The following is a 115,343-nucleotide window of genomic DNA, read 5'->3' as shown; positions in this document are numbered from 1 at the left end:
AGATGAATTTTGTCAAGGTAGAGGGTGAAAAGCAATTAGGGACTTCCAACTTAAAAAATATACTATCACTGTGTAGGCAGAGCGGCAGGGAGCAGGGGAAGAGGGGACAGGGGAGACAAGGGAGGAGATGAAGTTTGACTCAGTAAGTTGGTGCAATAGGAATTGGGAACAAAGATTGTCTGTGAAGAAGGGGTATAAGGGTGTCAGGGTTTTGAACACCTATACCCCTACGGAGAAGTCAAAAGTCAGAGAATTTTTGACTTTTAACTTTTGACTTTTAACTTTTGACTTTTGACTTTTGACTGGATTTTGCCCCTACACCCATTCTTTGCAAAAGGCTCTAGCAATCAGCTTGCTTTTTTAATTTGTCTGTGTTAGGTTTTGTTTGTACTCTAAACAACGGTAAATCGCTCGATAAACCGATGTTTAAGGACACGATATCACAGCTAAATGGGCGGTAATTATAGGAGAGTACTGGAGTTAACCTCTAGGCTCTCATCTTTCTTATGAACAGCAAAGGTTGCGATCGCTATTTCGTCAGCAGTGAAATTAGCAAGTGCGATCGCTTAGTAACTTGAACGAACAATATTTTTTGATTTATGACTAAAGTTTTAATTCTTGATGCTAATCAGCAACCCCTATCTCCAGTACGCATCAGTCATGCCAGAGCATTATTGTCTCAAGGAAGAGCAACTGTCTTTCAAAGATATCCCTTCACAATTATTTTGAAAGAGTCTTTTTCGCAAATCCAGCTAGAGCAACTTGGTTTTAAACTCCAACTCAGTACTGTTGTTACCAAACACAAAAAAGCGGGAATGGATACAAGTGCCTTTGGCAAGCGCAGTTATCGTTAACAGAAAACAGGGGAGATATGCAAGTTATCACTCCTGGTTATGATGTCAACTTCCCCTGAATTAATAGTATACAACTGTAACTCTATAGATTTATAGTATTTTATAAACTCTGGAGAAATATTCTCATGACTAGCTTGATATTTCGCTACTTAATTGATCGGTGGCGATCGCTAATTCAATTTCTCAATCTATCCTTACAAAAATCTCCCAGATTGCGCTTTCATACTACACCTTTGCCCATAGCTGGAGCTTTCATTACAGGTCTTTGTTTGAGTTTGTTGTTTGCAGCTTGCTCATCACCATCTAATGTGAGTACTCCTAATGCTAGTGCCAATCCAGTTAGCAATTCAGCACCTCAAGAAGCTAAGGTAATCAGATTTGGTTATCAAAAATCCCTGATTTTGCTGAAGACTAAAGGAGTGTTAGAAAAGCGATTTGCGCCAGAAGGAAAATCTGTAGAATGGATTGAATTTCCTGCCGGGCCACAACTACTAGAAGCGATGAATGTTGGTAGTATTGACTTTGGTCATGTCGGCGAATCTCCACCAATCTTTGCTCAAGCCGCAGGTGCCGCATTGACCTATGTGGCTGGTATTGCACCTAGTCCAGCAGGTTCAGCAATTCTTGTCCCAGAAAATTCTCCCATTAAGCAACTGAGTGACCTAAAAGGTAAAAAAATCGCCTTTCAAAAAGGTTCTAGCGCCCATTTATTACTAGTTCAAGCTCTAGAAAAAGGGGGAGTAAAATATAGTGAAATTGAGCCAAAATATTTACCACCCGCAGATGCACGAGCAGCTTTTGTCAAAGGTAGTATTGACGCTTGGGTAATTTGGGACCCGTTTTATGCAGCAGCCCAAAAAGCCACGAATGCTCGTGTACTTGTTGACGGCACAGGCATTAATAAACAAGGGGGATATTATATCGGTAGCCGTAAGTTTGTCACCGAAAATCCTCAAAGTGTGAAGGCCATTTTAGAAGAAATTCAAAAACTAGAAGAATGGTCAGCACAAAATCGAGATGAAGTTGCCCAAACTCTTGCACCTGTATTGGGTATTGACTTAGAAACAATGAAAAAGGCAACTAGTAGACGTAGTTTTGGTGTAGTGCCAATTGATGACAATCTCATCAATCTACAACAAGGAGTTGCTGATACCTATTATCAACTCAAGTTAATTCCTAAAGAGGTGAAGGTTAGAGATGCACTTTTAACCAAAGAACAATATGCGGCATTTTCACCCAAGACGTAACACCGTTTCAGTCATGAAAAGTTGCAATTACATCACCTATCTTTACCTATGAGCAATCCTACAGAACTTTTACAATCGCGCTATGGTGAACTTCCTTTTAATTCCCAAATTGATTGGAATGAATCACTGACAACCTTACTATCTCATCGTTCCATCCGTTCTTATCTCAGTGATCCTCTACCACCAGGAACACTAGAAATTTTAGTCACAGCCGCGCAGTCTGCATCGACATCTTCTAATCTGCAAACCTGGAGTTTAGTGGCCGTTGAAGATTCCCAACGTAAAGAAGAACTATCAAAACTAGCGGGTAATCAAGCACATATTCGACAAGCACCGCTATTTTTGGTTTGGTTAGCAGACTTGGCGCGACTGAGTTATGTTGCCGATAGTCGCGGTATCAGCCGTGAAGCTTTAGACTATTTAGAAATGTTTGTTATGGCAACTGTGGATGCTACCTTAGCTGCTCAAAACGCCACGATCGCAGCTGAATCTTTAGGCTTGGGAACAGTATACATCGGTGGGATTCGCAACCGCCCAGAAGAAGTAGCACGCATCCTCAACTTACCTTCATCTGTATATGCGGTATTTGGTTTATGTGTGGGTTATCCCAACCCCGAAGTAAATGCAGCCATCAAACCACGTCTACCACAGTCAGCAGTGCTGCATCGAGAAACATATAAATTAGCCGAACAAGATGAAGCGATCGCCCACTACAACGACATCATCAAACAGTTTTATACTGAACAACAGATGAACATTGCTGGGGATTGGTCACAACACTCTTCAGAGCGCATTGCCACAGTAGAATCTTTAAGAGGACGCGATCGACTGCGTGAAGCCTTAAATAATCTTGGTTTTCAGTTGCGATAAAGAAAAATTCAGCAGTCAATGAATAATATTAGGAACAGGCAGAGGTGAATAGGACTTACGCAAAAAAACGAAAAAATAAGGTTTTATAACAGGGTGTAAGGGTGTAAGTATCCAAAACCCTTACACCCAATCCCCACAGAAAATTTCGATGCGTAAGTCCTGGTGAAGATAAACCCCTACATTTATATAAATGTAGGGGTTTTAAAATGCGCGATCGCTTACTAAAGTGAAACCTTACCCTAATTTAAATTCAAATAATTTATGACTTATACCAATTCACGAAATTATTGATACAAATCACTTCCTCTGTACTTCTGCTTCTGTTCGCCGAGCGACTTGTACCGAGCGTTCGCGCAGCGTCTCCGTCAGGAGAAGTCGAGGTGCTACTTGTATATCTCTATCATTTTGAAAGTGAGATGGCACTATACCAATTTAAGAAAAGAATGCGACAGATAGAAATCAGAAAAGTCTTACTGGAGGTAGGTTTTTTAATTGCGTTAGCGAGCGTCATTGCGAATTGGTATTAAGCAGTGAGATGAAAAATCAAGGGTTGGGTAAAGAGTGAAGAAGTGTAGGCATGAAAAACCTCTCTCCCCAGAATGATGATCATTTTAATAACTGTTTATTCTCTTCTCTAGAAGTTTCTTAACAATATGAGTCGAAGCATACCCTAGGACTATGTTTGTGGCTATAACTCTTGAAAATACTTACTCAGCAATCTGCAATGCGTTAGCGTGTACCGCTACCATGCTGGCTATCAGGAAGTCCATAATTTGGCGGCACATAAACATCTGTTAACTCTTGAAAATTACCATTAGAGCTTGTAAAACTGCTATTTTCGGTATTAGTCAAAGCATTAGCTACTAAATTGTGAAAATTTACTCTAGCATCAGCAATTTTCGGAATCGCTAAACAGGCGCTTACACACAATATCAAAATACTTGTGATTTTTAAGTTTGTCGCCATCAAGTTTCTATCTATTTTTTGCATTCTGATTTCACCCAGTACTTTTTTTACCTACATCCGATGCGGAATTAGTTTCGCGGAAAAATTAAACTTTAGTAAAATTTTTTATTTCTCAGAAAAATCTTTGAGTAAAAAACTTGGGACAGAAAATCTGCTCAACACTTAAGAAATATACCTAAAGGTTGCTAACAGACATCAGCCAAAAGTTAGAACTCGTAGCGATGATGTTGTTCGAGGTTCGTTAATTACCTCTAGAGTCAGGCGCGGAAACATAAAATCTTAATATATTCTTTATATTTCTGCGGCAAACCCCCATCTTGACTAGTAGCAAATAATACTAAAAAACTCAGTATTTCCGAGGTAAATTGGGTACATCTCCGCAAAAACCAGGAGTTGAGAGTACAAAAATGGCTCATTTCGTGATTTCTTTATCAAAATTTAATTTATGAAAGTAAGTATAATTCAAAATTAGTTTAAGTAGTGTTACTCATATATAAATTTTTAGACTAAATAAATCACAATACAATAAATCTTTACATGCTCAGTATAGTACAATTTTACTATAAAAATCCCGACATAAAACATTCAGCCATTGGTTACAATGGCTGAGACTATTGTCTATTGTAAAAATTACTGATTTTTTTAATTTTTGCTGACCGTTCAAGTCAACTCATATCGGTTTTTACCTAAGTGTTTAGCCCGGTACATAGCTGAATCGGCTTGTTTAATCAGGGTTTCTGCATCTTGGCTATTTGTCGGATAAACACTGATGCCAATACTGGCAGAAACTTTAGTGGTGTATCCTGATAGCACAATTGGTTCGGTTAGGCTGGCGAGAATTTTTTCTGCAACTCTAGCCGCCACTGAAACTTCAGGAATTGCGCGGAGAATGACTGTAAATTCATCACCACCCAGCCGGGAGACAGTATCACTACCGCGCAAACAATTACTGAGTCTTTGGGAAACAATCACCAACAAGCGATCGCCCATATCATGCCCCAAAGTATCGTTAATATGTTTAAAGCCATCCAAGTCAATAAACAGCAGTCCCAGCAACAAGTTGTTGTTTTGCGACCATTGTAAAGATTCTTGAAGTTGTTCAAGAAAGAATTTGCGATTCGATAAGCCTGTCAGGGGATCGTGATAAGCCAGATACCGTAAATGGTCTTCTTTGAGTTTTAATTCTGTATTAGAGCGAAATAACTCAGCCGCAGTGCGTCGTAGTTCTTCTTCCATTAGCTTGCGCTGGGTAATATCTCGAATCACTCCCACTAAGAAAAAATTACCAGCCGCATCTTTGTGGAGCGATCGCTTCGTAGCAATTAGATGGGTTTGACCCGCAGCATTAGTAAATTCTTCTTCATTTTCGCGCGGTTTTTGGGTGAGAAATACTAAATCATCTTGTTCTCGAAAAACATCAGCTTCATGGCGTGGGAAAAATTCATAATATGACTTTTCCAGCAACAGACTATCAGGATAACCAATGAATTGGCAGTAAGCATCATTTAAGACAATCCACTGATGTTTTTCATTTTTGACAAAAATGGGGTCAGGAATAGAATTAATGACTTGATGCAAAAACTCCTTAGAGCGTTTCAATTCTTCCTGCATATATGCAATATGAATAATCATCCAAATTGAGGCGCTACTCAAGCCAAGAGTTGCCGGGATTAATGGTAGCCACCAACCCAGTAAAAAAGCTAGATAACTACTTAAAAAAAGTATAAATAAAGATACTAAAATACTGGGAATACTTTTACTAAAAGTCTTAATCTGCCAAATGATTAACGAACCCAAATAAGACCAAGTAAAAATCCATAAACACTCCCATAATTTCGCCCAAACTCTTAATAATGGTCTTCCTGTCAAAGCAGAGGAGATTAACTCACTCACAAAGTAAGCTTGCAGTTCAATCCCTGCTACTGGCTTGGTTGTACCTAACATTTGGCTAGAGTAGGGAATAAATGCAAAGTCTTGCAAACTGGGAGCAGTGGAACCAATCAACACAATGCGATCGCGTATCCAACTAACTGGCACTTTGCCATCTAAAACATCACTCATGGAGATTTGACGGAAATTACAAAATTCACCAGCAACTTTTTTACATGATGGTTTAGGAAAATTAGATAAAATTTGATAGCCGCGATCGTCCGCCCTCACATAACCACCATCATTGGATTGAAAACGGGTAAGTATAGCCTTGCCTAATCGGACATAATCACTATTTTTAGCAGCTTTTTTTGGGGTAATTTTTTGGTCTTGTAAATAGAGTAATGCTAACTTTAAGGCAAAACTTTCATAGTGTTGATCATTCATGTGAAGATACAACAAATTTCGCCTGACTTTGCCATCATAGTCGTACAGTAAATTATTAAAACCAACTTGGTTTGGGTTCAGTTTTAGAGGCGGCAGAACACGCATATTGCGGTTCTGGTTTAATAGTTGAATACCGATTAAATTTGGCATTGAACTATAAAGATTAACTAGTTCTTGGTGTCCTGGATTGACTGCTAAATCTCGATATATATCTAAGCCAATCACACGAGGTTGATGCACTTGTACTTTCTGCAATAAATCAGCAATCACGCCATCAGGAATCGGCCAAGAACCCACTTGCCGCAAAGAATCTTCATCAATTGCTACAATCGTGATCCGTTCTTCTGGTTCTTCGGTTGGACGTAAGCGAAAAAATTGATCCAACCCGGCTAACTCTAAGGATTGAAACACTCCGACAAAGCGTAACAATATAATGCAGGTCGCCACAATACCAGCAACAACTAATTCTTTATATTTTCGCTCAAGTGACTGTTGCAGGTTCCAACTCAAAAATAACCTGACAAAATGCTTGTCTAGCTGCTTATTCATTCCCAATTACCTAGTAGGGAGAAATACTTTCAATTACTACAGATATCAAAAACTAGCCGACACTCAGTAAATATCCCGAAGATGCTCCAGTGTTGATTGGAGAAAATTTTATCAGTATTGTTATCTTCCACCAAATAATTTGCAATAGTGTTAGCAAAGAATAACTCATCATGATTAATGATTAAGCAAAGGTTAACCAGTATTGCTGTATCAAAGAAGAACAGGTGCAGTATAAATATTGATTGCTAATAAAAAGTATATTTTCGTTATCGAAAAGGTAAATGAAGGATTTTAATAATTTGTTGTCACTTATACTAACGCTGAAAAAGAAAATTGCAAAAAAATAAGTCAACTGGGAATATGAATTGTGATATTCAGCCAGTTGACGAGCAAAAGTGAGAATTAATTTAGAAAAACAATTGCGCTGACGTTGATTACTTAAAATATTTAAAATTTGTTGGGCCGGTATAACCAGTAATCTTGGCTAGTTCTGTGAGGTTTTGCACGCCACTATAAGTTTGACCATTAATAATCCAAGTCGGGAAGGCTTGGATGTTTGCAGCGCGGCACAATTCTGGTTTACCTTTAGGACTGTCGCCTGCACACTCAACCTTCACTTTCTCGTTAATAATTTGGTAAGCTTCTTTACCAAAAATTAGCTTTTGTTCGTGGCAATGAGGACACCAGTAGGCAACATATTCTTTCGCACCGACTTTGGCTAAATGTTGTGCTAGGGCGATTTCGGCTTCTCCAGAGTTGGTGGTAATTTCCCAACCGTATTCCGGGTTAGGCGTTTGTGCTGGTGTCGGGATAAAGGAAATTCTTTGTTGTCCGGTGGAACCAGGCGTTTGTGATGTATTCACACCTGCATACACACCCAAAGTCCCAATCAGTGTCACCATTGCCACAATCAAAGCCGTAAATAAAATTTGTCCGATATCTTCCCAGGTACGTCCCAGAATTGTGAGAGTTAACAAACTGAGGGAGAAGAATGCCGAGGCTAAACAGTAAGGACACAAGGCTTTGATTTGAAAAGCCAGCACATACATTAAATAGCCACTGAACACAGACATGGCAATTGCTCCCACCAACAACAGCAACCAAGTCCAATTTTCGATTTGTTTACGCTGGTTGCTGTTCTCAGAGTTGACAACTAAGGGCGCTAAAGCAAATATCACCATACTGATATATGCTAAACATCCAAATAATGCCAATGGCTGACCGAAAACCGTACCCCAAGGGCTGGAAAGTACGTCATTACAACCTCTCGTGCCAGCTTGTGCTATGCAGGCGGCGCTGCCTCCTGTTAACTTTTCAATGGTGAGATAGCCAGTGACTAAAGTACCACATCCGGCGATCGCGGCAATTATTGGGCGCGACCATTTATGAATCCAAGGAGTAGAACGGCGGCGAATCATAACTGCGAAGTCTGAAGTATGAAGTATGAAGTCTGTAGACACCTTTTGGGTGGCTTCCCAGAGGGTAGTGTGAAGTCTGAAGTATACAAATCCTTCCTACTCCCCACTCCCTACTTACTAAGAATGTAACTTTATTTGTTGGGTTGATTTGCTGGGGCTTTTAGAGTTCCAAGTGCGATGGGCTGCTTCAACAAATTGACTGACGCGAATCGGATCAATTGGTTGCTCAATGCGACCATGACGTTTTAAGGAACTGGAAACTATCACCCCATCTGCTGCCTGCAACAGTGTAGCAACATTTTCCCAGTCGGCTCCACTACCGATAAATACTGGTGTGCCTTTGGCTGCACCGCTCGCTAGTTCTAAATCTTCCTCGGTGGGAGGACTACCTGTCGCCCAGCCAGATAAAATTACTGCGTCTGCTAAACCGCGTTCAATTGTGTCTTGAACCGCAACTGTTAAATTAGGTGAACTTAAAGGCCGGGCGTGCTTGACTAAAACATCTGCCAAAATTTTGACATCAGAGCCTAATTCTCGCCGATAGCGCAATAATTGGTGGGCTTCACCTTCAATTAATCCTTGGTCAGTGGCCATGACTCCAGTTAACACATTCACTCGGATAAATTGCGCCCGCACACAACTGGCGATCGCGATCGCACTTTTGGCATCATTCCGCAATACATTTAAACCTATCGGCAAGGTTACTAAATTTTGTATCCTCTGCACTACCACCGTCATCGCACTCACAACGGCTGGGTCTACTTGGTTTTTGGTAAATGGCGCGTCGAAAAAGTTCTCGACAATAATGCCATCTACGCCGCCACTGGCAAGAGCAGTTGCTTCTTGTTCAGCACGGTCAATTACGGCTTTTAGGCTCCCTCCCCAACGGGGTGAGGTGGGTAATGGCAGTAGGTGAACTACGCCAATAATTGGTGTACGAGTTTTAAAGGTCTGATATAAGTCCACGTCTTCAAAAGATTATTCAGAGATCAGGGATTAGGGATTGGATTTTAGGATTAAAATTCACCTAGCTCCTATTTTCTCGTCTTACGTCCCTACTTCCTTGATTAGCATTCATGTTTTCTCTGGCACTGGTTTTACTACCTCCATCTGGGGATGGAATTTGGCATAAAACGTTCCATAAGATATGTTAAGATAAAACCTGGCTACAAGAGGAGTTTGCCACTCATAAGACGCAAGGCACCTTCCCGTGGCTTGGGCATCTTGCCTGAGCGTTAGGGTAGCATTACTGCTTGATTAGGCGTAGTCGCCAGCGCGATTTCCCTGAGGGTAGCGACTTCTCACAACCAGCCTTTTGGGCGGCTTCCCGACGGGTAAATTAGCAACGCATACGCTACGGTAGTGTAAAATACTAACAGGCGATTTGTTAAAAAATATTACAAGTGTCAAAAATAATCAAAGACACTCCAATTTACCCTGGGAAACAAATAGTAGACATATCATAACATGGCCTCAATTTGTATAGGTCATAGCAAAGACAGTTACTGGTAGTGGAAAAATCCACCTAAGTGTTGTCAGCTTCAAGGCGTGCATCACAAAGAGCGAAGTCACTGCGCTTTGTGTGACTAAAAGAAAAAATCTTAGATATGAAAGTATGGGTGAAAAGCCAACAATAGCAATATCTCATTTGGGCTGCGAAAAAAATCGAATAGATACAGAACACATGCTAGGGCTGCTGGTAGAAGCAGGTTATGGCGTAGATACAAACGAAGAGTTAGCAGATTACGTTATCGTTAATACTTGTAGTTTTATTGAAGCAGCAAGAGAAGAATCTGTCAGAACTTTAGTAGAATTGGCAGAGGCTAATAAAAAAATCGTGATCACAGGCTGCATGGCGCAGCATTTCCAAGAGCAATTATTGGAAGAGTTGCCCGAAGCCGTAGCCGTGGTTGGTACAGGTGATTATCACAAGATCGTCAATGTGATCGAGCGAGCTGAACAAGGAGAGCGCGTTAAACAAATTAGCGCCGAACCAACTTACATCGCCGATGAAACCACACCGCGTTACCGCACGACAACAGAGGGTGTTGCCTACCTGAGAGTGGCTGAAGGATGCGATTATCGGTGTGCGTTTTGTATTATTCCGTATCTGCGAGGTAATCAGCGATCGCGTACCATTGAATCAATTGTGGCCGAAGCCGAGCAGTTAGCCAGCCAAGGCGTAAAAGAAATCATTTTGATTTCTCAAATTACTACTAACTACGGATTGGATATTTACGGTAAGCCCAAACTCGCCGAATTACTCCGAGCCTTGGGGAAAGTGGACATACCTTGGATTAGGATGCACTATGCCTATCCCACAGGATTGACCCCAGATGTGATTGCGGCAATCCAAGAAACACCCAACGTCTTACCTTACTTGGATTTGCCATTGCAACACTCTCATCCAGAGATTCTGCGCTCCATGAACCGTCCCTGGCAAGGGCGAGTCAACAATGAAATTATTGAGCGCATTAAAACTGCACTACCAGAAGCTGTATTACGGACAACCTTGATTGTTGGTTTTCCCGGCGAAACCGAAGAGCATTTTGAGCATCTACTCAACTTCGTGCAGCAGCATGAATTTGACCATGTTGGTGTTTTTACCTTTTCACCAGAAGCAGGAACCCCCGCCTACAGTCTGCCCAATCAGTTACCCCAGGAAATTATGGACGAGCGGCGGCAGAAAATCATGGAAATTCAGCAGCCCATTTCTTGGCGGAGAAATCAACAGGAAGTCGGCAAAATCGTTGATGTCCTGATTGAGCAAGAAAATCCTGAAAGTGGGGAATTAATTGGTCGTTCTAGCAGAAGTTCGCCCGAAGTTGATGGTTTGGTGTATGTCACAGGCGCAGCAAAATTAGGAACCATTGTGCCTGTTGCAATTCGCAGTGCTGATACTTATGACCTCTACGGTCAAGTTGCCCTCAGTTACACATAGATTTCGATTTCCCAATCTAAACAAAAAGTCAAAAAGCAAAATCTAGGAGAGTTGATGAATCTTTCGTTTATTGAACTAGGAATTTCCCAAGAACGCGCTGAACAATTAGAAAAAATTGGTTTTACCGCACCGACTAACATTCAAATCCAAGCTATTCCCCAACTGTTGTCAGGTCGGGATGTAGTAGGACAGTCTCAAACTGGTACAGGCAAAACAGCAGCCTTTTCTCTACCAATTTTAGAACGGCTGGATGTTAGCCAAAGAGCCGTGCAAGCTGTAGTTTTAACCCCAACCCGTGAATTAGCAATTCAAGTCCATGATGCTGTTAGCCAATTTATTGGTAACAGTGGCTTACGGGCTTTAGCAATTTACGGTGGTCAATCAATTGACCGTCAAATTATGCAGCTCAAACGCGGCGTTCACATTGTTGTCGGCACTCCCGGCCGGGTGATTGACTTGCTAGAGCGCGGTAGCTTGAAATTAGATCAAGTCAAGTGGTTTGTGTTAGATGAAGCCGATGAAATGTTGAGCATGGGCTTTATCGATGATGTGGAGAGAATTTTGTCCCAAGCACCCCAAGAACGGCAAACAGCATTGTTTTCGGCCACAATGCCTCCGTCAATTCGGATGTTGGTGAACAAGTTTTTGCGATCGCCTGTTACCGTTACTGTTGAGCAACCAAAAGCTGCACCCAACAAAATTAACCAAGTAGCTTACTTAATTCCCCGCCACTGGACAAAAGCCAAAGCATTACAGCCAATTCTGGAAATGGAAGATCCAGAAACAGCTTTAATCTTTGTGCGTACCCGCAGAACTGCGGCAGAACTCACCAACCAACTGCAAGCTGCTGGTCACAGCGTGGATGAATATCACGGTGATTTGTCCCAACAAGCCAGAGAACGTTTATTAACCCGCTTCCGTAATCGTCAAGTGCGCTGGGTAGTCGCCACTGACATTGCTGCACGCGGTTTAGATGTTGACCAACTATCCCACGTCATTAACTACGACTTACCCGATAGCGTAGAAACCTACGTGCATCGCATTGGTCGGACTGGTCGTGCTGGTAAAGAAGGTACAGCCATTACCTTGGTTCAGCCTTTTGAGCGTCGCAAACAGCAAATATTTGAGCGTCATAACCGTCAAAGCTGGCAATTACTGTCTATTCCCACCAGGGCGCAAATTGAAGCACGGCACATCAACAAATTGCAAGAACAAGTCAGAGAAGCCCTAAGCGGCGAAAGACTAGCTTCCTTCTTACCGATTGTCAGCGAATTGATTGAACAGTATGATGCTCATGCGATCGCTGCTGCGGCACTGCAACTTGCTTATGATGAAACCCGTCCCGCTTGGTTAAGCTCTGAGGTGGAAGTTCCCGAAGAAGTTCCCGTCGCTAAACCCAAAATCATGAAGCGTCGTGAATTTTCTGGTGACAGAAACCGTTCTTGGAACAAATCAGATGCTAACAACGGTGACGAAGGACGCTCCACACCCAAGCCCAAACTACGCTCAGGTCGTCGTGAAGCCCCCGTTTCTGCCAATCAAAAGCTAGGTTCTTCTGGCGCGAGAGAATCTGCTTCTTAAGTAGTGAGTGCTGAGTGCTGAGTCACCGAAGTTTGCTCAACGGGGGGAACCCCCGCACGCAACTTCTCGCTAAGTGTTTTGATGTGTACTCAGGACTCATAACTTACAACAGTCACTCACCGTTTCTATCAGCTTGTAGGAACATAGATAAAGATGAACTTTCTATAGTTTTATGTTCACAATTGCAGATTTAGAGCAGCTACAAGCTGAACATCCAGAATGGCAGATGGAACTGGTAGATGGAAGCATCCTAGTTATGGGGCCATCAGATTATATTTCAGAAGAAATAGGGGCTGAGTTAATTCGCTTACTCGGCAATTGGGTACGTCCACGTAAGCTAGGAAGAGTTACTGGTTCTAGTGCTGGTTTTATTCTGCCTAGCTTGGAAAATAATCATGAAAAACGCAATCTCCGCGCTCCAGATGTGTCCTTTGTGCGAGCTGACAGACTCAAAACTAGTAAGCGCGATTTTGTAGAATTAGTACCTGACTTGATGGTAGAAATTAAATCCAAGTCAGACCGTGTGAAAACATTAGAAGAAAAGATTCAATTATTTTTAGAATTTGGTTGTACTGTTGGGATTTTGATTGATCCAGATGAGTTGATATTAAAAGTTTATCGGCTGAATCAAGCACCAGTAATTTTACAAAATAACGATAAATTGACACTGCCAGATTTACTTCCTGGTTGGGAGCTAACGATATCAAAATTGTGGCCGCCTGTATTTGAATAAGAGGCTAGAGGCTAGGGACTAGGGACTAGAATTTAGAGAGTTAAACAGCAGATAAACTTGCCTTGTGTTGATAAAGTACTTATGACTCAAGCTCTACGCAAAACAGTAACGTTTGCAGAATTCGTCAGTTGGAAACCTGATGGAGAACTCTATGAATTGCACGATGGAGTAGTTGTTAAAATGGCACAACCATTAGGAGGTCATGAAGAGGTTACAGGCTTTTTATCTATACAGTTAGCTGTTCAGTGTTATCAATCACGCCTACCTTATTTGATACCTAAGACAGCATTAGTTAAGCCAATTGATAGCGAGTCTGCCTATTCACCAGATATTTTAATATTAAACCAAGCTAATTTGATGAACGAGCCTTTATGGCAACAAGAATCAACTGTAAGCCAAGCAGCTTCTATTCCATTAGTTATTGAGGTCGTAAGTAGTAATTGGCGCGATGATTACTACAAAAAATATGGTGAATATGAGGGAATTGGCATTCGTGAATATTGGATTGTAGATTATTTAGGATTAGCTGCTAAAAAGTTTGTTGGCGACCCGAAACAACCGACTATTTCTATTTACTCGTTGGTTGATGATGAGTACCAAGTGATTCAATTTAAAGGTGATGATTGCATCGAGTCGCCAACATTCCCAGAGTTAAATTTAACTGCAAAACAAATTTTTCAAGCAGGTAGTTAATTCAGCCAAGGACGAGTAGCTTTTTCTATTTCTGCGATTTCATCGCTATTTAATGTCCAACCTAAAGCGCCAGCATTTTGTTTGACTTGTTCGGCTGTTTTTACACCAGCGATGGGAATCACATTACCTTGGGCAATTAACCAGTTGAGTGCGACTTGCGCCGGGGTGCGATGACCTACGGTCGGTCGTAGACCATCGCGTTTTTCTCCAATCTCACGTAATAAAGATATCACTGGGGCAATTTTTTCCAAGCCTTCTTTACCAAATTTTGGGTCTATCTTTCTAGCACCGCTTAATTTTTCGAGATTTTCCGGCGTGTATTTACCTGTGAGTAATCCTTGGGCTAGAGGGCTGTAAGCTAAAATTGTGACACCAAGCTCACGGGCGGTTGCAATAATTCCACTACTTTCTACTTGACGAGTCAGTAAAGAATAACGTACTTGGTTGACAGCTAAAGGAACGCCCCTAGCTGCTAATATTTGATGGGCTTCTCGCATTTGGGCGGCTGAGTAATTACTGACACCAACTGCGGCAATTCTGCCTCGCTGCACTTCATCGGCTAAGGTGTTCATCAGTGTTTCTTGACTCAAAAAGAAAGCAAATGGCCAATGCACTTGATACAGTTCAATTTTTTCTAGTTGCAGACGTTTGAGGCTTTCTGTTAACGCATCACTCACAGATTGTCCGGTAAATCGCCAAGGCAGAGGTCCGAATTTTGTGGCAACTTGTACAGGTTGGGTCGTCTGTTTGATAAATTGCCCTAAAAATTTTTCTGACAGTCCCATTCCGTAAACTTCGGCGGTGTCAAAAAAAGTAACACCCGCTTCTAAAGCTGCTGTAAAAGCTGCTTGTAATTGTTCGGGGCCGTAGTCACTGCCATAATTCCAAAACAGTTTATCGCCCCAAGCCCAAGTTCCTATACATAGAGGTGGAACAGTCGGGCCATTTTTGCCTAATGTGATAGTTTCCACGATCGCAATATCTACACGTTTACATTTCTTTACTTTTTTAGTGTAGCGTTACAAAAAAACTGCGAACGGGAAAACAGACACTGACCTATGTGCAGTTTTTTTGCTTAAAATTTAAGCATACTCAATGACAATTCTATGAAACACATTGCCAGCAACGAGTTACCAGCAACACTCCAACAAATATTTGCAGAAATACAGCGTACCAAAACACCTTTAACTGTTACTCATGATGGGGAACCTTTGGTCATTATCTATCCTGCCAAACCTCAGTCCGAACGCACAGTATTTGGAGCAATGAAAGGTAGTGGTGAAATCTTGGGAGATTTGATTTCGCCAGTGATTCCTGATAACACATGGGAAGTACTTCAGTGAAGCTCTTACTGGATACCCACATCTGGATTTGGTATTTACTTGGTAATGAAAGCTTATCTTCTCAGCTTCAAACCACCATTGCAGCGACAACAACCGAACTGTGGCTAAGTCCAATTAGTATCTGGGAAACGCTACTATTAGCAGAAAAAGGACGAATATCTTTACAGCCGCATCCAGTTGCATGGATTGATTTAGCTTTAAATACTCTAGAAATCCGAGAAGCGCCTCTTAACCGCCAAATTGCTATTCTCAGCCGTCAGCTTCAGCTACCACATCAAGATCCTGGCGATCGCTTGATTGCAACTACTGCAGTTTACCACCCGTTGATTTTAGCTACCGCCGATAATAAAAAATTTACGTTTGATTGTTATAGACGGAGTGCGATCGCAATATCTATACGTTTACATTTCTTCACTTTCTTAGTGTAGCGTTACAAAAAAACGTGCGAACATAACATTGGATCTAGCCATTTTGTGGAAACTCCTCTGTTTTACTTTGTTCAATCCTCCAATAGTAAAGCAGGAATTTGAGAAATATCCTTGTGGTTACGAGTTACCATTACGCCATTTCTTGAAAGAGCGAGCATTAGTTATTACTCAATCAGGACTTACGCATAAGCTAAGGAAAATCGAACCACAGAGATGCAGAGTTCACGGAGGAATGAGAGTTGGGGGTTTTTTGCGTAAATCCTATCAATGTAAACAAGCTTCTGGTCTAAATGGTAAGAGGTACGCCATGAGAAGGATCGCAACTCTTGAACTAAAAGTACGAGATGCGATCATGTAGTTATTTAGTTCACTTATCTCCGGCTTTTAATCCTAAGTAAGCGCCTAAAGCCATTTGTGTTAGGTCGAAAAGAAATGGACGCACAGTTGGGTCTATAAAAGCAAGTATGAGCGTCCCCGTGACCATAACTAGAACGGCAATTCCCAGGACGTTATCTCTGGTAAGTTTAAGTTGAAATTTTTGTTTTATCATTAGACGTTAGGTATTTATGTGGGGAGATGGTTTCCCTGTACTCAGAGCCTACACAAAGTGATGAGTAAAACAAAGCAAAGTGTAAACCCTGATAGCGGTACCTTAGCAGCTTGAATTTTCCGCTAGGGTTACTGGTATTGCCCTACAATAAAGTGAAGAATCTAGCCGCTTAAACAGGGGATTTATTTATGTCCCACCCAACACTTAGTAACCAAGAAGTCGCTCAACGTGGAAAGGAACTCTACGAAAAAAGTATCCGTGCCAAAGTTGAGACACAAGAAAACATTGGCAAAATTATCTCGATTAATGTTGAAACGGGAGATTACGAAATCGGTCATGATTTAGTCGAAACGAGTCTGCGATTAAAATCCAAGCAACCCAATGCAGCACTTTGGGGAGAAAGAATTGGTTATGATGCCGTTTATGCAGTTGGTGGTACATTGCTCAGGACGGCACAGTGATACACGGAAATGTTGTTTGACTTCAGGCAAGAATGAGTTTGATTATTCTTCCCCCAGAAGGTTCAGGTGTAGAAATCGAATGCGTTATTGATACAGGGTTTGAAGGGTTCTTAACTTTGCCGCCTTCTGTAATTGCTACTCTTGGTTTGCCTTACCTCATAAATATCAACGCCAACCTAGCTAATAATTCCAGTGTGGCAACCGATGTTTATTTAGCAACAATTGTATGGAATGGTGTTGATCGTAATATTGCAGCACTAGCAATGGGTCGCCGTCCACTTATTGGAACTGCCTTGCTTGAAGATTATCATCTCAGCATAGATTTTTGTGAGGGTGGTACGGTTCTGGTAGATGAAATTCTATAAATTTAAAGCACCTCTCCGCCAAATATAAAAATTGATGCACTGAAATGACTGTTTTTTTTGGAATATCGAACAGTTTATCTTTAATTAAAGAGAGACTATTTTGATAAACCATCCAAAAAACTAACTATGACAAGCGGTGAAGTATTTGATAGTGAAACAAAATACCCAGTTGCGCCAAGGGTCAATTTGCCGACTATGTTTCGGCTTGGCTTGTTTCAAATGGGCTTGAGTATGATGTCTATCTTGACTCTGGGTGTACTCAACAGGGTCATGATTCAAGAAATAGCGATTCCGGCGACGTTGGTGGCGTTGGTGCTGGCTTTACCTGCATTTGTGTCACCTTCGCGGATATGGTTTGGTCAGATGTCAGATGCTAAACCGTTATGGGGTTATCACCGGACAGCTTATGTATGGGTGGGGGCGGCGATATTTGCGATCGCGGCTTTTTTAGCGGTACAAGTAATGTGGCAGTTAAATAATGCTGCGAGTATTTCTGGTGACGGCTGGACTTGGACAACTGACACCATCGGCTGGACTGCACTGCTATCTTTAATTTTTGCAATTTACGGTTTGGCAATTTGCGCTAGTGGTACAGCTTTCGCGGCTTTATTGGTGGATGTGTCGGAAGAAGATAACCGTTCTAAAGTCGTGGGTGTAGTTTGGTCAATGCTGATGGTGGGAATCATTGTCGGCGCAATTATTAGTTCTAGCTTACTCAGGCAATTAACTCCAGAAGCAACTCCAGAAACATTACAGGCATCAATCAACCGATTATTTACAATTGTGCCAGCGATTGTCTTTGGATTGGCGATCGCAGCCACATTCGGTGTTGAAAAAAAATACTCCCAATATTCCAGCCGTTCTACACTAGTCAACCGCGAAGACAGCATTACCCTAAATGCAGCGTGGAAAATCTTAACAGCCAGTCCCCAAACAGGTTTGTTTTTCACCTTTTTGGTGGTGATGACGCTGTGTTTGTTTATGCAAGACCCAATTTTAGAACCTTATGCGGGTCAGGTGTTTAAAATGCCTTTGGCGGAAAGCACCAAATTGAATATTTATTATGGTATGGGTTTGCTAGTTGCTTACGCTGTGGCTGGATTTTTGATTGTGCCACGTTTGGGTAAACGCCGCAGCGCCAGGTTAGGTTGTATGTTGGTGGCTTTATGTGCCGCATTATTGGGAATTTCGGGATTTACCGCCAATGTAGCTTTCTTAAAATTTGGGTTGGTGTTGTTTGGTTTAGCGACTGGTTTCTTAACTACAGCAGCAATTAGCTTGATGTTGGATTTGACCGCCGCCGAAGCCGCCGGGACGTTTATTGGTGCGTGGGGACTGGCACAGTCGATTTCTAGGGGTCTGGCTGTGGTGATTGGCGGTACACTTTTGGATATTGGTCGGAGAACTTTGCCCAGTTTGGAATTAGCTTATGGGCTAGTATTTGCCTTAGAAGCAGTGGGAATGGTACTTTCAATTGGGTTCCTCAACCGCGTCAACATTACAGAATTTCAAACCAGTACCAAGCAAGCGATCGCATCTGTCTTAGAAAGCGATCTAGACTAATTTTAAAGTCTGAAGTGTGAAGTATGTAGACGCTTTTAGCGGCTTGCCGCAGGCTAGTCTGAAATGATCATTCCCACTTCCTACTCCCCACTCCCAACTCCCCACTCCCCACCATTGCAATGAATGATTTTTGGTTAACGGTGCTTGATTTTGCCCAGACTACAACTACCAGGGTGGGCAAACAACTGATGCAAGATTTTGGACAGGTGCAGGCTTTACAAAAAGCGGATGGTAGTTTGGTAACACGCGCCGATAAATGGGCAGATCAAGAAATTCGGGATGCGATCGCCGCTAATTTTTCTGGTTATGGTATTCTCAGCGAAGAATCTGACAAGACCTTTCCGGGGACAGAATGGTGTTGGGTAATTGATCCTTTAGATGGGACAACGAATTTTACCCGTGGTATTCCAATTTGGTCGATTTCTTTGGCTTTGCTGTATCAAGGTACGCCTGTTTTTGGGTATATCCACGTACCGCCATTAGGGCAAACTTTTCACGGGTTTTGGCAAGGTACATCTGGGTTAGCAACACCCACTGGCGCATTTCTCAACAATCATCCCATACATACCAGTGCGGATGCTCCCAGCAGTCATCACTTTTTTAACCTTTGTTCCCGCAGTACAGCCGTTATTCAACCAAAATTTCCCTGCAAAATTCGGATGTTGGGAGTGGCGAGTTATAACTTTCTCACCGTTGCGACTGGCGCAGTGTTGGGTGGAATTGAAGCGACACCAAAAGTTTGGGACTTAGCCGGCGCTTGGGTAATTGTGCAAGCGGCTGGTGGGAATTGGACTTCTCTTAAATCTGAGCCATTTCCGTTGATTGCAGGAGAAGATTATAGCGATCGCTCTTATCCTACCCTAGTTCTCAGCCGTTCAGAATTGGCGATCGTTTTTGAACCATTTCTCAAAGAGTTGAAAATTTAAGATTCATCAAAACACTGATAGAACAAGCCTAGACCCACTTTTTGGGTTTAGGCTTTTTTGCTTGAACAGGACTTACACACAAATGAATGAGTATAGGGTGTAAGGATTTTGAATAATTACACCCCTACACCCTCACACCCTTATACCCATTCTTAACAAACAACTTTTTTGGGTAATTCCTATTTAATAATCCTGATTGGGTTGAAGACCTAGTGAAACTTATAAGTTACATAATCTAACCCTGACTCAGTAATTAACCATAGGTGTATGTTATCCAATCTAGAGCTAATCCGTGAGTTCGTAGACCAAAGCATCCAAAAAAAAGACATTTTATTATCTAACCCGGCTTTAACAGCACAAACTGTCTATAAAACTAATCAACTCACAGCAAAGTCTCAAGGTGTAATTGCTACAGCCAATTTAAACCATCCAACTTCGGAGTTTTTAGTTCAGCCAAATTCATCTTACTGGGAATCAATAAATCAGACATTATTAGATTATAGTTATCTGATTAAAGGTGAGATAGACAATCGCGGTTTTTATCATTATCAATATTGCGAAGTTCCCAAGGGCTATCAGATGCACTGTACTCAATCTGTATTGTTATGGCGTGCTTGGTGGAAATATCGTAAGCAAGTTTTAAGAAGTACTATTCCTTTAGATTTGCTCATTCAAAATCGTGATTCTTGGTATCCTATCCGAGATTTAATTATTAGTGATGGGTTACTTTATATCAAAACTTTAGGTAGCGAAATCGCCATTCATTCGGAAGATTTGATAATTTGGTTAAGTAAATTTGAAATTAATTTTTCTCAGGAAAAGACTGAATTTGCTCAGATTGATAAAAATTTGGCAATGCAGAGTTAAACAGGAAGTAGACATAAATCGTTTCCAAACATCTCTCCTCCTTGTCCCCCTTGTCCCCCTTGTCCTCCTTGTCCCTCTCATCCCCTTCCCCAATAAGACTGCTATACTAATCACCGGTGAGTACAGTATCTACCAGTAAAGTAGTATGAAAGGACTCTGGCTTGAAAACCAACAACTGCAACTACGCACAGATATTCCAGTTCCAGAACCGCAATTAGGGGAAGCGTTGGTACGGGTTGTGCGGGCGGGAATTTGTAATACTGACCTGGAATTGCAGCGTGGTTACTATCCATATACTGGGATTTTGGGACATGAATTTGTTGGTGTTGTGGAACAAGGCCCAGAGAACTTAATTAATCAACGGGTAGTAGGCGAAATTAACGCCGCCTGTGGTCATTGTCGCTTCTGTCTTCGAGGACAGCCGACGCACTGCGAAAATCGTACAGTACTGGGTATTGTGAACCGTCACGGGGCTTTTGCAGATTATCTGTGTTTACCCGTAAAAAACTTACATCTTGTACCGGATAATGTACCTACAGATGTTGCAACTTTTACTGAGCCTCTAGCAGCCGCTTTGGAAATTCAACAGCAAGTGGTTGTTTGTCCCGATGACCGCGTGTTAGTGGTAGGCGATGGTAAACTTGGTCAACTGGTAGCGCAAACACTGGCGTTAACTAACTGTGATTTGTTGGTTGTGGGTCGTCATCTTGAAAAACTGGCGAACTTAGCCGCGAGAGGAATTAAAACGGGTTTAGTTGATGCAGTTCAAGATAAAGCTTTTGATATTGCTGTAGATTGTACGGGGAATCCCGAAGGATTTGCGATCGCTCGTCGTGCTTTACGTCCCCGTGGTACCCTAGTCATGAAAAGTACCTACGCAGGCAACCTCAGTTTAGATGCGTCGTCTTTGGTGGTAGACGAAATCACCCTCATCGGTTCCCGTTGCGGCCCATTCCCGGCGGCACTAGAATTATTAGCAGCAGAAAAAGTTGACGTAAAACCTTTAATTCATGCCCATTATCCCCTGACAGAAGGTCTTACAGCTTTTGCAGCAGCACAACGTCGGGGCGTGTTAAAAGTGTTGTTGGAAATTAGTAAAGTATGAAGTGTGAAGTATGAAGTATGAAATTGAGAACACCCTCATACCCATAAACCCCTACACCCATACACCCGCACACCCCCACACCCTAATATAAATAAGGATTTGTCTTTGCTTGATAGTCCATACAGTTGATTGCATCTTCTGTATTGGCGACAGAAGGGTGTACTGTACATTTGAGGCGATAGTCATCGGTAAAAAACTGGCACCCAGGACAGGGAATTTGGTGCATTTGTTTGGCTGTGGCGACACTATCTCGTGCTGTACTCCACAAACTCCACGCCACGAGAATCATTAAACCCCATGCTACAACAAAACAAATAGGTACTAAAAATTTTTGCATCCCGTGAATGAGAAATATAATCGCTTCCAACACGGCTATTCCTGAATAAAAATCAACGCTTAAAAGTTATGTTACCGCAGTGCTTAGGGTCGAGTGCTAAGTCATAAGTAATATTTAGCCTTATTTCAAGTACTGTGAGTTAGCACATTTTAGAATAAATTTTGACTCAAAAACCAAACGCCAGAAATCCGCCATCAACAGCAATACATTGTCCTGTAATGTAAGATGCGGCGGGCATACAGAGAAAAGCCGTAATACTTGCGACTTCTTCGGGTTGACCTACACGCTTCATTGGGGTACGAGAAAGGACTGCATTTAAAGTTTCAGGATTTTCCAGTAGAGGTTCCGTGAGAGGAGTTTGAATAAACCAGGGTGCGATCGCATTAACACGAATGTGATCACTTGCCCATTCTACAGCCAGCGATCGCGTTAACTGCACAAGTGCGGCTTTAGTCATGCCATAAGGTGCGCCAGTACGAACACAAATCAGTCCAGCCACAGAACTGATGTTGACAATACTGCTGTTTTCACTTGTTTTGAGTAAGGGATAAAACAGTCGAGAAAGTTCAAATATAGAAGTGAGATTAATTTGAAATATCGTCGCAAATTCTTCTGGTGTGTAATCAATTGCTGATTTGCGAATATTTGTGCCGACGTTATTCACCAAAATATCAAGTGTTCCAAAGGTCTTACTAACATACTCGTGCATTATTTGACGACCTTCAGAAGTTGCCACATCGGCTGCAACTCCATAAACTTTACCCAGAGAATGCCAATGATTAATCTGTTGCTCAATTGTTTTAGCATTGCGAGCCACAATTATTACTTCTGCACCTAAAGCCAAAAACTCTTGAGCAATTGCTAAACCAATTCCTTTTGTGGCTCCGGTAATTAAAGCTTTACGTCCAGCTAATGTCCAGCGTTCACGAACTGACTGGTGAATCAAGTTTTCCACTGTAGTATTCCTTGTTGCCTTTAGATGTTTCTAGACAGATGAATCATGACTATTTAATCCATCTGTCAAGTATTGAAATTATTTATGTATTGCGAAGATCGGTTGCGGTAATGCCTTCTAGTGCCAAACCATAGCCAATGCCTTCATTAACCAAGCGTTTCAGCCTTTGAGTCAAAGCCACACGGGTGTATCTTAGATTTAATGTGGGCTGTTTGGCGAGTTTTCTGGCAATTTCCCACGCCCGTTCCATCAGCTTGTCTTGGGGTAATATTTCATTGACAACATTCAGTTCATAAGCTTGTTTTGCTGTCAGTGTTTCTTGAGTCAGTAAAAAGTAGCGTCCGCGAGAAAGACCGAGTGCCAAAGGCCAGAGGATATGCACACCGTCACCGGGTACAATACCTGCATTTAAATGTGGCATATCTTGAAATACAGCGTTTTCAGATGCCAGAATAATGTCAGTTGTCAGAATATACTCACTGTGGAGTAATGCTGCACCATTAACTGCGGAGATCACTGGGACTTCGATATCCAAGAGATTTTGTAGTACTTTTTTACCTTCCCAATAAGTTTTATCCCACTCACGAGGATTAGTGACATCTCCTAAACTGGCAAAATCGATTTCAGCCATCCAAGCATCGCCAGTACCTGTGAGGATGACAACACGATTATCTCTATCTCGGCTGATGTCGTAGAAGGCATCGGGAAATTCTCGGTGAGTTTTGCCAGTGAAAATTAGCGAACCGCCGTTGGTGTGCATTCTTACTTCGAGAATACCATTTTCATCTCGGTAGAAATGCAAGTTCTCGTACTTAGTGAAATACTCAGGTTGATTCAAAGTCATAATCTGTTTGGTGTTGGCATAGCTGTAAATATCCGCAGTTCAATCTATGCTTTTGACACCAGGAATTATTTGATTGAAATCAAGTCTGAGATAATTCTTTATGGTGTGTAATTTTTAGAGTTAGTTGGAAGCAATTTTTGATGTAAGGTAATTTGCCGTTTTTTGCGGGTAATTACACCGTCTTTTTGAAGTTGACTCAAGACGCGAGAAAATGCTTCCTGACTCAACCCCATATCTTCAGCAATTTCCTTCAAAGGTTTTTCTAAATTGACTGTGTTTCCATGTGGATGGATGGCAATTTCTAAATAATGAAGTACTCGCTCCCGCGCCGAGCGAATACTCCGTAGTTCTAGCAAAACTTTTACTTGATGAAATCTTCGTGCCAACTGTGCTACGAGGACTTCTGATAAATCTGGATATTGGCGCAAAGTTGCCAGAAAAGCTGGCTTGGGAAAAGTCGCAATCCGAGATGGAGCATCTGCGATCGCAGTACAATCATAAAATTCACTGAACAAGGCCGCTTCCGCAAAACTCTCTCCAGTTCTCACCTCATAATGCTTGATAGATTGACCCGCACTAGTATAGTGCATCAGTCGAATCTGCCCAGATATGACAACAAAAATGGCTGTAGTCAAATCACCTTGATGAAAAAGAATCTGTCCAGCAGTTAAATTTTCATAGGTGATAGCCATTTTTGTTCTAATACTGTCTGGAAGTTGGTCAATGTTCAAAAAATTGATCATTTCCTTGACAAACAGATAAAAACGTGTATTACAACCATTGAGATGACCTCGGATTCCGCACTTTTCTAAACTCCAGCGTGACCTAATGCTAAACCAACCACCAGCATTCCCAGCACGAGGAATGGTTGGGCGCTGGCTTGGTATTTCACATCATTCTTCAAGGGGTCACGCAAAAAATACATATCCTGGAAGGTGATTTGGGGAATGATTAACAGTACCAAAATGGCGGCGTATAAATTTTCATGGATGCTGACAAGATAAGCAGCCATTAAGCCCTGAAAGACATCAATCATCAAAACACAAATCCAGGCGGCGGTGGTGACACCAAACATAACTGGTAGTGATTTTAATCCTAATTGGCGATCGCCTTCGACACTCTTGAAGTCGTTGACAATAGCAATGCCCAACCCAGCCAAGCTGTAAATTAAGGTGAGAACCAAAACTTGCCAATTCAGTTCACCAAACAAAGCATGACCAGCCCACCAAGGTAAAGCAATGTAACTTGCACCTAAAGCATAGTTACCCAGCCAACCATTTTGCTTCAGTTTCAGAGGAGGGGCAGAGTAAATATAAGAAATAAATGAGCCGAAAATTGCCAGTGCTGCAACGGTTGGAAATTCATGACCCGCCCAGATATCCAGCACGTATGCCAAACCAATCCCCGATACTAACAATAGTAAAATCTGGGTTACTACCTGGGGTACAGAAATTGCGCCGGAAGGGATGGGACGGTAAGGTTCATTAATGGCATCAATTTCGCGGTCATAAAAATCATTCATGGTTTGGGTGTAACCAGCCAGCAGCGGCCCCGACAGTAACATACAAGCTGCGGCTTTCAAGACATTTTCTAGAGTCCAGGTATAGTTACCAGAGGAAGCTGCACCGCAAACCACACCCCAAATTAAAGGAATCCAGGTAATTGGCTTCATCAATTGCAGGCGAATTTTCCAAATGGAAGTTTCTCCTGGCGCTGCGCCTTTCATTCCTAGTAGCTGACGAGTTTTGGCAGTGCGTTCGTTTGTGGCTACTGTTCCTGCTTCACTAGAACTATCTATTACTGAGTCTACCGCCTCAGCCGGATTGGAATTGGGGGGTACGGGAGTTGATTCAGTCATAAGATTATGTATGGGAAAGTATGAAGTATGAAGGATGAAATTTGATAGCGATAACATCAACAGATAATCAAAATCAGATAGAAAAAGGCTTTTAAGCCCATAACCTGTCACCTGTCACCTGTCACCTGCTATCCACTTCATCCTTCATCCTGGTTTAAAAAGAAATAATCAAATAGTTATTTTGGAATTTTGCGCCAGTTACTGATCTACCAGTCAAGGCTGGTGGTAAGAAGATGTTTCGCCGTTGGTCGCCGGCTTCTACTGTGACTTCTGGCCCTACCTGGGTAAGTTTTACCTGTTTTTTATCAAATCCAGGCAAAAATAAGCGTACCTGACGGTTATGGACATCGATTTCGATGGGCTTGGGTACTTGGCTGGCTTGTGCTGCAAAGTTGGGTAAGGCATCTACTAGGGGTTGCCAGTTACCTTGGGTCACATCCGGCACAACATTTACAGATAGCGGTGCAAAATCCGCCGTTAAATCTGCTGTTGTCTGGTCAGCAATTTGGATAACTCCACCTACCGTCAGACCAACTTGTTGTGCGCTTCCCCACAAATAACGAGCAACTGCCACTTCTATGGGGTCATTGGTTGTTACCAAAAAGGCTGCAACTCTTTTGGGGTCAGCCAAAGCCGCTTTACCCTTGTCTAAGAAATCGTTGACTTGGTTGGTGGGTTGAGCAAAGTTATCTGCTGTCCAATTGACGTTGAAAAAACTGGTAATTAGTGGTTGTATTAATGGCGATTCAGAAATTGTCTTGCCTAAATCGGAATTGACAAACAACTGTCGAAATCGCCGCACATACCAACTGAGAGATTCTGGCAAACCCAACAGCCGCAAAGTAAAAGAATCACCAGTGCCATCGTAAATAATTGCATCATATTTGCCACTGGCATCATATTCACGGATAGCATTTAAGGCGAGGGCGCTGTCCATTCCTGGCAATGCCACCAGTTCTTGACCGTAAACCTCTTTAAAAATGGGTGTACGGAGGTATTGTGCCTCTAGTTTTTTAAGTTCTTCCCAATTGCGTTCTAAAAGTACAGATGCAGACAACTGTACTACTTGCAAATTAGGAGCGATTTCTTGAGGGTCAGCCGAGAGTGTAGTTTCTAAGAGGATAGGTAAAACTGGTTCTGCCAATCCTGCTAGAAGTACACGCTTACCTTGACTTGCCAATAGTTTAGCTGCGGCGATCGCTACTTTGCTACGTGCGATGCCGCCTTTGCCCAAAAATGTCAATATTAGGGACATTTCGTGATTTCCAATTACCGCCTGTTGTTTCCACTCCAACTTAGCATTAGGCAAATACTCTTAGCTTCCGCCTTGAGTTTGTCCTAGCTACACAGGTTTGATTTCGTCTTCAAAAAACCAAGTGGCGCTATTATCTTCAAACTTCACTACTATGCCAACGCCGCTACCATCAGTCATTTTGTAGCCTTCGATAACGCCGACTTTACCAAGTTTTTGAGCAATTGAGCTAGATACGCGATCGCGTAGACGATACACCTTAACCTTTTGTCCGATTTCCATGCTGCCTGATTACAATGCAATAAACCAAGTCTCAGTTTAGCGGAATCTGGGACTTATCTGTCACTTCGTTCCACTCCAAATTAAAATTAAATCAACACGCAATCAGGTATAAAACCATGTTTGTCACAGCGCAACAGCTAGAACAACAAATGCCCGATGCAACTCGGTTGTTGAGTGATGAGCCGGAAATGGAAACTTCGTTGCATTATGCACAGCTATTACTGTTAGTTACTTGTTTAGAATGGCTGTGGCGTGACCAAAATGACTATTTTATTGGTGCAAACCTGACAATATACTTTAGTCGTCAGCAATTACGAAATCGAGATTTTCGTGGCCCAGACTTTTTTTTAGTGAAGGACACGGAAAAGCGCCCCCGCAATTCTTGGGTAGTTTGGGAAGAAGATGGTCGTTATCCTGATTTGATTATTGAATTACTCTCGGACAGCACAGCTAACATTGATCGGAATTTAAAGAAAAGTCTCTATGAAAACCGATTTCACACACCTGAGTATTTTTGGTTTTCACCCGAAAGTCTAGAATTTGCTGGTTTTGAGTTGATTGGCAATAAATATCAACAAATCGAGCCTGATGGGCGTGGCTGGTGTTGGAGTGAGGTACTTGGTCTGTATTTAGGTGTAGAAAATGCTAAACTCCGTTACTTTACTCCTGAAGGGGACTTAGTGCCAACACCAGAAGAGGCGGCGCTAAACCTGCAACAGCAAGCAATTGCAGCATATCAACAGGCAGTTGAGGCACAGCAACAGTTATCTGACACTGAATTAAGATTGCAACAAGAACAGGAGCGATCGCAACGTTTGGCAGAATATTTGCGTTCTCTGGGTGTTGACCCAGACACTATGTCTTGAGGTAGCAGCAATGTATCAAACTGAACCGCCCCGTCCGCCACAAGAAACCATGCCTACAATGTATGATTTACCCAGTGAATTAATTGGGGAATCAGGGTTGCCAGACGAATTTCATTGTATGCAAGCAGATTTACTAACTGAAACTTGTCAACCTGCTAACTATTCATCAGCAGAAATTTTACTGGCGAGTGACTTAAACCTTTACTATGACCCCCGCCATCCATTGTGGTACAAACGTCCTGATTGGTACATGGTTTTAGGAGTACCGACAGCCGAACAACAGCAAGAATTACGTTTAAGCTACGTTATCTGGCAAGAGGGTGTTGCACCATATTTAGTCGTTGAATTACTTTCCCCAGGTACAGAACAAGAAGATTTAGGACAAACACTGCGGGAAGCCAACAAACCCCCGACTAAATGGGAAGTTTATGAGCGAACTTTGCGGGTTCCCTATTATGTTGTCTATGACCGCTACGAAAACAATTTGCGGGTTTTTCAGCTTAATGGTGCTGGTTATAAGTCAATGGCTTTAACAGATAATCAATTTTGGTTGAAAGAATTAGATTTAGGCTTGGGTCTTTGGCAAGGTACTTATCAACAAACAACAGGTTTATGGTTACGCTGGTACAATAATGCTGGTTGGATACCAACACTGAAAGAACAAGCTGAACAAGAACGCCAACGGGCTGATAAACTAGCAGAATATTTAAGAGCGCAAGGAATTGACCCAGATCATTTGACTTAATTTAGCTTATTCAAGCTGAACTTTTATTCATCATTTGAATCCACTGAGAGATTAATTCATCCCAAGAATAAATATTTTTAGTTGAGATTTGGCAACGATCATAGTTCTGTGCTGCGATTAAAGCTTGATAAATACTCCCAGCATCTCCTGGTTGATAGTAAGAAATATGAGGTCTAGAAGATTGCAAATACGCAGGAGCCACAATTGGCAATTTACAGTAAGTATATTGCATAATTTTGAGACTATCAGTAAAACATTCAGCCCCAGGAGTATATGCTAGTGTATGAAGTGCGATATCTGCGTGTTTAATATAAGGTATTGTCGACTCAAAGGGTAACTCTTGATAAGCAATAATATTTTTTCTTTTCGGTAAATTATTAATTGGCCCAATTATATGAAATTGCCAATTGGGAAATAATTGACTGGCTTGTTCTAAAAATTCGTAATCAAAATGAGCATTACCGACAAAAACAACGTTCGGTGTTTCTGAGGCTGGGTAAGGATTAACATACTCTTGGTTAAATAAATCTTTGCGGATGCCATGTAACTCTAATTGCACATTCGGTAAATCCGCAAATAAATGGTAAATATGTTGACTGGGAACACTGACTAAATCAAATTTGGGGGCGACACGAGCTTCAGTTTCCAATACAACAGAGTGATTGCGTAGAAGGCGCAAGTCATCAGATACTCTATAGATAAACTGAGCTTGGGGATTGAGTAGTTTAAATCGCTCAAATAGAAGCAAAGCTGGCGTGCTTTCAAAAATAAACAAGTCAGTCTCTTGTAACAAAGGTTCTATGCTGTCTAGAGGAAGTTGACCGTATAAATTGAATAAACCATAACTAAAACGATTGAGTAATTGAGAGCGCAAATTGGCGGGATGCCAAGGTGTAAACCAGACATAACTCCAAAAATTTGTCCGCATTTGCTGAAGTTGGTTTGCTTCTTGGAATACAGGATAAGCAAGGCGGTAGTCTCTCCGAATTACAGACAACCAACTCAAAGCGGCAGTGACAAAAATCACTTCCCAACCCTGATGCCAAAAAGCGTCAGCCAGCCAGTGAAAACCTGCTTTGCGTTTGGAATTCCAATAATGCCCAGTCACTAAAACTACACGCTTCATAGGTGATTGCATATCAGCATAAAATATTGTCCTCCAACTGCTAAACTATTACAGCAGTTTTACCGTAATTTTAAAAGACTTCTTTTGTAGCTATCCAGATTGTGAAATATTAGAAATATCCTGCATAACGGCAGTCTAATATTCAAATTTACGGGTGTAATTCTTATCCATAGACTCATGTTTGAAAAACCTTCTGTTTTATTAGATTTACAAGCAAAGATTGGAACACATACAGCGATCGTTGGTGTTGTAGGTTTGGGATATGTCGGACTCCCGTTTGCTGTGGAAAAAGCCAAAGTTGGTTATCAAGTGGTGGGAATTGAGCAAAATCCCCGTAGGGCTGAAAAAGTCAACATAGCTGACAACTACATCTCAGATATTAAAGATGAAGATTTGAAACAAGTGGTGAGTAGCGGCAATTTACAAGCAGTGTTGAATTTTGATCGGGTTGCGGAGATGGACGTAATTGTAATTTGCGTCCCCACCCCATTGACAAAAAATTTAACCCCAAACTTAAGTTACATAGAAAGTGTGACTCATTCAATCGCTAAACGCTTACGACCAGGACAGTTAGTCACCTTAGAATCTACCACCTATCCAGGCACTACGGATGAGGTGATGCGTCCAGTGTTAGAACAAATTAGTGGTTTAAAGCAGGGAGAAGATTTCTTTCTAGCCCATTCGCCAGAACGGGTAGACCCTGGTAATCAACGCTACACTACTAAAAATACGAATAAGGTAGTTGGCGCATCGGATACTAATTCTTTGGAAGTAGCGACTTTATTCTACAAGCAGACAATCGATCATGTAGTGCCGGTGAGTAGTGCCAAAGCAGCAGAATTAGTCAAGGTGTTTGAAAATACCTTCCGGGCCGTGAATATTGCTTTGGTGAATGAATTGGCGCTATTGTGCGATCGCATCGGTTTAAATGTTTGGGAAGTTTTAGACGCTGCCAATACCAAACCTTTTGGCATTATGCCTTTCTATCCTGGCCCTGGTGTCGGTGGTCATTGCATCCCCATCGATCCCCATTATCTAGAATGGAAAGCTAAAGAAGTGAATTTTAACACTCACTTTATCGCCTTGGCGGGAGAAATCAATCGCTCTATGCCGTTGTTTGTCCGAGAAAAAGCCCGCCGCGTCTTGAATGATTTGGGTTTAGCCCCAGCGAAATCCCAAGTCTTGGTCATTGGGACAGCTTACAAAAAAGACTTGGGTGACTGGCGAGAATCACCATCAATCATGGTAATTAATTATTTACTAGAAGATAAAATGACGGTGACTTACCATGATCCTTTTGTGCCGCAAATTGAAGTCCAAGGTCAAAGTTTTGCTAGTTTGCCCTTAACTGATGAGCATATCGCGGCGGCTGACTTGGTAATTATTGCCACCGACCACAGTCAAGTCGATTATGTCAATTTAGTCGCCAAAGCCAAAGCAGTTTTAGATACAAGAGGAATCACTCGACATTTAGATTGCCTGCACGATAAAGTAACTTTGCTGTAGGGATAGGTGAAGTGGTGACAAATTCAACACAAGCACAAGTAATTGTAGTTGGGGCGGGAAATTGGGGTAAAAACTTAGTACGGAATTTCCACGCTTTAGGGGCGTTGGCGGGAGTAGCCGAAGCCCATCCTGGTTTACGAGAAGCGATCGCCACAACATATCCAGATATTACTACATACACTGATTTCCAAACAGCCTTAGCAACGGATGTCCCGGCATTAGTTTTGGCAACACCAGCACCCAGCCATTATGAATTGGCAATGGCAGCTTTACAAGCAGGTAAAGATGTGTTTGTGGAAAAGCCGATGACGCTGCGGACAGAAGAAGCTAGAAAATTGGCAGAATACGCCGACAAACAAGGGCGGATTTTAATGGTAGGACATTTGTTACTCTACCAGCCAGCGATCGCTTGGATGCGGGATTATTTAGCCAGTGGCAAAGCTGGAAAAGTGCTGCACGTTGCCACTAGAAGGTTGAAACTGGGCAAAGTCCGCACAGAAGAAAATGTCTGGTGGTCATTTGCTCCCCATGATGTTTCTGTTGTACTAGACTTGTTGGGCAACCCAAAATTGCAAAGCGTCCAAGCCCAAGGTCATGCTATCTTGCAACCCAGTATTGAAGATTACGTGCAAGTTGACCTCCGCTTTGGCAGTGGTCAATCAGCCCAAATCAATTGTTCATGGTACTGGCCGTTAACAGAACGTAGTACTGTCGTGATTGCCGAAGCGCAAATGTTAGTTTACGATGAAGTCTCCCAAACGGTCACTATTCATCAGAAATATATTGACCAAGATTTAAAACACTACGACCAAGGTAGTGAAATTGTGGAAGTAGCAGCCTCAGAACCTTTAAAAATCGAGTGTCAACACTTCCTTGATTGTTTGCACACTCGTCAAACACCCCGTTCTGATGGTTGGAATGGCGTAGCAGTTGTAGAAATTTTAGAGGAGGCGCAAAAATCCCTACATGACTAATTATTTTGTACATGAATCCAGTTATGTGGATGAAGGCGCAGAAATTGGCGAAGGTACAAAAATTTGGCACTTTTGCCACATCTTCGGTAAAGCAAAAATTGGGCAAAACTGCATCTTCGGGCAGAATGTTTTAGTTTCTAATAACGTAGTTGTCGGTGATTATTGCAAAATTCAAAATAACGTCTCCCTTTACGAAGGCGTAATTTTGGAAGACTATGTTTTTTGCGGCCCTAGTATGGTATTTACCAACGTCAAAACACCCCGTTGTGAGTATCCACGCAACACCAGCAATGATTACCTGAAAACTTTGGTCAAGCGCGGTAGTAGTATTGGTGCAAATGCCACCATTGTTTGTGGCGTTACATTACATGAATGCGCTTTTGTGGCGGCTGGTGCAGTGGTGACAAAAGATGTGCCATCCTATGCGATGGTAGCGGGAGTACCAGCCAAAATAATTGGTTGGATGAGTGCCTACGGAGATGTGCTACAGTTTGATGCTGATGGCTATGCCGTAGATTCTACAGGTATGAAATATCAACAATTATCAGAAAAAGAAGTGCTAAGGGTTTCATGAGCCAAGATAAAATTCCTGTTCTCGACCTTAAACCGCAGTATGAATCGCTGAAAGCAGAAATTCAAGATGCCATCTCGCGGGTATTGGAATCTGGTCAATTTATTATGGGGCCAGATGTCAAATTATTTGAGCAAGAAGTAGCCCAATATTTGGGAGTGAAACACGCGATCGCGGTAAACTCTGGAACTGATGCTTTAGTGATTGGGTTAAAAGCGTTAGGAATTGGTCAAGGTGATGAAGTCATTACCACCCCCTTTAGCTTTTTCGCCACAGCTGAATCAATTAGTAATGTCGGGGCAACACCAATATTTGCTGATATTAGCGCAGATAGCTTTAATATTGATCCAAGTGCAATTGTTGAGAAAATTACACCCCGTACCAAAGCCATCATGCCAGTCCACCTCTATGGTAATCCCGCAGCGATGGCAGCAATTTTAGACATTGCCCAAGCACACAACCTCAAAATCATTGAAGACTGCGCCCAGTCTTTCGGCGCACGTTATTATGGCACTTGTGCAGAATGTCAAGATAGTTGTCAAGAAAGCACACGTACCCGCATTACAGGCAAACAAACCGGCACAATTGGCGATGTCGGCGCTTATTCCTTCTTCCCTTCCAAAAACTTAGGTGCTTACGGCGATGGTGGATTAATTGCCACCGATAATGACCAAGTAGCCGAAACAGCCCGGATGTTGCGCGTACATGGGGCAAAAAAGAAGTATCATAATGAAGTTTTAGGTTATAATTCCCGTCTAGATACCTTGCAAGCTGCAATTTTACGGGTGAAGTTGCCCCATATTGACCAATGGAACGAAGGTAGACGCAGAGTGGCAAAAACCTATAATGATTTACTGGCAGATGTTACAGGTGTCATCGCACCACACCTCGCCGATGGCCATGTGTTCCACCAATACACCATTCGGATTTTAAATGGCAAACGGGATATCGTACAACAACATTTAGCCGCCCAAGGCATCGGCAGTATGATTTATTACCCAGTACCGCAAGACCAACTACCAGTTTACAAAGGTCAATATCCGGCAAATCTTGTTAGTGATTTACTAGCAACTCAGGTTCTCAGTTTACCAATTTGGCCAGAACTTGATACCGCAAAAATTGAACACATTGTGAACAATATCAACAAAGCCTTAACCTCGTAAGCTTTCTAGTAAATTAAGTGCATAAATTAAAGCACCAATTAAAAATCACTCTCAACTGACTTTTCATACTTCATAATTCTATTAGAATCAATGCTTAACAAGCATCTCAAGCCTCGCTTTTTGTATAATTTCTTCAATTCTTTTCGCCTACTGTTTTCGGAGGTGATTTTTCCACCTTTTGTGACTTTGTGGCGGCATCGTTCCATGCTTTACCAAACCACCATTAATGAGATTAAAACTCGTCATGCAGGCTCCATGTTAGGTCTGTTATGGCTATTTATATATCCTTTACTATTTTTAGGAACCTATGCGATCGTTTATCTCTATATTTTTAAAGTCAGGTTTCCTACATTAGGTTCTAATGAATATGTAGCCCTGATTTTTTGTGGTTTAATCCCATTTTTGGGTTTTTCCGAGGCTTTAAGTTATGGTGTATCTTCGGTTGTTGCTAGTGCCAACTTGATTAAAAACACTCTATTTCCCATAGAACTTGTTCCTGTAAAAGCGGTGTTAGTTGGTCAAGCCACTCAAGTAGTAGGAATGGGCTTGTTACTAGTGGCGCTGACAATTATCGGTAAGCTTTCAATTTTTTCACCCCTATTTTTGTTTATCTGGATTTGTCAGCTTTTATTTTCTATGGGATTAATCTGGATACTATCTAGCCTCAACGTATATATCAGAGATATTCAAAACATAGTTGCTGTCTTAACTTTGATATTAATGATGTTAAGTCCCATAGCATATACAGAAGCAATGGTTCCAGCAGCCATGCGTCCATTATTAGCAATGAATCCGCTTTATTACATCATCATTTCCTATCAATCTGTATTAATGTTGCATCAACTACCAAGCACAAGAATTTTAATACCTTTGGTAAGTATGTCTTTATTTGCGTTTATTGGTGGCTTCTGGTTTTTCAGCCGTATGAAAAAAATATTTAGCGATTATGTTTAGAAAAAATTATATTGAGTGTACTCGTGAGATGTAATGTTTTTACTTATGTTTTTAAGATGTAATGTTTTTACTTATGTTTTTAAACCGACAACCCAAAAAACTAATTTTCAAAAATTTTAAATTATTCACTTTTATAGTTATTTTATTTATTCTATATTATTTCTCAACAATTAATCAACCATTACCTACTAATAATTTATCTAAAACTTGGTATAGTGAAAATAATATTAGTCGAGAAGAATTTATTGAAAAGAATATAAAACCAATCTTAGGGCAGCCACCTTCATTACAAAAAGAAATTTCTCCATTAATTAAAATTAATGACTTAAATTTTTTTTATATAAATCCTTTAAATGAAAAAGTTCCAGTTATTATCTTAAACTACCCCAAGCAAAAAAGAATCAGTAATAACTTGCCATCGCCAGGGCTTGTTGTAGCCATTCACGAAACTAATACTGTTGGCGGTGAGGAACCTTGTGGACAAGTAGGTAGAGAAGAAATGTTTTACGGCAAAATGATAGCGGATCGAGGGTATATTGTTGTATGTCCCACGTTAACATTTACGGGTATCCGTCAACCTACTAATCAATGGGATACGGCAGAGTTTTATAAAAAATATCCTAATTGGTCGGCTATAGGCAAAGATATTACTGAAATTTCATGGTTAATTGATTCGTTGTCATTATCTGGTTTTAATGTTAATCATGTTGCTTTAGTCGGTCATTCACAAGGTGCAATTTATTCTCTTTTTTCAGCAGCTTTAGATACGAGGATACATACTGTTATTGCTAATGCTGGTTTTGTAGATTTCAGGAAAGATCCAAATCCAGAAAGATGGAGCCGTCATAGTTGGTACAAAGCACTTCCATATATTCCTAAAAATTTTACTGAAGCTGAATTAGTGGCGGCTATAGCTCCCAGAAATGCTTTGATTTGCAATTATTTGCAAGATGAAATTTTAGTCGCTACTTCTCCTAATGATGAAATTCAAGATATGATGAGAAAATTTTCTTCAATTAACTGGGCTTTCTTCAATGGAAAACACGGATGGCCTACTGAAGTACAACAATTTGCTTTGTCATGGTTATCAAAGAAATTTCCTGTAAATAAAATTAGTAACAACTAGTAAAGTTTTAAATTATGTGTGGTGTTTCTGGAGCTTTAAATCTTGACTGGGAAAGTATTCCATCCTTAAATCGTCGATTACATGTGATGAATCAATTGCAGAGTCACCGAGGCCCCGATGGAGAAGGAATTTGGACGCATCAATCACAACATATTGGCTTTGCTCATCGTCGATTAAGCATTATAGATTTGAATGCTGGTAGCCAACCGATGACTGACCAAACAGGAAACTGGCTCACCTATAATGGCGAAATTTATAATTATATTGAATTACGGCAAGAATTAGACTCTAAAAATTTTATTACTAATTCAGATACAGAAGTAATTTTAAAAGCTTATCGTAAGTGGGGTACTGATTGTGTAAACCACTTCCGGGGTATGTTTGCTTTTGCTTTATGGGATGAGTCCAACCAAGTTTTATTTTGTGCTAGAGACCGATTTGGGATTAAACCTTTTTACTACACTGTTGTTGATCGAGTACTGTATTTCGCCTCTGAAGCTAAAGCTTTATTGCCTTTTGTTAAAAGTATAGAAACAGATTTAGACGGTTTTAAAGATTATTTAACCTTTCAGTTTTGTTTAGCAGGTAAAACTTTATTTAAAGGTATAAATGAACTTTTACCAGGTCATGTATTGCAAGTAGTCAACGGTGTTATCAAAGTTAAACGATATTGGGAAGTTTATCATAATTTAGATTTTGATCATACTGCTAAATACTTTGAAGAACAGATTGCGGCTCTTTTATCTGAGTCTGTTGAATTACATCTACGGAGTGATGTGCCAATTGGCGCTTACGTCAGTGGCGGATTAGATTCTAGTATTATTGCTTCTCTCGCTAACCAAAAAACTGGCGATAAATTTATTGGGTTTACAGGTAAATTTTCCCTTAGCGAAGACTACGACGAGAGCAAATATGCAAGAGAATTAGCACAATGGAGTGGATTTGAATTACATGAACTAGATATTACAGCAAACGATTTTATTGAAAATATACGCAAAGTTATTTATCATTTAGATTACCCAGTTGCTGGGCCTGGTTCTTTCCCTCAATACATGATTTCGCAACTAGCCAGTAAGCATCGCAAAGTAGTGCTAGGGGGACAAGGAGCCGATGAGATTTTTGGCGGATATGTGCGTTACTTAATTGCATACTTCGAGCAGTGCATCAAAGGAGCAATTGATGGAACAATGCACTCTAGTAACTTTATCGTGACTTATGAATCAATCATTCCCAACTTAACAGCATTGCGGAAATATAAGCCCATGCTGAAAGAATTTTGGCGTGAGGGTTTATTTGAAGAGTTAAATAGGCGATATTTCCGGTTGATTAATCGAGCGCCTTCTTTGGGGAATGAAATTAATTGGGAGGCTTTAGGTAATTATTCTCCCTTTGAAACATTTCAGGAGATTTTTTTAGCAGAGAATGTTGGACAAGAGTCTTACTTTGACAGCATGACACATTTTGATTTTAAGACATTATTGCCAGCACTTCTGCAAATCGAAGACAGGGTAAGCATGGCACATGGTTTAGAATCAAGAGTGCCTTTTTTAGATCATCCTTTAATTGAATTAGCTGCAACTATACCTGCAAATATTAAGTTCAAGGATGGCACAATGAAGCAAGTATTGAAAAATGCTATGCGTACTTCTTTACCTGCTTCTATTTGGAATCGACAAGATAAAATGGGTTTTCCAGTCCCATTAGTAGAATGGATGCAAGGAAATTTGAAGAACTTTGTCTGTGATATTTTTTCTGCAAACACATCCAAAAGGGATTTAATCAATAACCAGTTAGTCTTAGACAGCATTGGTAAGGAAAATAAGTTTGGTCGTAAGATATGGGGATTGTTATGTCTTGAATTATGGGAGCAAGAGTTTCACGACCAAGCTTTAAGATTCCGAAAGTTAGTCTAATGAAAAACTTTATTATAAAACTCTAATAACTTTTTACCTTCATTTTGCCAATTTAATTCTTTACCCGCTTCCTGACAAGATTCTTTCATCTTATCAAGTAGTTTTGGTTGAGAAAGTAAATTAGAGACAGCATTTCCAAAAGACTCTGGTGAACCCATATTAGTAGTGTCAATTACACCATATTCAGCTTTCATTTTCCGAAAGAATGGTAAATCTTCTGCAATAATTGGTACACCAGCGAGAACATATTCAAAAAACTTGTTAGGTGAGCAATAAAGATGGTTATCGTCAATTGGTCGGTACGGAATTACGCCAATATCTGCACCAGCAGAATAATTTAACATCTCATCGCTGGGGACTTGACCTAAAAAGAAAACTTTGTCTGCTACCCCTTCTTTTTGTGCAATTTCTCTTAAGTTAGGTTCATAAGCTCCATAACCGATGATGGCTAAACAAGCATCTTGCGGAAACCACTTAACGCCTTTAATTAAGGTATCAAGATTTCTTTCTGATGAGAGCCAGCCTTGGTATATTACAATTTTATATTGTTGTGGGATGTGTCCTTTTTCTTGTAATTTTTGTTTTGCTGTTTCTGGCTGAAAATTATTAGGAATTTCTGTACAGTTCATAATAACCTGTGGTTTAGCTATCTTATAGCGTTCAGCCATTAATGATGCGATAAAATCATTAACAGTAATTACAATATTGGGAAATTTAATATATTTTTTTTCTAATTTAAAATATAATCTTTGTAATTTTATTGGTAAAACTTCTTGAGCATAATATAACTCATGGGCATCATAAACTAAGGGAACATTACGTAACTTAGCTGCATACCAACCTGCTTTTAAACAAGGTAAATCATGTACATGATATACATCTGCTGAAAATTCTACAGCTTTGGATATAATAAATTGGTCAAAGGGTGAGATTTCAAAAAACTTCTTAGCTAACAACATATATGCTTTATTAACAAAGCGAATTAGGTGTTCATTAGCAGGGAGTTTTGCTCGAATTAGTTTTAATCTTTCATCATCCCAGTCATAACAATAACGATGAATTTCGATACCGTCCTGTTCAAAATGCTCTTCTTGTGCAGTTTCAAAACCAGCTAAGATAGTAACTTTATGGCCGGCTTGAGTTAAAGTTTTCGCTTCTAAGATAATACGCCTGTCTATCATATAGCAATCAGGCGTAAGCATGACAATATTCATAAGTTAAACACAAATATCTACTTTTCAAAACGTACAAACATACGCTGCATTTCTATATGCCTATGTATATTAGCTATCTTAAACCTACATTGTTTTGCTAATCCTTGAATTTCTGATTCCGTATACTCGAAAGCGCATTTTCCTGTATTGATAAATTTTTCCCATGATATAGTGTATAACTTAAATACAATTTAACTATATTTTGATACTTTTATGATAAAACTTAAAGTATATTAAATATTTTGATATAATTTGATTAGATTGTCAGCTAAACGCTCAAAACTATAATTGTCTACAACAAACTGCCGAATTATTTGTGCAGGATATTTTTCAATATTACTCCAAACTTTTTCAATAGCTAATGCTAGAGCTAGAGGATTATCGTTCTCACATAGTTCACCAAGATATGGTTCAGTAATAATGCTTTCTGGCCCTCCACAACGAGTACTTACTACAGGTTTACCACTAGCAAGAGCTTCTATCACCACAACGCCAAATGTCTCTGAGCGACTGGGTAGAACCAAAATATCACAATCTTCACGCATAAGTTTAGCTACTTCATAACGAGACTGCCTTCCCAAAAGAGAAATGTAGTCGTTTAAACCATTTTGTGCAATCCAATCAGCTATACTTTCTTCTAGAGAGCCTCCTCCTACCACAGTTAATTTTACATCTATTTGTTTTAGAGTTTCGCGTAACAACTGGAACGACTTTAAAAGGCAAAATATATTTTTATATTCTTCTAAAGCTGTTACACACAAAAGACGTAAAACTTTTTTATTACTTATATTTCGAGATTGAAGTTCAGTTATATGGAATAAATTTATATCAACTCCATTGGAAATGGTATTTATTTTATATCCACTACTATCTGACAAAAAATTTATAATTTCTTGAGTTAAACTTTGGCTAACGCCAATAACCATATTTGCATTGTGCAAAGAATTTTTAGTAATTTGTTTGATTATTTGCTTACTTGTTAGATAACTGAATGGATTGGTATGCTCAGTAATCACTAATGGTTTCTTATATTGTCTAGCCAAGTGTAATCCTGCAAAGCCATCAAGGTAGCTAGTATGTGCATGAACTAAGTCAAAATTAAATACTTTATGTATGCGTTTAGCTAAAAGTGCTATTGCCAATTTATAAGTGAAGCCATGAAACCTAAAAGGAAACAATGGTTTACCAACTAGATAAGGAACAAATAAAGTCGGTGTTCCTTCATGCAAAAACCAATTGGTGGATCTTAAGGCTTTTCCATATTGTAAAAGTAGCTTTGCAAATTTTACAGGATTTTTCGTATTACACCAAAATGGTTGACCAGAAACAACTCTAACATCTAAACCTTCTAGCTCTCTTAAAGCTTTGACTTGTTCAGCTACAAAACACCCTGAGTTTGGCTGATGTGAATTAGGAAACATATGCGAAAGCACCAGAACTCGGCTAATACGACGTTCCCTATTTTTAAAGAAAAATGTTTCAAACTTAGATGCTCTAGCATAAGCCTGTTCAGCTTGTGAGCGTTCTGACTCCTTTTGTACCAGTTGGTTAGATAACTGAGTAATTCTTTTAGCTAAATTTACCATCAGCACTTCTAACGACACCTTGGGATAATTTAAGTTATAAAAGCAATCTAAATTATCTAAATATAACCACTTTGGTTTAGGATAGTAGCCAGAAGAATTAACGAATAATGCCCAAGAACGATAATAACCCAGACAATTATATGAAATAATATTATGACCTTGCTTTAATAATAAAAATTCAGCTTTGTAATTAATTCGGTTAGCTATGTATTCTACATTTTCTAAACTAGCTTCTCCTATAACTTCAATACTAACAGCAGATCCATAGGTGTTAATTTCCCAAGCTTGCTCTACCAAAAACTCAAATTCTCCATGTCCACAATAGTTACAGTTAGTGATAGGAATGGATTTATCATTCAAGTCGTCATGTGCCACTACATTAATTTTAATTTCATCTATTTTTTGGGTGGCTATTTTAATAACAATTTTGTCTCCACTATCTGGAATAACAGGAAAATAAATTATAACATTATTAAATAATTGCTTGTGGATTGCATCACTAGAATTTTTAGAAGTTTCTGGCTGGTTTTTATCAAAGAATAAAGACCAAAAACACCCTTCAACAAAGCCTTGTTTAACCTGCTGTAAAGGATTATTGAAATCTACTAAAAGTGGAGATAAGATTTTTTCCTCAAAGTGAGTGCTTTTTGCTATCTTGATTTCTTGTGTATTTTGGTGTCGATAAAATGCTATGACTTCTGAACGATTGATATGTTCATTAATAAATTGTCCTTGATTATAAAAACATCTACTGCGAAGATTACCAATTATTTTTTGCGTTTGAGAATTATGATTGTTTACTAATTTTGAACTTCCACAAATAGGGCATAGGGAATTATCATAAACTATATACCCTTGAAACTGTTGTATTAATGCTGGTTCTATAGGGTCTAATGGCGGTCTTGTAATATCACCAGAAAATCTAATCTCATTAACTTTCCATTCTTTGTGACATAAATCAATAAGTTCTTTTTCCCGGAAAGACCGTTGATGATGGTTTATGTGATATACTTTTCCACAATCAGCACACTTCGTAAATGATTTTTCTAGCTGCTCTGTATGAGGAACAGCAATTAATACATACCTTGATGCGACTCTAAATAATTCTGCTATTCCTTGTAAATAAATTTCATCAGGTAGATGCTCTATTACATCGTTAGCCATCACTAAGTCAAAGGAGTTATCTGCAAACGGAAGGTTGATAATAGAGCCAACGTATTTCTCTCGATTAACAGTTTTTAGTGCTTCTTCACTAGGATCTACACCAACAACATGAATAGCTTCAGGTAGAAAATTAGTAATTAGTCCGTTACCACAACCAACATCTAATATACTTTGGGTATCTTGGGGTATCATGCTGATAATGTCAGCTAGTAATTGAACTTGATATTCTTCAGGGTTCTCGTTCCAAAGATTTGATTGATTGTAGTAATTTAGCTCGAACATTTAATTAATATCCTGGATTTGTAGATAGCTTTTAATGTAAAAATAATTTGGGAATTATCGGTTGCCTACAAATACCGTAATCCACAATATCTGTTTCATCGGTATTGACAATTTGAAAATGAATACAGCGATCAAGAACATGGTATGATTCTGGTTCTAAGCCTTTTTGAGGTCGCCATTTAAAAAGCGCCACACTAGCTACATAAGAACCTCTACCAAGTAGTAATGACTCGCTTTGAAAAACAACTTTTCCTCTACCATCTATAATTTCTCTACCCATTTCTTGTGAAGAAACTAACCATTGAGAGGCAGTTAATCCAGACGGTAAATAAATACAGAATACAAAAGTTGGATTATAAACTGGAACCTTAGCTATATATTCTATAACTACCTGGAAAGGCGCTAAAGAACAAAGAGTTTTTGTTTCTTTGCCATTTGCATCTATAAAATTCACTTGAGTAATTAATACTTCATTTTTAGAACCATATTCATCTATTTCGAGTTGAGAGGCTGCTTTTGCTTCTTTACTATTGTCTAATTCTATTTCTGTATCAATAAAATGATTTATTATAGATATAATAAATTTATTATCATAAGCGCCTTGTTTAAGGATTCCTAATCTATGGTATTGATGTTTTTCTGGTATAAATATTTCTACAGCTACGCATTCTTGTTCACACTCAGCACAAATTTCTAATTTTAATTCTTCAGCCTTATTCAAATATGATTTAGGGATGGAAAATTCAAAGGGTGCATGAGCATATCTACCTTTAAAGTTTGCATATTGTCGATAGTAACCAAGTTCATCTTTCATAGATTTGCCCCAATCCATGAAACCTTTCTCGTTCATTAAATAGTGTTCTTGGTCAGGATGATTATCAAGAGGTGCGCCTACTTGAATATGCCCAATATTCTCATATCCATACCAAATGGATAATGTCCGAATTTTATGTACACCTACAGGGTGGCTTCCATCTATGCCAACCAACCGAAAGAGAAATTTCTCGTAAATATCTTGTTTCCGTTCTAACAGAACAGCTTGTTTCTTAGATACCTTTAAGTCTCTAGCACGTAATCTAATTTCCTCATCATGTCTAACTAGAGCTGTGTATTGCTTAATAATATTTAGTGGTTGACCTTCGGCTCGGATAGTACCTTTGTCTATCCAAATTGCTCGATTACATAAAGCTTGTACAGAACCCAAATCATGACTCACAAATAAAACCGTTGCGCCAGACTCCTCCGTTAACTTTTTCATTCTTTCTACACATTTACCTGCAAAGTAAGCGTCACCTGCTCCTAAAACTTCATCAATAATGAGTATCTCAGGTTCAATGACTGTTGCTACTGTAAACGCTAACCGAGCATACATCCCTGCTGAATAAGTTTTGATTGGTTGGTCTATAAAATCTTCTAATTCAGAAAAATCAATAATTTCTTCCTCTAATTCTCGGATCTTGGCTTGAGATAGTCCTTGATATGCAAGAGAAGCTTGGATATTTTGACGACCTGTAAACTCTGGATGAAACCCTGTACCTAGTTCCATCAACGCCTGTACTCTTCCCTTAACTTCCGCTTTGCCCTCTGTTGGCGCAACATTACCTGTAATAATCTTAAGCAGCGTACTTTTGCCAGCACCATTGCGTCCAATTAAGCCGAGTCGCTCTCCTTTTTTAATTTCTAGATTCAATCCGCGTAAAGCCCAAAATTCTTGATAATAGTGTTTGCGCCAAAACAAAAATTTATTGACCCCAAAGGCATCGAGAACCTTGTCTGCTGGATGCCTATAGAGTCTATACATTTTGCCTAAATCACGGATAGCGATCGCTACATCTGTCATTTTGTACTTTATTCGTGCTTTATTGGTGGAGATTGAATTATAAAATTAAAGTTCCAATATGTGTGGCATTGGGGGAATCGTCAGTTTTCATACCTCAGAGATCAACCTACAGATTTTAACAGGCATGAGTGCTTCACTCAAGCTCCGTGGCCCTGATGACCTGGGTTTTTTAGGATGGTCAGGCAAAACACCCGTCCAGATATCCCGAAATCCCGAAGTTTTAAGGGGTAGCCGTATTTGCCTGTTTCATCGTCGCCTGTCCATTCTTGATTTAACATCAGCTGGCTGGCAACCAATGGCAACACCTAATGGACGGTATTATATTGTTTTTAACGGCGAAATCTACAACTATTTAGAATTACAAACCCAACTCCAAGCATTGGGGTATAAATTTCAGTCCCATTCCGATACAGAAGTGCTATTGGCAGCTTATGCCCAATGGGGGGTCAAAGCATTAACCCAATTAGTCGGGATGTTTGCCTTTGCCATCTTAGATACTTGGGAAAATACTCTATTTTTGGCTCGTGATTTTTTCGGCATTAAACCTCTATACTACACATATTGGCAGGATGGGATAGCTTTTGCTTCTGAAATTAAAGCACTGCTCCAAATTCCTGGGGTCAATCGTGATGTCAATCATCAAAGACTTTACGATTACTTATACTCTGGGTTAACAGACTATGGTGGTGAAACTCTTTTTGCCAACATCAAACAATTGCCCTCGTCCCATTTTCTCAAAATTTCTCTAGACAAACCTCAACATCCCGAAATATCTTGCTACTGGCAGCTAGATATCAACCAAAACTTAGACATTACCTTGACAGAGGCCAAAGCACACCTACGCCATCTGTTTTTAGAAAATATCCAACTACATCTGCGTAGTGACGTACCAATAGGTGCAGCATTGTCAGGAGGTATAGACTCCTCTGCCATCGTCATGGCAATGCGACATTTGCAAGGAGAAAAACTACAATTGCACACGTTTAGCTATATTGCTTCCGATCCAAATTTAAGTGAAGAACAATGGATTGATACAGTTACAGGTGCAGGAGCAACGGTAGTACATAAAGTACAGCCATCTCCAGAAGAATTAGTCACAGACCTAAATAAATTGATTGAACTGCAAGATGAACCATTTGGTAGTACTAGCATCTATGCTCAATATCGTCTGTTCCAAATGGCAAAAGCTGCTAATATCAAAGTGATGCTGGATGGGCAAGGAGCCGATGAACTCTTGGGTGGTTATCGTCCCTATTTAGCTGCAAGACTGGCTTCTTTACTACGTCAAGGACAATGGGGAAGTGCCAACCAATTTTTACAAAAAGCAACGAAGCTATCAAATACTAATCATCAGAAATTAATATTACGAGCATTAGGATTACTTTTACCATCCAGCCTACAAGCTTCGATCAGACAGTTAATCAAAAAAGATGTCATACCCAATTGGTTAAGTAGGGACTGGTTTATTAAACATGAGCTAATTCCTAAAACCTATCAAAGCAAACAGTGTCCAGAAATATTACGAGCAGAACTGCATCAAGCTCTGATAAAAAGTAGTTTGCCGATGTTATTGCGCTATGAAGACCGCAATTCTATGGCTCACTCCATTGAAAGTCGGGTTCCTTTTCTCACACCTGCCTTAGTTAACTTTGTGTTTGCTTTACCAGAAGAGTTTATTATTGCTAATGATGGTACTTCTAAAGCTATATTTCGCCAAGCAATGCGAGGTATAGTTCCTGATACTATACTAGACCGCAAAGACAAAATTGGCTTTGCAACCCCCGAAAAACACTGGCTCAAAATTTTACGTCCTTGGGTCGATGATGTGCTGAACAGTGAAATGGCAACTCAAATTCCGGCATTGAATGTGCAACAGATGAAAGAAGAATTTCAGAAAGTTTTAGAAGGAAATTCTAACTTTGATTTTCGGATTTGGCGATGGGTGAATTTAATTCGTTGGGCAGAAAGCTTCAGCGTGAATTTTGAGGATTAACAATGCGTATAGTACATCTGTCTACAATTCACCAGGCGCTGGATGTCCGCATTTTCTATAAAGAATGTCAAACTTTAGCCAAAGCAGGATACGAAGTACATTTATTAGTACCTAATCCACCCGCCGAGCAGTTAGAAGGAGTATGTTTCCATGCTATTGATAAAGTTACTAATCATCCACGCTTAATCCGAATTTGGCGACGATTGAGTAGTGCTTACAAAATAGCGAAATCTTTACAGGCTGATGTTTATCACTTTCATGACCCAGAATTAATTCCTGTAGGTATTTTTTTACAACGTTTAGGTGCTAAAGTTATCTATGATGTTCATGAAGATAGCCCTTGGGAAGCAATTTCTCTGAGTAAAAATAATCTTGTTCTTGGTTGGTTAAGGTTTAGTATTTGGACAATACTAGAAGGAATAGCGAAAGCCCATTTGGATGCTTTTATTTGTGTCACACCTCACATAGCACAGAAATTTCCATCAGCTAAGATGACTGTAGTTGCTAACTTTCCCCTAATAGCAGAACTACAAGCCGAAGGTCAGATTAATATTGCTAATACTGAAGAGAACATTGTTATTTATGCGGGTGGAATTGCCGAAATTCGTGGTATTCGGCAAATGGTTGAAGCGATGGAATTTTTACCCAAAAGTTTGACAGCGAAACTTTTATTATTAGGGGAGTTTTCATCACTGGATATGCAAAATGAGGTGGAAAAAATACCTGGATGGCAGCAAGTAGAATTTTTAGGTTGGCAATCACGTCAGTCTGTAGTGCAGTATTTAGCAAAAAGTAAGGTAGGTCTGGTACTTTTCCATCCCAAACGAGACCATCTTGAAGCTTTGCCAAACAAGTTATTTGAATATATGGCTGCTGGCTTGCCAGTTGTGGCATCAAATTTTGCTTTGTGGCGAGAGATTATTGAAGATATTGGTTGCGGTTTAGTTGTTAATCCTCTTGACTGTCAAGAAATTGCTCAAAGTATTCAATATCTGCTTGAAAATCCAGAAATTGCTGTGGCTATGGGCAAGCGAGGCAGAGAAGCTGTTATTAATAGATATAACTGGGACATAGAGTCAAAAAAATTACTAAAATTGTATACAAAAATAGAAATATTATGAAAATTATTACAATTGTTGGCGCTCGTCCTCAATTTATTAAAGCAGCAGCAGTTTCCAGAAAACTACAATCTCATCCGTCTATTCAAGAAGTACTGGTTCACACAGGTCAGCATTATGACGAGAATATGTCGGATGTGTTTTTTCAAGAACTCGAAATTCCCAAACCTAATTATCATCTAGGTATTGGTTCATCAAATCATGGCGCACAAACTGGCAGGATGCTGGAAGCAATTGAACAGGTATTGCAGCAAGAATCGCCAGATTGGGTGTTAGTTTATGGTGATACAAACTCTACTTTGGCAGGTGCGATCGCCTCTGTCAAATTACACATACCCGTAGCTCATGTCGAAGCAGGTTTGCGTTCTTTTAATCGCCGAATGCCAGAGGAAATTAATCGGGTACTCACTGACCACGCCGCAGATTTATTATTTGCACCTACTACAGCTGCTGTCGAAAACCTCCAACATGAGGGAATAGCTCAAGAAAAAATTCACTTAGTTGGTGATGTGATGTATGATGCTGCTCTTGACTACGCAGTTAAGGCAGAAGAAAAAAGCTTGATTTTACAGAAGTTGGGATTGACTGCTCAAAACTATATTTTGGCAACCATTCACCGCGCTGAAAATACAGATGATTCTTCCAGGCTGCAAGCACTATTTACAGGACTAGCAAAAGTTAGCCAAAATATTCCCGTTATCTTACCGCTTCATCCCCGCACCCGTGCTGCTTTATTACGTGAAGGTTTATCAGAAAACATCAGCAAATCCCTGCGAATCATTGAACCAGTGGGATATTTGGATATGGTGATGTTAGAGAAAAATGCCAAACTCATCACCACTGACTCTGGTGGAGTTCAAAAAGAAGCGTTTTTCTATCGCGTTCCTTGTGTCACCTTACGAGCAGAAACAGAATGGGTGGAGTTAGTGCAGTTAGGCTGGAATCGCTTGTTACCACCTTTAGATGCAACAGATGTTGCTAGTGGGATATTAGAGGCTTTAGAGAGTAACTCTGGTAACGAAGTTCCCGAAACACTGTATGGCGGAGGACTGGCAACATCACAAATTGTTGAGTTACTTTCTCAAAACATAGGCATAGGGGTATAAAATCCCAAACTATATTACGAAGCGTAAATATTCTGGCAACGCTTACCAATGACAAATGACAGCCTTGACACGCTACTAGTTATCTTTAATTGCACCGATATACTTAATTATTAACCAACGTGCAGAACCGTTTACTGATTAACCTGTCATTTCTGCTCACCCGTCCTACTGGTACTACAACATACGCACTTAACCTACTACCGCATCTACAAAAATTGCAACCGACACTGTTAGTTGCAGAAAAGATTACTGGCTATGACTGCTACCCAGTTCCCTCTGGACAAACCGCAGAACAAGGTGCAAAAGGCCATTTGCGCCGCCTATTGTGGACACAATTTCAACTGCCAAAAATTTATCAAAAGCTGAAATCTCAAGTTTTGTTTTGTCCTTTGCCGGAAGCGCCTTTATCTGCTGAATGTACTTCGGTTGTCATGTTTCATGATTTAATACCGTTGCGCTTTCCTAAACGCTTTTCACCTATAACTTTCTATCAGCGTTATTATGTTCCGCAAGTCCTGAAGCAGACGCGGCATATTGTATGTAATTCTCAAGCTACGGCTGATGATATTGTTAGTTTTTACCAAGTTCCAGCTAATAAAATTACTCCTATTCCCCTAGCGCACGATCGCACCCACTTTCGTCATCTCAATCTACCAACTCGCAACTACTTTCTCTATATTGGTAGACAAGACCCTTATAAAAATTTACAACGCCTAATTAGTGCTTTTGCCGCACTCCCAAATCATCAAGATTATGAACTATGGTTAGCAGGGCCAAACGATGCACGTTACACCCCAATTTTGCAGTTACAAGTTGAGGAATTAGGCATCACTCATCAAGTCAAGTTTCTCAATTATGTAGATTATCAAGAATTACCAATCATTATCAATGGTGCGATCGCTCTTGTTTTTCCTAGTCTGTGGGAAGGCTTTGGTTTCCCGGTTCTCGAAGCAATGGCTTGCGGTACACCAGTCATCACCTCGAACCTTTCTTCTTTACCTGAAGTGGCTGGAGATGCAGCAATTTTAGTTAATCCCTACAAAATTACAGAAATTACTGAGGCGATGCAATCGATTGCGACAAATTCAGAATTGCGATCGCATCTTTCAACTCAAGGTATAGCTAGAGCAAATTTATTTAGTTGGGAAAAAACGGGTAATGCAACGGCTGAAGTTTTAGCACGTTATTTGTGAAAATTAGGGAGTGGGGGGTGGGGAGTAATAATACTTTGAGCTTATTCTTGAACAACTTCCACCAGTTCCTCAATCATCACATCAAAAGTCCTGGCTAACTTTTGAATGGCGGTAAAATCTACAGTTGCTAATCCTGGCGATCGCGCGTAAGTCCTGAGAGTGCTGTACACTACACCAGAACGGTCTGAGACTTCTTTCAGTGTCCAGCCTTTCTCCGCAGCAAACTCTCGAATCTTGAGGCGAATCATTCCCATAGGTTACTTGACAACTGACTGATATAAATCTTTTAATAATTATACTCTATAAAAAGACCGCCTTCCGGCCTGGAAAACTGAAAGGCGATCGCATTGTTTACAAAAAGCATACCGTAAACACCGATAGGGTTCATTCTACCGAAGTTACAGATATTTTCATGGTATCATCACTTAAGTCCAGGACACTTGTCATCCGTGCATCAAAAATTGTTCATAAATCTTTATGTATTAATTCACTAGCAAGATTTGTGACTGAAGAAGCAATTTGTCTGATGTTTCGCATTGGCTTTGGTGATATACATACAATCGAATGCTGGCGGTATGTAGTTTACATCCATGCAAAGGGTGTGAGTAGGTTTGTGAGTTATGCTGATTTTCCGCCGATTTTGGGCGTACAACCACCGACACCTGCTGAGTTTGTTAAATGGCGTAGGCGGTGGCGTAAACAACATGACTATGCTTACAGAAAGCAAGCGCCTGAATGGTGGACAGAATTTTTTATCAATGAGTTTTGGCAAGCTATTTCTGAACATAACTTGCAAAGTTGGGGCGAGTTAATTGCTTTAATTAAATTTGCCTTTACAGAAGAAACTTTGCAGGAACTCAGAAAGAGTTATCGCTTAGAAAAATCATTATTAAGCTAATACTGTCATTAGTCATTGGTCATTAGTCCTTTGTAAATACAAATAACTAATGACTAAATGACTCTTTGAGATTCGTTGGATTTGATCTGTTTAACAGCTATTCAGCAGTTTTATTGGCTGCACGATGAGCGCGTGCTTCGGCTGAAGCCATAACTTCATCAAGATTTTCGAGAATTTCGCCAGGGAAATTTTCTAAAATTCTTGTAGAAATTGCAACTCTACCTTTGCCTTCATCCAAGTCAATAATCACAGCTTTAATTGTTTGACCGACTTGAAAAACTTTTTCGAGAGATTCAATAAATTTTTGGCTGACTTGCTTAATATGTAGCAAGGCACTCGTCCCATTTAAATCAACAAACACTCCGAATGGTTTAATGCCAGTTATCTTACCTTCAACTAGCTGACCAATTTCTAACAAACTGAAATTACTCGAACGAGTGGCTAAACGTTGAGAAAGAATAAGTTTTTTATTGTTGCGGTCTACTTCCAAAAAGCCAGCAGTTAAAGTTTTACCTTTAAGTGCTTCTAAGTTATCACGTTCGGTTAAATGCGATCGCGGAATAAACCCGCGTAAAGATTGAAAATCAACGGTGACACCACCTTTATTTACACCTGTTACCCGAACTTCTACCGTCTGGGAATTTTCTTGCATTTGTACGACTTTTTCCCAGATATGTTGAATTTCTAACTGTCGGCGAGAAAGAGTTACTTGACCTTCGGCATCTTGTTCTCGGATAATCAAAAACTCTAATTCTTCATGTAAAGGCAGTACCTCCGATAAATCGGTAACAGCTCTCAAAGAAGCCTCATCGCGGGGAATATAAGCCGACGACTTGCCACCAATATCAACATAAGCACCATCGGGGTCAAGCTGGAACACTTTACCGTGAACCACCTGGCCTTTTTGAAACTGGTAGTCGTGTTTTTCTAGTGCTTGAGCAAAATCGTCCATTGTAAACGACGAATTGGCTTTTTGAGAAAGTTTCGATTCGGAATTCATGACTAATGAAAATTAATTGTTATTTAGCTATGACCACTGAATTTTGAGGTGGGTCATTTGTCCTTGGTGATTACCAATGAACAATGACCAAGGACAAATGACGTTCAGTTCAATTGACTAAACAATTGTTGTACCTCAATCCAAGCATCAGCAGCAGCTGTTGGATTATAACTGGCACGACGATCGCAAAAAAATCCGTGGTCAGCTCCATCGTAGCGGAAGACACGATGAGGAATTTTGTATTTTTCTAACTCTGCTTCAATTTCTTCGGTTTGTTCTCTGGGAATGCTGGGATCTTCCATCCCAAAAAAGGCGTAGAGTGTGCCGGGAATTTCTGGAGTCCGCGTTAAAGTAGCCGCGCCACCTCCCGGTGTGCTGTTAGTAATCCTCGCACCGTAAAAAGATGCCGTAGCTTTGATATCCGGGAGAGTCGCCGCTAGGTAAGCTACATGACCGCCAAAACAAAAACCAATAGAACCAATGGCGTTTTGTTTGACTTGCGGCAGAGTTTTCAGATAATCAATGGCTGATTGAATATCGCTGAGTAATTGTGATGCTGTGGCTTGCTCCCAAGCGTATTTTCTGCCAACTTCAATATCTTGTGGAGTGTAACCCGTTTCAAAACCGGGAGCGAACCGATCAAACAGTGCCGGTGCGATCGCAGCATACCCTAACTTGGCAATTCGCTCGGTCACATCTCGAATATGACTATTAACACCAAAAATTTCTTGTAAAACTACAATTCCAGGGTAAGTACCGGGTTCTTGAGGTTGCGCCAAGTAAGCCGAAATTTGCAGATTATTTGGTGAAAGCTTCACCCAGGAAGTGCTGATTGCTAGTTCTGACATAGTTATTTCTCCGAATGCTCTACAGTTATTGGATTTAACTATGCCAGTATGTTTAAGCTATTCCTAGCAATTAATCAACTGCTCGGTAAATATCAACCAATAATCCCAAATCCTCAAGGTTTATTGTGGAGTCAGCAACTTGAGCTATACTTGGGAGTCCATCAAGAAACATTAAGGTTTTATACTCCTGAAGAGCAACTAGTTCCGACACCCGAAGAAGTTGCACAACAGGAGTTAGAACGTGCAGAACAACAAGCTCATTTCGCCGAACAAGCCAGAGAACTTGCTGAACAATCAAAACAACGTAGCGATCGCCTAGCCGCAAAACTGCGAGAATTAAATATCGATCCAGACGCTATTTAGCAGCTACTAATCTTCCGGTAGCACCCATTTTGGCGGTTCTGTCATCTTTTTACGCAGACGCTCTTCCGCCATAGCCAGCATTTCGTCTAAAGAAGTCTCTTTGATGAATTGTGAGGCTGCTTCTCTAAACTCGATATTGGGGCATTTATCCCCTAAAATACAACCATTGACGCAGGCTTGGGCGCAGTTAATTTTAGGTTCCACAGTCGATTCCTCTCGAAATTAGGGCGTTTTCCTACCCACAAGATAAATTTTACCTGTTGACTTTAAAAGTATTGAGTGCTGAGTTACCAAAATTGAGAATAGGAGCTAGAGGTTAGAGGCTAGTACAACAAGGCAAAAGTCAAAAGTCAAAAGGAAAAAGAAAGAATAGTGATACCACAAGCCTTTTAGCAATTTCTTATGGTCTTTTTATTTACGCCGCACTGTACTAGGGGCTAGAGGTTAGGGCTGACAGGTTTAGGTAGAAAAATAAAAGGTAAAAGGGTGAACTTTGATTTTGGTCATCCTTTTACCTTTTTTATATACCTGATGCTTATTTTATGTTAGCCCTTGCGTCCCTCACTGCGGCAATAAAAAATAATCCTGTTAGTGGAATACTTAATCCTAAGATAATTGCAGTGGTTTCAAAGCCTAAATCTGGCTGTCCATAACTGAGTTCAAACACCGAACCAACGGCGGCGATCGCTGTTATGCAAGACGCACCGAGAAATAAACCGCTTTTTGGAGTTAAATACACTACTAGTCCCCTATGCTACTGGTTTCACGGCTTGATACGAGAAGCCATTTTTAGATAACTCCTGTGCCAAAGTCAAGGAATTTTCTACACGGTCGACAAATACCACACCGTTGAGGTGATCCATCTCGTGTTGAATGCAGCGTCCTAGTAAGTCCCCAGCTTTTAATGTCTTGGGACGGCCATATTCATCTTTGTAAGCAATTTCCACCACTTCAGGACGCTTTACGTCCATATAAATATTCGGAATACTCAAACAGCCTTCTTGAGCAACGCAGATGTCTTTGCTGACTTGTTTAATTACGGGATTAATTAATACCAGTGGCGGATTTGCGGGGTTATCTGGTTCGCAGTCAATTACGATCAGTTGTTTATTAATGCCTACCTGGGGTGCAGCCAAACCAATGCCATCACTGCTGTACATAGTTTGCAACATTTCGCGTACCAGTTGGCGCAGTTCGTCATCAATTTTGGTAATACGTTTAGCTGGTTGACGCAACGCGCGATCGCCCAGATAGTGCAGCTTCAGTGGCGGATTTTTTAACTTTTTTTTCTCAACAGCAATTTCAGAGGGCATGATTATTTCAATGGCTCAATTGTGCAAATTCCAACTAACTTAATTCTATCAATCTGAGTTAGACCTCATGGTGATGCAGCAGAATTCAGAATTATCTGGAGTTGATGGGCGATCACATTTTAGCGAGATAGCTGTGCAAGTCTTTCTGCAAGCCATACCTTAATAATTGATTGACGAGTAACACCCAATCGTTTCGCTTCATAATCTAATGCTTCAATCATCCAGGTTGGAAAATCAACGTTGACTCTTTTCTGTTCATGACCAGGACGCTTGGCTTGGGAAAGGTCTAAAAATTCGGTGATGTCTTCATCCTGATCAAATTTGGCATCAAATTCTGTTGCTTTCATAAATTGCTACCTCTTCTTGTCGTGATCGTCGGACTGAAATAATCCGTACTCTGTTCTCTCGATAGGTAATGATGGCTGACCAGCACTTTTGAGCGATTTTACCGATGACCAGAAATCTTGGTTCGTCTTCTATCCGCGCCGGAATTTCAACTCGATCAGGATCAGCCCAGAGTTCTTGTGCCTCTAGAAAGTTAATTCCGTGCTTTGCTAGGTTTGATTGGCTTTTAGAGTCGTCAAATTCAAATTCCACACCACTCAAAAGGTATAATTTTCATACCTTTATTATACTAATAAAGAGGCAAATTCCCACTTATTCCCAAAAAGCGATCGCACTGGGAATTACTGAGCGTATTTTCGCGTTGAAAAACTAGACAACGACTAGACAGCATTTATAGCTGATTGGTGAAAGAAAGTTGTACATTGCCATCAAGAGCAACTCACAACTAACAGCTAGATATGAACTTCCGTGACGAGTTTAAATTGCTGCTACGCGCCCGTTATCCGTTAATTTACATTCCCACCTACGAAGAAGAACGGGTCGAAGCAGCCATTCGGGAAGAAGCCGCCAATCAAGGTAATCGCCCTGTTTATACTTGGGATTTTGTTGATGGCTATCAAGGAAACCCCAATGATGCCGGTTTTGGGCGACGCAATCCCCTACAAGCTTTGGAATTTTTAGAGAAATTACCAGCTTCAGCACCGGCAGTCATAATTTTACGAGACTACCATCGTTTTTTAGATGATGTGGCGATCGCCCGTAAACTCCGCAATTTTGCCCGACTTTTAAAATCGCAACCAAAAAATATTGTTTTATTGTCGCCGCGCATCGCCATTCCCGACGATTTAACCGAAATTTTAACGGTTGTGGAATTTCCTTTACCCGCCGCGCCGGAAATTAAAACCGAGATAGAACGCTTACTGCAATCTACGGGTAACTCGCTTTCTGGGAAGCTTTTAGATGATTTGGTGCGCTCTTGTCAAGGGCTATCTATGGAACGGATTCGGCGGGTTTTAGCCAGAGCGATCGCTACTCACGGCGAATTACAACCAGAAGATGTAGACTTGGTTTTACAAGAAAAGCGCCAAACCATCCGCCAAACCCAAATTCTTGATTTTTACCCCGCTACCGAGCAAATTTCTGATATTGGCGGATTGGATAACCTCAAAGATTGGCTATTACGGCGTGGTGGTTCATTTACCGAACGGGCGCGTCAGTATGGCTTACCCCATCCCCGTGGTTTACTATTGGTGGGGATTCAAGGAACAGGAAAATCTTTAACAGCCAAAGCGATCGCTCATCACTGGCACTTACCTTTGTTACGCTTAGACGTAGGGCGGTTATTTGGCGGTTTAGTCGGGGAATCAGAGTTACGCACACGCCAAATGATTCAGGTAGCCGAAGCCCTCGCCCCCTGTATTTTGTGGATTGATGAAATAGATAAAGCTTTTTCGGGACTGGGGAGCAAAGGTGACGCAGGCACGACTAGCCGCGTATTTGGCACTTTTATCACCTGGTTAGCCGAGAAAACTTCACCTGTATTTGTCGTGGCTACTGCCAACGACATTCAAGCCTTACCACCAGAAATGTTGCGAAAAGGGCGATTTGATGAAATCTTTTTTGTTGGTTTACCGTCTCAAGAAGAAAGAAAAGCAATTTTTAACGTTCATTTATCCAGATTGCGCCCCCATAACTTGAAAAGCTATGACATTGATAGGTTAGCTTATGAAACACCTGATTTTTCTGGGGCGGAAATTGAGCAAACTCTGATTGAAGCTATGCACATTGGATTTAGCCAAAACCGTGATTTTAATACCGACGATGTTTTAGAAGCCGCCAGCCAAATCATCCCCTTGGCGCGAACGGCTGTAGAACAAATTCAAAAACTCCAAGAATGGGCGGCGGCTGGGAGAGCGCGTCTCGCCTCAAAACACAGCCCCCTCAGCGATGCCTTTGGCAAGCTACGTTAGAAAGTATGAAGTGTGAAGTCTGAAGTCTGAAATTTTTGAGTCTAAAACTTATGCTATTCAGAGAAGCTACGCACAGCACGGCTACATAACTTCACACTTCATACTTCAGACTTCATACTTGACTATTGACCATTCACCGTTGACCATTGACTATTGACTATTGACTATTAATGTAACTATGCTTTCTGGTCTACTTAAGTTAATACTAGGTTTTATCCTAGCGATCGCTGTTTTATTAGGTACGGGTATGACGGTGGCGCTGTATTTCATCAATCAAACCGCCATACCGCCCAATAAACCGATTTTTGCCAATGATAATCCTTCTTTGAAAAACCAAGCTACCAAAGAACCTAAAAACGATTCTGTCATCACACCTGAACCGGAATCTACTCCAACTCCAACCTCCACACCAACACCCACAAAATCTCCTGAAAAATTACCACCTGGCGCTTATCAAGGACGTGTTACTTGGTCTGAAGGTTTGAGTTTACGTGCCGAACCTAATCAGTCAGCCGAAAAAGTTGGGGGAGTGACTTTCAATCAAAAAATCATTGTTTTAGAAGAAAACCCTGATAAAACTTGGGTGAAGATTCGCACAGAAGGTAGTGACCAAGAAGGTTGGGTAAAAATTGGCAACATTGAACGTACCAACTAAAGTTAGAAATCATCCCCATCTGAACTCACTAATTCTTACTACCTATTTCCTACTCTCTAATCTTTATACTTTTTTAGTAAAAGCCACAGTTATTACTTATAGAAAGTGGTATATTTTTATATATACTGATCACTGTAATTAACATTCAAAAAACTTTATAGATTCTAGTCAATCCAATTAATTTTTAACATCAAAATTTTCCACTTTTGCCGAAAAGCAGTTTGCTCCTTGTGATGTAAACAAATAGCCAAACCCATAACCTTAAAACAAAAGTCCAACAATTTTGGATTTTAGATTTGCGATAGCGTAGCGTTAGCGACGCAGGAGCGTCTTTTAGATTAAATCCAAAATTTAAAATCCAAAATCCAAAATTCTGCGGGGTGGGGCTTGTACCCTAAAGAATCCAAAATCCAAAATCCAAAATCTAAAATTCGGAGGGTCAAGCGAAATACTTTTTTCTTGTACTCAGGGAATTGTCATCAGCCGAAAACTTGGGAAAACATCATGGAAGCCATTGGTTATCTTCATGTCGCCTCAGCCTACGAAGCCTCAGAAAACATAGAGATTGTACCGATAAAGTTAGAATTTAAATTTTGGCAGTGGCCTAAACTGTCTAGCCCTGTGGCAATGCGGCTTTTATCTGTAGCACTGACTATCGGAATTTTAAACCTAGCTGACCAAACTTTCGCCCTTCAGCAAGTAGGTAGTCGTGGCACAGCAGTTACAAATATTCAGCAGTGCTTAAAAAATTTAGGTTATTTTAAAGGTTCTGTAACTGGCAGATTTGCAAACTTAACTCAACAAGCAGTGAGTAGCTTTCAAAAAGCGCGAGGGCTGGCTGTTGATGGAATTGTGGGTGCGAGGACTCAGCAGGCTTTACAACAATCATGCCAAAGTGGGACTCCCAGTGACAGTAGTAATGGACAATTGCGCTTTGGTAGTAGAGGTACAGCCGTTGCTCAATTACAACAAAACCTCCGCAATTTAGGCTATTTTAACGGCCCTAAAACTGGCTATTTTGGCTCACAAACTCAACAAGCACTCATCCGGTTTCAACAAGCTTCCCGAATTCCGGCTAACGGAGTTTTTGATAGTAGAACAGCCCAAGCACTACAAAGTAATTTAAGTGTTGGTGGAGAATATCCGACTCTGGCGGAAGGTAGCCAAGGCCCAGCAGTCACCAAACTACAAAAACGGTTGCGAGACTTGGGCTACTTTAAGATGAATCCCACCGGGAATTTTAGAAGCGTCACCAAAAATGCTGTCATTGCCTTTCAACGCAAAGCAGGTTTACCCGCCACTGGGGTTGCAAATGCCCAAACTTGGGATGCGCTGTCTAATCCTCCAGTTTCTAGTAAACCCAATACTTCCAGTCAACAAGTAAGGGATGTACAACAATTACTGAGAGATTTAGGCTACTATTATGGCGATTCGACTGGGACTGTCGGCACGTTAACAAGAAATGCGGTTGTAGAGTTCCAACGAGACAATAAACTCACAGCCGATGGCATTATTGATGCCCAACTTGTAAAAGCGGTGCGCCAAGTCTGGACAGCGAGATATTCTAATCAACCAACTAGGGTAGTTCTCTCAATGGGTGCAAAAGGAGAGAATGTCAAAGCAGTCCAAGGGCGTTTGTCAGAATTAGGATATTTTAACCGCTCATTAGATGGGGTGTTTGGCGAATATACCAAAGCGGCTGTAGTGGAATTTCAAAAGGAATATCGCTTAAACCCTACAGGTAAAGTAGATGCACAAACTTGGAAAGCATTAGGTTTTGATAATTCTGTGGCGCTAAATCGTCCGGTGAGTAGTCGTTATTATGTAGCAGCAGTGCCAATGCAAAATGGCGATACCCTCGACAAAGTGCGTCGCTTTGTTCCCAATGCTTTTCCAGATGTGTCCATGTCAGGAAATTATGTGAATGCTGGGGCATTTAGCGATCGCTCTGTTGCCGAAAATCTCACAAAAATGTTACGCTCCAAAGGCTTAAATGCCAAAGTGCAATTTCTTTAAGACTTCGCTAGTCTAGAATCTAGTCGGTCAGATCCAATACCAGCAAAATAATGCCAGACTCAGCATTTGTGATCTTTATTATCTTCGGGGTTGTCTGGATAGTTATGGGCGCAGTTGCGGTCATTGCGCTTTTCAAGTCGGAAGGACAAAAACTGCGTTTTGATCAATGGGGACTGCTCGTAACTATCCCGATTATCGTCCCAATTGTGATTGTTTTGTTATATCAAGTAATCAGACCATTAATATTTTAGAGACGTTTTAATACAACGTCTCTAAAATATTATTTACTCAGCACTCAGCACTCAGCACTCAGCACTCTTTAAGATGCTACTTGTGCAGCCGTCCGCGTCCGTCTTCTTCTACCATCGGTAACTTTCATTGTTGCTTCTGGTTCGTCGGGAATTTGCATTAACAAAGTCACAGTTGGTTGACATTGCAATTCTCGCCGAATTGAACGTGCTAATTCTCTTTCTAACGTTCCTTGCAATCCACCCCAGTCTACATCTGCTTGCTCGCTGCCCAAAGCCGCAAATTCTGACCAGCGCACGCCGAGGATTTCTTCAATGCGTTGCTGTACCCATTTTTGGATCAGCGATCGCTCTACACTGGTAACAACACCCCGCAGATGAATTTCTGGCTTGGCCATCAGTTTACCAGTCCAATCAATCGCTGCGGCAATTGTCACAATTCCTTCTTCTGCCATCCGTTGCCGTTCTTGCAGCACCTTGGCACTCACCATACCAGAACTAGAAGTATCTACCAGTTCAATCCCAGATTTCACTTGAGTTCCAACACGGATGGAATTTTCCGTTAGTTCTATAACATCTCCATTCTGGATAATCACCATGTTTTCGGCGGGGATACCCATACTTTGGGCAGTTTCGGAGTGTTTCACTAACATCCGATGTTCGCCGTGAACCGGGACAAAGAACTTGGGACGAGTTAAGGCAATCATCAGTTTTTGGTCTTCTTGACAGCCGTGACCAGAAACGTGAATTCCCTTATCTCTGCCATAGACAACCTTCGCACCTTGCAACATCAACTTATCAATGGTGTTGACAACTGCGATCGTATTGCCGGGAATGGGGTTAGCCGAGAAGACTACAGTATCCCCTTCGCGGATTTTGATGTGGGGATGTTCTTTATTGGCAATGCGGGTCATGGCTGCCATTGTCTCACCTTGAGAACCTGTGGTGAGAATCAACACGTTTTCATCTGGCAGATTGCGAACCATGTGTAGTGGTTGCAGTAAGTTATCTTCACATTTGACATAACCCAAGTTACGGGCATGGGCAATCAAATTCAACATTGAACGCCCCACTACCGTGACTACGCGGTTATGTTTCTGCGCCAGTTGCAAAATCATGTTGATGCGATGCACAGAAGAGGCGAAGGTGGTAACAAACAATCGCCCAGTGGCTTGACTGAATACCCGATCCAAGTTGGGATAAACAGAACGTTCTGAAGGTGTAAAGCCTGGTACTTCTGAGTTGGTGGAATCACTCAACAAGCACAGCACGCCTTTTTCGCCATGTTCTGCCAAGCGTTGCAAGTCGAATTTTTCGCCATCAACTGGGGTATGGTCAAATTTAAAATCCCCTGTGTGAATTACGACACCCAGGGGAGTATGAACAGCAACCGTGAAACTATCCGCGATGGAATGGGTGTTGCGGATGTACTCAACAAAGAAATGTTTACCAATTCGCACGACATCACGGGGCATCACTGAACGCAACTCTGTGCGATCGCGTACACCTGCTTCTTCTAGTTTGCCCTCTAGCATAGCCATTGCCAGTCTTGGCCCATGAATCACCGGGATTTCAAACTGCTTCAAGTGAAAAGCAATGCCACCAATATGGTCTTCATGACCGTGGGTGACGATCATCCCTTTGATTTTGTCACGGTTTTCTCTGAGATATGTCGTATCAGGCAGGACAATATTTACACCGTGCATTGCTTCCGTGGGGAAAGCTAAACCTGCATCTAATAAAACAATTTCATCTTCGTATTCAAAAATACAGGTATTTTTGCCAATTTCATGTAAACCGCCCAAAGGAATAATTTTTAGGGCGGAGTCAGCTTCGTTTTTAGCCATTTTCTCCTTAGTTAGATTGTGGTTTAGTGTTAATAAATTGAAGGTTAGCAAGCTTGTATTAAAGACAACACTGGCTCTCTCTAGGAAAGCAGTCAAATTTCGTTTAGATTTTCAACTTTTGGTGCAATAAAATCGAAATTGTCAATATCTGAGCAGTAATAGCACTGTTTGGAAAAGTGCTTCCTGAAAATCTGCCCATTATTCATATATAGATTTGCGGCAAATTGCCAATCATCTACTGCCTAAATTAAATTCAGTTTCTGAAGCACCGCCTCCAGTTTTTGGCTTATTTCCGAGTCAGCATCACATAGTGGCGGACGAGTTGAACCAACCTCCCAACCTTGAAGTTTGAGTGCTTGTTTAATGGGAATGGGGTTTGTAGTGATAAATAAAGCTTTAAATAACGGGAAGAGTTGGAGATGAATGTCTCTAGCTTCTGCAATTTTTCCCGCACTAAAAGCTTGAATCATCTGCTGTAGTTGGTTTCCTACCAGATGAGAAGCCACACTGACTACTCCTGTTGCCCCCAGTGCTAACAAGGGCAAGGTAAGGGAATCATCTCCAGCGTAAATCTGAAATTCTTGTGATGTCAAGCGACGGATTTCACTTGCCTGGTCTAAATTACCACTGGCTTCTTTTATTCCAACAATATTATCAATTTCTGCTAATTTGGCAACGGTTTCGGCACTGAGATTTTGACCGGTACGACCAGGAACGTTATATAACAACACGGGGGTTTCAGGGCAAGCTTGGGCAATTGCCTGAAAATGTTGATATAGACCAGCTTGGGGCGGTTTATTGTAATAAGGTACAACTTGTAATGTACCGTGTACTCCTATTTTAGCCGCCTTTTGGGTTGCTGCGATCGCTTCTTTGGTGGAATTGGAACCACATCCTGCTATAACTTTGGCTTTGCCGGACACAGCCTGCAATATTTCCAAAAATAGCTGGTATTCCTCCTCCCAAGTTAGGGTTGGGGATTCTCCTGTTGTACCGCATACCACCAACGTATCTGTCCCGTTGTTAGCTAGATGCGCTGCTAGTTCTGCCGCTACACCATAGTTGACACTACCGTCTGGTTTAAACGGTGTGATCATAGCGGTTAAAACTCTACCAAAATCTCCCACCCTCGTTTTTCTCCTGATTACCTGCTTGGTTTTTGTTATGTTGGTGGTTTTCTATAATGTAATAGCTTATTCGCCAATTACTTTCAAGAGTGATGCACTCATTTGTTTTCTGCCATTAATGTTGAACTGATGACACAAAACTACTGAGAAGCATAAGCTGCTGCTGAGGTGAGCAGATTTTTTTCCACTAATAATTCTGCAATCTGCACGGCGTTTAAAGCTGCACCTTTGCGGATTTGATCACCACAAAGCCACAGTTCTAAGCCACAGGGATGAGATATATCCTGACGAATTCTCCCCACTAACACTTCATCCCGGCCAGTTGCTTCTATGGGCATGGGGAAATGATTTGCCCGCCAATCTTCTACTAGTTTTACCCCTGGCGCATTACTTAAGATTTCTCTGGCGGTATCTGGGCTAAATGGAGTTTCAAATTCTAGGTTAATGGCTTCGGAATGGGCGCGAAGTACGGGAACCCGTACACAAGTTGCACTAATCCTAATTTCTTGGGTGCCAAAAATCTTCCGCGTTTCATTCACCATTTTCATTTCTTCTTCACAGTACCCAAAATCATTGATCGGGGTATTGTGAGGAAATAAATTAAATGCTAAAGGATAAGGCAGAATTTCTGCAACTGGTTCTTGTCCTTGGAGAATGGCAGCAGCTTGCGTCTTCACTTCTGCCATTGCTTTGGCACCAGCACCACTGGCTGATTGATAGGTAGCGGCAATAATCCGTTTGATCGGTTGGATTTGATGTAAGGGCCAAATTGCCACTGTCATCAAAATTGTTGTGCAGTTGGGATTGGCGATAATACCTTGATGGGCGGCTGCGGCTTGGGGATTCACTTCCGGCACAACTAAAGGCACTTGGGGGTTCATCCGAAAAGCACTGGAGTTATCAATGACAACTGCGCCTTTTGCAACGGCCACGGGAGCCCATTTTTTCGATGTGGAACCACCAGCACTGGCTAACACTAAATCTACATTTTCCAGAGCGCGATCGCTAACTGGTTCTACTATTAAATCTTCTCCTTTAAATTTAAGCGATCGCCCCGCGCTGCGTTCAGATGCTAGTAATTTTAATTCCGCCAATGGAAAATTTCGGCTTTCTAATAATTCCAGCAACTCTGTACCAACAGCACCAGTCGCACCCAAAATAGCTACACGATATGTTTTAGACAAATGAACTTCCTCCCTTCATTTAAGAGGTGACGAATAATGTTTTGAAATTGAGATTTATGGCAATAGCAATAGCAGATTTTGAATAATTCTTTGGTTCTATTTCAGGTTTTTAATCACAGTAGGTTAATTTTTGGGTTACATATCTTAATAAATAAATGAGAAATTTACAATTTTTTATAATTACCCAGTGAATTTCCTACCAACTCAAAAAGTATATATCATTTTACAACAAATTACGGCTCAGAAAAAAACCTCTAGTAAATCAGGCTCAACCATAACTATTCTTGAGCAGGACTTACGCACCAAGATTGTCTATGAAGATTGGGTGTAATAGCCCAGCATAAAAGCAGGACTAGTACAGGTCGACGGCAATAGACAGATCACACTCCGACCATACTCAGTGACCATAAAAAATTGCTAAAAGGCTTGTGGTATCACTATTCTTTTTTTCCTTTTGCCTTTTGCCTTTTCCCTTCTTGCACTAGTCGCTTTACTCAGCACTCTCAAGCCAGGAGGCAGATTATCAATGTACTATGATCCAAGTGGCATTCAGCCAAGCAAGTTTAAACTGGGACTTGTTGGGTAAACAGACCCCACAAGTTTACAGAAAGAGGGTGTATAGGTAAATTTATTGTGGTAAAGTGTCAAGTCCTTTGCCATTGGCAGTAAACTGGATATCTACTGAAGGCACTTGCCATTCCTACCTAGAGATATCAAAGCGCATAAGCGTTAAATTGTGGCTTATGTGTTCTTGGAGTTAAAAATACTAAATAGAGACGCAGCATGAAAGTTACCCAGGAGAAACTTCCCGCCAGCCAAATCGGGCTAGAGATAGAGATTACACCAGAAATCACTCAAAAAACCTACGAACAAGTTATTAAAAACTTATCCAGTACTGTTAATATTCCTGGGTTTCGTAAAGGTAAAGTGCCTAGACCGATATTGCTTCAGCGCCTGGGGGTAAGTCGCATTAAAGCCACCGCCTTAGAAGAACTGATTCAAGATGGCATCGAACAAGCGGTTAAACAAGAAGATATTCAAGCAATTGGTCAGCCGCAATTGCGCTCTTCCTTTGAAGACTTGATCAACAATTATGAACCGGGAAAACCCCTGACATTCGTGGTGGCTGTGGATGTAGAACCGGAAGTCACCCTGAACCAGTACACCGGGTTACAAGCCCAAGCAGAAGAAATCAAATATGACCCCACCCAGGTAGATAATGTCCTGGAAAAAGAACGCCAACAAATGGCAACACTCATTCCAGTCGAAGGTAGAGCCGCCCAAATTGGTGATGTGGCTGTTGTCGATTTTCAAGGGGTGATAGCTAAAGCTGAAGGCGATGATCCTGATGCGGAACCAACACCAATTCCTGGCGGTGATGCGACTGATTTCCAAGTCGAGTTACAGGAAGATAAATTTATCCCTGGTTTTGTCACAGGTATAGTCGGGATGAACCCTGGGGAAACCAAGGAAATCTCCGCCCAGTTTCCAGATCCTTATGTCAACGAAGAATTAGCAGGCAAACCAGCAATTTTTACAGTCACCCTCAAGGAATTGAAGGAAAAAGAACTGCCAGAATTAGACGATGATTTTGCTCAAGAAGTCAGCGATTTTGAAACCTTAGAAGAACTGCGGAAATCTTTAGAAGATCGGTATCAAAAAGAAGCTGAAGATAAAACTAAAACCAACAAGCAAGAAGCACTACTGGCAGAACTACTGAAGCACGTAGAAATTGACTTGCCAGGAACCTTGATTGAGCAAGAAGTTGATGCAATGCTGACTCAAACTGCTATGCGCTTGGCGCAACAGGGTTTGGATGTGAGAAAGCTGTTTACTCAAGATATTATTCCGCAATTGCGGGAGAGGTCTCGCCCAGAGGCAATTGAACGCATCAAACGTTCTTTAGCCCTACGAGAAATCGGCAAACGCGAATCTTTGGTAGTTACCCCAGAAGAACTCCAAGCCAGAGTGACAGAACTTTTAGAGCAGTATGCTGATGAAGATATTGACGAAGAAAAACTCAACTCAATGGTGGAAAATGAACTGCTGAGTGACAAAATTCTCAATTGGCTCTTAGACAACTCATCAGTTGAATTAGTCCCAGAAGGCACTTTAAGCGCCCAAGCAGAACCAGCAGATGAAGCAACTGCACCTGAGACTGAGGAAAGCAACAGCGAAGCTACGGCAGAATCAGCAGTAGAAGGTTAGGGGTGTAAGGGTGCAGGGTGCAGGGAGAAAATGACTCAGCACTCAGCACTCAGCACTTCCCTTCGGCTATCTCTACTTTTGGGCGATCGCAGTTCTGTTTTGGGTAGATTAGGCTAGGGTAGTAAGTATCTGGTTCGAGTGTGAAAAATTATTACTCAGCACTCAGTCGTCAACATTTAAGGGAGGCTTAAGATTGCTGGAATTTTAGACAAAATTCTTTACCTGTAACGACCTGAGCTTGATACTGTGTTACACGAGAAAAATCTGGATGAGGCATAATGGTTAACACATAGCTCAAATCAAAATCTCATCCGTGAAAAAAGCAGCGATCGCTGCCTTAAGCTAAGTCCTATTAATTCTCAGATATTCTCCTATGCTTTTATCGCAGTCGGGAAATTACCCCATCATCAGTTCCAGCCACCTGGCTATTAACTCCCATTTGAATGGACCTAACAGCATTGTGCCAACTGTGGTAGAGCAGTCAGGGATGGGAGAAAGAGCATTTGATATCTACTCCCGCCTGTTACGAGAGCGGATTATTTTTTTAGGAACAGCCATCGATGATACCGTTGCTAATTCCATCGTGGCGCAGTTGCTGTTCCTAGATTCCGAAGACCCAGAAAAAGACATTCAACTGTACATAAATTCTCCTGGCGGTTCCGTCTACGCAGGAATGGCAATTTATGATACAATCCAACAAATCCGCCCTAATGTGGTTACGATCTGTTTTGGATTAGCTGCAAGCATGGGGGCATTTTTGTTAGCTGCTGGAACCGCAGGTAAGCGTATGTCTTTACCTGACTCTCGAATTATGATCCATCAACCCCTAGGTGGCGCTCAAGGTCAAGCCATTGATATAGAAATTCAAGCCAGAGAAATTCTTTATATCAAGGCACAGTTGAATCAGTTATTGGCTCATCATACTGGTCAACCTCTAGAGAGAATCGAAGCAGATACAGACCGCGACTTTTTCATGTCGGCAGAAGAAGCTAAAAATTACGGTTTGATTGATCAGGTAATCTCCCGACAAAATCTTCCCACAGCTGGGGAAAACGTCACCATTCTGAAATAAGAGGCTGGTATGTCTAAGTACGACTCCCATTTAAAATGTTCGTTTTGTGGCAAGTCTCAAGAGCAGGTGCGTAAGTTGATCGCAGGGCCGGGAGTTTACATCTGCGACGAGTGCGTTGACTTGTGTAATGAAATACTAGATGAGGAGTTACTGGACACCAATGGTGTAGCGCCACAACCAGCACCAAAGTCTGAAGTGCCTCAAAAACGGCGGAACCGTTCTGCTAATCTCTCGTTTAATCAGATACCAAAACCCAGAGAGATTAAAAAATATCTCGATGAGCATGTCATTGGCCAAGAGGAAGCTAAAAAAGTTTTATCAGTCGCAGTTTACAACCACTACAAGCGGCTGGCAATCTTGCAGTCTAAAGGCAGTGGCAAAAACGGAGCAGATGACGCAGTAGAGCTACAGAAGTCTAACATTTTGTTAATTGGCCCGACTGGTTGCGGCAAAACCCTGTTAGCACAAACTCTAGCCAAGATTTTAGATGTACCTTTTGCCGTGGCGGATGCTACCACGTTAACAGAAGCGGGCTACGTCGGTGAAGATGTGGAAAATATCTTGCTGCGCCTGTTGCAAGTAGCAGACTTGGATGTAGAAGAAGCACAACGCGGGATTATCTACATCGATGAAATTGATAAAATTGCCCGCAAGAGTGAAAACCCATCAATTACACGAGATGTTTCTGGTGAAGGCGTACAACAAGCATTACTGAAAATGCTAGAAGGTACGATCGCCAATGTACCACCACAAGGCGGACGTAAACATCCGTATCAAGACTGCATCCAAATTGATACCAGTAATATTCTATTTGTCTGTGGTGGCGCTTTCGTTGGCTTAGAAAAAGTGGTAGAGCAAAGAGCCGGTAAAAAGTCAATCGGTTTTGTACAGCCAGGAGAAGGCCAATCAAAAGAAAAACGCGCCGCCGATGTGTTGCACAACCTGGAACCAGATGATTTGGTGAAATTTGGGATGATTCCCGAATTTATCGGACGGATACCAATGGTAGCAGTAGTAGACCCATTGGATGAAGAAGCTCTGATGGCAATTCTCACCCAACCGCGCAGTGCTTTGGTGAAACAGTACCAAAAACTGCTGAAGATGGATAACGTCCAATTAGATTTTAAACAAGATGCTTTAAGGGCGATCGCTCAAGAAGCCTACCGCCGCAAAACGGGTGCAAGAGCATTGCGGGGTATTGTAGAAGAACTCATGCTAGATGTAATGTACGAGTTACCATCTCGTAAAGACGTGACTCGCTGCACAGTAACAAGGGAAATGGTCGAAAAACGCTCTACCGCCGAACTAATAGTACATCCATCTTCACTACCAAAACCAGAATCAGCGTAAATTAGTGCTAAGTGTTGGGTTTTAAGTGCTGAGTATTGATTAAAGTTAGGAAAGAGGAGTTTTGAGTGAGGAATTAATTACAAACTCAAAACTCCTAACTTTTATCTCCTAAATGCTAACTCTCAAACATGCCTTATATTGCTGTTCGTGGCGTTGAACATTACTACGAGTGGGTGAAACAATCATCTGCTGCTGTGAACAAACCTGTGATGGTATTCGTTCACGGTTGGGCTGGTTCAGCTAGGTATTGGAAAAGCACTGCGGAAGCTTTATCAGACCAATTTGATTGTTTACTCTATGATATGCGCGGTTTTGGGCGTTCTGGTGGTAAGCCAACCCTAGTCCCAGCTAGTGAGTCTGTTGCTAATTCTGTGTCTAGTCAAGAAACATCAGCCGCAATTCAAGAGTTAACTTATGAATTGGAAGAATATGCTGATGATTTAGCGGTACTTTTAGATAAGTTGCATCTTGGGCGTGTTTACATCAATGCTCATTCAATGGGTGCGTCCGTTGCAACATTATTTTTTAACCGCTATCCCCACAAGGTAGAGCGAGGAATTTTAACTTGTAGTGGGATTTTTGAATATGATGAAAAAGCTTTTACAGCCTTTCATAAATTTGGCGGTTATGTAGTTAAATTCCGTCCCAAATGGTTAGGGAAAATTCCATTTGTTGACCGGATGTTTATGGCGAGATTTTTACATCGTTCCATACCAAAAGCTGAACGTCAGGCTTTTCTACAAGATTTTTTAGATGCAGATTATGATGCTGCTTTAGGCACAATTTTTACTTCTGTTAGTAAAGCACAATCGGAATTGATGCCGCAAGAATTTGCTAAATTAACAGTGCCAACACTGCTAATTGCGGGTGAATATGACCAGATTATTCCCGCCGCAATGGGAAAACAAGCCGCAGCCATGAATGACCAAGTTGAGTTTGTGTTGATTACTGATACAGCACATTTCCCCATGTTGGAAGATGCGCCGACTTACTTACAACGGGTGCGAGAGTTTTTGCAAGTTCCTTCTATTGTATAAATGTAGAGGTTGTAACTATGGCTCAAGCCTTACCTAGAGTAGTAACATTTGCGGAATTTGCTGCGTGGCGACCCGAAGGGGGACGTTACGAATTGCATGATGGAGTGATTGTGGAAATGGCACAACCGGTTGGAGGTCATGAAGGAGTTGTGGGTTTTTTAGTTGAAGAGGTTGTGCCAGAATACAAACGGCTAAAATTACCGTACTTCTTACCAAAAACCGCGCTAGTCAAACCACCTGACAACGAATCAGGTTACTCCCCTGATATTTTGTTATTAAATCGGAAAAATCTGGTTCACGAACCACTGTGGAAAAAAGAATCAACCGTGATGGACGGTGCATCCATACCCTTGATTATTGAGATTGTCAGTACTAACTGGCGTGACGATTATCATAAAAAGTTTGCAGACTATGAAATTATCGGTGTATCTGAGTACTGGATTGTAGATTATGCCGCGTTAGGGGGACGAGAATTTATCGGTAATCCTAAAGAACCTACGATTTTTATCTGTGAATTGATTGATGGGGAATATGTAAAAAGAATGTTCCGTGGTAATGATGTGATTGTTTCGCCTTCTTTCCCCAACCTTAACTTTACTGCACAACAGGTTTTTGATGCGGCTCTGACAGAGGAAGAATAATTATTAATAGTAATTTTAAATATAGCAATCCTATCTGAGTTGTGAAAAAGTATTCTTTTTAACGAACCGCAAAGGACGCAAAGGACACAAAGAAAGAAAAGAAAGAGAATTTTACAAATGATTTAGGATTGCTATCTGTCAGATACATCCGACTATCCTTCACAACAATATAGCCTCGTGCAGAACTTTATCTCGAATTAAGTAATGCAAATATTGAGTTGTGACAACATCAACTTTACGATTTAATAAAACTTCTAAATCTTGGATTAACCCACCAGGAAACCAAGCTGATATTTTGTTTAAATCATAATCAATCAAAAAATCAATATCACTTTCTTCTGTTTCTTCTTTTCTGGCCACGCTACCAAAAACTCGTAGGTTATATGCTCCATGTTTAGCAGCGATGTGGAGAATTTCTTCTCGCTTTTCTTGGAGTAATTGCTTTAAACTAATTTTGAGGTTTTCTTTCATACTATTTCCACATTAAGTGGTGGAAAGTGTTTGTATATTATATTATAAAATAACAATTAAAGGTGAAGAGTTAACAATGACGCAACTAATCGACATTCATTACTTCCTCTGCTAACTCTTGAGCAGTATATTGCATAAAATCTACTTGATAGCGTGCTAAAGCATTGATAAATTCAGTACGAGTTAGTCCATAAACTTCTGCTGCTTTCGCTTGCGATATTTCACCTAATTCATACCATTTGACTGCTGCGGCAATTCGCATTTCTTGAACAAACTCTTCAGGGTTTTTGCGAAGTGCTGAAAATACTGTTTCTGGTAATTGAATTGGTATTGTTCGTATAGATTGATAATTGATATTTAATTTTATATTCTTATTATATAAAAATTCCGAGTCAGTAGAAAAGATTATAACCTTGATTTTTTTAATCGGGGTTATGGAAAGGAGCGATCGCCTGATGATTGGAGATGGTAAACTAGGGGCGATCGCTCTTAAAGAAGATATTTTTTTAACCCAGCTTACCTACTGAATTAAGAAACTTGTTAACCGCATTACAGACTACGAAGCCAATTCCAAATATCTGATCCAATTTGGATAACAATACCAATTACTTCATATATCAACTTTATTAACCAAGCGGTATCATTGGCATCAAGAGCGTCCCGCAAATTCTCAGCAAAACCGTTATCAGTGTCAATTCGTGTATTTATTTTACGCTTAAGTTCCTCTTTATCCATCATTTCTCCTTATAATTTTCATTGAATCTGAACACTGAAATAAATAAACTGAACATCAGTCATAAATTACTTAACATCACACAGATCAAAGATAAATTTACATTTTTGATAGTTCAAAGATAATTTCATCTTTTTGAGCGTCGTATGCCACTATATTTGAAAAGTTGCGTGCTTTATCCCAAGAGACATTGTTCATATCTTTAGATATAAATTTACCAAATCTTAAACTCGCTTCACCACTGATTTTGTTGACAATAACGCTCATCAGTTTGGCAAGATTATATCTAAAGCGAGAAGAACAATAGATGACATCTGAGTTCTCATAAAGACGTATAAAAATACCTGTATACCTGGGATAGTCCTTTTTGAGCCTATTTAGCGTAGATAAAGACATTACTCCAGAATAATAAACAAAGTATTTGTCAGAAGTGAAATTCTCTAATTTCAAATCAAAGATGCCATCATGAAATGTTTTGGATACAAACTTATCTTTATATGGTGTTATCAGCGAATCTTTAAAATAAGCTGCTTTGGCATCCAAAAGTTTTTCTGTTACTTCCGTAGCATCAAATATAACGTTATGTCCTTTTTTGTAGAGAATCCAGGGTTCTGGTGTAATTAAATCTGCCTTGCTCAGTACAAACGTTAACTTGCTTAATAGAATTGATTGTTCGCGTTCTGGCAAGTGATATAGTATTTTTTGAATGGCCTCTAGATCAAATGTCACAGAGCGGCTATCAGCGTGACATAACCACAGCGCGACATCAGCCTCAAGAATTTTTTGCCGATAATTGTTTAGATACTCTGCATCAGCTGAAGATGATTCTCCAATACCGGGCATATCCCAGAACCAAAGTTCGTATCCATCGCCACTTTTTTCAATGTGCTTTTCAGGAACCTTTGTTTCTGGCTGAATATCGTTGGTTTTCAATTTAATACCAAATAGTGCATTAATGAGTGAAGATTTACCAACTCCAGTTTGACCCATTACGACAACAACAAAAGGTTTGTTAAGTGCAGCATTAATCCGACTTTGTATTTCCTCTTGCTGTTTAGAGCTAATACTCTGCTTTTTCCAGTCAAGCATGATTAAACTTCCCTCTCTGAAATTATCAGATTTAACACAACCTAATTTCTCAATTATTTAAATCAAAAATTCATAATGCAGTTACTTCGGAAATACCGAAGTATCACACAAGGATATTTGTATCGGCAAATTTGTAATTGCAAGCAACGCGCATTTGCTAATACACTTTGAGATTAATCAGTCCACTCACTATTTGTGACAACCTTGTATCCGAGTTAATGCTTTAAAAGTAATATACACTGACCAAAAGCTAGTTATTCGCTGATAAATATAAGATTTGGGTTAGAATTACATCAGGAATTATTGAGGATAACACTGATGGCAGCCACTGATGAGCATTTTGCCCAAGCAGCCAGTGAATGGGATTTAGAGACTTTATACGCAGATTTAGCCTCTGCTAAGGGAAAACGACTGACACCAGTGGAAAAGCTACATCTGCGGGGGTTGCTTTGTGGTCACAGTCCGGCGGAAATTGCGGAAAAGCTCAGTAAAAATGGCAAGGGTGTGGAAACTGACCTGTGTGCAACTGTGTATAAATACGTTAAGGGTTTGGTTGATAAGGGTAATGGCAAGGTAGAAAATTGGAGAAATATTTCAGAATGGTTGGAAGAAGCTGGTTATAAAAGTATTTCTTCTGCAAGGGTGCAGGGATTAGAGTTATTACCTGAAAAAAGTATAGTGAATATTACAAATATTAATATCGAGAAAAATCAAATAGTATTTTTAATTAACCTGCGAATTCCAACTCAATTATCTTCAGATTTGCCGATAGAAAACTTAGGCGAAGATACTTTTAAAGACTTAGAATCGCCATAGTTTTAGTTTTAAACGCAGAGGCTTGCTAAGGTCAACGCATAGGCGCTTCGCCTTCCCGAAGGGTAGGTACGCAGAGTCTTTAGTCCAGATATTAATCGTATACAGAATAATTGCTAATATTTACCCTCAATGTCCTACGATAACTTATGTAAACTACTATCAGAAAAATATCCAGACAGCTTCGCTACTTGGGTAATGGGTGGAGAACAAACTTCCGCAGAAGTATTAAAAACAGAATTGAGTATAGAGCCAATTCGAGCAGACTATGTAACATTTATGCGGTTACAAGGACGAATTCTCCATTTGGAATTTCAAACAAAAATAGAATCGGAACCACCATTACCTCTGCGAATGCTGGATTATTGGGTGAGACTATATCGTTTGTATCGATTACCAATTACACAAGTAGTAGTGTTGCTTTTACCACCAGCAGCAGGAACGATAATTGAAACATGCTTTGAGTTAGAGTCTACACGCCATGAGTATCAGGTAATTAAGATGTGGGAGCAAGACCCAACAGAATTACTTAAGGATATAGCTTTGTTACCTTTAGCACCACTAGCAGCTACAACAAAACCGGAAGCTTTATTACAAAAAGTTGCTCAAAGAGTTACTCAACTTGAGCCAGAACAGCGACGAGAGGTATCTGGCTATGTTCAAATCTTAGCTGGGTTAAAATTTGAGAAGAATTTGATTCAGCAAATGTTTCGGGAGGGTATGATGCGCGAATCTGTGATTTATCAAGAGATCCTTCAGGAAGGCCTTCAAGAAGGTCGTCAGGAAGGACTTCAGGAAGGTAGACTGGAAGAGGCGCGATCGCTCATCCTGCGACTATTAACTCGTCAAATCGGGGATTTACCACAAACAATGCGATCGCAACTCGATGAACTCTCTGTCAATGAGTTAGAAGCTTTGGGTGAAGCTTTGCTTGATTTTAAACAGTTGACAGATTTAGAGTTCTGGTTATTGAATCGCTAGGGTTGCTTGGATGCTGTATTTATAACATCAGACTTACTACCTCAATCCTTGCTCTTTCAGAATTGCATCTATCCAAGCTACATTCTCTGCTGAAATTGGAGGTAATGGTTGTTGAGTATAGTCAATTACTAAATCATAGTTACCTTCTTCATATAGCTGATTAATTAATGTTTGTAAATCGAGTAATGGTTCTGTATCCCCTTCACGTAAAGGTAAGAGAAAAGCAGGTATAGGATTTGGTAAATTAAATGGGTATAAATCAGCCTTCGGGCGTGTTGTCGCGCGACTGACCAAAATTCTATAGTCAGTTTGTAAATTGTTTTGGAGCGGCTGGATTGATTTACCATCCCGCAGTAAATCAATTTCTACTAAATTAGTGTAACTGCCTAAAACCTGTAATCGTTTTTTTATATAGGCATTTCTTCCTTCACCTGGGCGTTTGTTTTTTGGCGATAAGATTTCAATTGTGGTGACAACTTCTTGTGTTGTTATATCTCGTACTTCTAAGTAGGTTTCTTTGACAGTTTCTGGCATAGCAACATCAACTGTCACAGCTTCAACAGATGGTAATTTTACAGTTAAGGTAGCTGCTTCTGGTGATGATTTTTGTGTTGTACTCTGCACTGAGACATCAGCAATTCCAACTAACAGTGAATCTTCATCAATTGTCTGATAGACTCGCTTTTCTATAGCAACTTTATATTTAGGACGCAATTGAGGATTCAATATGCGGAAAATTGCCGCAATTAATAGATTGTGAACTTCCGACCAAAATAGCGGATTTTCTAAATACGGGTTCATCCCTGGAAATGCTGAAGCCATCGCCACACCTCCAAATAGTTACTATTTTAATTCTTCATTAACTAATTGGTCTGAGCTATTGTATCGGTGTTGCTGATTAACTCAAACCTAACTCGCGTTTTAGTAAGTTAATTGAATCCAACCCAATATAATTTTCTACCTTCATTAATTTTGGTGGTCGAATAATATCTTCAGCCGCCGCTTGTACCGCTAATTGTACTGCCCGGAAACTAGCGACATCACTAATAATAACTTCCGCCCGCTTGACAATTGCCTGAAGTTTATAAGCATCTTTTGGTTGTGAAGTCATCACTAGTAGTTCATCACCACGTAAACCGTGCAGAATAACTTCAGCCGCACGGGCAATGCCTGTACTCAGGCTAACTATGCCTATACAATGATCTTTCGCTAAGTTTTTGACTAGATTCAGTTCTTTACTGTAGTCATAGATATCGAGAGGGATGACTCTGACAGCTTTTGGCGCAGCAATTTGTTCAACCTCACCAATAAAATAGCGACTGGTAACGACTGTAGCCGAGTTAGTTTTATCCAACACAGCTGCTAATTCTTCCATTCTGATTAACTGGATGGGTATTTTCAGAGATTGCTCTAATTCGTACACCATCAATTCCCCAGCGCCGATATCTTGAGAAGGGACAGCAACCAGTACTTGGGCGCTACAACGCAAACGCCAATCCATTTCTGCCAAAAATAGCTCGCGGGCTTGACTGAGAGAACAGCCTTGGGCAAGGAGTTGATCAAGAGCTTGCTGTACGACTTTGTATGCTTCGGGGTGTTGTTGGAGAATGGGTGATTGTAATCTACTACCGCCCTCGTGTCCTTGAGCGCGGACATAAATTCCTGAACCTGCCAGACTTTCTACTAAGCCTTCGTCTTCTAGCTGTCGATAAACTTTACTAATAGTGTTGCGGTGTAACCCAGTTTGCATAGCTAATGCCCTTGTGCTGGGCAATTTGTAAGCTGGGGGATATTGGCGAGATGCGATCGCAAACCGGATTTGATTAAATAACTGGGTAGAAGCGGGAATTTCACTGTCTGGCTGAATACGGAATTGAATCATCACCAAAACTCCTGAATCAAGCAACAATCAGCAATTCACTACTGATGCTACTTGTAGTATTTTTTATTTGTAACACTTAAGAGGTAAGATCCGATACAGGACAAGTATAAAGCCATCTCATCTGGATTGGCGCAATATCTACATATCTAAACCAACTACAGTTACTTCCGGTGGGTGTTCCAGGGTAAATTGATAATATATCTCCCTTCGCTCTTGAGGTAAAACGGTTAATTCCCATTCTAAAATTCCCATCTCTCCCAGGGGAATTTGTGGTTGAATGCGAGTGAGGCGAATTTTAATTTGCTCGTTGCGGCTCACAGGTAATTGTTCGGTAATTTTTAAATTAGTTTCTTGATTGAGTAAGTTAGTAATTAATAACCGATAAGCGTAAGTAGTGCGGCGTTGATTGACAATGATTCTTTTATCAACTTGTCGCTCAACTAAGTTACGTTCAATTTTTAAACTTTCATCAATGCCTAAGTTCAAGCTAAATTCTTGTCCTGGCGCAATATTTTCTAATTGAGTTTTACCAACAAAAATACTATCTCGAAAAATATTGGCTTTTCCTGGTAATAAAGTTGCGCCATCAGCACTGTTTTTGACATTAGCTTGTAAATAAGCAAAGCTGACTAAACGCGGCATGGCGACATAATGAAAAACACAAGGATAATCATCATTAAAAATTGTATTTTTATGGGGTGCACCGTCACTAGGAATATTGCTACCACCATTGAGTTTAAAAGTCACAACACTACCTTCTTTAGCTACTGTCGCTTTGACATTTTCTGCCGTTATGAAAGCATCATCCTCTAAATCCTCTTCTTCTGGGGAAAACATAGCTTCAGCTGCCGCAGGTGCAGCCGCTATGGTGGGTAATGATGGCCGGGGTAAAACTCGTTGCAATGAGCGCGAATGTAGGGTGTCAATGTACCAAGGTTCTAGTTTTGGTGGTAGAGTGCCTAACCCTGGTTTCGCGGTGGAGAGGGTGAGTGCCACATCTTGCCAATCTTCGCCAGTATTTTGCGTAACTTCTGCCAGATAGCTTAAATTTACCGACTGACTGGCACTATCAACTCGTAAGTCATAAAAGGGAGTCCAGCCAGCACGATTGACAATGTAGGACACTTCTAGTTCAAATTCGCCAGCACCAGCAACTTCAACACCAACCACCAAGTTAAAACTTTCTTTGGGATGGGGTGTTTGAATGTTGTGTAATGTGGCGCGGAGTGCTTGTAGTTGCTTATCTAATTCCTGTTGTTGACTGTGACAATCACCAGATGCGATCGCATATTCACTATACTGGCTGCCCAAAAAATTCAAAAAATCTAAGGTTTCGCTGAGACTGAGATTTTTGCGGGACAAACTTTGAGCAAATGGTTCTTCGGTTTTTTCCCGCAAACCCTCAATAAATTTTGCCTGTAAAGCTAAGGCATCAATTTGCGCCTGAAGATTGCGTTTTTCCGCTTCTATTTGTTGAATTTGGCGGGTTAACTGTGCTACTCGTTCGGCTACTGGTTCTGTAGTGTAAATGCGATCGCTACTCACTCCCAATAAGCTTACTCCTACAGTACCTGCACCGCTCACCCGCACAGAATCAGTTTCGAGAGTGACCGGCAGTGAATTAATCACCAATTCCCTTTCCACCCCTACCAAAGCAACTACACCTCGGCGTGTCACTAAGGCTTGATTACTGTAAACCGTCACGGCTACTACCTGGGTTGGGACTGTTTTTCTCAAAGAAGGAGTTTCCAGGTTTGTCACTGCCAGCTTTCCCCCATATCAAATGACTCTGCTGGTTAATTTTTTAATGGTTCAGGTACTTTCCGTCAAGCAAGTGGAAGATATAGCAGTGGAAGTATGGGTTAGGAGAATTAAAAAGTACAAATGCCAAGAAAGAGTAACAATTTTACCTCCTGCCTGGTTGGTGAGCGACTTGCCTTGAGCGTTCGCGCAGCGTCTCCGTCAGGAGAAGCCGAAAGGAGTCGAACCACTGGTTGGTGAGCGAAGTCGAACCACTGCCTTCTGCTATATCAAACCTCAATCAACAGTGCTGTAAATAGGTAGTTCAGTTTGTTCAACAAATGTTTTAGCAGCATCCAGCAAATACTCATAATAAGTCCGAGCCACAATTGATAACTGTTTTCCTGCCGGATAAACCATATACCAAGCTCGTTTAATCGGGAAGTGCTGCACATCCAAAATACTAAACTCCGAAGCATCTGAGAGTAAAGTATGACGGGATAAAACAGAAATACCTAAACCACCTGCGATCGCTTGTTTAATTGCTTCATTACTCCCCAATTCCAGCTTGACATTTACCTTTACCCCATGTTCTTCTAACAAAGCCTGCACAGCGCGGCGAGTTCCTGAACCGGGTTCACGCATAATAAAAGGCTCATCGTTTAACTCGTGAATTGGAATATTTTTCTCTTTGGCTAGACGATGATTTACTGGTGCAAAAACTACCAAAGGATTGTCTAAAAACGGCTCACAATTCACATCCAAATGTTCTGGAACCTGACTCATAATGTACAAATCATCCAGATTATTCATCATCCGATCAATAATTTTTTCGTGATTTGTGACTTGCAGCGAAATATCAATTCCTGGGTAACGCTGACAAAATGGCCCCAACAAACGCGGAATAAAATACTTGGCTGTGGTAATGACTGCTAAACGTAATTGCCCTTGCTTTAGCCCTTTTAAATCCGCAACTTTCATCTCAAACTGAGCAATAGTCTCAAAAATCTGCCTGCAAGTGGCAAACAGTTCTCTACCCGCCTCTGTCAAATACAAACGTTTCCCCACCTGCTCAAACAAGGGCAACCCTACAGATTTTGTCAATTGCTTAATTTGCATAGAGACAGTAGGTTGAGTCAGAAATAATTCTTCCGCAGCACGAGTAAAGCTACCATGCCGAGCCGCCGCTTCAAATACCTTCAACTGGTGTAGCGTCGCTTGGTTCAAGGGTGATTCTCCTCTAATAGCGATCTATAGATATAAAACTAGTATCACTAAACACCTACCAATCAAGCAGTGTCGCTCATACAAAGTTATGAGTTTTAGTATAGAGAAAAATCTATTTTCGCTATTAAAAGAAAGATATTTGATTTATAGTCCGTAAAAGTTATGATCAAAACAACAAGCGAAGCGTAAGATGCCTTCCAGCCAAGATGAATGCTGAATACTGAATGCTGAGGAGAATTTTCCCACGATTCATCCCTCAAAATTCACAATTCATCATTCATCCTTCCATAATTCTTCAGTAATTTTTGTGGGTAACTTGGCTAAATCAGGCAACTGAAGTACCTCTAACTCGGCTACTTGCTCCTTAATATTCACTGGCATCTGGATGGGTTGGCGTTCTTCTATCCAACAACTTGCCACAGGTAAAGTTTGTTCCAACTCATCCAAAGGCCGCGGAATCACCATCACTGCGTTCAACTCCCCAATCCGTTCTGCTTCATACATTCCCGCTTCCACTGCGACTGCGACATTAGCCACAGAGCCACGAATAATAGCTGTACACAAACCAGCACCGATTTTTTCATACGCAGCCAACTGCACATCGGCTGATTTCAACATGGCATCGCAAGCTCCTACCATCGCCGGAAACCCCCGTGTTTCCACCAATCCAATCGCTAAATTACTCAGACGGCTGTAACTACCTTCCTCCATGTATTTACTTAATCTATTTGTAATTGGCAGCACTACATCTAGATTGGGAAACGGGCGAGGAATTACCAAACTAGAAACCAACTGACCAAACTGTTCAGCAGTTTGCACACCTGATTCTACTGCCAGCCGAACATCAGCAATACCACCCCGTACAATTGCTGTACAGTGACCACTGCCAATTTTTTCATATCCCACTAGGTGAACCCCAGCAGATTTTAACATCATATCAGCCGTGCCAACTATGGCTGGAAAGCTGAGGGTAGATACCAAACCCAAGGCAGTGTCCTTGAAGTTATCTCTATCTCGTCGACGTGATGCTGCCCGAACAGTACTAAGGGACTGTTGATTATATGTGTCCATGTGAATTCTCCAGGATACTCACAGTCTATGCTAAAGGTAAGCGAAAGGCTGAAGAATCAAGAATAAAAGATGAAAGCGGTCTTTTTCATCCTTCATAATCCATACTTCATAACTTTAGGGGACAACTTACAATTAACACTTATTCAGGCGGTTCGTCAGACTTAGGATTGTTCAAGGATTGCCTATGGGGAAACAATGTTGTTAATAGCCTGTGAATACTTCCTTGCCCATAAATTTGAGTGCCAAATATATCTGGAGACTCAGAATTTTCCGCACTTACTTCTGATGAACTAGCAGTAGTTTCATCGTTTTGGTTCGGAGGTGGTTGGGCAGAGGGTGTGGGCGAAGGTTGAGGAATCGAAATCGACTGGTGCGTTAACTCCAAGAAAGCAGAAGCGGAGAGATTAGTAGAGGAAATAGAAATCGGTTTGGCCTCAGTTTCTCCTAAATTATTGTCTTCTGGTGGTTGCTGTTGAGTATCAGGAACAGCAGCATCACTGATGGGTGGTGCTGGCACTTCGGCAAGACTAATCTGACGACTAGTATCTCCTAACACTGAGCTTGGTGGTATGACTGTTCCTGGTGCGACAGAACAGTTAAAAACTGTTGTGGCTGCACCAATACAAGCATTTGTACCAATTTTGCCGATTCCTACCATCAAAAAGCCGGCTCCTAGGTTAGCCCCTGCTTCTATTTCCAGGGTTCCTTCATTGACTTGGAGAATTGACCCCATACCAATACAAACACCAGGGCCAATAATGATTTTGCCGTTGGTAGCCGCTTGGAGTATGACACCAGGTGCTAATACTGCACTGGGATGAATGATCACCTCGCCACTAATATAAGGGTCAAAGTTATTGTGGAGGCGCAGTAGCGGCACAGACATGGAAAATTAAACCTCGGAAGATAGAAGTGCCGAGTGCTGAGTGCAATTACAGCATCTTCAGTTTAGAAATAAAATGAGTAGTTTACTAAACTGACTTGCCTTTAACTCAGCGAGAAGCCGGAGCGGCGGCTTCCGCCGCTCTGAACTTCGGTGATTCAGCACTTTCAACTCAGCACTTCTACGGACGTTGAATAATTGTTTCTAACACACGACGTTTGGCTTTGGGGTCAATGCCAATCAAGCGCAGGTATTCACCTTCATATTCAGACAGGTATGCTTCTAAAGCTGCGATCGCATCTCTTTCTGATCTAGCCTCAATTTGGCCACAGCTAGACCAAGAACCAGTCCGAAAACGTCTTTGGTCTACGTGTTCAGCACTAATTTTGTAACCGCCAGCCAGCAATTGCCGTAACTGGTCTACAACTTCTGCATTCAAACGGTTGCTGCTGACAGGCGCTGTTGCTGTTGCTGTTGCCGAGCCATAACTGCTGGTAGCAGCGTAAGATTTTTGGCCATTCGAGGGCGCAACTGGGCCATTCGGTCTTTGAATAATACTTTCTAATACCCGGCGTTTAGCTTTCGGGTCAATGCCAATCAAGCGCACATATTCACCTTGATGGCTTTCAATACATTCTTCTAAGGCCGCTACAACTTGGTCGGCTGAAGTAGCTTCTATCGGCTTACAACTAGCCCAAGAGCCAGTCCGAAAACGACGCTCATCTACGTGTTCTGTCCCAATTTTGTAGCCACCAGCCAAGAGTTTGCGGATTTGGTCTACAGTTTCCGCACTGATGGAACCAATTCCAGCACTGCTACTATGACCATTGCCGTTGTAGCCAGCACTACCTGTACTTGCGGGAGCTTTAAAGCTGGTAGTTGGTTGAACTACACCATCTGGGCGTTGAATAATAGTTTCTAACACCCGACGCTTACCTTTGGGGTCAATCCCAAATAAACGCACGTACTCACCACTATGGTCTGCCAAACAGCCTTCTAATGCTGATAAGGCTTCATTCAATGATCTGGGTTCAATTGGCTGACAGCTAGTCCAACAACCTGTACGGAACCGTCTTTGATCTACATGTTCTGTACCAATTTTGTAACCTTGCTCCAGTAGATAGCGTACTTGATCGACTGTTTCTGCACCCAAGCTATTGCTCGCCACTTCACTACTCCTTTCCAACTCTAAAACAGTTAAACCATTACTACTTGTATAAGATTTAGCTAATTCATCCCGGATGGGTGCAATACATTTGTTATCAGCAGCACAAAGATAACCAGCCCGCAGTGCCTGATTAATTCCCACAACATGATGGGCAAATTGCTGGTCTTGGTTCTGCACATCTGGCAGACGGTCAGCTTGCTGCTGGCTGGTGATTATCGCTCCCGACGGTACATATTTACCTGGGGGAATTTCTACATCTTGTATTAAAGCGTGCATCATCACGATGCAACCTGCGCCTACTCTGGCATTAAATACTGTGGAGCGAAAGCCAATAAAGCAGCTATCCCCTACATACGCTGGGCCATGAATCAAAGCCATGTGGGTAATGGAAGCATTCTTCCCAATCCACACCGAGTATTCATTGCCATCATCACCGATGACTCGGCCTTGCTCCAACCCATGAATCACTACACCATCTTGGATATTGGTATTTTCACCGATGTAAAAAGGTGTACCTTCATCCGCCCTAATCGAAGTCCCTGGAGCGACGATTACATTTGCACCAATCCGTACATCTCCAATCACGTTGGAGAAGGAGTGGACAAATGAGGTTTTGTGGATTTCTGGCTCAGCTAAACTTCGTGACCACGGGGTTGGGGGTGCCGCCGTGCTGCTGACTGCCATTGCGAGATTCCTCCTGAATTAAGCTTTTTGTCTGTTAGTCTTGGGTCACTTGTCCCTTGTCCTTTGTTCTTTGTCTCAAACCAATGACTAATGACTAATGACTAATGACTATCTATATTGGTCTTTTTTACTGTAAATCAGGCGATCTTGAACATGAATAGTATCAATTATCGCCACCACTGCTGCATCCAAAGGGCGTTGTTCGTTGCCAAGAATTTGACGAGCGGCGCTGCCACGGCTGACTAGCACCCACTCATCTACTCCTGCGCCTACGGTATCTGCTGCTACCTCGTACTTTGGTAAGGTATTTCCTTCTTCATCCACTAACTGCAACATCAGTAGTTTGACACCGCGAAGACTTGGATCTTTTTGAGTGCTAACTACTGTGCCACGTACTTTGGCAATTTGCATTATATGTTATGGTCTTCTACCGCCGAAAGGTCGAATTGCGTTAACATTTTCCCGGAATTGCTCTACGTCTTCTGTATAACGAATTGGCAGGACGTATTCTAAGTTTTCATGGGGACGAGCAATGATGTGTGTCGATAGCACTTGTCCGCCATTAACTCGCTTCACTGATTCCACACCTGCTGCTACAGAAGCTTGGACTTCGGAAACATCACCCCGCACAATTACTGTTACCCGACCACTACCGATTTTTTCGTAACCTACTAAGGTTACACGGGCAGCTTTCACCATCGCGTCAGCAGCTTCTACTACTGCTGGAAAGCCAAGTGTTTCTACCATTCCCACTGCAATTGACATTAGTTTTGATCCCTATTTAAATTTTCTCAAACAAACAAAAGCCTAGCTCAAGCAAGCAACCCCGTTAGTCATTTTGTATTATCGACTGTTAAGTGCGAAACTGTTCCACTGCTTCTGTGTAACGAATCGGCAAAACATATTCCAAGTTTTCGTGGGGACGAGCAATGATGTGGGTGGAAACCACTTCACCACCATTTACTCTTCTGGCTGCTTCAATTCCAGCTGCAACTGAGGCTTGCACTTCCGAAACATCACCCCGCACAATGACGGTGACACGGGCGCTACCAATTTTTTCATACCCTACCAATGTTACACGGGCGGCTTTAACCATCGCATCAGCAGCTTCTACTACTGCTGGAAAGCCCTTTGTCTCAATCATTCCAACTGCAATTGGCATCGCAGAAACTCCTAAAAATTTAATCCAATCAGTACTGTGGTTTGAAAATTGTGACGGGGAAGCTCATCTTGAGCTAAAAGACACTTCCAAAAATAAGCATAGGAAAGCTTGGCTCCCCTGGCAATATAAATTAGTATAATAGTTTATAATAAAAAAGTTTTAAAAAACTTAATTCTTTGTCATACGGTGTTTCTGCTCTGTTTAAGTCCACTGATTCCAAGAGCAGGCGCTTATGCTTTATAATTTTTTTATTACATATCCAAATCGCTGTTCATAGCCAAGACTAATCGTCTCTGGTGAGGAAGGTAAAACTACTGCATCTTTTACAGTTTCTATCTTTCCTCCGTTTTGTGGTATGTAAATAGGAATATCTAAAAAGCATATAACTTTTTTAAATATATCTGATAAATATCTCTGCTAAACATCAGAAATAGAAATTTACAAATGAGTATGGTTCCAATGAAAGGTGGAGAATTTGAATATGTAAATAAATTATGTTAGCTGACATTTAGGCATTAATTTTGCAATCCTAAAAATTATTACACATTTTTTAGAAACCAAATTTAACATAGATTTTCATCCAAAAAGCTAAGTCAAAGATGATTTTTCAAAAGGTAAAAAAAATTCAGGCAGAGTTGTAAAGGTAAGCAAATTAAATGAATCAGTTTCTATTTTCAACAAGTTGGTGTGTGCCTTTGTATAGCTTGATAGGCGCACTTTTAACTTTGCCCTGGGCGATGGGAGTCATTAGAAGGACAGGCCCTAGACCAGCAGCTTATATCAACTTGTTGACTACTGTTTTGGGTTTTGCCCATAGCTTGTTTGTCTTTAAAGATGTTTGGGACAGAGAACCAGAGAATTTACTGGTTAGTTGGTTTCAAGCGGCAGATTTAAACTTATCCTTTGCATTAGAACTATCGCCTGTGAGTATTGGGGCGACTGTTTTAATCACTGGCTTAAGTTTGTTGGCACAAATTTACGCTTTGGGCTATCTAGAAAAAGATTGGTCTTTAGCACGCTTTTTTGGGCTACTGGGATTTTTTGAAGCGGCATTAAGTGGTTTAGCTGTTAGTGACTCTTTATTTCTCAGTTATGCTTTGCTCGAAGTCCTGACCCTATCTACATACCTGCTGGTGGGTTTTTGGTACGCACAACCTTTGGTGGTGACAGCAGCGCGGGATGCTTTTTTAACTAAGCGGGTGGGCGACTTGTTGTTGCTGATGTCTGTGGTGACGCTTTCGAGTTGGGCTGGCAGTTTGAATTTTTCGGATTTGTATGAGTGGGCGCAAACCGCAGAATTAAGCCCAGTGGCCTCTACATTACTAGGTTTAGGATTAATTGCGGGGCCAGCAGGTAAATGCGCTCAGTTTCCTTTGCATTTATGGTTAGATGAAGCGATGGAAGGGCCAAACCCAGCTTCGGTGATGCGAAATTCGCTGGTAGTCGCTGGTGGTGCTTATCTACTCTACAAACTGCAACCAATTTTGGCTTTATCACCAGTGGCGTTGAATGCGCTGATAGTCATGGGTTCAGTGACGGCAGTAGGGGCCACTTTGGTGTCTTTGGCTCAAATTGATATTAAGCGATCGCTCTCCCACTCCACTAGTGCATACATGGGACTGGTGTTTTTGGCGGTAGGGATGCAGCAAGGAGGTGTAGCTTTAATGCTGCTGTTGACCCATGCGATCGCCAAAGCATTATTATTTATGAGTTCGGGTTCGGTAATTTATACCACCAATACCCAAGATTTAACTGAAATGGGCGGTTTATGGTCGCGGATGCCAGCTACCACTACCGCCTTTGTTGTGGGTGCGGCTGGGATGATTACATTACTGCCACTGGGAAGCTTTTGGGCAATGTTGTCCTGGGCTGATGGTTTGGTGGCTATTAGCCCTTGGGTAATTGCCATTTTAGTCATTGTAAATGGTTTCACAGCCTTAAACTTGACGCGGGTATTTCGCTTAATCTTTTGGGGTAAACCACAGCAAAAAACTCGCCGTACACCGGAAGTCGGCTGGCAGATGGCATTGCCAATGGTAACGCTGACCATCATGACCTTACTACTACCCCTGATGCTTCAGCAATGGTACTTACTGCCCAGCCGGGAAAGTATTAATTGGTATGTAGTATCAACATTGCTGGTTTCGACTGTAGTTGGAGTAGGTATTGGTTCAACAATGTACCTGCATAAAGCTTGGTCAAGATCCAGAATTTTGGTATGGCGATTCTTACAAGACTTGTTGGGTTACGATTTTTACATAGACAGGATCTATCGGGTGACAGTAGTTGGGGCAGTCGCCTTTTTATCTAGGATATCGGCTTGGAGCGATCGCTATCTTGTTGATGGCTTAGTAAACTTTGTGGGTATTTTCACCATTTTTGGTGGGCAAAGTTTAAGGTACAGCATTTCTGGCCAATCTCAAGGCTATATGTTCACCATCCTGGTTGTGATCAGCATTTTGGGTTTCTTCATCAGTTGGTCATTAGGACTGCTGAACAACTTGCATTTTTAACAGTGCTGAGTGCTGAGTGCTGAGTGCTGAGTGCTGAGTGCTGAGTGCTGAGTAAACAATACTAATCCCTACTCCCTACTCCCTACTCCCCATTCCCTACTCCCTACTCCCCATTCCCTACTCCCTACTCCCCATTCCCTAATTCTCTCGAAACTATGCTGAGTGCATTAATTGTGCTGCCATTGTTAGGCGCAATCATCATTGGTTTTTGGCCTGCTGTTCTGGATGGCAAACTTGCCCGTGTTATGGCGTTTGTCTGTGCTGGTACTACCTTTTTGTGGTCAGTTTTTCTCGCCATTCAATTCAACCCAGGAGAAATTAGTCAACAGTTTAGTGAGTTTATTCCTTGGGTAGATGCCATCGGGTTAAGTTACAACCTTGGAATTGATGGTTTATCTTTGCCGCTACTGGTGTTAAATGGACTGTTGACTTGTATTGCTATCTCTAGCAGCGATAGTTCCCAGCAACGTCCCCGACTGTATTACTCGCTCATATTACTGTTAAGCACAGGGGTAACAGGTGCTTTTTTGGCACAGGATTTACTGTTATTCTTCCTGTTTTATGAACTGGAACTGATTCCCCTGTATCTGCTAATTGCTATTTGGGGTGGTGCGAAAAGAGGTTACGCCGCCACCAAGTTTTTAATTTACACAGCCATATCTGGGATTTTGATTTTGGCAAGTTTCCTGGGTATGGTTTGGCTGAGTGGTGGTTCCAATTTTGCCTTAGCTAACTTGAATGCAGCATCTTTACCACTAGCCACACAAATCTTATTGCTAGTAGGGCTTTTGGTCGGTTTTGGGATTAAGATACCACTGGTTCCCTTCCACACTTGGTTGCCTGATGCCCACGTTGAAGCCTCTACACCCATTTCTGTATTGTTAGCTGGAGTGCTGTTGAAATTGGGGACTTACGGCTTACTGCGGTTTGGGATGAACTTGTTACCCGATGCTTGGAGTTATGTCGCGCCTTGGTTAGCAACTTGGGCAGTCGTAAGTGTGCTTTATGGTGCATCTTGCGCGATCGCCCAAACGGACATGAAAAAAATGGTAGCCTATAGTTCAATTGGACACATGGGTTATGTATTGTTAGCGGCGGCGGCTTCTACACCTCTGAGTGTCTTGGGTGCTGTGATGCAAATGATTAGCCACGGTTTGATTTCTGCCCTGCTGTTTTTGTTGGTTGGCGTAATATACAAAAAAGCAGGTAGCCGTGATTTAGACGTGATTCGCGGCTTATTAAATCCTGAACGCGGAATGCCGGTGATTGGTAGTTTGATGGTTTTGGGAGTGATGGCCAGTGCAGGTATCCCTGGGATGGTCGGATTTATTTCAGAATTTGTGATTTTCCGGGGCAGTTTTCCGGTTTTCCCAGTGCAAACCTTAATATCGATGCTGGGAACTGGTTTGACGGCGGTTTACTTCTTAATTCTGATGAACAAGGCATTCTTTGGACGCTTGTCTGCACAGGTAGATAATTTACCACGAGTTTACTGGAGCGATCGCCTGCCATCTGTCGTGTTAGCTGTAATCATTGTGATTTTTGGTATTCAACCTGCTTGGTTATCTCGCTGGAGTGAACCCACAATTACCGCCATGATGAATGTAGATCAGGTAGTGGCAACAGTCTCGGTAGAAAAATTAAAGTAAAAAGTAAAAAAGCAAAAAGTAAATTTTTTTTACTTTTGCCTTTTTACTTTTGCCTTCTTATTGACTCATTCCCAATTTGGAGAACTGGCAATGGTAACTATTAAAAATAAACCCGGCTCACATCCTTTAGCTGAGTATGTAGAAAGATTACAAACAGGTGGGGCATTATTGCCTGACAGCAAAGAAAATGTATTAGAAGTAGTTGGCATCCTCAAAAGTTATGGTGTGGTTTTAGATGCCTACTCTAACAATCTTATCTACATTGCTGACCATCAATTTTTAGTATTTTTCCCCTTTTTTAAATACTTTAATGACGAATTTTCTGTGGCAAAATTACTGCGTCACTGGTGGCACGATCGCATAAATTACGAATATGCCGAATATTGTATGAAAGCCATGATGTGGCATGGTGGCGGCGGCTTAGATGCTTACTTAGATACTAAAGAATTTCAAGAACGCGCCAAAGCAGTAATCACCGCTAAATTTAAAAATAATCCCTTTGTTTTAGGAGTAAACCAATTATTCCCTGACTTTTTAACGGAACAATTGCGAGTTTCGGCTTACTACAGTGGCTTGGGTCAATTTTGGCGCGTCATGGCTGATATTTTCCTCACCTTATCTGACCGCTATGATAACGGCGAAATTACATCAATTGCCCAAGTTGTAGACCACATTAAAGCAGGTTTGGTAGCCGATGCCCTCAAGCCAATCACATATTCTGTCAAAATTCAAGATAAAGCCTACGACATTATCCCTAAAAGTGTTGGTTTAACATTTTTAGGAGATACAGCCGTACCTTATGTTGAGGCTGTTTTCTTCCGGGGAACTCCATTTCACGGCACAGTTTCTTACAATGCCCAAGCTTATCAAATTTCCCCAGATCAAGGCCGATTCCAGTATGGTGCATTGTACGCTGATCCTTTACCGATTGGCGGTGCTGGTATTCCGCCTACCTTGCTAATGCAGGATATGCGCCATTATTTGCCAGAATACTTGCACGCTGTTTATCGTCGTCGTCCGCGTGGGGAAGATGATTTACGAGTACAAATCTGTATTAGTTTCCAAAAGTCCATGTTTTGCGTCACTACCGCCGCAATTTTAGGATTGATGCCTTATCCTGCGGACACTCAAGAACCATCTGAACAAAATGCCAACCGAATTTACCTAGAAAAGTGGATGGATAGATTTACAACCTCACGCTTAAGTGATGTTAATAGTTAAAGTGCTGAGTGCTGAGTGCTGAGTGCTGAGTGCTGAGTAAAAAATTTAATCCTACTGACTAGTCTCTAGCCTCTTTCACTCACCCCACACATCTAGTAGTCTCAATTTCAATTGCATCAGAAATAAAGCAAACTCCGCCAAACTTATTTAGAGTTTGTCGGACATTTGACTCTACCAAAGACAATTTTTCTGGTGGAAAAAAGGCAATGATATAAACATTGTCTAGCATTGTCATTGCTAAATCATTGGTGATGGTGCCTCTTGTACCTTTGCCGGCTACATCTTTGATAACTGAATGCCCCTTTACGCCTGCCTTTTCTAAAGATTCTAAAATTTTACCGAGTTCAACATAATTGGCAAAGATTTCTATCCGTTTTACAGGCTGCATAATCTTACCTCCAAAATAGATTAATGCCGTATAAATAGAGCGGGATGCCGACAATGATATTAAAAGGAAAAGTCACAGCTAACGCCGTTGAAACATACAAACTTGGATTCGCTTCTGGAACGGTGAGGCGCATAGCTGCTGGTACAGCAATGTAGGATGCACTGGCACACAGCACAGAGAATAACAAGCTATCTCCTTGGGACATTCCAATAACTTTCGCAATTAATAAAGCTATGCCAGCATTGAAAATTGGTACTAGTATCGCAAACAAAATCAGGAAAAACCCAGTTTTTTGCAAATCTTTTATTCTTCTGGCAGCTAAAAGTCCCATATCCAATAAAAAGAACGTCAGCACGCCATAAAACATATCTTGGGTAAAGGGTTTTAAGGTTTGCCAACCATGTTCTCCGGTGAGAATACCCATGAATAAGCTACCAACTAACAAAAAGACCGAACTGTTGAGAAAAGCTTCTTGTAATACTTCTGACCAATTAAATTCGCGATCGCTTTCATCAACTGTAAAAACCTTAACTAATATTAACCCTACAACAATGGCTGGTGATTCCATTAATGCCAAAGCTGCAACCATAAACCCATCAAAACTTATTCCCAGTTGCGTCAAAAAAGAACTGGCAGTAATAAAAGTTACAGCACTAATTGAGCCATAAGTAGCTGCGATCGCAGCTGAATTATAAGTATCAAGCTTAATTCTCAGAATAAAAAATGTGTAAACAGGAACAACACAAGCCATTAACATCGCGGCTAAAAGCGTCAGGATAACTGATTGAGTAATTCCACTTTTAACCAGTTCCACTCCACCTTTGAACCCAATGGCAAATAACAAATACAACGATAATAATTTCGGTATTGGTGCGGGAATTTCTAAATCTGTTTTAACTAATACCGCCAAAATACCTAAAAAGAAAGCTAACACAGGTGGATTTAAGATGTTGGATACAATCAAGCTGACATCCATAATTCCACCATGCCTCCAAAAATTAGCTGAATACTCATAAACAAGTTTAGGGTAATATCGTACACATCGAAAATTCTTGGGAATATATTCAGCAAGGTTAGGGGCTAGAGGTTATAGGTTACAGGTTATAGGTTACAGGCTAGTCAGTAGGATTCAATTTTTTACTCATCACTCAATACTCATTACTCAGCACTTTTTCTTGCCTGTTTTGCTGACACACATTTCTATCGTCAGAAGGACGCGGGATTTGGGAAATTAGCGTAATTTTATGCTGGTGTTGATTACTGGAGTTTTTTTAGGTACTCCCGATGGCACTCTTCGGCGAACAATAGTTTCTATTTATCTACATTTTACCTATAAATAAGGTTTTTACTGAAATTATAAATAATTAAAACTTATTATTACACTCACAAATTTAGGGGCTAAAACTACGAAAGCTGATATTGCCGCGATCGCCCTTGCCTGACTTAGTTTATACACATTTTGGTCTCCTCCAGATATAATGCAAGCAAGTACTTGCATGAAAAGCCATGTCCCAATCTGAGTTACCTGATTCACAGTTTCCGCTTGAAATAGAACAGCCTGTTACTACGGACTCTCATCAGGCTCAACCAACAGATTCTCCATCTGAACCAAAACTGATCTCCATAGCTAATAAAAAGCGGCCTTGGCCTGTAATTTTAGGTGTGGTGTTGTTAATTGCAGGTCTTGGTGTTGGTTGGCGTTGGTGGCAAACTAGTCAAGGGAATAATGCACCTGCTGGGGCTGCTGCTGGTCAACCGATGGGAGTTCCAGTGAAATTAGCCACGGTTGAAGATGCAAAAATTCAGGAAACGTCAGAATTAGTTGGGACTTTGGATGCACCACGCTCAGTTACACTCAAACCAGAAATTGACGGACGCATCACCCAGATTGTATTTCAAGAAGGCGATCGCGTTTCTCAAGGACAAGTAGTGATTCGCTTGCAAAGTGATGATGCTCAAGCGCAGTTACTCCAAGCCAAAGCCTCTCTTGAACAAGCCCAAGCACGTCTGGCAGAACTGAAAGCAGGCACACGCTCAGAAGAAATTGCCCAAGCCAGAGCGCAGCTATCACAAGCCCAAGCACGTTTACGAGATGCTCAAACAGGCTCCAGTCCCGAAGAAATGGCCCAAGCCGAAGCTCAAATAGAATCTGCTAAATCTGACTTAGCACTAGCAAAATCCCGCGCCGAACGCTACAGCAACCTGCAAAAACAAGGCGCAATTTCCGAAGATCAGATGGAAGGCTATTTGAAAGAACAACGCAGCGCCGCCGCCGCCTTAGTAGTAGCACAAAAACGCCTAGAGCAACTCAGCAAAGGTAGACGTTCAGATATTAGTGAATTAGAAGCAGCTGTTGAGCAGCAAAGACAAAACTTAAGACAACTAGAAAACGGCCCCCGTCAAGAAGAAATAGCCCAAGCGCGATCGCAAGTTACCCAAGCCGCAGCTCAAGTCAAAGCCGCCGAAGTACAATTGCAATACACCAACGTCCGCGCTCCCTTTACTGGACTGTTAGGCGATATCCCGGTAAGAGTCGGCGAATTTGTCAGCAAAGCCGACAGCCTCACCACCCTCACCAGAAATGACTCCTTAGAATTAAACATCGCGGTTCCCCTCACCCAAGCCCAGCGAGTGCGCGTCGGTTTACCAGTGCAGATGCTTGATGCTCAAGGACAAGCCACCGCTACAGGTAACATTAGTTTTATTTCACCCAACGCCAATTCTACTTCGCAAACAGTTTTAGCCAAAGCCACCTTTAGAAATGGCAACAGACTACTATTGAACCGCCAGTTAGTCCAAACAAAAATCATTTGGGCTGAACGTCCCGGAATTTTAGTGCCTGTCACAGCAGTATCCCGCCTTGGTGGAGAAGCATTTGTATTTGTGGCGCAAGCACCAGAAAATCCCAAACCCGGAGCGCCATCTTTAGTAGCTTTGCAAAAACCAGTCAAATTAGGAGCCATTGAAGGTAGTAATTACCAAGTCCTAGAAGGACTCCAAGCCGGAGACAAAATTGTAGTTTCAGGCATCCTCAACTTAACCAACGGCGCACCCATCGCTCCTACTCCCTAATTTTTTATGAGTGTAGTTTTTTTAGAATCATGCTTGCTAGGAGATAAGGAAGAAAAGCTGATAACTGCGTTTAAGAAAGTTCTGACTAACCCTTGGATAACAAACCTACACCTATCAGTATTCCTACTCCCTACTCTCTAAAAAGTGTAGGTTTTTAACAGAGTGATGAGTAGCGACTCTAAAAATCAAGATTTAATTAGAGTTCTATCCCCCTTACACCCCTACACCCTAAATCAATGTTTTTGGGACAGAACGTAAAAACCTAAACCTGTCAACTCCCCACTCCCCACTCCCCACTCCCCACTCCCCACTCCCCACTCCCCACTCCCCACTCCCTACTCCCTAATACCTATGTTTGTTGATTTTTTCATCAAGCGACCAGTCTTTGCTACGGTCTGTGCAATCATTATCCTGCTGGTGGGATTAATTAGTATTCCCACACTGCCCATTGCGCGATTTCCCGATATTAGTCCTACACAAATTAACGTTACAGCCAACTACAGTGGAGCCAGTGCCGAAGTTGTCGAAAGCGGTATTACTAATCTCTTAGAAAGACAAATTAATGGTGTTGAAGGTCTAAAATATATGACCTCCAGCAGCAGCAACGACGGTACAAGCAATATTACAATTACTTTCGATGCTTCACGAGATAAAGACTTAGCTGCTGTTGATGTGCAGAATCGTGTTTCCATTGCTGAGGCACAATTGCCAGATGTTGTGCAGCGTACGGGAGTTAGGGTCAGTAAGCAATCTAACAATATTCTCCTGGCAATTGGTTTATATACCGAAAATAAAGAGTATGACAACACTTTTTTGAGCAACTATGCTGACTTGTACATAGCGGATGCACTCAAGCGAGTCAAAGGCGTGGGAGATGTCAGAATTTTTGGTGAACGCCGTTATGCGATGCGCCTGTGGTTAGATCCCAATCGGTTAGCGACACGGGGATTAACCACAGAAGATGTCACCACAGCATTAGCGCAACAAAACTTGCAAATTGGTGCAGGCAGAATTGGTCAAGAACCTGCACCCCAGGGACAACAGTATCAAATTGATGTGCGTGCTGCCAGCCGACTCACAGAACCCGCCGAATTTGAAGAAATTGTGATTAAAACCGAAGATGATGGGACTTTAGTCAAACTCAAAGATGTTGGTCGGGCAGAATTAGGTGCAGAAAATTACAACACATTTTTGCGATTTCGCGCTAAGGATGCTGTCGGCTTGGGTATCTATCAAGTTCCTGGAAGTAATGCCTTAGATGTCGCCAAGGGTGTGAAAGCGGCAATGGCGGAATTGGCTCCGAGTTTTCCACCAGGTATGAAATATCAGGTAGCTTTTGACACAACTTTGTTTGTGGAAGAGTCCTTAGCCGAAGTTGTGAAGACTCTGATTGAAGCTGTAGTGTTGGTTGTGATTGTAATTTTCTTGTTTTTGCAAGACTGGCGAACCACATTGATTCCAGCACTGACGATTCCCTTAGCCTTAGTGGGGACGTTTGCTTTCGTTAAAGTATTTAACTTTTCGATTAATAGTTTGACCTTGTTTGGTTTGACACTGGCATCAGGGATGGTGGTAGATGATGCGATCGTTGTAGTGGAGCAAATTAGCCGATTTATTCAAGATAAAGGCATCAATCCCCGCCGCGCCGCTAGTGAATCAATGGCAGAATTATTTGGGGCTGTAATTGCGACTTCCTTGGTGTTGATGGCGGTGTTTGTTCCAGTGGCGTTTTTTCCAGGAACCACAGGGGCATTATATCGGCAATTTGCCTTAACTATCGCTTTCTCCATTGCCATTTCCACTTTTTTGGCTTTGACACTCACACCTTCATTGTGTGCTTTGCTACTGCGCCAAGGACAAACACCTCCAGGTTGGCTGGGCTGGATTTTTAACCAGATTAACAGATTTTTGGAGTGGGTAAGACAAGGATATCAGCGATCGCTTGGTTTTCTCACACGCATTAAAAGTGTGATTATCGGTCTATTTATCGTTTCTTTGGGGATGACTGCTTGGTTGTATACCAGCGTCCCGACAGCCTTCCTCCCCGACGAAGACCAAGGTTACTTCATCACAATTCTTCAAGGGCCACAAGGAGTATCGCTGCAATACACCAGCGATGTCATGTCCAAAGTTGAACAGGAAATCCTACAACTTCCCGAAGTCGTGGGAACTTTTGCAGTTGGTGGTTTTGGTTTCAGTGGAAGTACTGCCAACAGTGGTATTATCTTTACTACCCTCAAACCTTGGAGTGAGCGTGAACGACCAGATCAGACAGTCCAAGCCCTCATCGGTAAACTACAAGGCAAGTTTTTCGCCATTCCCGAAGCCAGAGTCTTTGCTGTAAACCCCCCAGCCATTCAAGGCTTAGGGAACTTTGGCGGTTTTACTTTTCAACTCCAAGACCGCAGAGGTAACGGCGGCTTAGATAACCTAGTGCAATCAATGGGTCAATTGCTTGGTCGTGCCAATCAAACCCCCGGACTGCAACGTGTATTCACCACCTTTGCTGCTAACACACCCCAGCTACTTGTAGAAGTAGAACGAAACAAAGCCAACTCCCTGCAAGTGAATGTAGATGATATCTTTACTACCTTACAAACTGCCTTGGGGTCGCAATATGTCAACGACTTCAACCTCCAGCAGCGCAACTATCGGGTATATGTCCAAGCTGATGAACAGTTTCGTTCTAACCCCCAAGATATCGGTAAACTCTACGTTCGTTCCCGCCGAAACGAAATGATTCCTTTGAGTAATTTAGTAACAATTACTCCCACCACCGGAGCGCAAACCATTAACCACTATAATTTATTCCGCTCCATTGAAATCAACGGTGCCGCCGCACCAGGCTTTAGTTCTGGAGATGCTATCCAAAAAATGGAACAGGTAGCAAAACAAGTTTTACCCCCTGGTTATGGCTATGAGTGGTCAGGTACATCTCTAGAAGAACTCGCTTCTGGCGGTTTAGCTCCTGTGATTTTTGGTTTAGGATTGGTCTTTGTATTCCTAGTATTAGCGGCTCAATATGAAAACTACATCGACCCTTTAATTATTATGCTGTCAGTGCCTTTAGCAATTTTTGGCGCACTGTTAGCCCAATCAATGCGGGGTTTTCCTAACGATGTATATTGTCAAATTGGTTTAGTAATGTTGATTGGTTTGGCAAGTAAAAATGCAATTTTGATTGTGGAATTTGCCAACCAATTGCGAGAACAAGGGCTATCAATTACCAAAGCCGTCATAGAAGCTTCTCAAGAACGGTTGCGTCCAATTTTGATGACAGCTTTTTCCACACTTTTAGGGATTTTTCCCTTGGCTGTAGCCACCGGTGCTGGTGCAGGTAGCCGTCAATCTCTGGGAACAGCCGTGTTTGGTGGAATGTTAATTGCGACATTCTTAAGTTTGTTTGTTGTTCCTGTCTTATACATTGTGATTAAGTCACTAACAGAACGATTAATTAAACCACGTCACGAAGAAACAATCTAAATCTAGGGGTGTAGGTGTTCACAACCCTTACACCAATTCACAAAATTACTGATAAAAATCACTTTCTCTGCGCCTCTTTTTTTGTTCGCCGAGCGAAGTCGAGGCGCTACTTTTATATCTATATCACTTTATAAAGTGAAATTGTATTACAACCATTCTTAACAGACAATCTTTCTACATAAGTTCTGATACCAAGTTCCCTAGTCTGATTAACGACTACCAGCAATAACTAGTCGTTCAGGCAAACCACCATCTACCATTAAATCTGATTGTATGTGAGACGCAGACATCCGATTTAATGATGCGTGATTGATCTCAGATGTGGCAGTCAGATTAGTGAGAGTTGTGGCGGTATGAAAGCCAGGTAAAGAGTAACCAAAGGCAATTAATCCAGATGCCAGAGAGGAGGCAATTAACTGAGAGTAGAATTGTGTTGTCATGATATTCTCCTCTGATAAACAATGCTGGCAATACCGCCACAATTGTTAATAGGGAGAAGATTGTCTGAGTATGCACATTATCAATTTTTAGGGTGCGTCAGATTTGGAAAATTCCTTGATTTCTTCGGAATTATCGCTGCTGATGCACCCTACAGTTAGTTTGATGATGAAGTTTCAGTCTTGGAATTAAGGTGTAGTCACTTCCGAGGTCTGATTGATTGGTTGGAGTAGATTTGTTTCTGGAACTAATGGTGCTTCAGCCACTTCAGTGTCTAATTTTACGCCCTCTGTTGTTAATAAACTTACCCAGTCAGCTTTGAGTGCCGAATCTTGAGGGCTAGAGTAGCGTAACTGTGCCAAAGTATTAAGAGCATCTTGCCAAATGCCAGCATCAGCATAAAGTTTTAAACGTTCTGGCAAAGAAGCGTTGTCTACTTTATTCATCAATTGTGGATTATCAACCCGTTGGATAGTTCCTTGAACTAACTTATCTGAAGAACGGTCTTGAGTATTGCAAATAATTGAAAAATTCCATCGATATTTTTGACCTTTAGCAAGGGTATTATCTGGGAGGCTCACACCAACTACACCTGCATTACCATTGGGTTTGTACTTTTGTTTGTGTACCTCTTGCTCATTGTCATCTTGAACTACTAATTCTACTTCCGGTGCTTTATTTTCCGGGATATAAAAATATAAGGTAGGGTTAGCTACAGTGGTGAGTCCAATATTTGAAATCGGCACAATAGCAGTCAAATTTTGATTCTTCGCAACACAATTTACCCCGCGTGAACCCCCTGGAACTCTTCTACCAGGGCCTTTACCTAAGTCTGGTAAATTAATCTTCACTTCTGCTTGTACGGGTACTAAAGAACTGACAATTGCTAATCCGACAATTGCAGAGATTGTGGTAGACAACAATTTTCGTGATAAAAGGTTGTTCATAGTTATGTACTTCTGGGTTAGAGCTTAAAATTTGTACTTGTTGTTAGGCTGTAATGCTGCTGGTGGAGAAATTAAAGGCTGCTGGACGATTTGTGGATTTAAGCTGATACCTGGTGTCGTTAACAATTCTTGCCAATCAGATGCTATTTCGGGATTTTTAGGAAACAAGTAACGTCTTTGTGCCACATTTGCAAGGGCATCATGCCAAATACCTGCGGCTGCATACAAAACTGCACGTTCTTGTCGGTTTGCTTGTTGTAATTTTTTGACTAGTTGCAAGTCTGGTAGGACACGTTGCACTACACCAGCTACAACCTTATTTTGAGATTTATCTGTAGGATTACATATTACAGAAAATGTCCATTTGTATTGTTTGTTAACTGCTAACGAATTAATAGGCAACCTTATGCTAATTATGCCAGCTCTGTTATTTGGTTTATATTTCTGTGTGTAAACCTCTTGCTCAGTTTCATTTTGAACAACTAACTCTAACTCTGGTGCAGAAGTTTGGGGAACGTAAAAAAACAAGCTTGGATTGGAAACTGTGGTTAATCCTAGTTGGGATTCAGGAATTAAAGCTGTAAAAGGTATTTTACCTTGTAAACACTGGTCTGTAACTGGTACTGGGTTAGTGTTCTGCGCTGGCGGAATTCTCCTTTCGATACCATTAGGATTACCTCTAACACGACCAGGAGGTGCTACTATTGGTGCTGGCTGTGTTTGAATATCTATATTTCCTGCATTCCCTTCATCTAGGGGTTCATAGGCCCTGGTTCCTGCTGGGATCAATCTCCGTGGACTACCAACCGGAGGAACAAAGATAATTTTTTCGCTTGCTAGTACGGTATTTACTGACAAAATGCCTGTCATACCAACTGTAGTGGCTAAGATTGTTGTCCCGATTTTTTGTAGTTTGAGGGAGATCATCTGTTTAATTTCTGCTATGGGGAAATATTTCTCAATTATTTAACAACAGTTTTGGAGTTTCTTTTGCAGGAATTAAAGGTTTCTGTACTAGTTGTTGATCAAACTCTACTCCTGGTGCTGTTAATAATGCTTCCCAATCCGCTTTGACTTTAAAATCATTTGGCCTTGAGGATCTCAATCTTGCTAAAGTATCAAGAGCGTCGTGCCAAATTCCAGCTTCTGCATAGAGTTGCACACGCTCTTGCAAAGTAGCTTGTGCTAGTTTTTTCATTAGCAAAGGGTTTTCAAAACGTTGGATAGTACCTTGGACAACTTTGCTTAAAGCCGGATTTTCGGGATTACAGATCACCGAGAAATTCCATATATACTTTTGGTTCAGGGCTAAAGTATTTGGTGGTAAATTAATTCCTACTATTCCAGATTTAGTATTGGTTTGATATTTCTGCTGGTAAACTGGTTGCTCATTGTCATTTTCGTTTTGAATCACTAATTCTAGATAAGCAGCAGTATTTTGCGGAATAAAGAAATATAACGTGGGATTGCCGATAGTTGTTAATGCTGTATCGTACTTAGGAATTAAGGCGGTGAGTTTTGGGTTGTTAGCGATGCAACTTCCTCCTCTGGTGGCTGCTGGGACTCGGCGATTTGGCTTGCCTAAAGATGGTGGTAGATTTAATCTCACACGAGCAGCAGACTGGACTGTTCTTTTAGGCTGTCCCAGATTATTTGGCAAAGTTTCTTTTTTTGGCTGGGCTATTGCAATATGAGTAGGAGAGAGAACAGTTAACCCAAAAGTTGCTGTAAGAAATATGAGCCAGATTTTTTGCAACATGGTAACAGGCATCAAAATATACTCCTACTATTGCGGATTTTGCATAAATTCAACTATATTCCCCCAAACCACTCATAACCTTCGTCAATCCAATATCCTTTTCTGCTGCTGAGAGTACTAGTTAATGTGACGCGAGTTACCCATTTAGATTGTTTGTAACCCAGTTTGATGGGAGAGGCTAGACGTAAGGGCGCACCGTTTTCTGGTGATAAGGATTGACCATTTTTTTGGTAAGCCAACAAGGTTTGAGGGTGTAGTGTAGAGGCTATATCCCAGCTTTCGTAGTAGGTATCAGCAGATTCAAAGTAGGCGTAACGCACTTGAGATTTTGGTTGGGCTAATTTGATTAAATCACTCAAGCGCACACCACCCCACTGAACGATCGCCGCCCAGCCTTCGACGCATATATGACGAATTACCATTGAGTTAAAGGGCAATTTTTGAATATCTGCCATACTCAATTGCAGTCGCTGATTAACTTCACCATCAATAATTAGGCGAAATTTGTCGGTGTCAATTTGAGGCGTACCATTAAAGCTATTGATTAACAGTGCGTTTGGTTCGATCGCACTAATGGGAAATTCTGGAACTGGTGTTTGGGGTTTGAGTAATAATTCCCCAACTTTCAGGTTCAGTGGTTCTGTTAATTTACCCACTGGTTCGGATAGTAAACTCGTACCACAACTACTGAGGAGTAAACCCATACTGGAAACTCCCGATAGTTGCAACAAGCGGCGGCGCGTCAATAGATGGCGCTGTGCTTTAAATTCTTCCATACCACCTCTTTTAAGTAAACATTGATTTAATCAGACGATAGCCCCCAACTTTTTGGGATAGCAGAAAATGACCAATGACAAAGATAATAACTATGGGTACGGTAATAAAGTGAATTACTCTTAAGGTTTGCCAACTGCCAAATAATCCAGATAACCAATGCAGTTGGGCTGGTTTGTACATTGCCACACCGGAGGCGATCGCTAGAATTAATACTGGTACAATTCCGGTATAAATTAACCGATGCCAAGCATAGTTTTTCCGTTTGGGATTCTGCCCTTTTTGTAAAACCTGTAAGTCACCTTGGGAAACAAACCGCTTTTCCCACCGCTTTGTTGAAAATATGTAAATGCCATAGACTAATAAGTTCAGCGAAAATATCCACATCGCTGCAAAGTGCCAATTGCGTCCCCCGCCTAACCATCCTCCCAGTAAGAATGTGCGGGGAAATGTCCATCCTCCCCTACCACCAAACACAGGGTTAGCATTGTAAATTTGCAAGCCACTGCCAATCATCAAGATTAAACTGATAATGTTGAGACCATGAAAGATTTTAGCCGCCAACTCTTGTTTCGGCCCCGCCGGAGGTTTGCTACGTTTACCAGCTTTTGAAGCAGCCATAGAAAATCCTAATTTTTGTATTCAAATCTAAAATGTTTCAGGTGTTCTACTGCCTTAGTTTTATTGTTGAAAAATTACTCACTAATACTTATATCAGGTTTATTTCGTCACTTTATGCGTTATTGAGATTAGTAATAAAATGATTACAAAACTATTTATAGCGTTTCTCGGTTGAGTGCAGTAAAAGTAGATGGAGAAGAGAGGCTAGAGGCTAGAGGCTAGAGGCTAGAGGCTAGAGGCTAGAGGCTAGAGGCTAGAGACTAGAGGCTAGGTAAATGTACCTCACTTGAATGAGAACCGCTATATCTATGCCCAATAAATATTAATGATTCAAGGATTAATTTGTCGGCAGATAATTACTTGAAGGCTGCATAACCAAAGGTGGCGTTAAAAGTCCGACACCAAATTACTGCACTGGCAAAATCCGCAACCTTGATATTCTCGGAGATGTCATAGCGTTGACTACCAGAGGTTTTTTGTAACCGCCCCAAACTGACGTACTCTTTTTCAGTGATGCCATAAATTTTGGGTTGCTGTTGGCGATGTAAAATTACTAACAAGTCTGGGCCGCTATCGGTTTTGAAGTTTTGGTCAAACTCCAAAAAGGTTTTACCATTCTCAGTAATGATACGGGCGTTACCTTGAGTTATATGTTCTCCTTTGACAAAGTTACCTGATTTGACAACTGTATTTGGGGTTGCATCTGTGGGAGTTGGGGTTTCTGTGGCTTTAACGCTTTCCACACTTGGGGTTGTAGAATTTTCTGTCGGTTTTGTCCCTACCTGTGCGGCACAACCCATAATCGCTACAGTTGCCAAACTCAAAATTAGTAATTGCCGGTGCATCGCGCCAAACCCTCCCAATTTTCATCGAAACATGAGCGCAGTCTGCAATTAATAGCTGCGCTCAATTTTTTGTATTTTGTCATGTAGCTATGATTGCAACTTACCATGAAGTTACTATTAACTACACTGAAAGTAGCTGTAAACCCTGAAAATTTAGCAAGTTTTTATAAACTGCCTCGAAAATTTTATTTGCTTGTTAGAGAATTTACAGTGGCAAGCTGGGAAACATGGGAGCTAACCACAGTTGAATCTGCACATCCCAACCCAAGAGAATAGCGATCGCAGATGCGGCTACTAAAACACCACCGACTCTATGTAACATTTCACTGCGCGATCGCAACCCTAGCAAATATTGGCTGGCATAACGCCCAGCATAAGCGATCACTAATAACGGTAACGCAGCCCCCACACCAAACGCCAATAAAAGTGCAAATGTCCCAAAAACTTCATGCTTGCTGGCTGCCAAAATTAAAATGCTCCCCAATACAGGCCCAGCACAAGGAGTCCACAATAAACCAAGCTGAGTGCCTAACCAAAACTCTCCTGCCAATCCTACCCCTGTGTTTCTTTTAATTCTGCCCAATTGCAAATAACTCAGCAGCAAATAACTCCACTTGGGAAAGATTGCTAACACACCCATGAACAATAAAATAAATATCCCCACATAGCGCAGAGTATTAGCCAACCCAGCTAACCAACTGCTGGCAATTCCTAGCAAACTCCCGGCTGTGGCAAATCCAGCCACTAAACCCGCTACTAAGGCTACAGGCCCATAACGGTGGGTAGAAAGCGATCGCCCCACTAACACAGGCAAAACCGGCAAAACGCAAGGTGACAGTACCGTTAACGCCCCCGCAAAAACTGCTAACCCGGCCGATAGGGAAGTGATTGCCATCTCGACCTATCCTAAAAGCTGACGGATCATTTGTTCTGTATCGGAATAAGCACCTTCACCGATGTGATCGTAACGAATCACGCCTTGGCGGTCTGCTAAAAACAAATGTGGCCAGTATTCGTTTTTATAAGCATTCCAAGTTTGAAATTCGTTGTCTATTGGCACTGCATAGTTAATTTTGTGCTTTTTCAAAGCTTGTTTGACGTTGTTGACCACTTTTTCATAAGCAAACTCTGGTGTGTGGACACCAACAACTTTCAAGCCTTTATCAGCATATTCTTGATGCCAACGGGTCACGTAAGGCAGGGTACGCTGACAGTTAATGCAAGCAAATGTCCAAAACTGCACTAACACCACGCTACCTTTAAGGTCAGCAGTAGTTAAGGGTGAGGAATTGAGCCACTGAGAAATGCCTTGGAATTCTGGCAGCCTTTGGGCATTAGGAGGTAAGGCGGCGGTAGTATTTTGGGCTGGAGTACTAGAGTTAGCAGACGGAGCAACGGTTTTAGGTGTAGAAATAACGCTTTTCTCAGAACATCCAGATGCGATCGCCACTCCACCTGCTCCTATCGCTCCTAACCCCAGATAGGTAAGCAGTCGGCGACGCTTGATGAAATGTCTATCCATAAAGCAATCCTTGTAGTTATGAAGATATAGTTGAATACTTTTTGGTCTCGGATAATTACGGAGATACCGAAACAACTTTTCGGAGAAAAGGGTGCGTTATCTACGCACCCATAAATAGATTAATTGCTTTGGTAATTTTTACCTGTGTTGACAAAGTTTTCCAACTTTAAAATTCAACGTATAAAAAATCACCTACTTTACATCAACGATTTTCCAGAACGGTTACAAAAAGTTTTTCAGCAATGCTTGTATGCACAAGTGGCTTCAGGATACAAACTTCTTAATTTAAAGATGTAAAAACTGTTGTTTTAGTCAATGTATCCTCACCGACGCAAACATTAGGGTGTGCTGGTTGGTGCTGGTTTAGCTCCATCTTCTTTCTTCATAGCGTCACCATCTTTCTTCATAGCGTCGCCGTCTTTCTTCATAGCGTCGCCGTCTTTCTTCATAGCGTCACCATCTTTCTTCATAGCGTCGCCGTCTTTCTTCATAGCGCCGCCTTCGTTCTTCATAGCGTCGCCACCAGTATTAGAAGCAGGAGCAGCCGTAGGTGAACCTGAACCACCTGTATCACTAGCGCCAGAGCAAGCAACTAAGCTACCAACCAATGCAAGACTCGCAATCACACCAACAAATTTTAACTTCATCATCTTTTGGAACCCCTTAAAAGTCTTACTAAAGAAATAGACAAGGATCATCCTGTATAATCATACGGATGGAGACAGATTTTGATAATAAATTAACTTTTTTTTTTAATTACTTTGCAAAAATTAATTTTACTTAACTATCTGACTTCATCTTTTGATTGAGAATTGTCTATTGATTAGTACACTAATATCGTCGGGGATTACGCAAAAAGTCAAGACTTCCAGATATATTGTATGATTTACGCTCCAAGTTTTGGCTGTTGAGAATGGGCGTAAGGGTGCAAGGGTGAAGGGGTTTAAGGGTTTTGAATACTACACCGTTCGACTGATGCTCACAGCAAAGCATTTTTACCCTTCTCTACACCCTGTCCTAAAAACTTAGTTTACGCGATGTGCGACTTATTCTTGAAACCCCTCTCCAAACCTCTCCCCGAAACGGAGAGAGGCTTTGAATCTTGTTCCCCTTCCCTGGTAGGGAAGGGGTTGGGGGTTAGGTTTGAGAGAAAGTCGCACACGGCGTTAGTTTTTCAGTACTCATACTAAGTTGCGTTCAGAAATAGTACTCCTACTCCCTACTCCCTACTCCCTACTCCCTACTCCCAGCCCAAATTACTATCTTTGATTGCAACTTGGTATCAGCAATCTTCCTTCAATCGGGTTTTTGGGAACTACTGCACTCATAGTATCGTCACAGCTACCAACAAAAACCCGATTTTTGGGGTTAAGGGAATTTATAAATCGGTTTTGATTTTGATTTTACCAACGGCTCTACCAACTTTCTCCCATGTTCTCGCTGTTTCTACGTCTTGCCAATTAGTTCTCAAATGTTCGGCTTTCTCGTAACAGACCTGCGAAAGTATACTAAGCACACCAGATAAACTCATATTCTCAATCATTATCTCTATGTCGCTTTTGTCGTACATTTTTACAACTCCGAAGCAAAAATTTTTGAAACAGCTTTGATATAAGTAATCATCTACCAAATTTGGTAGTGATAATACTTGGAATTGCACTATCTCGTCATGCGGCAATGGGATGAATTAAAAATTACACGGGGTATAGGCAAGATATACCTCTGATGGATGGGTGAGTGCTGAGTGCTGAGTGCTGAGTGCTGAGTTCTGAGTAGAAACTTAGTATGCTCAGGTGTTTCAAGAATAAATAACCTCTGCTTCGACTGCGCTCAGTAAACAGGGTGTAGATATCCACAACCCTTACACCCCTAAACTCTTACACCCGACTTCAACAAACATCATCCTTAGCTTGCAGAAGTTGATACTGTCGCCATTTTTCTTGTTGACGGACTCGTTTTTCTTCCGTGAGTTGCTCAAAACAGTAGGGACAAGAAATACCCTCTTCATACTGAGGCGAGGCTTTATCTTTGTCAGAAATTGGATGTCCACAACAAAAGCACAATTCATGGCTACCAATTTCTAAACCATGACTCACAGCTACCCGCTCATCAAAGACAAAGCATTCGCCTTCCCATAAGCTTTCGGTGGCGGGAATTTCTTCTAAGTATTTTAAAATGCCGCCTTTGAGGTGATAAACTTCGCTAAATCCTTGAGCCAGCATAAAAGACGAAGCTTTTTCGCAGCGAATCCCCCCCGTACAAAACAAAGCTACTTTTTTGTGTTGATTTGGGTCGAGGTGATGCTGGACATATTCTGGGAACTCTCGAAAAGATTGTGTGTGGGGGTTCTCCGCGCCTTGAAAAGTTCCAATTCTGACTTCATACTCGTTGCGCGTATCAATTACTGTCACTTCTGGGTCAGAAATTAATTCATTCCATTCGGCTGGAGTGACGTAAATACCTACTTGTTGATTGGGGTCAACTTCTGGCAAACCTAAAGTGACAATTTCCGACTTTAAACGCACCTTCATTCGTTCAAAAGGTGGGTTTTGAGCGTAAGATTCTTTGTATTCTAAATCTGCTAAACGGCGATCGCTACCTAGATAGGCAAAAACAGCATCAATTCCTTGACGCGAACCCGCAATTGTGCCGTTGATACCTTCTGCTGCTAACAAAATTGTCCCTTTAATACCTTGTGCTGAACAGAAAGACAGTAAGGGTTCTTGTTTCTCGGCAAAGTCAGGCAAACTGACAAATTTATAAAATGCTGCAACAATTTGGGTATTTTCTTGGTTCATCCCTTTGGAAATGGAACAATCTTCAGGTACAATATTTTTAATTGTACGGGGGTTTAGCTCAGTTGGTAGAGCGCCTGCTTTGCAAGCAGGATGTCAGCGGTTCGAGTCCGCTAACCTCCATTTTTAATCATGGGTGTGAGGGTTTAGGGTTTTGAATACCTACTATCTACTCCCTACAACATCCAATATTCCTTGATCGCCGTCTAATATGACTTCTACACCCACTGGTAAAGCGGCATTTTCTTCGCCGTGACCAAAGGGTAAATCTGAGATAATGGGAATGCCTAAATCACCCAAGCGATCGCGCAATACTTCTTCCACACTAAAGCTAGGGACATTGGCGGGAGGTTCGCAGCGAGTGAAGCCGCCTAGAACTATTCCCCGCACTTTAGATAAAACTCCACTCAATCGCCACTGGGTTAGCATCCGGTCAATTCGATATGGTGCTTCGGTGACATCTTCAAAAGCCAAAATCACATCTGTAAAATCAGGTTGCAGTGGTGTACCTAAAAGATGAGTTGCAACTGTCAAATTACCCGGAAGCAAAATTCCCGATACCACACCACCACCCCAACCACAGCCTTTAAGTGAGTTTATCTGTTTTCTGGCTACCCAATTTAATAGTCGTTCTCTTGACCAATCTGGTTCATTAGCAAATGTGGTCAATACAGGCGCATGAACGCTAGAAATTCCGACATTAAACAAACTCCACAACAAAGCCGTAATATCCGAAAATCCAATTAACCATTTTGGCGTTGTTGAGTGACTCTGCCAATCCCAACTTTCTAAAATACGGGTGCTACCAAAACCACCTCTAGCGCAGAGAATCCCACGACAATCAGGATCACACCAAGCTGCGGCTAGTTGATGACGGCGGATTTCATCTTTATCGGCGAGATAGCCCCAACTTTGCTCAATATTCGGACTAATTTCCACACGATAACCGTGCGATCGCCAAATTTCTATACTCTGATTAAAAGCATCAAATTCTCGCAAAGCACCACTTGGCGCAATTACACGCAATAAGTCTCCAGGTTTTAAGGGTGCAGGTACAATTGCTGATTTCATCAATAGATTTTTCAGTAGTGATAATTCAATAATTCACAAGACTCCAACTATATACTTTAGTCTTGACAATGTACACTCATATAGGAATCCGGTTTGATTTCTGAATTTATTTGTGTAGGTAGGGAATAGGGAATGGGGAGTCGGGAGTAGGAAAGAAGCCTGATCTGAGTGTACTGATTTTTTTCATAAATCAAATATGAGTCCCATAGCATTTCACGACAAAAACAGAGTCATGAGAGAAATGATAAATTCAGATTGATTTTGTCTGTCAGAGCGATCGCCCTGTAAAACTAGGTAAATTAACAGAATTTTAAATCTTAATTTATTATCGGAATTTGGGAAAACTAAATACGGCAATACTGGCTTTTTTCGTACCTGAATTTGTAACCATAGTTCAGGGCGAAGCTGGGAAATATCACCCAAAAATGCAAAGGATTGATTTTATGCTTGCTATACATAGCATGACAAATACTCATGAGCTTAATCTGCGATTAGAGTCAACTTTGCAAGAATTACCAATGTGGCAAATTCAGGTTGAATTAGATTGTCCTGGAGATGAGCTAATTAGACTTTTTAGTCAAGAACCTTTACTTCCAGGGATTATTTTGACTAAAAACCAAAGTTTTCGAGGCATGATTTCGCGGCAAAAGTTTTTTGAGAATATGAGCCGTCCCTATAGTTTTGGATTATTTTCGCGCCGACCAATTGAAAATTTATATAACTTTCTTCAGCCAGATTTATTAATGATTCCTGGAGAAACGACAGTTGTAGAAGCGACTCAGAAAGCATTACAAAGATCCTTACACATTGCTTATGAACCAATTCTAGTAGCAGCTACATCAGAAAAGTATGGTCTTATTGATTTTCATCAATTACTTTTAGCCTATTCTCAAATTTATGCCTTAACTTTAACTCATCTCCAGTTTGCGGAGGAACAATCACAACTTGCTAAAGCTGGTTTTCAAGATTTGCAAAATAACTATACTCGTTTATTGCAAAATGAAAAAATGGCAGCATTAGGACAATTAGTAGCTGGTATCGCTCACGAAATTAACAATCCTATCAACTTTATTGCAGGCAATCTTGTTCATGCTGTTGGTTATACTCAAGATTTACTGGAACTAATTTGTTTGTATCAACAAAAGTATCCAGAGCCAGCCAAAAAAATTAAACATAAGATTTCCGATATAGATTTAGAGTATATTGCATCTGATTTTCCAAATTTGTTGGTATCAATGAAATTAGGTTGCGATCGCATTCGGCAAATTGTCCAATCTTTACGCAATTTTTCTCGCCTTGATGAAGCTGAGAAAAAAATAGTTGATATTCATGAAGGGATTGATAGTACACTGTTAATTTTATCTAGTCGCCTCAAAGAAGAAATCAATGGTAAACAAATTAGCATTATCAAAGAGTATGGTCAAATTCCACCCATAGAGTGTTACGCTGGACTACTCAATCAGGTTTTTATGAATATTTTGTCTAATGCTATTGATGCAATACAAGAGGCAATTGTCAAAAATTCAGAATTAAATGCTCACAATTCTAGCTTATTAAACAAACCAGCTATTTGGATTCGTACAGAATTGACTGATGATCATCAAGTCAACATTCGGATAATTGATAATGGTACAGGGATTCCTGAAGAAATCCAAAAACATTTATTCGACCCATTTTTTACGACTAAACCAGTTGGTAAAGGTACAGGGTTAGGATTATCGATTAGCTACCAAATTGTTGTGGAAAAGCATGGTGGACAATTACAGTGTTTATCTACAATAGGCAAAGGAACTGAATTTATCATTCAAATCCCTGTACGATTGTCATCAGATGTGAAACATAACATATAGGAATCGTATTTTGATTTGGGAAAAAAACTCAGTACACTCAGATCAGGCTTATTTCCTACTCCCAACTCCCTATTCCCTATTCCCTACCTACACAAGTAAATTCAGAAATCAAACCGGATTCCTATACATACTTGCCAATCTTAATCAAATCATGGCAGTATAACTCTGCACGTACTCATCACAGTAGTAATATTTGTTCTTTTGAAAGAAATTTTATGAGCAAAAAATTGAAAGTTAGCCTCGTCGTGCTTGCAGCTTTGGGAAATTTGGCTTTGCCATTGATGGCTAGGGCTAGTTTTAACGGGAATCTCACTGTAGAAATTGATGGCTTAAAAAATACAGAGGGGCAAGTTTGCGCCAGTATATTTGCCAGTAGTCAAGGATTTCCGAGCGATCGCGATCGCGTTTTAGAAAGACAATGTACTAAAATCACAGAAAAATCTGTCACCATCACTTTTAGCAACTTAAAAGCAGGTAACTATGCCGTCGCTGTGATGCACGATGAAAATAACGATTTTACTGTAAATCGCAGTGACATAGGTTTTCCCCTGGAAGGTTTTGGATTTTCGCAAAACCCAGAAATTCGTAATCGAGCGCCCAAATTTGATGAAGCGGCGGTTCTAGTTGCAGGTGCGAATACAGATATCAAAATTTATCTGAAATATTTATAAGCCTGATTTCCCAGAATCTTTTGGAACATCTTCTGGTAGATTTGGTTGAACCGCCAAGCCACGCATTCGCTTCATCTGAGTTAACGCATACTTTGCGGTTGCTTGTACTTCTGCATCTGGATCTTCGAGAGCGTGGCTTAATATCTGACTCATTTGCGCCATCGTATCGTAGACACGGGTTAAGTCACGGATGGCGTTTTGTCTTACTTGGGGACTGTCATCTTGCAAAGAGACAGCCAAAGCCCGGTTAATTGGTTTAAGAACACGGGTGCTAATTTCGGACAACGCCGCCAAAATTAAGCTGCGTTGCTGAGAGTCAGCATCAATCATTAAGTCTACTAAAGGTTGAATAGCGCGAGAATCTCCTTGCTGTCCTAAGTCCCAAATCGCTTTGCGCCGCTTGGTTGGGTCGCTGCTGTGTAAATCTTTAATTAATTCATCAACAATATTGAGCTTGGCTAAACGAGAAGTTTTTTCGACTGGGATAATTTTTGCTGGTACTGCTGATGTCGTTTCTGGTGCGGTGGTTTCTGGAGTAGTTGTTGAGCTTTCCAATTCTGGCGGTGGTTCAGGAACTGACTCTTCATCTGCTGGACTCAAGGCGGGTAGTGGAGAGTCTTCTGGTAGTTGAGCTTGCTTGGACTGACGCAACCTTTTTAAGAAAAACAGCAGTAACCCAAGACTGCCAAAAATTCCCACTCCGAGCAATGACCACCAAATAAAATCTTTTTTCTTGGACTTGGCTGGAGGCTTAGATTGAGTATCTGGGGCGGGTGATGCCACAATTGGCGAAGTGGGAAACGGATTTTGTGAAACAGTGGCAGATTTCAGACTCATCTGAGTTGTTTGGTCAGCAACGCCATCTGTTCTTTTTAAAACCTTGGTTTTTTGAAATTGAGATACAGCCAGTTGGGTACTAGAACCGTAAGCTCCATCTATCGCCCCTTTGTAAAGCCCTAAACCTTGCAATTGAGATTGTAATTTTTGTACTTCCAGCCCCTGACTACCCAGTGTCAAAACCGCCTGCTTGGTAGGCTGGGGGGAATTGAATTGGGCAATTTTTGGGTATGTAGGGTTAGATGTGGCTGTACTTGGACGGTTGGGGTAAAAACCCAGACTAGTCAACCAGATGAATACCAGGATAGAGGAAGGACATCGCCTCATATTGCAAGCTTTAGCCTGAAGGTAATTTTGAAATTATCCATACCACAATAGCCTCTATTATGTCTAAATGTTAAGTATGGTTAACAGACTTTTGTGATTATTTATTCTTCCCCAGTACTTGAGCTATGTAAACAAATTAGGGTAAAGTTTCCGCTTCAGGTTCTCTCACCTTGAGAGAAACGGAATTGAGCTTTTTTGATGATACTTCTAAAACTTGTGGCTGTTGTGTCGTAGTTGTTTCGGTGACCTTGAGAGTTTGCTTTTGTCCGGCTAGGTTATCTCGCTGATTAATTAGGTAGATGCTGATTAATGTTAGCGCAACGCCTATCCATTGCAACGGACTGAGAATTTCAGAGAGGAAGAGATTACCAAATAGTAGGGCAAAGACTGGTGTGAGAAACGTCAGGGAGCTGAGGCTAGTTAAACTACCACTAGAAGCAAAATAAAAGAATAAAGCATAAGCGATCGCACTACCAAATACTGTGGCATATCCCAACGCCAGCCAATCGGGTGTGACAATATTCTGCCATTGCTGAGATTCTGTTACAGCCGACACTCCCCACAATGGCAAACCACCAATAATCATGTGCCAGCCAGTAGCACTTACCGGGTCAGCATAACGTGTCACAAATCTAATTAATACTGTCCCAATAGCCATCGACAGCGCCGCTAACAGCATTAACCATTCACCACTAGCAAATAAATCTTGCCAATTACCAATGGTGATATTTCCTTGCGTACCCAGCAAATGAAAAATCCACTCATCCGGTAAGCCAATTAAGCTAATACCTGTGACTCCTAAACCCAGTCCTAACCATCCCCAAAAACCAATATGTTCTTGAAATAGCCACAGCGATAATAAAGCCACTGCTAAAGGTTGGGAATCAATCATCACCGATCCTAACCCGGCACTGGTTCGCACCAAACCCTCTGCTAAAAAGCCTTGGAATAACGTCCCATCAACCAACCCAAATAAAGAAATCCATAACCAGGCTTTCCAACCCTGTGGCTGGGGTCTACCCATCAGTGCGGCTGCGACCAAAATTAACACTCCGGCTGGTAACAAGCGCACACCCGCCATGAATAGTGGTGTGGTGTGGGGAATAACACCTTTCATAGCGACCATTGCTGTTCCCCAGAGGAAAAACGGCGCAATTAACAACAGAGGTGCGAAGGGTAGACGAGATGCACTGAGTTTCAGTTGCATGGATTTGCTGAGACCTTTAGTTCAGATGAGCAGAGATGGCTTTAACCAATTCTACCCAATTGTGTCTTTTTGTGAAGGAAATAATACTTAGGTTTGGTGAGTTGGGAGTTGGGAGTGGGGAGTAGCTGACAGGTGTAGGTTTTTTACGTTATGTTCCAAAAACCTTGATTTAGGGTGTATGGGTGTAGGGGTGTGAGGGGGATAGAACTCTGATTAAATCGTGATTTTTAGAGTCGCTACTCATCACTTTGTTAAAAACCTACACTTGTGAGGTGAGGAGTAGGGAGTAATGAGTGATGAGTTGAGTAATGATTACCTATTCTGTATGGAGATGCGTTGAATGATGTAACGAACCGCTAAGGACGCAAAGTACACAAAGAAACTTAATGAGTAATGAGTATTTACTCCCTACTCCCTACTCCCTACTCCCTTACTTCTTCCTAATAAATGTTCGCCTACGCGCAAAGCATTAGCCATAATTGTGAGAGATGGGTTAACAGCAGCACTAGAAGGAAAAAAGCTGCCATCAACAACATAGAGATTATCAATATCGTGGGTACGGCAATTAATATCTAAGACAGAGGTTTGGGGATTTTCACCAAAACGACAAGTACCGCATTGATGACCGACAGCATCTAAGCTGAGATGTTGAGTGATGTGTAATGAAAAATGCTGACTTTCTGTAGCTTGGTCAAGGGATTTTAAAGTTTTAATCCAGCGTTGAATTAAGCGATTAAAAGCTATTTGATTGTTATTTTGATAGTTAATCACAATTTTATCGCCTTGCACAGATATCCGATTATTTGCATCAGGTAAATCTTCATTCATTACCCACCAAGCTAGAGAATGATTCGCTATTTTTTCGGCAACAATATTGGGCATTAATGGCGGCCCATAGGCAATAATTCTATCTTTATGGATATTACCCAGTGATTGGATGCTACCCATTGGATAGGGAAAATCATGTTCGCCCCAATAAAAATCAGTTATTGCTAAAGTTTTAGGGAAAATTGTTTGGTTTGGTTTTGTGCTTAAAGTCATAACGACTGCACAATTATGTACCATATAATTTCGCCCTACAAGTTGTGAACTATTAGCTAAACCTTGGGGGTGTTTATCGTTAGCAGATTTGAGTAATAATGCGGCAGAATTAATTGCACCTCCAGCCACAATCACAATATTGCCAGAAAAGATTTGCGGCTGTCCTTGAATTTCTGCTTCTACTTTTGTGACTTCTTGTCCTGATGCGCTAGTGTGTAAGCGAACAACTTTGGCTTGAGTAATTAGTTTGACATTATTATAGGCGATCGCTGGACGCATCCCATTAACTTCCGCATCACCTTTAGCATGAACCATGCAGGGAAAACCATCACAAGTATCACAACGAATGCAAGCACTTAAATGACGGTTGACTTCGTTGAGTTTAATGGCGAGAGGTAAATAAAATGGATGTAAACCTTGATTTTTTAGTCCTAAATATAGTTCTTGAACATAAGGTTCATGACTAATAGCAGGAAAGGGATAATCACAATTGGTTGCTGGTTCTGTCGGGTCTAAACCGCGATTTCCATGTACTTCGTAAAGTTTTTCTGCTTGGTCGTAATAAGGGGCAAAGTCTTTATATCTTAATGGCCATGCAGGGGAAATTCCGCCTTGATGAATTACTTCTTCAAAGTCTCGTTCGCGTAATCTAAACAACGCACCGCCATAAAATTTTGTATTACCACCTACATAATAATGTGCGGCTGGATTGATTGGTTTATTTTCTTGGTCATACCAAATATCGTTAGTACGGTAGTAGCTTTTTTGCAATACTTGTTTTGTGTCCCAGTTATTCTTTTCTCTAGGTAAGAAAGTACCTTGTTCTAAAACTAAAATTTTCTTACCGCTAGGGGCTAACTTGTATGCTAAAGTTCCACCACCAGCCCCAGTACCGATGATGATAAAATCATAATGATTATGCGACATTGATATCTAAACCTGTTAATTAAATAAGAATGGAGAAATCAGAATTTAAGAACGATGCCCTGAGCTTGCCGAAGGGTAAGAATCGTCACTAATTCAAGACCACTAAATTAGTAATTTAGTATTATATTTTTTGCCGTTTATTCATCTGTGAGTTAAATAAAATTCAATTCTGAATTCTGACTCCTGAATGCTTTTATCAACTTCGCATTTGCTTTTCAGCACAATTTTTGTTGAGTTTAGTGACACCTATCCACTTAAAAATTAAGTCACCGAATTTGGGAAAAAGCTGGAAATTAGAAAATAAAAGTTTGGAAACAAACCCATCTAAAATGACTTCGGCTTGATTTTGCTTGATGGCGTTTAAAATTGCGATCGCAACTTCTTGTGGTGGTGCAACACGCGCTAAACTAGGCGCAGGTACTCCCAAAGCTGAAAACATCCCCGTTTCCGTATATCCAGGACAAACTACCGACACACCAACATTTGTCTCAGCTAACTCTTGGCGTAAAGCATCAGTCCACATAATCAAACCTGCTTTACTAGCTGAATAAATACTGTTGTATGGCATTCCTTTTTTACCAGAACCAGATGCAATATTTACAATATGACCACTATTTCGCGCTAACATACTTGGTAAAATCAAGCGTGTTAATTCCATACCCGCAACTAAATTTGTGGTCAAAGTAGACTGAATATCTTGGAGAGTATAGTCCTGGAATGGTCGATATTTTTCAACAGCAGCGTTATTAATTAAAATATCAATTTGACCTGCGACTTGATTAATTTGATGTAATAAAATTGGTAATTCTGTTACTTGGCTAATATCAAATTCAATGCCAATTCCTCTACCACCCAAAGCCGCTATTTCTGTACAGATTTCATCCAACTTTGCTTGGGAACGAGAAACAGCAATGATGGTCGCTTTCTCTTTTACTAAAGCACGCGCAATAAATGAACCAATACCACCCGATGCTCCGGTTAAAAGTACTGTTTTACCCGCTATTGATGTCATATCAATTCTGATAAATAAGGTGAATTGTTAAAGTTGTTTGTTGCTAATGAGACGTAGTAGATATTTGACCTTGACAACAATTTGGCAACCTGCTATTGCTTTTTGCAAGCTGATAATTTAAGACTCAATTTTGTTTTATAGAACACTTTTTTCGATGATTAATAATGCTGAAATACTAGTTTTTCAGGTTTTAAATGTAGCGTAACCCCTGTTGAATTTTAACTTGAAATGACTTTATACAGGAGATTAATTTTTAATTTACTATATTTTAAAAATTGCGATCGCAATTTTTATTTTTTCTTTAGAAAATAATTGTGTTGACATACAGCGTTTTTTGGTTGAGTGCAGTATAAGTTGATAGAGACTACTAGAGGCTAGATGAATTTATACCAATTTAAGGAAAGAATGCGACAGATAGAAATCAGGAAAGTCTTACTGGAGCTAGATTTCTTAATTGCGAGTTGCGAATTGCGAATTGGTCTTACCTCATCAATACCTCTGCCAATTTACGAGGGTTCAACGCTTGTAGAAACGTTATGAATGCGTCCTAAAGCAGTAAGCTTGGCAAAAATCTGGGTTAATAAAATAGGCTCAGGGATTTCT

Annotated in this window: 110 protein-coding genes and 1 tRNA gene (1 of these 111 running past the window's edge); 50 read left to right on the top strand and 61 right to left on the bottom strand. The window is 41.1% G+C overall.

Annotated features, from left to right (window positions below):
• The 4 genes from H6G28_RS00555 to H6G28_RS00540 all read left to right on the top strand — a co-directional run.
• A protein-coding gene (locus H6G28_RS00555) for a DUF5331 domain-containing protein (protein WP_190668138.1) crosses the window boundary here: on the top strand, window positions 1-28 show its final stretch. The gene continues 758 nt to the left of window position 1, outside the view; only the last 28 of its 786 coding nucleotides appear in the window; its start codon lies beyond the left edge, outside the window; the stop codon is at window positions 26-28.
• A 571-nt stretch (window positions 29-599) separates the two neighbouring features.
• Window positions 600-854: an RRXRR domain-containing protein gene (locus H6G28_RS00550; protein WP_190590424.1), complete on the top strand. Its 255-nt coding sequence runs from the start codon at window positions 600-602 to the stop codon at window positions 852-854.
• Window positions 855-979: 125 nt separating this feature from the next.
• Window positions 980-2,101, top strand: a complete 1,122-nt coding sequence (locus tag H6G28_RS00545; RefSeq protein WP_190590425.1) for a sulfonate ABC transporter substrate-binding protein — start codon at window positions 980-982, stop codon at window positions 2,099-2,101.
• Between the two features lie 48 nt (window positions 2,102-2,149).
• Complete coding sequence (locus H6G28_RS00540; RefSeq protein WP_190590426.1) at window positions 2,150-2,971, top strand: NADPH-dependent oxidoreductase; 822 nt, start codon at window positions 2,150-2,152, stop codon at window positions 2,969-2,971.
• Window positions 2,972-3,700: 729 nt separating this feature from the next.
• Here H6G28_RS00540 and H6G28_RS00535 read toward each other — a convergent pair.
• The 4 genes from H6G28_RS00535 to btpA all read right to left on the bottom strand — a co-directional run bounded on the left by H6G28_RS00535 (window position 3,701) and on the right by btpA (window position 9,186).
• Window positions 3,701-3,961, bottom strand: a complete 261-nt coding sequence (locus H6G28_RS00535) for a hypothetical protein (protein WP_242048219.1) — start codon at window positions 3,959-3,961, stop codon at window positions 3,701-3,703.
• A 636-nt stretch (window positions 3,962-4,597) separates the two neighbouring features.
• Window positions 4,598-6,802 (bottom strand): CHASE2 domain-containing protein, encoded by a 2,205-nt coding sequence (locus H6G28_RS00530; RefSeq protein WP_190668134.1) that lies wholly within the window; start codon window positions 6,800-6,802, stop codon window positions 4,598-4,600.
• A gap of 434 nt (window positions 6,803-7,236) precedes the next feature.
• Window positions 7,237-8,220, bottom strand: a complete 984-nt coding sequence (locus H6G28_RS00525) for a vitamin K epoxide reductase family protein (RefSeq protein ID WP_190668131.1) — start codon at window positions 8,218-8,220, stop codon at window positions 7,237-7,239.
• Window positions 8,221-8,337: 117 nt separating this feature from the next.
• On the bottom strand, window positions 8,338-9,186 hold the full coding sequence (btpA, locus tag H6G28_RS00520; protein ID WP_190590428.1) for a photosystem I biogenesis protein BtpA: 849 nt from the start codon (window positions 9,184-9,186) through the stop codon (window positions 8,338-8,340).
• A 649-nt stretch (window positions 9,187-9,835) separates the two neighbouring features.
• On the opposite strand from btpA, the gene rimO reads away from it, so the two are divergent.
• The 4 genes from rimO to H6G28_RS00500 all read left to right on the top strand — a co-directional run bounded on the left by rimO (window position 9,836) and on the right by H6G28_RS00500 (window position 14,168).
• Window positions 9,836-11,161: a 30S ribosomal protein S12 methylthiotransferase RimO gene (rimO, locus tag H6G28_RS00515; protein ID WP_190590429.1), complete on the top strand. Its 1,326-nt coding sequence runs from the start codon at window positions 9,836-9,838 to the stop codon at window positions 11,159-11,161.
• A 54-nt stretch (window positions 11,162-11,215) separates the two neighbouring features.
• A complete protein-coding gene (locus tag H6G28_RS00510) occupies window positions 11,216-12,742 on the top strand; it encodes a DEAD/DEAH box helicase (RefSeq protein WP_190590430.1) in 1,527 nt (508 codons plus the stop codon).
• 172 nt (window positions 12,743-12,914) lie between these two features.
• Window positions 12,915-13,475 (top strand): Uma2 family endonuclease, encoded by a 561-nt coding sequence (locus H6G28_RS00505; RefSeq protein WP_190668126.1) that lies wholly within the window; start codon window positions 12,915-12,917, stop codon window positions 13,473-13,475.
• Window positions 13,476-13,556: 81 nt separating this feature from the next.
• The gene (locus tag H6G28_RS00500; RefSeq protein ID WP_190590432.1) at window positions 13,557-14,168 is read left to right on the top strand and encodes a Uma2 family endonuclease; all 612 of its coding nucleotides are present in this window, start codon (window positions 13,557-13,559) and stop codon (window positions 14,166-14,168) included.
• On the opposite strand, the gene H6G28_RS00495 is transcribed toward H6G28_RS00500, so the two are convergent.
• Window positions 14,165-15,139 (bottom strand): aldo/keto reductase, encoded by a 975-nt coding sequence (locus tag H6G28_RS00495; RefSeq protein WP_190668123.1) that lies wholly within the window; start codon window positions 15,137-15,139, stop codon window positions 14,165-14,167. The genes H6G28_RS00500 and H6G28_RS00495 overlap by 4 nt on opposite strands.
• 135 nt (window positions 15,140-15,274) lie before the next feature.
• On the opposite strand from H6G28_RS00495, the gene H6G28_RS00490 reads away from it, so the two are divergent.
• Both H6G28_RS00490 and H6G28_RS00485 read left to right on the top strand, forming a co-directional pair.
• The gene (locus tag H6G28_RS00490) at window positions 15,275-15,511 is read left to right on the top strand and encodes a type II toxin-antitoxin system Phd/YefM family antitoxin (RefSeq protein ID WP_190668121.1); all 237 of its coding nucleotides are present in this window, start codon (window positions 15,275-15,277) and stop codon (window positions 15,509-15,511) included.
• Window positions 15,508-15,939 carry a type II toxin-antitoxin system VapC family toxin gene (locus tag H6G28_RS00485; protein WP_190668118.1) on the top strand — a complete coding sequence of 144 codons (432 nt, stop codon included), beginning with the start codon at window positions 15,508-15,510 and terminating at the stop codon, window positions 15,937-15,939. The genes H6G28_RS00490 and H6G28_RS00485 overlap by 4 nt, the downstream gene beginning before the upstream one ends.
• Window positions 15,940-16,306: 367 nt before the next feature.
• On the opposite strand, the gene H6G28_RS00480 is transcribed toward H6G28_RS00485, so the two are convergent.
• Window positions 16,307-16,489 carry a hypothetical protein gene (locus H6G28_RS00480; RefSeq protein ID WP_190590437.1) on the bottom strand — a complete coding sequence of 61 codons (183 nt, stop codon included), beginning with the start codon at window positions 16,487-16,489 and terminating at the stop codon, window positions 16,307-16,309.
• Between the two features lie 188 nt (window positions 16,490-16,677).
• On the opposite strand from H6G28_RS00480, the gene H6G28_RS00475 reads away from it, so the two are divergent.
• The 6 genes from H6G28_RS00475 to H6G28_RS00450 all read left to right on the top strand — a co-directional run bounded on the left by H6G28_RS00475 (window position 16,678) and on the right by H6G28_RS00450 (window position 21,776).
• Window positions 16,678-16,950, top strand: coding sequence for a hypothetical protein (locus tag H6G28_RS00475; RefSeq protein WP_190668115.1), 273 nt, complete (start codon window positions 16,678-16,680; stop codon window positions 16,948-16,950).
• A gap of 32 nt (window positions 16,951-16,982) precedes the next feature.
• Window positions 16,983-17,315, top strand: coding sequence for a clan AA aspartic protease (locus H6G28_RS00470; protein ID WP_190668112.1), 333 nt, complete (start codon window positions 16,983-16,985; stop codon window positions 17,313-17,315).
• A gap of 126 nt (window positions 17,316-17,441) precedes the next feature.
• Window positions 17,442-18,878 (top strand): BCD family MFS transporter, encoded by a 1,437-nt coding sequence (locus H6G28_RS00465; RefSeq protein WP_190668109.1) that lies wholly within the window; start codon window positions 17,442-17,444, stop codon window positions 18,876-18,878.
• Window positions 18,879-18,997: 119 nt separating this feature from the next.
• Complete coding sequence (locus H6G28_RS00460) at window positions 18,998-19,804, top strand: inositol monophosphatase family protein (protein WP_190668106.1); 807 nt, start codon at window positions 18,998-19,000, stop codon at window positions 19,802-19,804.
• A gap of 267 nt (window positions 19,805-20,071) precedes the next feature.
• Window positions 20,072-20,671: a hypothetical protein gene (locus tag H6G28_RS00455; protein WP_190668104.1), complete on the top strand. Its 600-nt coding sequence runs from the start codon at window positions 20,072-20,074 to the stop codon at window positions 20,669-20,671.
• A 145-nt stretch (window positions 20,672-20,816) separates the two neighbouring features.
• The gene (locus tag H6G28_RS00450) at window positions 20,817-21,776 is read left to right on the top strand and encodes an MDR/zinc-dependent alcohol dehydrogenase-like family protein (RefSeq protein ID WP_190668101.1); all 960 of its coding nucleotides are present in this window, start codon (window positions 20,817-20,819) and stop codon (window positions 21,774-21,776) included.
• A gap of 82 nt (window positions 21,777-21,858) precedes the next feature.
• Here the strand turns inward: H6G28_RS00450 and H6G28_RS00445 are convergent, their stop codons facing one another.
• The 7 genes from H6G28_RS00445 to petP form a co-directional block, all read right to left on the bottom strand.
• Window positions 21,859-22,146: a hypothetical protein gene (locus H6G28_RS00445; protein WP_190590444.1), complete on the bottom strand. Its 288-nt coding sequence runs from the start codon at window positions 22,144-22,146 to the stop codon at window positions 21,859-21,861.
• A 133-nt stretch (window positions 22,147-22,279) separates the two neighbouring features.
• Window positions 22,280-23,068 carry an SDR family oxidoreductase gene (locus H6G28_RS00440; protein ID WP_190668099.1) on the bottom strand — a complete coding sequence of 263 codons (789 nt, stop codon included), beginning with the start codon at window positions 23,066-23,068 and terminating at the stop codon, window positions 22,280-22,282.
• Between the two features lie 82 nt (window positions 23,069-23,150).
• Window positions 23,151-23,912 (bottom strand): enoyl-CoA hydratase/isomerase family protein, encoded by a 762-nt coding sequence (locus tag H6G28_RS00435; RefSeq protein ID WP_190590446.1) that lies wholly within the window; start codon window positions 23,910-23,912, stop codon window positions 23,151-23,153.
• A 98-nt stretch (window positions 23,913-24,010) separates the two neighbouring features.
• Window positions 24,011-24,604 (bottom strand): Crp/Fnr family transcriptional regulator, encoded by a 594-nt coding sequence (locus tag H6G28_RS00430; protein ID WP_242054424.1) that lies wholly within the window; start codon window positions 24,602-24,604, stop codon window positions 24,011-24,013.
• Between the two features lie 116 nt (window positions 24,605-24,720).
• Complete coding sequence (gene chlG, locus H6G28_RS00425; RefSeq protein ID WP_190668092.1) at window positions 24,721-25,770, bottom strand: chlorophyll synthase ChlG; 1,050 nt, start codon at window positions 25,768-25,770, stop codon at window positions 24,721-24,723.
• 154 nt (window positions 25,771-25,924) lie between these two features.
• On the bottom strand, window positions 25,925-27,025 hold the full coding sequence (locus tag H6G28_RS00420) for a Get3/ArsA fold putative tail anchor-mediating ATPase NosAFP (RefSeq protein WP_190668090.1): 1,101 nt from the start codon (window positions 27,023-27,025) through the stop codon (window positions 25,925-25,927).
• Window positions 27,026-27,112: 87 nt separating this feature from the next.
• On the bottom strand, window positions 27,113-27,304 hold the full coding sequence (gene petP, locus H6G28_RS00415; RefSeq protein ID WP_190590450.1) for a cytochrome b6f subunit PetP: 192 nt from the start codon (window positions 27,302-27,304) through the stop codon (window positions 27,113-27,115).
• 116 nt (window positions 27,305-27,420) lie between these two features.
• Here petP and H6G28_RS00410 point away from each other — a divergent pair, with 116 nt between their 5' ends.
• Together H6G28_RS00410 and H6G28_RS00405 are read left to right on the top strand one after the other, a co-directional pair.
• On the top strand, window positions 27,421-28,170 hold the full coding sequence (locus tag H6G28_RS00410; protein ID WP_190668087.1) for a Uma2 family endonuclease: 750 nt from the start codon (window positions 27,421-27,423) through the stop codon (window positions 28,168-28,170).
• A gap of 10 nt (window positions 28,171-28,180) precedes the next feature.
• Window positions 28,181-28,915 (top strand): Uma2 family endonuclease, encoded by a 735-nt coding sequence (locus H6G28_RS00405; RefSeq protein WP_190668082.1) that lies wholly within the window; start codon window positions 28,181-28,183, stop codon window positions 28,913-28,915.
• Between the two features lie 10 nt (window positions 28,916-28,925).
• Here H6G28_RS00405 and H6G28_RS00400 read toward each other — a convergent pair whose 3' ends face one another.
• Window positions 28,926-30,053, bottom strand: a complete 1,128-nt coding sequence (locus H6G28_RS00400) for a GumK N-terminal domain-containing glycosyltransferase (protein WP_242054423.1) — start codon at window positions 30,051-30,053, stop codon at window positions 28,926-28,928.
• Between the two features lie 165 nt (window positions 30,054-30,218).
• On the opposite strand from H6G28_RS00400, the gene H6G28_RS00395 reads away from it, so the two are divergent.
• The 7 genes from H6G28_RS00395 (at window position 30,219) to asnB (H6G28_RS00365) (ending at window position 38,248) form a co-directional block, all read left to right on the top strand.
• Window positions 30,219-31,547 carry a nucleotide sugar dehydrogenase gene (locus H6G28_RS00395; protein WP_190668080.1) on the top strand — a complete coding sequence of 443 codons (1,329 nt, stop codon included), beginning with the start codon at window positions 30,219-30,221 and terminating at the stop codon, window positions 31,545-31,547.
• A gap of 14 nt (window positions 31,548-31,561) precedes the next feature.
• Window positions 31,562-32,521, top strand: coding sequence for a Gfo/Idh/MocA family protein (locus H6G28_RS00390; protein ID WP_313949876.1), 960 nt, complete (start codon window positions 31,562-31,564; stop codon window positions 32,519-32,521).
• Window positions 32,514-33,095, top strand: coding sequence for an acyltransferase (locus tag H6G28_RS00385; RefSeq protein ID WP_190668074.1), 582 nt, complete (start codon window positions 32,514-32,516; stop codon window positions 33,093-33,095). The genes H6G28_RS00390 and H6G28_RS00385 overlap by 8 nt, the downstream gene beginning before the upstream one ends.
• On the top strand, window positions 33,092-34,255 hold the full coding sequence (locus tag H6G28_RS00380; RefSeq protein ID WP_190668070.1) for a DegT/DnrJ/EryC1/StrS family aminotransferase: 1,164 nt from the start codon (window positions 33,092-33,094) through the stop codon (window positions 34,253-34,255). Before H6G28_RS00385 ends, H6G28_RS00380 begins: the two co-directional genes overlap by 4 nt.
• A 90-nt stretch (window positions 34,256-34,345) precedes the next feature.
• Window positions 34,346-35,209, top strand: a complete 864-nt coding sequence (locus H6G28_RS00375) for an ABC transporter permease (RefSeq protein ID WP_190668067.1) — start codon at window positions 34,346-34,348, stop codon at window positions 35,207-35,209.
• A 61-nt stretch (window positions 35,210-35,270) separates the two neighbouring features.
• On the top strand, window positions 35,271-36,335 hold the full coding sequence (locus H6G28_RS00370) for an alpha/beta hydrolase (protein ID WP_190668064.1): 1,065 nt from the start codon (window positions 35,271-35,273) through the stop codon (window positions 36,333-36,335).
• Between the two features lie 14 nt (window positions 36,336-36,349).
• The gene (asnB, locus tag H6G28_RS00365) at window positions 36,350-38,248 is read left to right on the top strand and encodes an asparagine synthase (glutamine-hydrolyzing) (protein WP_190668061.1); all 1,899 of its coding nucleotides are present in this window, start codon (window positions 36,350-36,352) and stop codon (window positions 38,246-38,248) included.
• On the opposite strand, the gene H6G28_RS00360 is transcribed toward asnB (H6G28_RS00365), so the two are convergent.
• The 3 genes from H6G28_RS00360 to H6G28_RS00350 form a co-directional block, all read right to left on the bottom strand.
• The gene (locus H6G28_RS00360; protein ID WP_199332744.1) at window positions 38,245-39,462 is read right to left on the bottom strand and encodes a glycosyltransferase; all 1,218 of its coding nucleotides are present in this window, start codon (window positions 39,460-39,462) and stop codon (window positions 38,245-38,247) included. The genes asnB (H6G28_RS00365) and H6G28_RS00360 overlap by 4 nt on opposite strands.
• 233 nt (window positions 39,463-39,695) lie before the next feature.
• Window positions 39,696-42,494: a glycosyltransferase gene (locus H6G28_RS00355; protein WP_190668058.1), complete on the bottom strand. Its 2,799-nt coding sequence runs from the start codon at window positions 42,492-42,494 to the stop codon at window positions 39,696-39,698.
• Window positions 42,495-42,525: 31 nt separating this feature from the next.
• A complete protein-coding gene (locus H6G28_RS00350) occupies window positions 42,526-44,334 on the bottom strand; it encodes an ABC transporter ATP-binding protein (RefSeq protein ID WP_190668055.1) in 1,809 nt (602 codons plus the stop codon).
• Between the two features lie 58 nt (window positions 44,335-44,392).
• Here H6G28_RS00350 and asnB (H6G28_RS00345) point away from each other — a divergent pair, with 58 nt between their 5' ends.
• The 4 genes from asnB (H6G28_RS00345) to H6G28_RS00330 all read left to right on the top strand — a co-directional run bounded on the left by asnB (H6G28_RS00345) (window position 44,393) and on the right by H6G28_RS00330 (window position 49,744).
• A complete protein-coding gene (gene asnB, locus H6G28_RS00345) occupies window positions 44,393-46,327 on the top strand; it encodes an asparagine synthase (glutamine-hydrolyzing) (RefSeq protein WP_190668052.1) in 1,935 nt (644 codons plus the stop codon).
• Window positions 46,328-46,329: 2 nt separating this feature from the next.
• On the top strand, window positions 46,330-47,448 hold the full coding sequence (locus H6G28_RS00340; RefSeq protein WP_190668049.1) for a glycosyltransferase family 4 protein: 1,119 nt from the start codon (window positions 46,330-46,332) through the stop codon (window positions 47,446-47,448).
• Window positions 47,445-48,551 (top strand): non-hydrolyzing UDP-N-acetylglucosamine 2-epimerase, encoded by a 1,107-nt coding sequence (wecB, locus tag H6G28_RS00335; protein ID WP_190668046.1) that lies wholly within the window; start codon window positions 47,445-47,447, stop codon window positions 48,549-48,551. The genes H6G28_RS00340 and wecB overlap by 4 nt, the downstream gene beginning before the upstream one ends.
• A gap of 119 nt (window positions 48,552-48,670) precedes the next feature.
• A complete protein-coding gene (locus tag H6G28_RS00330) occupies window positions 48,671-49,744 on the top strand; it encodes a glycosyltransferase family 4 protein (protein ID WP_190668042.1) in 1,074 nt (357 codons plus the stop codon).
• A 41-nt stretch (window positions 49,745-49,785) separates the two neighbouring features.
• Here H6G28_RS00330 and H6G28_RS00325 read toward each other — a convergent pair whose 3' ends face one another.
• Window positions 49,786-49,998, bottom strand: coding sequence for a helix-turn-helix domain-containing protein (locus H6G28_RS00325; RefSeq protein WP_062293164.1), 213 nt, complete (start codon window positions 49,996-49,998; stop codon window positions 49,786-49,788).
• Between the two features lie 158 nt (window positions 49,999-50,156).
• Between H6G28_RS00325 and H6G28_RS00320 the strand changes: the two genes are divergently transcribed.
• Window positions 50,157-50,642 (top strand): hypothetical protein, encoded by a 486-nt coding sequence (locus H6G28_RS00320; protein WP_190668039.1) that lies wholly within the window; start codon window positions 50,157-50,159, stop codon window positions 50,640-50,642.
• A 97-nt stretch (window positions 50,643-50,739) separates the two neighbouring features.
• Here H6G28_RS00320 and H6G28_RS00315 read toward each other — a convergent pair whose 3' ends face one another.
• Complete coding sequence (locus tag H6G28_RS00315) at window positions 50,740-51,642, bottom strand: S1 RNA-binding domain-containing protein (protein ID WP_190590467.1); 903 nt, start codon at window positions 51,640-51,642, stop codon at window positions 50,740-50,742.
• Between the two features lie 104 nt (window positions 51,643-51,746).
• On the bottom strand, window positions 51,747-52,490 hold the full coding sequence (locus H6G28_RS00310) for a dienelactone hydrolase family protein (protein ID WP_190668036.1): 744 nt from the start codon (window positions 52,488-52,490) through the stop codon (window positions 51,747-51,749).
• A 48-nt stretch (window positions 52,491-52,538) separates the two neighbouring features.
• Between H6G28_RS00310 and H6G28_RS00305 the strand changes: the two genes are divergently transcribed.
• Window positions 52,539-52,853 (top strand): hypothetical protein, encoded by a 315-nt coding sequence (locus tag H6G28_RS00305; RefSeq protein WP_313933887.1) that lies wholly within the window; start codon window positions 52,539-52,541, stop codon window positions 52,851-52,853.
• Between the two features lie 6 nt (window positions 52,854-52,859).
• Here the strand turns inward: H6G28_RS00305 and H6G28_RS00300 are convergent, their stop codons facing one another.
• The 5 genes from H6G28_RS00300 to H6G28_RS00280 all read right to left on the bottom strand — a co-directional run bounded on the left by H6G28_RS00300 (window position 52,860) and on the right by H6G28_RS00280 (window position 54,763).
• The gene (locus tag H6G28_RS00300) at window positions 52,860-53,057 is read right to left on the bottom strand and encodes a hypothetical protein (RefSeq protein ID WP_190590469.1); all 198 of its coding nucleotides are present in this window, start codon (window positions 53,055-53,057) and stop codon (window positions 52,860-52,862) included.
• Window positions 53,058-53,388: 331 nt separating this feature from the next.
• Window positions 53,389-53,592 carry a hypothetical protein gene (locus H6G28_RS00295; RefSeq protein ID WP_062293148.1) on the bottom strand — a complete coding sequence of 68 codons (204 nt, stop codon included), beginning with the start codon at window positions 53,590-53,592 and terminating at the stop codon, window positions 53,389-53,391.
• A gap of 10 nt (window positions 53,593-53,602) precedes the next feature.
• On the bottom strand, window positions 53,603-54,166 hold the full coding sequence (def, locus tag H6G28_RS00290; protein WP_190590470.1) for a peptide deformylase: 564 nt from the start codon (window positions 54,164-54,166) through the stop codon (window positions 53,603-53,605).
• A gap of 119 nt (window positions 54,167-54,285) precedes the next feature.
• Entirely contained in the window at window positions 54,286-54,513 is a 228-nt protein-coding gene (gene brnA, locus H6G28_RS00285; RefSeq protein ID WP_190590471.1) for a type II toxin-antitoxin system BrnA family antitoxin, read from the bottom strand.
• Window positions 54,494-54,763 carry a BrnT family toxin gene (locus H6G28_RS00280; RefSeq protein ID WP_190590472.1) on the bottom strand — a complete coding sequence of 90 codons (270 nt, stop codon included), beginning with the start codon at window positions 54,761-54,763 and terminating at the stop codon, window positions 54,494-54,496. The genes brnA and H6G28_RS00280 overlap by 20 nt, the downstream gene beginning before the upstream one ends.
• A 206-nt stretch (window positions 54,764-54,969) precedes the next feature.
• Here H6G28_RS00280 and H6G28_RS00275 point away from each other — a divergent pair, with 206 nt between their 5' ends.
• From H6G28_RS00275 to H6G28_RS00260, 4 genes are all read left to right on the top strand, one after another.
• A complete protein-coding gene (locus H6G28_RS00275; RefSeq protein WP_190590473.1) occupies window positions 54,970-56,481 on the top strand; it encodes a Ycf46 family AAA ATPase in 1,512 nt (503 codons plus the stop codon).
• 178 nt (window positions 56,482-56,659) lie between these two features.
• Window positions 56,660-57,136, top strand: coding sequence for an SH3 domain-containing protein (locus H6G28_RS00270; protein WP_190590570.1), 477 nt, complete (start codon window positions 56,660-56,662; stop codon window positions 57,134-57,136).
• Window positions 57,137-57,640: 504 nt separating this feature from the next.
• Window positions 57,641-59,152: a peptidoglycan-binding domain-containing protein gene (locus H6G28_RS00265; RefSeq protein ID WP_190668033.1), complete on the top strand. Its 1,512-nt coding sequence runs from the start codon at window positions 57,641-57,643 to the stop codon at window positions 59,150-59,152.
• Window positions 59,153-59,202: 50 nt separating this feature from the next.
• Window positions 59,203-59,403: a hypothetical protein gene (locus H6G28_RS00260; protein WP_190668030.1), complete on the top strand. Its 201-nt coding sequence runs from the start codon at window positions 59,203-59,205 to the stop codon at window positions 59,401-59,403.
• Window positions 59,404-59,471: 68 nt separating this feature from the next.
• On the opposite strand, the gene H6G28_RS00255 is transcribed toward H6G28_RS00260, so the two are convergent.
• The 3 genes from H6G28_RS00255 to H6G28_RS00245 all read right to left on the bottom strand — a co-directional run bounded on the left by H6G28_RS00255 (window position 59,472) and on the right by H6G28_RS00245 (window position 63,558).
• Complete coding sequence (locus H6G28_RS00255) at window positions 59,472-61,247, bottom strand: ribonuclease J (protein ID WP_190590476.1); 1,776 nt, start codon at window positions 61,245-61,247, stop codon at window positions 59,472-59,474.
• 242 nt (window positions 61,248-61,489) lie between these two features.
• Window positions 61,490-62,374 carry a 4-hydroxy-tetrahydrodipicolinate synthase gene (dapA, locus tag H6G28_RS00250; RefSeq protein WP_190590477.1) on the bottom strand — a complete coding sequence of 295 codons (885 nt, stop codon included), beginning with the start codon at window positions 62,372-62,374 and terminating at the stop codon, window positions 61,490-61,492.
• A 140-nt stretch (window positions 62,375-62,514) separates the two neighbouring features.
• Window positions 62,515-63,558 (bottom strand): aspartate-semialdehyde dehydrogenase, encoded by a 1,044-nt coding sequence (locus tag H6G28_RS00245; RefSeq protein WP_190668027.1) that lies wholly within the window; start codon window positions 63,556-63,558, stop codon window positions 62,515-62,517.
• 783 nt (window positions 63,559-64,341) lie between these two features.
• Between H6G28_RS00245 and tig the strand changes: the two genes are divergently transcribed.
• The 5 genes from tig (at window position 64,342) to H6G28_RS00220 (ending at window position 69,866) form a co-directional block, all read left to right on the top strand.
• Complete coding sequence (gene tig / locus H6G28_RS00240) at window positions 64,342-65,766, top strand: trigger factor (RefSeq protein ID WP_190590479.1); 1,425 nt, start codon at window positions 64,342-64,344, stop codon at window positions 65,764-65,766.
• 373 nt (window positions 65,767-66,139) lie between these two features.
• Entirely contained in the window at window positions 66,140-66,838 is a 699-nt protein-coding gene (gene clpP / locus H6G28_RS00235; protein WP_190590480.1) for an ATP-dependent Clp endopeptidase proteolytic subunit ClpP, read from the top strand.
• Window positions 66,839-66,847: 9 nt separating this feature from the next.
• On the top strand, window positions 66,848-68,188 hold the full coding sequence (gene clpX, locus H6G28_RS00230; protein WP_190590481.1) for an ATP-dependent protease ATP-binding subunit ClpX: 1,341 nt from the start codon (window positions 66,848-66,850) through the stop codon (window positions 68,186-68,188).
• Between the two features lie 128 nt (window positions 68,189-68,316).
• Window positions 68,317-69,225: an alpha/beta fold hydrolase gene (locus tag H6G28_RS00225; RefSeq protein WP_190668010.1), complete on the top strand. Its 909-nt coding sequence runs from the start codon at window positions 68,317-68,319 to the stop codon at window positions 69,223-69,225.
• A 17-nt stretch (window positions 69,226-69,242) separates the two neighbouring features.
• Complete coding sequence (locus H6G28_RS00220) at window positions 69,243-69,866, top strand: Uma2 family endonuclease (RefSeq protein ID WP_190668007.1); 624 nt, start codon at window positions 69,243-69,245, stop codon at window positions 69,864-69,866.
• A 159-nt stretch (window positions 69,867-70,025) separates the two neighbouring features.
• On the opposite strand, the gene H6G28_RS00215 is transcribed toward H6G28_RS00220, so the two are convergent.
• From H6G28_RS00215 to H6G28_RS00200, 4 genes are all read right to left on the bottom strand, one after another.
• Window positions 70,026-70,337 carry a nucleotidyltransferase family protein gene (locus H6G28_RS00215; protein WP_199332743.1) on the bottom strand — a complete coding sequence of 104 codons (312 nt, stop codon included), beginning with the start codon at window positions 70,335-70,337 and terminating at the stop codon, window positions 70,026-70,028.
• An 85-nt stretch (window positions 70,338-70,422) separates the two neighbouring features.
• Window positions 70,423-70,677 carry a UPF0175 family protein gene (locus H6G28_RS00210; protein WP_190668841.1) on the bottom strand — a complete coding sequence of 85 codons (255 nt, stop codon included), beginning with the start codon at window positions 70,675-70,677 and terminating at the stop codon, window positions 70,423-70,425.
• Between the two features lie 209 nt (window positions 70,678-70,886).
• Window positions 70,887-71,075, bottom strand: a complete 189-nt coding sequence (locus H6G28_RS00205) for a hypothetical protein (RefSeq protein ID WP_190668005.1) — start codon at window positions 71,073-71,075, stop codon at window positions 70,887-70,889.
• A gap of 94 nt (window positions 71,076-71,169) precedes the next feature.
• The gene (locus tag H6G28_RS00200) at window positions 71,170-72,159 is read right to left on the bottom strand and encodes a GTPase family protein (protein WP_190668001.1); all 990 of its coding nucleotides are present in this window, start codon (window positions 72,157-72,159) and stop codon (window positions 71,170-71,172) included.
• 318 nt (window positions 72,160-72,477) lie between these two features.
• Here H6G28_RS00200 and H6G28_RS00195 point away from each other — a divergent pair, with 318 nt between their 5' ends.
• Together H6G28_RS00195 and H6G28_RS00190 are read left to right on the top strand one after the other, a co-directional pair.
• On the top strand, window positions 72,478-72,975 hold the full coding sequence (locus tag H6G28_RS00195) for a helix-turn-helix domain-containing protein (protein ID WP_190667985.1): 498 nt from the start codon (window positions 72,478-72,480) through the stop codon (window positions 72,973-72,975).
• 129 nt (window positions 72,976-73,104) lie between these two features.
• On the top strand, window positions 73,105-73,953 hold the full coding sequence (locus tag H6G28_RS00190) for a DUF4351 domain-containing protein (protein ID WP_190590484.1): 849 nt from the start codon (window positions 73,105-73,107) through the stop codon (window positions 73,951-73,953).
• Window positions 73,954-73,989: 36 nt separating this feature from the next.
• On the opposite strand, the gene H6G28_RS00185 is transcribed toward H6G28_RS00190, so the two are convergent.
• From H6G28_RS00185 to H6G28_RS00140, 10 genes are all read right to left on the bottom strand, one after another.
• Entirely contained in the window at window positions 73,990-74,775 is a 786-nt protein-coding gene (locus H6G28_RS00185; RefSeq protein WP_190667983.1) for a DUF4058 family protein, read from the bottom strand.
• Between the two features lie 76 nt (window positions 74,776-74,851).
• Window positions 74,852-75,835, bottom strand: a complete 984-nt coding sequence (gene plmA, locus H6G28_RS00180) for a transcriptional regulator PlmA (protein WP_190590485.1) — start codon at window positions 75,833-75,835, stop codon at window positions 74,852-74,854.
• Window positions 75,836-75,973: 138 nt separating this feature from the next.
• On the bottom strand, window positions 75,974-77,596 hold the full coding sequence (locus H6G28_RS00175; protein WP_190667980.1) for a mucoidy inhibitor MuiA family protein: 1,623 nt from the start codon (window positions 77,594-77,596) through the stop codon (window positions 75,974-75,976).
• A gap of 276 nt (window positions 77,597-77,872) precedes the next feature.
• Window positions 77,873-78,802 (bottom strand): LysR family transcriptional regulator, encoded by a 930-nt coding sequence (locus tag H6G28_RS00170; protein ID WP_190590487.1) that lies wholly within the window; start codon window positions 78,800-78,802, stop codon window positions 77,873-77,875.
• Window positions 78,803-79,075: 273 nt separating this feature from the next.
• Complete coding sequence (ccmO, locus tag H6G28_RS00165) at window positions 79,076-79,873, bottom strand: beta-carboxysome assembly protein CcmO (RefSeq protein WP_190667977.1); 798 nt, start codon at window positions 79,871-79,873, stop codon at window positions 79,076-79,078.
• Between the two features lie 139 nt (window positions 79,874-80,012).
• Window positions 80,013-80,759, bottom strand: a complete 747-nt coding sequence (gene ccmN, locus H6G28_RS00160) for a beta-carboxysome scaffolding protein CcmN (protein WP_190590489.1) — start codon at window positions 80,757-80,759, stop codon at window positions 80,013-80,015.
• Between the two features lie 178 nt (window positions 80,760-80,937).
• Window positions 80,938-82,608, bottom strand: coding sequence for a beta-carboxysome scaffolding protein CcmM (ccmM, locus tag H6G28_RS00155; RefSeq protein ID WP_190667973.1), 1,671 nt, complete (start codon window positions 82,606-82,608; stop codon window positions 80,938-80,940).
• A gap of 108 nt (window positions 82,609-82,716) precedes the next feature.
• Window positions 82,717-83,019, bottom strand: coding sequence for a beta-carboxysome shell vertex protein CcmL (gene ccmL, locus H6G28_RS00150; protein ID WP_062293088.1), 303 nt, complete (start codon window positions 83,017-83,019; stop codon window positions 82,717-82,719).
• Window positions 83,020-83,025: 6 nt separating this feature from the next.
• Window positions 83,026-83,373, bottom strand: a complete 348-nt coding sequence (locus H6G28_RS00145; RefSeq protein WP_015111750.1) for a carbon dioxide-concentrating mechanism protein CcmK — start codon at window positions 83,371-83,373, stop codon at window positions 83,026-83,028.
• Window positions 83,374-83,461: 88 nt separating this feature from the next.
• Window positions 83,462-83,770 (bottom strand): carbon dioxide-concentrating mechanism protein CcmK, encoded by a 309-nt coding sequence (locus H6G28_RS00140; RefSeq protein WP_010995042.1) that lies wholly within the window; start codon window positions 83,768-83,770, stop codon window positions 83,462-83,464.
• Window positions 83,771-84,426: 656 nt separating this feature from the next.
• Between H6G28_RS00140 and H6G28_RS00135 the strand changes: the two genes are divergently transcribed.
• The 3 genes from H6G28_RS00135 to cupB all read left to right on the top strand — a co-directional run bounded on the left by H6G28_RS00135 (window position 84,427) and on the right by cupB (window position 89,153).
• Window positions 84,427-86,283, top strand: a complete 1,857-nt coding sequence (locus H6G28_RS00135) for an NAD(P)H-quinone oxidoreductase subunit F (protein ID WP_190590491.1) — start codon at window positions 84,427-84,429, stop codon at window positions 86,281-86,283.
• Window positions 86,284-86,438: 155 nt separating this feature from the next.
• On the top strand, window positions 86,439-87,932 hold the full coding sequence (locus H6G28_RS00130; protein WP_190590492.1) for an NADH-quinone oxidoreductase subunit M: 1,494 nt from the start codon (window positions 86,439-86,441) through the stop codon (window positions 87,930-87,932).
• 90 nt (window positions 87,933-88,022) lie between these two features.
• Window positions 88,023-89,153: a CO2 hydration protein CupB gene (gene cupB / locus H6G28_RS00125; protein WP_190590493.1), complete on the top strand. Its 1,131-nt coding sequence runs from the start codon at window positions 88,023-88,025 to the stop codon at window positions 89,151-89,153.
• Window positions 89,154-89,232: 79 nt separating this feature from the next.
• Here cupB and H6G28_RS00120 read toward each other — a convergent pair whose 3' ends face one another.
• Both H6G28_RS00120 and H6G28_RS00115 read right to left on the bottom strand, forming a co-directional pair.
• Window positions 89,233-89,541 carry a P-II family nitrogen regulator gene (locus H6G28_RS00120; protein WP_190590494.1) on the bottom strand — a complete coding sequence of 103 codons (309 nt, stop codon included), beginning with the start codon at window positions 89,539-89,541 and terminating at the stop codon, window positions 89,233-89,235.
• Window positions 89,542-89,545: 4 nt separating this feature from the next.
• Complete coding sequence (locus H6G28_RS00115) at window positions 89,546-90,517, bottom strand: sodium-dependent bicarbonate transport family permease (RefSeq protein WP_190590495.1); 972 nt, start codon at window positions 90,515-90,517, stop codon at window positions 89,546-89,548.
• A gap of 530 nt (window positions 90,518-91,047) precedes the next feature.
• On the opposite strand from H6G28_RS00115, the gene H6G28_RS00110 reads away from it, so the two are divergent.
• Both H6G28_RS00110 and H6G28_RS00105 read left to right on the top strand, forming a co-directional pair.
• Window positions 91,048-92,613: an efflux RND transporter periplasmic adaptor subunit gene (locus H6G28_RS00110; RefSeq protein ID WP_190667969.1), complete on the top strand. Its 1,566-nt coding sequence runs from the start codon at window positions 91,048-91,050 to the stop codon at window positions 92,611-92,613.
• Between the two features lie 351 nt (window positions 92,614-92,964).
• Window positions 92,965-96,096, top strand: a complete 3,132-nt coding sequence (locus H6G28_RS00105) for an efflux RND transporter permease subunit (RefSeq protein ID WP_190667967.1) — start codon at window positions 92,965-92,967, stop codon at window positions 96,094-96,096.
• Window positions 96,097-96,305: 209 nt separating this feature from the next.
• Here the strand turns inward: H6G28_RS00105 and H6G28_RS00100 are convergent, their stop codons facing one another.
• The 12 genes from H6G28_RS00100 to trhO all read right to left on the bottom strand — a co-directional run bounded on the left by H6G28_RS00100 (window position 96,306) and on the right by trhO (window position 105,800).
• On the bottom strand, window positions 96,306-96,536 hold the full coding sequence (locus H6G28_RS00100) for a hypothetical protein (RefSeq protein WP_190667964.1): 231 nt from the start codon (window positions 96,534-96,536) through the stop codon (window positions 96,306-96,308).
• 186 nt (window positions 96,537-96,722) lie between these two features.
• Window positions 96,723-97,481 carry a DUF928 domain-containing protein gene (locus H6G28_RS00095; RefSeq protein ID WP_190667962.1) on the bottom strand — a complete coding sequence of 253 codons (759 nt, stop codon included), beginning with the start codon at window positions 97,479-97,481 and terminating at the stop codon, window positions 96,723-96,725.
• Between the two features lie 24 nt (window positions 97,482-97,505).
• Window positions 97,506-98,408, bottom strand: a complete 903-nt coding sequence (locus H6G28_RS00090) for a DUF928 domain-containing protein (RefSeq protein ID WP_190667959.1) — start codon at window positions 98,406-98,408, stop codon at window positions 97,506-97,508.
• Window positions 98,409-98,439: 31 nt separating this feature from the next.
• Window positions 98,440-99,252 (bottom strand): DUF928 domain-containing protein, encoded by an 813-nt coding sequence (locus H6G28_RS00085; protein WP_190590501.1) that lies wholly within the window; start codon window positions 99,250-99,252, stop codon window positions 98,440-98,442.
• A gap of 41 nt (window positions 99,253-99,293) precedes the next feature.
• A complete protein-coding gene (locus tag H6G28_RS00080; RefSeq protein WP_190667956.1) occupies window positions 99,294-100,016 on the bottom strand; it encodes a molybdopterin-dependent oxidoreductase in 723 nt (240 codons plus the stop codon).
• A gap of 10 nt (window positions 100,017-100,026) precedes the next feature.
• Window positions 100,027-100,635, bottom strand: a complete 609-nt coding sequence (locus tag H6G28_RS00075; RefSeq protein WP_190667953.1) for a cytochrome b/b6 domain-containing protein — start codon at window positions 100,633-100,635, stop codon at window positions 100,027-100,029.
• Between the two features lie 356 nt (window positions 100,636-100,991).
• Window positions 100,992-101,480, bottom strand: coding sequence for a DM13 domain-containing protein (locus H6G28_RS00070; protein WP_190667950.1), 489 nt, complete (start codon window positions 101,478-101,480; stop codon window positions 100,992-100,994).
• Between the two features lie 205 nt (window positions 101,481-101,685).
• Window positions 101,686-102,375 (bottom strand): cytochrome c biogenesis CcdA family protein, encoded by a 690-nt coding sequence (locus tag H6G28_RS00065; RefSeq protein ID WP_190667947.1) that lies wholly within the window; start codon window positions 102,373-102,375, stop codon window positions 101,686-101,688.
• 6 nt (window positions 102,376-102,381) lie between these two features.
• The gene (locus H6G28_RS00060) at window positions 102,382-103,002 is read right to left on the bottom strand and encodes a thioredoxin family protein (protein ID WP_190667943.1); all 621 of its coding nucleotides are present in this window, start codon (window positions 103,000-103,002) and stop codon (window positions 102,382-102,384) included.
• Window positions 103,003-103,340: 338 nt separating this feature from the next.
• Window positions 103,341-103,652, bottom strand: coding sequence for a pentapeptide MXKDX repeat protein (locus H6G28_RS00055; protein ID WP_242054422.1), 312 nt, complete (start codon window positions 103,650-103,652; stop codon window positions 103,341-103,343).
• 728 nt (window positions 103,653-104,380) lie between these two features.
• Window positions 104,381-104,572, bottom strand: coding sequence for a hypothetical protein (locus tag H6G28_RS00050; protein ID WP_062293044.1), 192 nt, complete (start codon window positions 104,570-104,572; stop codon window positions 104,381-104,383).
• 319 nt (window positions 104,573-104,891) lie between these two features.
• A complete protein-coding gene (gene trhO / locus H6G28_RS00045; RefSeq protein WP_190667939.1) occupies window positions 104,892-105,800 on the bottom strand; it encodes an oxygen-dependent tRNA uridine(34) hydroxylase TrhO in 909 nt (302 codons plus the stop codon).
• Between the two features lie 47 nt (window positions 105,801-105,847).
• On the opposite strand from trhO, the gene H6G28_RS00040 reads away from it, so the two are divergent.
• Window positions 105,848-105,920, top strand: a tRNA-Ala gene (locus tag H6G28_RS00040).
• Between the two features lie 42 nt (window positions 105,921-105,962).
• Here H6G28_RS00040 and H6G28_RS00035 read toward each other — a convergent pair.
• A complete protein-coding gene (locus H6G28_RS00035; RefSeq protein ID WP_190667937.1) occupies window positions 105,963-106,868 on the bottom strand; it encodes a S66 peptidase family protein in 906 nt (301 codons plus the stop codon).
• A 443-nt stretch (window positions 106,869-107,311) separates the two neighbouring features.
• On the opposite strand from H6G28_RS00035, the gene H6G28_RS00030 reads away from it, so the two are divergent.
• Together H6G28_RS00030 and H6G28_RS00025 are read left to right on the top strand one after the other, a co-directional pair.
• The gene (locus H6G28_RS00030) at window positions 107,312-108,718 is read left to right on the top strand and encodes an ATP-binding protein (protein ID WP_190667934.1); all 1,407 of its coding nucleotides are present in this window, start codon (window positions 107,312-107,314) and stop codon (window positions 108,716-108,718) included.
• A gap of 215 nt (window positions 108,719-108,933) precedes the next feature.
• Window positions 108,934-109,389: a DUF2141 domain-containing protein gene (locus H6G28_RS00025; protein ID WP_190590510.1), complete on the top strand. Its 456-nt coding sequence runs from the start codon at window positions 108,934-108,936 to the stop codon at window positions 109,387-109,389.
• On the opposite strand, the gene H6G28_RS00020 is transcribed toward H6G28_RS00025, so the two are convergent.
• The 4 genes from H6G28_RS00020 to H6G28_RS00005 all read right to left on the bottom strand — a co-directional run bounded on the left by H6G28_RS00020 (window position 109,384) and on the right by H6G28_RS00005 (window position 114,740).
• Window positions 109,384-110,553: a HEAT repeat domain-containing protein gene (locus tag H6G28_RS00020; protein ID WP_190667931.1), complete on the bottom strand. Its 1,170-nt coding sequence runs from the start codon at window positions 110,551-110,553 to the stop codon at window positions 109,384-109,386. The two genes, H6G28_RS00025 and H6G28_RS00020, sit on opposite strands and share 6 nt — an antisense overlap.
• A gap of 136 nt (window positions 110,554-110,689) precedes the next feature.
• A complete protein-coding gene (locus H6G28_RS00015) occupies window positions 110,690-111,760 on the bottom strand; it encodes a DMT family transporter (protein WP_190667928.1) in 1,071 nt (356 codons plus the stop codon).
• Between the two features lie 408 nt (window positions 111,761-112,168).
• Window positions 112,169-113,728: a GMC oxidoreductase gene (locus H6G28_RS00010; protein ID WP_190667926.1), complete on the bottom strand. Its 1,560-nt coding sequence runs from the start codon at window positions 113,726-113,728 to the stop codon at window positions 112,169-112,171.
• A 196-nt stretch (window positions 113,729-113,924) separates the two neighbouring features.
• The gene (locus tag H6G28_RS00005) at window positions 113,925-114,740 is read right to left on the bottom strand and encodes an SDR family NAD(P)-dependent oxidoreductase (RefSeq protein ID WP_190667923.1); all 816 of its coding nucleotides are present in this window, start codon (window positions 114,738-114,740) and stop codon (window positions 113,925-113,927) included.
• Window positions 114,741-115,343: the final 603 nt, after the last annotated feature.

It is taken from the genome of Nostoc sp. FACHB-190 (assembly GCF_014696905.1).
GTDB lineage: Bacteria > Cyanobacteriota > Cyanobacteriia > Cyanobacteriales > Nostocaceae > Nostoc_B.
This window is presented reverse-complemented; position numbering and strand designations above follow the sequence as displayed.

What these genes read in the sequence shown, in the direction of transcription:
- H6G28_RS00550 (WP_190590424.1), top strand. Translation starts at nt 600, where the DNA reads ATGACTAAAGTTTTAATTCTTGATGCTAATCAGCAACCCCTATCTCCA.
- H6G28_RS00360 (WP_199332744.1), bottom strand. Translation starts at nt 39,462, where the DNA reads ATGAATATTGTCATGCTTACGCCTGATTGCTATATGATAGACAGGCGT.
- rimO (WP_190590429.1), top strand. Translation starts at nt 9,836, where the DNA reads ATGGGTGAAAAGCCAACAATAGCAATATCTCATTTGGGCTGCGAAAAA.
- H6G28_RS00530 (WP_190668134.1), bottom strand. Translation starts at nt 6,802, where the DNA reads ATGAATAAGCAGCTAGACAAGCATTTTGTCAGGTTATTTTTGAGTTGG.
- H6G28_RS00400 (WP_242054423.1), bottom strand. Translation starts at nt 30,053, where the DNA reads ATGCAATCACCTATGAAGCGTGTAGTTTTAGTGACTGGGCATTATTGG.
- H6G28_RS00395 (WP_190668080.1), top strand. Translation starts at nt 30,219, where the DNA reads ATGTTTGAAAAACCTTCTGTTTTATTAGATTTACAAGCAAAGATTGGA.
- H6G28_RS00085 (WP_190590501.1), bottom strand. Translation starts at nt 99,252, where the DNA reads ATGCCTGTTACCATGTTGCAAAAAATCTGGCTCATATTTCTTACAGCA.
- H6G28_RS00220 (WP_190668007.1), top strand. Translation starts at nt 69,243, where the DNA reads ATGGCTCAAGCCTTACCTAGAGTAGTAACATTTGCGGAATTTGCTGCG.
- clpP (WP_190590480.1), top strand. Translation starts at nt 66,140, where the DNA reads ATGCTTTTATCGCAGTCGGGAAATTACCCCATCATCAGTTCCAGCCAC.
- H6G28_RS00055 (WP_242054422.1), bottom strand. Translation starts at nt 103,652, where the DNA reads ATGATGAAGTTAAAATTTGTTGGTGTGATTGCGAGTCTTGCATTGGTT.
- asnB (WP_190668061.1), top strand. Translation starts at nt 36,350, where the DNA reads ATGTGTGGTGTTTCTGGAGCTTTAAATCTTGACTGGGAAAGTATTCCA.
- H6G28_RS00095 (WP_190667962.1), bottom strand. Translation starts at nt 97,481, where the DNA reads ATGAACAACCTTTTATCACGAAAATTGTTGTCTACCACAATCTCTGCA.
- H6G28_RS00255 (WP_190590476.1), bottom strand. Translation starts at nt 61,247, where the DNA reads ATGGCTAAAAACGAAGCTGACTCCGCCCTAAAAATTATTCCTTTGGGC.
- H6G28_RS00225 (WP_190668010.1), top strand. Translation starts at nt 68,317, where the DNA reads ATGCCTTATATTGCTGTTCGTGGCGTTGAACATTACTACGAGTGGGTG.
- H6G28_RS00195 (WP_190667985.1), top strand. Translation starts at nt 72,478, where the DNA reads ATGGCAGCCACTGATGAGCATTTTGCCCAAGCAGCCAGTGAATGGGAT.
- H6G28_RS00375 (WP_190668067.1), top strand. Translation starts at nt 34,346, where the DNA reads ATGCTTAACAAGCATCTCAAGCCTCGCTTTTTGTATAATTTCTTCAAT.
- H6G28_RS00435 (WP_190590446.1), bottom strand. Translation starts at nt 23,912, where the DNA reads ATGACTTTGAATCAACCTGAGTATTTCACTAAGTACGAGAACTTGCAT.
- ccmM (WP_190667973.1), bottom strand. Translation starts at nt 82,608, where the DNA reads ATGGCAGTCAGCAGCACGGCGGCACCCCCAACCCCGTGGTCACGAAGT.
- H6G28_RS00355 (WP_190668058.1), bottom strand. Translation starts at nt 42,494, where the DNA reads ATGTTCGAGCTAAATTACTACAATCAATCAAATCTTTGGAACGAGAAC.
- H6G28_RS00525 (WP_190668131.1), bottom strand. Translation starts at nt 8,220, where the DNA reads ATGATTCGCCGCCGTTCTACTCCTTGGATTCATAAATGGTCGCGCCCA.
- H6G28_RS00270 (WP_190590570.1), top strand. Translation starts at nt 56,660, where the DNA reads ATGCTTTCTGGTCTACTTAAGTTAATACTAGGTTTTATCCTAGCGATC.
- H6G28_RS00385 (WP_190668074.1), top strand. Translation starts at nt 32,514, where the DNA reads ATGACTAATTATTTTGTACATGAATCCAGTTATGTGGATGAAGGCGCA.
- H6G28_RS00370 (WP_190668064.1), top strand. Translation starts at nt 35,271, where the DNA reads ATGTTTTTACTTATGTTTTTAAACCGACAACCCAAAAAACTAATTTTC.
- H6G28_RS00305 (WP_313933887.1), top strand. Translation starts at nt 52,539, where the DNA reads ATGTTTAAGCTATTCCTAGCAATTAATCAACTGCTCGGTAAATATCAA.
- H6G28_RS00110 (WP_190667969.1), top strand. Translation starts at nt 91,048, where the DNA reads ATGTCCCAATCTGAGTTACCTGATTCACAGTTTCCGCTTGAAATAGAA.
- H6G28_RS00325 (WP_062293164.1), bottom strand. Translation starts at nt 49,998, where the DNA reads ATGGGAATGATTCGCCTCAAGATTCGAGAGTTTGCTGCGGAGAAAGGC.
- H6G28_RS00050 (WP_062293044.1), bottom strand. Translation starts at nt 104,572, where the DNA reads ATGTACGACAAAAGCGACATAGAGATAATGATTGAGAATATGAGTTTA.
- H6G28_RS00035 (WP_190667937.1), bottom strand. Translation starts at nt 106,868, where the DNA reads ATGAAATCAGCAATTGTACCTGCACCCTTAAAACCTGGAGACTTATTG.
- H6G28_RS00100 (WP_190667964.1), bottom strand. Translation starts at nt 96,536, where the DNA reads ATGACAACACAATTCTACTCTCAGTTAATTGCCTCCTCTCTGGCATCT.
- H6G28_RS00075 (WP_190667953.1), bottom strand. Translation starts at nt 100,635, where the DNA reads ATGGCTGCTTCAAAAGCTGGTAAACGTAGCAAACCTCCGGCGGGGCCG.
- clpX (WP_190590481.1), top strand. Translation starts at nt 66,848, where the DNA reads ATGTCTAAGTACGACTCCCATTTAAAATGTTCGTTTTGTGGCAAGTCT.
- H6G28_RS00350 (WP_190668055.1), bottom strand. Translation starts at nt 44,334, where the DNA reads ATGACAGATGTAGCGATCGCTATCCGTGATTTAGGCAAAATGTATAGA.
- H6G28_RS00140 (WP_010995042.1), bottom strand. Translation starts at nt 83,770, where the DNA reads ATGCCAATTGCAGTTGGAATGATTGAGACAAAGGGCTTTCCAGCAGTA.
- H6G28_RS00205 (WP_190668005.1), bottom strand. Translation starts at nt 71,075, where the DNA reads ATGATGGATAAAGAGGAACTTAAGCGTAAAATAAATACACGAATTGAC.
- H6G28_RS00430 (WP_242054424.1), bottom strand. Translation starts at nt 24,604, where the DNA reads ATGGCTATCACCTATGAAAATTTAACTGCTGGACAGATTCTTTTTCAT.
- H6G28_RS00540 (WP_190590426.1), top strand. Translation starts at nt 2,150, where the DNA reads ATGAGCAATCCTACAGAACTTTTACAATCGCGCTATGGTGAACTTCCT.
- H6G28_RS00450 (WP_190668101.1), top strand. Translation starts at nt 20,817, where the DNA reads ATGAAAGGACTCTGGCTTGAAAACCAACAACTGCAACTACGCACAGAT.
- H6G28_RS00105 (WP_190667967.1), top strand. Translation starts at nt 92,965, where the DNA reads ATGTTTGTTGATTTTTTCATCAAGCGACCAGTCTTTGCTACGGTCTGT.
- H6G28_RS00260 (WP_190668030.1), top strand. Translation starts at nt 59,203, where the DNA reads ATGCCAGACTCAGCATTTGTGATCTTTATTATCTTCGGGGTTGTCTGG.
- H6G28_RS00455 (WP_190668104.1), top strand. Translation starts at nt 20,072, where the DNA reads ATGTTATCCAATCTAGAGCTAATCCGTGAGTTCGTAGACCAAAGCATC.
- H6G28_RS00480 (WP_190590437.1), bottom strand. Translation starts at nt 16,489, where the DNA reads ATGATAAAACAAAAATTTCAACTTAAACTTACCAGAGATAACGTCCTG.
- H6G28_RS00475 (WP_190668115.1), top strand. Translation starts at nt 16,678, where the DNA reads ATGTCCCACCCAACACTTAGTAACCAAGAAGTCGCTCAACGTGGAAAG.
- tig (WP_190590479.1), top strand. Translation starts at nt 64,342, where the DNA reads ATGAAAGTTACCCAGGAGAAACTTCCCGCCAGCCAAATCGGGCTAGAG.
- plmA (WP_190590485.1), bottom strand. Translation starts at nt 75,835, where the DNA reads ATGATTCAATTCCGTATTCAGCCAGACAGTGAAATTCCCGCTTCTACC.
- H6G28_RS00010 (WP_190667926.1), bottom strand. Translation starts at nt 113,728, where the DNA reads ATGTCGCATAATCATTATGATTTTATCATCATCGGTACTGGGGCTGGT.
- H6G28_RS00190 (WP_190590484.1), top strand. Translation starts at nt 73,105, where the DNA reads ATGTCCTACGATAACTTATGTAAACTACTATCAGAAAAATATCCAGAC.
- H6G28_RS00120 (WP_190590494.1), bottom strand. Translation starts at nt 89,541, where the DNA reads ATGCAGCCTGTAAAACGGATAGAAATCTTTGCCAATTATGTTGAACTC.
- H6G28_RS00080 (WP_190667956.1), bottom strand. Translation starts at nt 100,016, where the DNA reads ATGGAAGAATTTAAAGCACAGCGCCATCTATTGACGCGCCGCCGCTTG.
- H6G28_RS00320 (WP_190668039.1), top strand. Translation starts at nt 50,157, where the DNA reads ATGGTATCATCACTTAAGTCCAGGACACTTGTCATCCGTGCATCAAAA.
- H6G28_RS00265 (WP_190668033.1), top strand. Translation starts at nt 57,641, where the DNA reads ATGGAAGCCATTGGTTATCTTCATGTCGCCTCAGCCTACGAAGCCTCA.
- H6G28_RS00130 (WP_190590492.1), top strand. Translation starts at nt 86,439, where the DNA reads ATGCTGAGTGCATTAATTGTGCTGCCATTGTTAGGCGCAATCATCATT.
- H6G28_RS00315 (WP_190590467.1), bottom strand. Translation starts at nt 51,642, where the DNA reads ATGAATTCCGAATCGAAACTTTCTCAAAAAGCCAATTCGTCGTTTACA.
- H6G28_RS00030 (WP_190667934.1), top strand. Translation starts at nt 107,312, where the DNA reads ATGCTTGCTATACATAGCATGACAAATACTCATGAGCTTAATCTGCGA.
- petP (WP_190590450.1), bottom strand. Translation starts at nt 27,304, where the DNA reads ATGGAAATCGGACAAAAGGTTAAGGTGTATCGTCTACGCGATCGCGTA.
- brnA (WP_190590471.1), bottom strand. Translation starts at nt 54,513, where the DNA reads ATGAAAGCAACAGAATTTGATGCCAAATTTGATCAGGATGAAGACATC.
- H6G28_RS00500 (WP_190590432.1), top strand. Translation starts at nt 13,557, where the DNA reads ATGACTCAAGCTCTACGCAAAACAGTAACGTTTGCAGAATTCGTCAGT.
- wecB (WP_190668046.1), top strand. Translation starts at nt 47,445, where the DNA reads ATGAAAATTATTACAATTGTTGGCGCTCGTCCTCAATTTATTAAAGCA.
- trhO (WP_190667939.1), bottom strand. Translation starts at nt 105,800, where the DNA reads ATGAACCAAGAAAATACCCAAATTGTTGCAGCATTTTATAAATTTGTC.
- H6G28_RS00420 (WP_190668090.1), bottom strand. Translation starts at nt 27,025, where the DNA reads ATGTCCCTAATATTGACATTTTTGGGCAAAGGCGGCATCGCACGTAGC.
- H6G28_RS00470 (WP_190668112.1), top strand. Translation starts at nt 16,983, where the DNA reads ATGAGTTTGATTATTCTTCCCCCAGAAGGTTCAGGTGTAGAAATCGAA.
- H6G28_RS00115 (WP_190590495.1), bottom strand. Translation starts at nt 90,517, where the DNA reads ATGGATGTCAGCTTGATTGTATCCAACATCTTAAATCCACCTGTGTTA.
- H6G28_RS00005 (WP_190667923.1), bottom strand. Translation starts at nt 114,740, where the DNA reads ATGACATCAATAGCGGGTAAAACAGTACTTTTAACCGGAGCATCGGGT.
- H6G28_RS00200 (WP_190668001.1), bottom strand. Translation starts at nt 72,159, where the DNA reads ATGCTTGACTGGAAAAAGCAGAGTATTAGCTCTAAACAGCAAGAGGAA.
- H6G28_RS00410 (WP_190668087.1), top strand. Translation starts at nt 27,421, where the DNA reads ATGTTTGTCACAGCGCAACAGCTAGAACAACAAATGCCCGATGCAACT.
- H6G28_RS00340 (WP_190668049.1), top strand. Translation starts at nt 46,330, where the DNA reads ATGCGTATAGTACATCTGTCTACAATTCACCAGGCGCTGGATGTCCGC.
- H6G28_RS00535 (WP_242048219.1), bottom strand. Translation starts at nt 3,961, where the DNA reads ATGCAAAAAATAGATAGAAACTTGATGGCGACAAACTTAAAAATCACA.
- ccmO (WP_190667977.1), bottom strand. Translation starts at nt 79,873, where the DNA reads ATGGACACATATAATCAACAGTCCCTTAGTACTGTTCGGGCAGCATCA.
- H6G28_RS00020 (WP_190667931.1), bottom strand. Translation starts at nt 110,553, where the DNA reads ATGAGGCGATGTCCTTCCTCTATCCTGGTATTCATCTGGTTGACTAGT.
- H6G28_RS00275 (WP_190590473.1), top strand. Translation starts at nt 54,970, where the DNA reads ATGAACTTCCGTGACGAGTTTAAATTGCTGCTACGCGCCCGTTATCCG.
- cupB (WP_190590493.1), top strand. Translation starts at nt 88,023, where the DNA reads ATGGTAACTATTAAAAATAAACCCGGCTCACATCCTTTAGCTGAGTAT.
- H6G28_RS00070 (WP_190667950.1), bottom strand. Translation starts at nt 101,480, where the DNA reads ATGCACCGGCAATTACTAATTTTGAGTTTGGCAACTGTAGCGATTATG.
- H6G28_RS00380 (WP_190668070.1), top strand. Translation starts at nt 33,092, where the DNA reads ATGAGCCAAGATAAAATTCCTGTTCTCGACCTTAAACCGCAGTATGAA.
- H6G28_RS00025 (WP_190590510.1), top strand. Translation starts at nt 108,934, where the DNA reads ATGAGCAAAAAATTGAAAGTTAGCCTCGTCGTGCTTGCAGCTTTGGGA.
- ccmL (WP_062293088.1), bottom strand. Translation starts at nt 83,019, where the DNA reads ATGCAAATTGCCAAAGTACGTGGCACAGTAGTTAGCACTCAAAAAGAT.
- H6G28_RS00490 (WP_190668121.1), top strand. Translation starts at nt 15,275, where the DNA reads ATGAAACACATTGCCAGCAACGAGTTACCAGCAACACTCCAACAAATA.
- H6G28_RS00310 (WP_190668036.1), bottom strand. Translation starts at nt 52,490, where the DNA reads ATGTCAGAACTAGCAATCAGCACTTCCTGGGTGAAGCTTTCACCAAAT.
- H6G28_RS00015 (WP_190667928.1), bottom strand. Translation starts at nt 111,760, where the DNA reads ATGCAACTGAAACTCAGTGCATCTCGTCTACCCTTCGCACCTCTGTTG.
- H6G28_RS00185 (WP_190667983.1), bottom strand. Translation starts at nt 74,775, where the DNA reads ATGGCTTCAGCATTTCCAGGGATGAACCCGTATTTAGAAAATCCGCTA.
- ccmN (WP_190590489.1), bottom strand. Translation starts at nt 80,759, where the DNA reads ATGTCTGTGCCGCTACTGCGCCTCCACAATAACTTTGACCCTTATATT.
- H6G28_RS00145 (WP_015111750.1), bottom strand. Translation starts at nt 83,373, where the DNA reads ATGTCAATTGCAGTGGGAATGGTAGAAACACTTGGCTTTCCAGCAGTA.
- H6G28_RS00545 (WP_190590425.1), top strand. Translation starts at nt 980, where the DNA reads ATGACTAGCTTGATATTTCGCTACTTAATTGATCGGTGGCGATCGCTA.
- H6G28_RS00510 (WP_190590430.1), top strand. Translation starts at nt 11,216, where the DNA reads ATGAATCTTTCGTTTATTGAACTAGGAATTTCCCAAGAACGCGCTGAA.
- H6G28_RS00505 (WP_190668126.1), top strand. Translation starts at nt 12,915, where the DNA reads ATGTTCACAATTGCAGATTTAGAGCAGCTACAAGCTGAACATCCAGAA.
- H6G28_RS00215 (WP_199332743.1), bottom strand. Translation starts at nt 70,337, where the DNA reads ATGAAAGAAAACCTCAAAATTAGTTTAAAGCAATTACTCCAAGAAAAG.
- H6G28_RS00065 (WP_190667947.1), bottom strand. Translation starts at nt 102,375, where the DNA reads ATGGCAATCACTTCCCTATCGGCCGGGTTAGCAGTTTTTGCGGGGGCG.
- H6G28_RS00405 (WP_190668082.1), top strand. Translation starts at nt 28,181, where the DNA reads ATGTATCAAACTGAACCGCCCCGTCCGCCACAAGAAACCATGCCTACA.
- asnB (WP_190668052.1), top strand. Translation starts at nt 44,393, where the DNA reads ATGTGTGGCATTGGGGGAATCGTCAGTTTTCATACCTCAGAGATCAAC.
- def (WP_190590470.1), bottom strand. Translation starts at nt 54,166, where the DNA reads ATGCCCTCTGAAATTGCTGTTGAGAAAAAAAAGTTAAAAAATCCGCCA.
- H6G28_RS00460 (WP_190668106.1), top strand. Translation starts at nt 18,998, where the DNA reads ATGAATGATTTTTGGTTAACGGTGCTTGATTTTGCCCAGACTACAACT.
- H6G28_RS00060 (WP_190667943.1), bottom strand. Translation starts at nt 103,002, where the DNA reads ATGGATAGACATTTCATCAAGCGTCGCCGACTGCTTACCTATCTGGGG.
- H6G28_RS00090 (WP_190667959.1), bottom strand. Translation starts at nt 98,408, where the DNA reads ATGATCTCCCTCAAACTACAAAAAATCGGGACAACAATCTTAGCCACT.
- H6G28_RS00465 (WP_190668109.1), top strand. Translation starts at nt 17,442, where the DNA reads ATGACAAGCGGTGAAGTATTTGATAGTGAAACAAAATACCCAGTTGCG.
- chlG (WP_190668092.1), bottom strand. Translation starts at nt 25,770, where the DNA reads ATGACTGAATCAACTCCCGTACCCCCCAATTCCAATCCGGCTGAGGCG.
- H6G28_RS00135 (WP_190590491.1), top strand. Translation starts at nt 84,427, where the DNA reads ATGAATCAGTTTCTATTTTCAACAAGTTGGTGTGTGCCTTTGTATAGC.